The following is a 115,343-nucleotide window of genomic DNA, read 5'->3' as shown; positions in this document are numbered from 1 at the left end:
TTCACGTATGCGACCTCTACGAAACACATTGGCTTCTTCTCATACGTGTATCTTCTATTGGTTTTACGCTTCTGTTAATGCAATCATCGCTTGCATATAGATTTCCAGATTAAGCAGTAAATCTTTTTCATCCATATATTCATCTTGGTTATGCGCAATGCCTTTTTGACCAGGAAATGATGGACCAAAAGCAACGATATTCGGCATAAAGCGAGCATACGTAGCACCGGTAGTTGTAACTGGCGTCCCATCTAAGCCAGTAATTTGTTCATAAACCTTGGTTAGTTTTTGAACATTGCGCTCATCTTTTGGAAACAGCGTACTAGGGAGGCGGCGGATGACGGTCACTTCACTTTCTGGAAATAGTGCCTTCGTTAGCTGCGTGGTTACTTCGTTTTCTGTAATAGAAACAGGATAACGCACGGCCAATGATAACACCAATTGCTGTCCTCGTTTTTCCAACGCATAGGGCGTTAAAATCAATTGCCCGCTATCCTGATCCTTAAAGTCCAGAGCTACTCCTTCGCCATAGTGCTTTTCGTGAAAACTAGCGGTTAACCAGTCGAAATACTGTAATAAATTTCCTTTGACTAACTGTTCCTCGCTAATTTTCTGTGCCAATAAAGTAATCGCGTTCTTGCCTAGTTCTGGCGCATTGGAAGGAGCACGTTTTCCCGTGATTGCCGTTGTTTTTCCCGCAATCACCACACTTAATTGATCAGGCACATGGTCTTTTGCTTGATCACCCATAATCTGACCAATTTGTTCACTTGAATCATCTGGGATGGTCGTTGTGATTTCATAATTAACAATCCCTCGCTCCCCATAAACTACTGGATATTTACAATCTGGAGTAAATCCAAAAACGGGTGCGTTTTCCTTCTCTAAATATAAGGGGATATCTCCACTCCCACTTTCTTCATCCGTGCCAAACATTAAGCGAATGGTTTTCTTTGGTTGGTAACCAAGTTCTTTCAGTAATTTCATTCCATACAGGCAAGCCAAGATAGGACCTTTATTATCTAGAATTCCTCTACCATACAAACGTTGATTTTTTTTCGTTAATTGAAAGGGCGGCACTGACCAACCAGAACCTTCTGGTACTACGTCTAAATGACCAATAATTCCCAGATATTCTTCCGCTGTTCCCCATTGCGCATAGCCAACTGCGTCATTGACAATCCCAGTTTGAAAACCATAACGCTCTGCCAGTTTCAGCGTTTCTTCCAAGGCTCTTTTCGGTCCTTCGCCAAAAGGTGCCTCTTTTTTAGGCGACCCTTTCACACTTCGAATCGCCATAATTTTGTTTAAGTCTTCATAAAATAAATCTTTTTGAGCGGCTATTTCTTCTTTGATCTTCATTCGTTCCAAGAACCTCCTAGCTCCACTTGGTTGTTTTCAGACGGGCTATAGCGGGTCAGTGTGTTTTTAAACGTGTACCGATCTGCTCGATATAAAGAGACATCATATAAAATGGGGGTTGCATCAAGCGCATAGGTGATAGAGTGGACTTGTAAAAGTGGTTGGCCCACAGGAACATTCAATAATTCTGAAATTTCCGCTTCAACTAAGATTGCTTCAATTTCTTGATGCGAATAAGCAATCTCGACGTTCTTCTCGATTAAGCAGAAAAGAGAGCCCTCGAAGTCTTGCTTCGTATGGCCTTGTACGTATGCCTGTGGCAAATAAATTTTTTCAACTGTCATTGGCTCGCCGTCTAACATTCGGCGGCGAATCAGTTCATAAATTGCCTCATTTTTGCCTACTTGGAGCGCCTCCCGAATTTTCTCAGCGGGATGTACTACTTCTTCAAAGGAAATGACTTCTGTCTGGCTTTTTTTCCCGTAAGCTTTGGCTGCCTCAGTAAAACCTTGTAAGCCAGCGCGACCACTTTGAATTTTCGCTTGTGACATCACATAACTACCTTTACCATGTCGTTTTACCAAAATATTTTTGCGAATCAAATCATCAATCGCTTTACGAATGGTCAAGCGACTGCAGTTATATTCTTTAGCTAAATCATATTCTGAAGGTAATTTTTGTGCACTTACATACAGACCGTCTCGAATCTTCTTTTCAATTTCTGCAGAAATTTGCTTAAATTTGGGTGCATTTTCTGTCATTTCATCGCCTATCTTTCTTCAAAAAAATAAATTTCCTAGTATATACCACACTGTCTATACTAAATCAATTTTTAAGAAACCGCAATCATTTGTTGCGTTTCTTAAAAATCAAAAAAGAAAGCGAGCCACAAGTTGGTTGGACTTGTGGCTCGCTTTTTTAGGAAAAAAATATGTTATTTCCCTTTCATCCGTTCTTTGCCTTCTTGACACATATAGAGTAGCGGACAGGCTTCACATTTAGGCGCTCTTGCTAGGCAGTGATAACGCCCAAAGAAAATCATGGTATGGTGCGTTTTCACCCAGAGTTCTTTCGGAACTTTACGCATTAAGGTTTGCTCAACTTCAGTAACATTCGCATTTAGCTTACAAATTCTAAGGCGCTTGGACACTCGTTCCACATGTGTATCTACTGCAAAAGCCGGTTCGCCGAAAGCATCTCCCATTACTACATTGGCTGTTTTTCTCCCCACGCCAGGTAAACTGACCAGTTCATCTCTGGTTTGCGGAACTTCTCCATTGAAACGTTCTAAAAGTTGTTGTGCGCACGCTTTAATATTTTTTGCTTTATTGCGATATAAGCCAATGGTTTTTATTTTAGCAATAATCTCCTCCACCGGCGCAGCTGCTAAAGCTTCTGGTGTTGGAAAAGCTGCGAATAAACCAGGAGTCGCTTTATTTACCGATACATCGGTTGCTTGCGCACTTAAAATCACAGCAATTAATAATTCAAAAGGATTCTTATGTTTTAATTCACATTCTGCATTTGGAAACATCTCATACATAATTTCAATAGCTTCCATTGTTTTCTCTTTTGATAGCATGGCCCACCTCCTTTTTATTCACTGTCTTCTGGATTTAACCAATTGTGTAATGTAACCTTTGGTAACGATTCTTGTGCCTGACCTTGTTGTTCAATCTCATTTTGAATCATAGAATCTTTTCGTTTTTTCTGATCAGCAGCCACTTGTTCTTTGGTGGTAATATTTTTACGCTCCCACGCAAGTAAAATACGATCAATATATTTCAAACTATACGCCTGATTTAAAACGGCTTCTCGCAACGCTAACCGGATTAACTCAGGGGAATAATGGTCCGTGTTCAACCACTGACCAATCATTTCTAATTCAATTGGTGAAAGTGGACGTCCGAATTCTTTTTCAAAGCCTTGGTAAAGCTGTTTAATTTCATCTTCGTGGTTTGCGACAACTTGTTTTTCTTTGCTCGTTTGTAAAAATAATTGAATCTTTTGAAAAACAGGCAGTAAATCATACGTATCCATCATTTGACCTTTTTGGTTTTGTTGTGTTTCAATTCGAATAAAACCGCGAGAAACCAATTGATTTAATAACTTATAAATCGTATCTGGCGTTTTACCCATCGTCTCTGCAATCGCCATTAAGTCTGGAAATAAATCGCCTGCATTTTGCGAACGAAAAAGTTGCAGTAAAAAGAGAAATTCATCATCTTTCAAACCAATTTTTTGGTAATGATCAAATAGTAAGTTTGAGATCGTTGTTTCACCAGCTTCTAAATATTCACGAATTGATAACATTGTTGTTGTCCACTTCCCCTTGCTTGTTTCACTTATTGCACATGATAAACATCAAAATAAATAGCTTTCATATAATCAATTAAATAACTAGGATTCAATTCTTCCCCCGTTGCATCATAAATTAATTGATTTGGTTTACGTGAAGCGCCGTACTGATGAATATGTTGTGTTAACCATTTACGGATATCAGAATAATCCTCCGAAGCTAAAATTTCATCAACAGATAATTCTTGTTTCATTGCGTGAAATAGTTGCGCGGCGTACATATAACCCAAGGCATAAGATGGGAAATAACCAAAGCTACCTCCAGACCAATGAACATCTTGAAGGACACCTTCTAAATCATTTCCAGGTGAGACGCCTAAGTACTCTTGGTATTTTTCGTTCCACACTTTTGGCAAATCAGCGACTTCCAAAGAACCATTAAATAACATTTTTTCAATTTCATAACGAATAATGATATGCAAAGGATAGGTGAGACTATCGGAATCAATCCGAATCAAACTTGCTTTCGTTTCTTTTAAAGAAGCATAAAAATCTTCAAAAGTAATATCATCAAAAGTGCCTTCTGCGCATTCTTGGAAAAACGGGTATTGTTTTTGCCAAAAAGCCCGGTTGCTACCAATGATAATTTCATTAAAGAGCGATTGTGATTCGTGAATCCCCATAGAGGCACCTTCGCTTAGTGGCGTAAAGTCAAATTTAGGATCAAAATTTTGTTCGTACATCCCATGACCCGCTTCATGAATCACACCAAATGTTGCCATTGAGAAATTATTTTCTTCCCAGCGCGTAGTAATCCGCGCATCATTTCGATTTAGAGCTGTCATAAATGGATGAACTGTATCATCTAATCGGCCTTTTGAAAAATCATAGCCTAATTGTTCAACCACACCAATCACAAAACGGCGTTGTTGTTCTTTGGTCATTTTTCTAGATAAAAAGTCAGTTCTAGGCGGCGTACCTTTTTCCGCTAAAACGGTCCGAATTTCTTGAATCCCTTGTTTTACTTGGTCGAATACTTGGTCTAGCTTCTCAACCGTCATCCCCGGTTCAAATTGATTTAATAACACATCGTACGGTGTTTTTTCTTCTTTTTGCCAATAAGGAATGAACTCCTTTTGGAACGCAACGACCTTCGTTAAGGTTTCTTCTAACAAGCCGAAATCTTGTGCAGCGCGTGCTTTTAGCCAATCTGTATGTGCTTGGTTTAATACTTTAACATATTCTTGCATACGTTCAGCTGGAACATTTTTATTCAAAGCATATTCTTCTTTTACTTTTTCAAAAACCAGTTTCCCTAATTCAGATAATTCTTCAGGGCGTGTCTCAAAATAGGCCAATGCTTCTTGAATAACTGGGCCAATACTTCGTTCAAAATATAATCCGGTTAAATACCCTTCTACTTCTCCTCGAAAAGGACTACTTTTTTCTGGCATCCCAGTTGATGAATCCCAGTCTAATAATGTCAAGGCATTTTTTAGTAATTGAATTTCTTTCACTTCTTGTAAAAATACAGCTTCCTTCATTTTTTACACCAGCTTTCTTAGTCTTCCCGTGGTTTTCTTGGTGGACGTGTTCCCCAGTATTGGAATAAATCTGTTCGTAAGGCTCCGTTGTAAAGCTTCCGTTTTTTAGTAGCTTTGGCACCATAATATTCTTCAAAAGCAAGATCACTCGTCAGTATATACTTGCTCCAAGTAGTTAACGGACGGAAAACATGGCCCATTTCTTTATACAAACGGCGAACACTTTCCTCTTCTCCTAAACGCTCACCATAAGGCGGGTTAGCTACCATTACACCATATTCCTTCTCGGTTGTAAAATCTTTTAAGGCCAATTGTTTAAAGGTAATTGAATCACCTAAACCAACTTCCTCAGCATTCGCTCGTGCGACTTCAATCATTCGCCCATCAACATCTGAACCACAGATATCTAATTCAACATCGTAGTCTGCCTTTGCCTCGGCTTCGTTACGTACTTTTTCAAAAATTGCTGGATCAACCCAATCCCATGTTTCACAAGTAAAACTACGATTAAAGCCAGGGGCAATGTTATGGCCAATTAATGCTGCTTCAATACAAATCGTTCCAGAACCACAAACTGGATCATAAAAAGGACGATCTTTGCGCCAATTGGTCAACATCACTAAAGCAGCTGCCATGTTTTCCTTAAGAGGTGCACCCCCCTTTTCAATGCGATAGCCTCGTTTAAATAAACTTGGTCCAGTCGTGTCCAACGTCAACGTCACTTTATCTTTTAGAAGAGCCACTTCTAATTTAAACAAAGCTCCTGTTTCGGTTAAAGGCACCGTCGCTGGACGATGGTAAACTTCTCTTAAACGGTTAACAATGGCTTTTTTGGTGATGGCTTGGCAATCAGGAACACTATACAATTTTGACTTAATTGATTTACCTGCAACTGGAAATTCTGCATCTAAAGGCAAATAATCTTCCCAAGGAAGTGCTTTAACTTTTTCAAATAATTCATCAAAACTATAGGCATTAAATTCGCCAACGACGATTTTAATCCGATCTGCTGTCCGTAGCCATAAATTGGCAGTAGCAATTGTTTCAACAGTGCCTTCAAAGACGGCCCGGCCATTTTCTACTTCACAGGGAATCCCTAAATCACGCAATTCTTTTCCAACTAATGCTTCTAAGCCACTAGCAGCTGTTGCAACAAGTTTGAATGTTTTTTCTTTCGTCATAAAAACTCCTTCTTGACTCTTTTTTATTGTCTGAAGCTAACAGTCCTGCCGACTACTGCTCCGCTTGTTTTTTGTAATTGTCCGCTTTCTCTGAACTAAACGGTCCTGTCCCGGCCTCTTTAGAACAGACAGCTTACTACTTTTATCTCAGTTTCTTTATTTTAACATTTTTTTATTCTTTTCGTAAAAAAAGCCTTCACAACTACGTTGGAAGGTCTTCCTGAATTACTTGTAATTTTCTATAAGCCATGTTCTGTATCACCAATTCTTCAGGAAAAATTGGTGACGGTCATCATCTATCTGCAGAGTAAACTCTGCCTCTTCTACTCGTTCATTTCCTTTAGAAGAGCGCCCCTACCATTGTTTGGGTTGCTCGCTCGAGGGGTTTACCGCGTTCCACCGATGGAGTTTCCCACATCGCTTCGTCACTGTGGCACTTTCAAGGATACTTTGACATAGTCGAAACCTTAGTCATTTTTCCTGCCGTTACTCTAAAAGAGTACCTTAGCTTATGATTTCGCTAAGCACGAACACTACAAGCATCTCAGCTTGTGCGAGCATGGACTTTCCTCAGCTTGCAAAAGCAAACCGCGATCACCCGAAAATTACAAATCTGTTTAGACGAACAGCAAAAATTTACACACTACAACAAGTGTCCGCTATTCTAACAAATGCTTTCTGTTCCTCGTGAAAACTTGACTTAAATTGTCTTGTTAAAATTGACGTGTTTGTGCATTATCAACATCATGATTCGCTGGTTCTGTAGTCATTGACGGTGCAGAAGGCGTTACAGGTGTTGAAGGTGTTTCATCTAACTTTTTACCAAAAACTTCACGCTCTAAGTTTGATAAACGTTTTAAAATATCAAAGTTGGTCACTGCTGCACTTTTTGGTACTTCTTGAGCAACACGAGGCGTTGGTTGGGCTTTTGATAATTGGTCTAATTTTGCCATTAAGCGGCTGTTTTCTTCTTGCAAGCTTAATAATTCTTTATTATAAGCTTCGTAGTCTTTAATGACATTGTCTAAAAATTCGTCTACTTCAATTGGGTCATACCCGTTCATCATTTTCGTTTTAAATTCTTTTTGTAAAATGTCTTTAGGACTATATACTAAATTTGCCATGTTTACACCTCATTTGTTTATTTACGATAGAAAATTTCATAGTTCCACAAATACTATTGTAACGAAAAATAGCTAGAAAATCAAACAGATTCTCTAATCAATCACCGAGTTTTGTAAATCATCCATTGTAATTAAGCGAATATCATAGGGTTCTCGTTCCGAAAAATGTTGTGCGTCCTTTAAAAAATACTCCGTTTTGCCAGGGTACTCTTTGTCATAAATAAGTAAGCTGCCCCCAGAATGTTCCAAAAGAAATTTTGTATGCATTTTTAATTGTGCTGGCGATTGATAGGGCTGGTGACTTACTGAGTTGATATAATCAGCCAAACTTTCCGCTTTCGTTAACAGTTCTCGATTTTGTTCATTCCAATTATTGCCAAAGTCTTTAAATGGATAAAGCAAACCTAGCTGGACTTCTGGATATTCCGTTTTTAATTCCCCAACTACTTCAGCTGTCCATAGTTCAACACCTAAATTGCCAGAAATCAAAATCCATTCTACTCCCGTTTCAATATAACTGGCTAACTCTTTTTTTAAGACATTTTTAATAACTGTGATTTTCGGGTCTTTTCCTTGAAATATCCCCAATTCAAAGCTGCGATAACCGGTGACATAGAGGGTTTTTATCATTTCCATAAGTCATCCCTTTTCTTTCAGGTCTTTTTTTTGGTATAATACAGGCTAGGAGTGTGATAAACGTGACGTTCCATTATCCTAACGGAATACCTTATAATCATCATGAAGCACAATCACCAAAAAAACAAGTAAAAAAGAAACGCCCCGTTGAATTTGGTAATCGCGGGATGGATTTCGAAGAAGCGATCAATCAAAGCAATCAATATTATCTATTGAATAAGCAAGCAGTCGTTCATAAGAAACCCACTCCTGTTCAAATTGTTAAAGTAGATTATCCCAAACGAAGTGCGGCTGTTATTAAGGAGGCCTACTTTAGACAAGCTTCAACGACTGATTATAACGGTGTATATCAAGGCCGTTACATAGATTTTGAAGCGAAAGAAACGAAAAATACCACGTCCTTTCCCTTTAAAAATTTTCATCAACATCAAATTGATCATATGGAACAATGTATAGCACAACAAGGGATTTGTTTTGTGCTATTATGGTTTTCAAGCTTAAAACGCTGCTTCTTTTTTAGTGGTGAAAATCTAATAACGCATTGGAAAAACCAAACAGTTACTGGAAAAAAATCTATGCCGCTTGCACTCATCGAGAAAGAAGGAATTGAATTATCTTTTGGAATCGCACCGCGAATCCCTTATCTCGACGCAGTGGAACAATATATTCAGACACACTAGATTCATAAAGTTTTGAAAGTATAACAAAGGAGTTGCTATTTATGCCAACCGCAAATTCAGGCTCGCGAGCTGCTAGACATGCATCCAACACCTCATCGAAGTCGAGTTACAAGAAAAAGACACAACCGCCGAAAAAGAAAAAACGGCTTGTTTTAAAAATCTTTCTTGGCTTACTTATCGCTGGGATGGTCGCTTTTTTAGCAGGCGTTGGTCTTTTTTGGTTCTATGCACGACAAGCCCCAAAATTAGAAGATGACAAACTGAATGCGACAGTTTCATCGAAGCTTTACGATATTAATAATGAAATTTTTGAGGATTTAGGCGCAGAAAAGCGTGAATTAATTCAACCAAATGATGTGCCTCAATTATTAAAAGATGCCATTGTTTCTGTCGAAGACCGTCGTTTCTATAAACACATTGGTGTGGATCCGATTCGGATTATCGGTTCTGCCCTTTCAAATGTCAAAAATGGTGGATTACAAGGCGGAAGTACCTTAACCCAACAATTAATTAAATTGTCTTACTTCTCTACAAAAGAATCTGACCAAACCTTGAAACGGAAAGCACAAGAAGCATGGATGGCTGTTCGTTTAGAACGTGAAAAATCAAAAGAAGAAATTTTAACTTACTACATTAACAAAGTCTACATGGCGAATGGTTTTTATGGAATGGAAACAGCGGCTGAAAATTATTATGGTAAACATTTATCTGAACTTGATTTACCACAAACGGCCCTACTGGCAGGAATGCCACAAGCGCCAAACTCATACGATCCCTATACAAAACCAGATACTGCTAAAGAACGTCGGGATGTTGTACTTTACACAATGTACGACAATAAAAAAATCTCGAAAGCAGAGTACGAAAAAGCTAAAGCTACCCCAATCGATGAAGGCTTAGTGCCATTAAAAGCCAGTGATGACAATCGAAAAGTCGTAGATAATTATGTCAAAGAAGTAATCAATGAAGTGAAAGCAAAAACTGGTAAAAATGTTTACACAGACGGACTAGATATCTACACAAACTTAGATATGAATGCCCAAAAACAACTTTACGATATTGTCAACAGTGATCAATACGTTGCGTTTCCAGATGATAAAATGCAAGTGGCTTCAACCGTTATTGATGTTGCCTCTGGACAAGTCCGAGCACAAATTGGGGGTCGTCACATTCCTGATGATGTGCAATTAGGAAACAATTTAGCTGTTAACACCCAACGTGATGTTGGTTCAACCGTGAAACCAATCATGGATTATGGTCCCGCAATTGAGAATTTAAATTATTCGACAGGTCGCCTCATGGTGGATAAACCAACGAAATATCCTGGTACCGACATTGATGTCTTCAACTCTGATTTAACATATCAAGGCGTCATTACTATGCGCCGTGCGATTATGGGTTCTCGTAACACCACCGCGGTCCAGACGTTTGATGAAGTTGGTAAAGAAAACATCATGCCTTTCATTAAAGGGCTAGGAATTGACTATAAAAACTTAGAAGCGTCGAATGCCATTTCAAGTAACACAAGCGATGTAGATGGCGATAAATACGGGATTTCCTCATTGAAATTAGCAGCAGCTTATGCGGCTTTCGCCAATAACGGGATTTACAACAAACCGTATTACGTAAACAAAGTCGTTTTCAATGATGGAACTAGCGTTGATTATCAACCTGATGGTAAACGTGCGATGAAAGACTCTACCGCCTATATGATGACGGATATGTTAAAAGATGTTTTAAATGGCGGAACAGGATTTAACGGCGCCATTCCAGGCTTAATCCAAGCGGCCAAAACAGGGACTTCTAACTATACTGATGAAGATTTAGCGCGAATGGGCACAACAGAAAAAGGAATTGCCCCGGATAGTACCTTTGTTGGTTATACAACACACTATGCCGTTTCTGTTTGGACTGGATACAATGATCGAAATACACCAATCTATCAAGAATACTATGGAATTGCCTCGGATGTTTATCGTGAAATAATGAGTTACTTGTCTCAAAATGTTTCAAACGATGACTGGGTGCAGCCAGACAGTGTTGTGCGGGTAGGTAATGAATTATACGTGAAAGATGCCTATGAGGTACCAAATGTACAAGTTTTACCAAGTACTACCTCTTCAGCACCACAGCCAGAATCTAGCAGTACGGTGGAATCCTCTTCCACAAAAGAAGCGGAAAGTTCATCAAGTTCTAGTTCAGAAAGTGCGCCTTCTTCCTCTGAAGCGCCACCATCAACCGAACAACCGGCAAGCTCTTCCTCAGCAGAGCAACCGGCAACATCGGAACAACCACCTGAACCATCAAGTTCTAGTTCACAAGAACCGCCGCAACCACCTGAAAGTAGTTCTAAACCAGATGAAAATAAAGCAGCATAAAAAGTACGGGGCTCATGATGAGCCCCGTACTTTTTTAGATTAAAAATGGACGAAGTGAACTGAATCACTTCGTCCATTTTTACTTATTTACTTTCTTTATTTGCCAAAGCTGCACCAACAAATCCTTTGATTAAGCGTTGTGGGCGATTTGGACGAGAAATTAATTCTGGGTGGAATTGACAAGCCACAAAGAATTGTTTTTCAGGAATTTCAACAATCTCAACTAAACGATTATCTGGTGAAACTCCAGAGAAAACTAAGCCATTTTCTTCAAATAATTGACGATATTTGTTGTTAAATTCATAACGATGACGGTGACGTTCTTGGACAACATCTTCATTTCCGTATGCTGCCGCAGTTTTCGTTCCTTTTTTCAATTTACATGGATATAAACCTAAACGTAGTGTGCCACCTAAATTCTCGATGTTTTCTTGATCTGCCATTAAATCAATAATGTTATTTGTCACGTCAGGATTAGTTTCTGCAGAACCAGCATCTTCTAAGCCCACAACGTTACGACCAAATTCTACACAGGCCATTTGCATACCTAAACAAATACCAAGGAATGGTACGTCATTTTCGCGAGCAAAACGAATCGCTTCAATTTTTCCTTCAATTCCACGATCACCAAAACCACCAGGAACCAAAATACCATCTGCTGAACCAATTCTTTCAGCGACATTTTCAGCAGTTAATTCTTGTGAATCAACCCAATCAATTTCGATATCTGAATCAAAATCAAACCCAGCATGTTTTAATGCTTCTACAACAGAAATATAGGCATCTGGTAATTCAACATATTTACCAACCAGCGCAATTTTTGTTTTCTTTTTCAAGTTAAGAACTTTTTCTTCTAATGCACGCCACTCAGTCATGTCTGCAGCCGGTGCATCCAATTTTAAATGATCACAAACAATTTGATCCATGTTTTGTGCTTGAAGTGCTAATGGAATGGAGTATAACGTTTCAACATCACGAGATTCAATTACCGCTTCCGGATTAACATCACAGAATTGTGCTAATTTGTTTTTAGTGTTTTGAGAAACAGGTAATTCCGTACGGACCACTAAAATATTTGGTTGAATCCCTAAACTTCTTAATTCTTTGACACTATGTTGTGTTGGTTTAGTTTTCATTTCGCCAGCCGCTTTTAAGTAAGGAATCAAGGTTGTATGGATGTACATTACGTTGTCACTACCCATATCAGCTTTCATTTGGCGCAATGCTTCTAGGAAAGGTAATGATTCGATGTCGCCGACAGTACCACCTACTTCTGTGATAATCACATCGGCATCCGTCATTTTCGCTGCACGCATGATTTTTTCTTTGATTTCATTGGTAATGTGTGGAATAACTTGCACTGTTGCACCTAAGTATTCCCCTTTACGTTCTTTACGTAAGACTTCTGAATAAATTTTCCCAGTGGTTACGTTTGAGTATTTATTTAAGTTAATATCAATAAAACGTTCATAGTGACCTAAGTCCAAATCTGTTTCGGCACCATCATCTGTGACAAAAACCTCTCCATGTTGGTAAGGACTCATTGTCCCCGGATCCACATTAATATATGGATCGAATTTTTGAATCGTTACTTTTAATCCACGATTTTTTAATAATCGTCCTAAAGATGCTGCGACAATCCCTTTTCCGATAGAAGAAACCACGCCACCTGTAACAAAGATGTATTTTGTCATAATAGTTAAAAACCCTTTCTTTGATAATATTTTGTAGAGAGAAGTAAAACAACTTTGAGACTCTTACGTTTCTCCAAATAAAAAAGAAACAAAAATAGAAAAGCTCCCTATCCATTACGAATAGGGAGCTTGTAAGTTCGTTCAAACTTCTGACCTTCTTAAAGGTGCCCAAGTAGTATAATACAAGCAAACGGACATCAGGTCAAGTACTTCTATTCAAGAAAATAATTTTTTCTATTTTCTCATTTTTCTTAAGCATTCAACTAAAAAGCTTGACTCCTTCTTAGGAATCAAGCTTTTTGGTTTCTTACTCTTCAGAATATTCGTCATCAAAATCGTCTTCATCTTCAACATCATCGTCATCAATGATTGTTAAATCTTCTTCGATTTGCGGAATGTCTTCTTCATCATCGTCTGAATCTGCACCAATCTCTTGTAAGTCAGAGTTGTATGCTTTGATTTCTTCATCTTCATCTTCTTCATCATCGTACAAGATGTCTTCTTCATCATCATTTGTTAATTCAGCATCTTCTGGATCGTCATCGTTATAGTCAATTACATCTTCATCGTTTGGATTGGTGATGAAGGCATTTACTTTTTTACGTTTTCTACGACGTGGTGCATCTTCTTCGTCTTCTTCCAAGCCATGTGTAACTTCTTCATCGATTGAATCGATTGGATACCATGAACGTAAGCCCCAACGATTGTCTCCCAATGAGATAAAGCTACCGTCGATGTTTAAATCTGTATAAAATTGTGCTAATTGGTCACGAATTTCACTATCAGACTTGCCAAGATAATTTTGGATTTGGTTAACTAAATCAGAAAAATCCATTACATCTGCATGTTGTTCTAAAATAGCGTGTGCTACTTCAATCATGGATAATTCTTTTTTGTTTAACCCTTCAAATACATTAATTTCCAAGAGGTACACGTCCTTTCACAGTCTACTCCTTATCATACAAAAACATTGAAAAAAAATCAATTCTATTCTGCAATATTTATGCAGTAAATTCTAATTCTAAATGATATTCTCCGATTCGCTCTGTTTGAGAGTATAAATCATAATCAACTAAAATCTTACCAGACATTGGTTGATCTTTTAAACTAACACGCAAATTATGTGTAAACGTACTAATCTGTAGCAAGCCATAAGGGGTTCGATAACTTGTATCTAATTTTTCCTGATAGCCAAATCTTAAACGCATCCGTAATTCGCCGGCACGAATCAGCTGAACATGCCCGTCTGGTTCAATTTTAATGGTTACGGGGGTTGGTTCTGTATCCTCTAATAATTCTTCTTTGTAACGAATGTATAATGTATCACCCATTTTTACTAATTGACCTTCTAAGTCAAAGAAAAAATCTTTTTGTTCGTTGCCTTGTTGGACAATCGTTTTTAGTTGAATCGATACAGGAACGCCTGTTGATAAATCCATAATGGTCACTCCTTTTCCAAAATATAACTTTCTTATTGTTGACTTTTTCAATATATTTGTCAACTAAAGTCAATTTTTCCTTGTTTATGTACCTTTTCTTATTGTATAAGCTCTTTTCACGGGTTGCAAGCATTTGTTTCATCTATTTAATAAGAAAACCGTTTACTATTTTAGAGAATTCCTTCAGAATTCGTTTATATAACATGCTTTTTTGCGTTTTTTGTATATAATATAAGAGAGAGTAAGAAAATAAACGTATTAAATGACGTAATTATAAATAGACAGGACGTTTTTTATGAGCACAACTTTTCCCCTTCACACTGAATCATTTATGCTCCTTGATTCAGGTTGTTTAACAAACAGTGACTATTTTTTACCTTTTGCCTTGACCGATGTTTTAACTACTTTTTCAGGAATGCAGCACCAACCAATCATTCATTTCTGGCAATTGGATCAAGCAATGATTCTTGGCATGAAAGATACCCGTGTACCACATCTAAAAGAAGGCATCACTTCTCTGCAAGAAAACGATTATTCTGTAGTCGTTCGCAATGCCGGCGGTTTAGGTGTGATTGCCGATTCGGGTATTTTAAATGTTTCACTTATTTTACCAAATAATTCTGAACACAAATTAAGTATCGATGCGGCTTATGAATTAATGTGGGCTTGGCTCCGTCAGAGTTTTCCAGAGAAAGAGATTGACGCCTTTGAAATTACTACATCCTATTGTCCCGGTACTTATGATTTAAGTATTGGCGGTCAAAAGTTTGCTGGGATTGCCCAACGACGCGTCAAAGACGGTATTGCTGTCATGATTTACATCAGCGTTAACGGCAATCAACTTGCTCGTGGAGAAGTGGTTCGAGACTTTTACCTTGCTGGCTTACAAGAACAATTTGGTGAAAATGGCTATCCACCCGTTGATCCAGCAGTGATGGCAAATTTAGAAACCCTGATTGAGACTCCATTAACAATAGACGCCGTAAAAACCCGTTTAATCGAAGCATTACCTCAACAATTTGAAAAATCTATTGATCCAAACTTAACCGAACCAATTATAACCTCAGAATGGTTCCAAACAAATTTAACTGTCCAGCTGGAAAAAATGGCGCAACGAAACGCCTTAATTAAAGGAGAGATCGTATGACGATTCCGTACAAAGAGCAACGATTACCAATCGAAAAAGTTTTTCGTGATCCCGTCCATAATTATATTCATGTCCAACATCAAGTGATTTTAGACCTTATTAATTCTGCTGAAGTGCAACGATTACGTCGCATTAAGCAACTAGGTACTTCTTCTTTTACGTTTCACGGTGCCGAACATAGTCGTTTTTCCCATTCTTTGGGTGTTTACGAAATTACACGTCGGATTTGTGAGATTTTCCAACGTAACTACTCTGTGGAACGATTAGGTGAAAACGGCTGGAATGACGACGAGCGCCTGATTACACTTTGCGCAGCTTTATTACATGATGTCGGTCATGGTCCTTATTCACATACATTCGAGCATATTTTTGATACAAACCATGAAGCAATCACGGTCCAAATCATCACCTCACCAGAAACGGAAGTCTATCAAATTTTAAATCGTGTTTCGGCAGATTTTCCTGAAAAAGTCGCCAGCGTTATTACTAAACAATACCCAAATCCTCAAGTGGTGCAAATGATTTCTAGTCAAATTGATGCCGATCGCATGGACTATCTGTTACGTGATGCATACTTTACAGGGACGGAATACGGAACTTTCGATTTAACTAGAATTTTACGTGTGATTCGACCATACAAAGGAGGCATTGCCTTTGCTATGAATGGGATGCATGCGGTGGAAGACTATATCGTTAGTCGTTACCAAATGTATGTCCAAGTCTATTTCCACCCTGTTTCTCGTGGGATGGAAGTGATTCTTGATCATTTATTGCATCGGGCGAAAGAATTATTTGAAAACCCTGAATTTGACTATGATTTACAAGCCTCTCTGCTTGTACCATTCTTTAAAGGGGACTTCACCTTACAAGAATATTTAAAATTGGATGATGGCGTCCTCTCTACGTACTTTACACAATGGATGGATGTGCCTGATTCAATTCTAGGTGATTTAGCCAAACGTTTCCTTATGCGTAAGCCTCTGAAGTCAGCCACCTTTACGAACGAAAAAGAGAGCGCAGCAACGATTGCTTATTTAAGGGAATTGATTGAAAAAGTTGGTTTCAACCCTAAATATTATACTGCCATTAATTCAAGCTATGATTTACCTTACGATTTTTATCGTCCAAATAAAGACCGTCATCGTACACAAATTGAATTAATGCAAAAAGATGGCTCATTAGTGGAATTGGCAACGGTCAGTCCCCTAGTTGCAGCACTTGCTGGTCAAAGTCAAGGAGATGAACGTTTCTATTTCCCTAAAGAAATGCTTGACCAAGGAAATAAAAAACATTACGATTTATTTGATGAGACGTATCGTGAGTTTTCAAGTTACATTCATAATGGTGCGTTAGTTTTAAAAAAATAGGTTTTCTAGGAGGATTCTATGTCAATTAAGTTAGTTGCTATTGATATCGACGGAACATTGCTAAATTCACAACACAAGATTACCCCACGGGTCAAAGAAGCGCTCCAAAAAGCAAATGAGCAAGGCGTTCGTATTGTTTTATGTACAGGCCGTCCTTTGCCAGGCGTGAAAGAACAATTGGATGAATTAGCCTTATATGGTGAAAATGATTTCGTGATTACCTACAACGGTTCGCTTGTCCAAGCAACCAAAGATAATACGATTATTTCACGCTATACCTTGAGTTATGAGGATTTTTTAGAAATTGAAATGTATTCTCGTAAAGTCGGCGCTCACTTGCATACAATTGATGATTCCGCTATTTACACTGCCAATCGCAATATTGGTAAATATACGATTCACGAAGCATCTTTAGTGAACATGCCTTTGAAATATCGTACGGTGGATGAAATGACACCAGAGATGAACATTATTAAAATGATGATGATTGATGAGCCGGAAGTTTTAGATCCTGCCATTGCAAAATTACCATTACATTTTACCGAAAAATATACGACTGTTAAAAGTACGCCTTTTTACTATGAAATCATGAATAAAAATGCTAGCAAAGGCAATGCTCTAGCAAAATTGGCAGACCATTTAGGCTTAAATAAAGACGAAGTGATGGCCATTGGTGACAATGAAAATGACTTATCCATGATTGATTACGCTGGGATTGGTGTTGCGATGGGCAATGCGACAGAAAATGTTAAAACAATTGCCGATGTGCATACCACTAGTAATGACGAAGATGGTGTCGCTCAAATTATTGAAAAAATGGTTTTAATTTAAACATTCTTTTCAATAACAATAACCCTCAATCTAATCAACATAGATTGAGGGTTATTCGTTATTTTATGATGCTGCCGCTAGCCATTTTTCAACGGCCCAACGGTGGCTTCCTCTTTTTAATAAACGGACTGCTTCTTCTGGTGCAACCCAGTGTAAAGTATTGGTCCTTTCTAAGGGTTCGCTAAGTTGCCGCCAAGTATTCGCTACATAAAAATAGCCAGGATTATAATAGGCAGTTTGGCGATGGTTCGAATAAAAATATTCATCAGCTTCCCCTAAATAACGGCCAATTTCTACACTAATTCCCAATTCTTCTAGCACTTCTCGATGGATCGCTTCTTCTTTCGTTTCGGTGCCTTCAATTTCGCCTCCTGGTAAAAAATAAGCTCCATTTGGCGCTTGTACCAGAACCATTGCGTTATTTTCTGGCTTTGAAACAATAATGTATGCAGCATATCTTGTTTGATAGGTCAATGTCTCTTCTCTTTTTCCAAACGTTGGCGTTTTCATTGGCGCACCTCTTCTCTTTTCATCTATTTTACCTGAGAAATTCCTTTAGAACAAGTCAGAAACCAAGCGTTTTTCTCTACATTTCACGTTTATCTATGCTACTATTAATGTTGGAAATATAATTAAGTTTGAAAGGGAGTTTTTAACTATGAAAATGGCTCATACATGTGTGCGTGTAAAAGATTTAGAGGCATCATTAGATTTCTATCAAAAAGCCTTCAATTTTGAAGAAAGTCGCCGTCGTGATTTTCCAGAAAATAAATTTACTTTGGTTTATCTAACTTTACCAGGAGACGACTACGAACTAGAACTAACTTATAATTATGATCATGAAGCATACGATTTAGGAAACGGTTATGGTCATATCGCCATCAGTACAGATGATTTAGAAGGATTACACGAAAAACATCAAGCGGCTGGCTTAACTGTTACTGACTTAAAAGGCTTACCTGGAACTGCACCATCTTATTACTTTGTTGTCGACCCAGATGGTTATAAAATCGAAGTCATTCGTGAACGTTAAAAAGTTTCACTTGTTCACTTACTGAGCTTTTTGTGTTTGAGAGCTGTCCGAGACAAAACTTGTCTCGACTTCTTCTCAAACACTTTTTTCAAAAAAAGTGCTACAATAGAACGTATGAATTTATTGAGGATGTGATGTTATTATGACAAAAAAAATTATTGGAATCGCTGGCAATCAACTTTTGCAGGCAGCTGAAGTGTTTCACGGTAACCAAGTGACTTACACCCCACAAGGTTTTGTTAGCGCTGTTCAAGCCGCAGGTGGCGTTCCTCTCGTTTTGCCAATTGGCCCCAAAGAATTAGCCGCTACGTATATACAACAAATTGATAAACTACTTTTAGCAGGCGGTCAAGATGTTGCCCCTGAATTTTACGGACAAGAACCCCATATAAAATTAGAAGAAACGAATCGTGATCGTGACGAGTTTGAGTTAGCCCTAATTGAAGAAGCCTTAAAACAAAACAAACCTATTTTTGCGGTTTGTCGTGGAATGCAATTAGTCAATGTTGCTTTAGGTGGCACATTATATCAAGATTTATCGATGTATCCTCAATGGTCAGTTAAGCACGGACAACAACCCACTCAACCAATCTTTGCGACGCATCGTATTGATGTTGAACCAGACAGTCAATTATCAAACATATATGGTACAACTGGTCAAGTCAACTCGTACCATCACCAAGCACTACATACTTTAGGAAAAGATTTACGCGTTACTGCTTGGTCCTCTGATGGCCTTGCAGAAGCAGTGGAATCAACAAATGAACAGCAGCCTTTATTAGCTGTTCAATGGCATCCTGAACTAATGTACGCACGTGATGCCAAATCCCAAGCACTCTTTAACTACTTTGTTCAAAAATTATAGTAAAAACGGAGGGACGTCTTTCGCCCTCCGTTTTTACTTGCTATCATACTTAAAAATCAAAATTATCTGGATCTGCACCAAAACGATGATCCTTATTTAACTGATTAATTGCGGTTATTTCTTCTGGCGTTAATTCAAAATCAAAGACAGCAAAATTTTCCTGAATTCTTTTTTCGTGAACAGATTTAGGAATCACGATAGTATCATTTTGTAAGTGCCAACGAATAATCACTTGGGCCGCTGATTTACCATATTTTTCACCAATTTTCACTAGTACTGGTTCAGATAATAAATTACCTTGTCCTAGAGGAGACCAAGCCTCCACGGCAATCTTATTTTCGGCTAAATATTTTCGTAGCGGTTCTTGTGTTAACGTAGGATGTAATTCAATTTGATCCACCATTGGCACAACATTTGCTTCTGTTAATAAATCTTCCAAATGATGTTGATGAAAATTGGAAACGCCAATCGCTTTGGCACGACCACTTGCGTAAATTTCTTCTAATGCTTTCCATGATTCTTTATATTTACCAGCAACAGGCCAGTGAATTAAATATAAATCAACATAGTCTAGCCCTAATTTTTCTAAGCTTTTATCAAATGCTTTAATCGCATTTTCATAGCCTTGATCTTCATTCCATAATTTCGTCGTCACGAAAATTTCTTCGCGGGGAATACCCGATTGACGAATACCTTCGCCCACCCCTGCTTCGTTTTTATAAACGGCTGCCGTATCAATCAAGCGATAACCCGCTTCTAAAGCCCATTTTACTGAATTTGTTGCTTCTGAGCCATCTTCTACACGCCAAACACCTAAACCTAGGCGTGGCATTTCATTGCCGTTTGCTAATTTTTTTGTTTTATCCAAAGTCATGTGTTTCTTCAGTCCCTTCATTTTCATTACTTTTAGTATACTACGCATTCTTCTTTCACGAAACAATCACGACTCGTCAGGTCATTTTCTTTATTTTTAATAAATAACGACGCCAATAGGTCAGTACTCCGATTAGTGCCACAACTACAATTGTTCGACCGCTAACGCTTCCAATCCACAGTTTAACTGCAAGTAACCAGATACAAAAGAGATAAACACAGGACCAATTAAAGGAAACTTTCAATGTACATGATTCCGCAATTTCGATTATCTGACTACTAAAAAAACGACTCCCTAATCGTAAAGCGACTGGATTATGGAAGATGAATGTTCGTCGCTTGTCAGCCGTCAAGCGAGTGGCACATCGTTCATCAATAAAAATTGTTACAGGTAATTTAGAAAGTAAATCATTTTTTGCCCATTCAATTGAAACTTTCACGCAGCACTCACAACCTTTAACAAAATTATAAAATATATTATTTATTTACAAAATTATAACATTCCTAAAAAAACATGTTAAGTCTTTAAAAAAACTTTCTATTTTCTTCCCCTTTCGCCGAGAGATTTAGTATACTAAAAGAAGAAATTTTAGAGAAAGTTGGATTTTTATGTTGATACTTGGTTTAGCCAGTACTGAAACAGTCGATTCTTCTGCTCCTGATTTAGCAGAAGCGACCGTAAAAAAAGTGAGCGCGCTACAACGCTTTTGGAACAATATTAATTGGGATGCCATTGTCGCTACCTTAATTGAAAAAAGTTTATCAATTTTATTTTTAATTTTTCTATTTTTTATTATTCAGCGAATCGGGAAATATTTAATTGATCGCACCTATGCAAATTATAGTAAAAAGCAACATTTTAGTGAAAGCCGTTTAAAAACGTTACACACTTTAATCATTAATGCATTTCAATATACGCTGTTCTTTTTCTTCATCTATTCTCTTTTGACCATTGTCGGTGTACCTGTTGGCTCATTATTAGCTGGAGCGGGAATTGCCGGTGTTGCCATTGGTTTAGGGGCTCAAGGATTCATGAATGACTTAATTACCGGATTTTTCATTATTTTAGAACAACAAATGGATGTAGGCGATTATATTCGCTTATTGGCGTTAAATATTGAAGGAACTGTTACTTCTGTCGGATTACGAACCACTCAAATTAAAGCAGTTGATGGAACTGTTCATTTTATTCCAAACCGAAACATCACCACAATCAGTAACCTGTCTCGTGCCAATATGCAAGTGTTAATTGATGTCCGCATCAATCCTGAAGAAGGTTATGAAAAAATTTGTGAAGTGATTACAGAAGTCAATGAAACATTAAAAGAAAAGTATATCGAAAGTATTCAAACTGGGCCAGATATTTTTGGTATGGTCGATTTAGGCAATGGCAACTTTGCGGTGCGAACGACCATGTATGTACTAAACGGCAAACAATTTGCGGTCAAAGAAGAATTTCTAGCCCAATATATCAAAGCATTAACAGAGGCCGGCTTTACGATTCCCAATACGCCCATTATTGCAAAATAAAAAACAGCCACCAGATACTTATTAGTTATCTGGTGGCTGTTTTTCTAATTGTCCAATGATTTTAAAAACCCACTAACTGCCTCCACTCCAAACAATAACGCCTCTTCGTTCGGTTCAAACTTAGCAGAATGAAGGCTATAAGGACTTGCCACGCCTAACCAAAACATCGTGCCTGGGACTTTAGACAATAGATAGCCAAAATCTTCACCTGTCATTGCAACCGGTGCTTGTTGAAATTGAACTGTTGCTTGTTTGCTCATGTATTCAATCAAATTCGTGGTACATGCTGGCTCATTCACTACAGGTAAATACCCTTTTTGATCAAGATGAACAGTTACTTCACATTGAAAAGATTGCGCAATACCTTCACTAATTTCGCGAATTCTTCGCTGCGTTTGTTCATTCGTTTCTGCTGTCAATGTGCGAATTGTACCAGATAAAGTTGCTTCTTCGGCAATCACATTGCAGGCAGTCCCTGCATGAAAAGTTCCAAAGGTAACGACTGCCCCAACCACAGGATCAACATTTCGACTAACGATCGTTTGCGCTTGCTGAATTAAATTGGTGGCCGCCAAGACCATATCATTTGCTTGATGTGGAAAAGCCGCATGTCCACCTTTTCCTTTTAAGGTAATGTTCACTTCACAAGTGGCAGCAAACAATGTCCCTACTCTGGTACTAATAGTTCCGACTGGCAAATCAGGATTAACATGAAGCGCATAAAATTCATCAGGTAACCACTCACCAAACGCGTGGTCTTCATACATCAACATCCCCCCTGCTTCATTTTCTTCAGCAGGTTGAAATAAAAATAAAAAGTTATTGTCTGGTTGCTGTTGACTTAATTCTTTCAAAACACCTAAGCCGATTGTCATGTGAAAATCGTGCCCACAGGCATGCATAAACCCTGGTCGTTTTGATTGAAAAGCAGAAACCACTTCCTCTTGAATAGGTAAACCATCAATATCAGCACGCCAGCCGATGGTTTTCTGAGGATTTTTGCCTTCTATGAAGACTAAAATCCCCGTTTGCCATGTTCGAACTTGCAGATAAGGTTGCTTCATTTTATCAATTTCATTAAGTAAAAAGGCTTGTGTTTCCTTTTCTTCTAGACCGATTTCAGGTATTTGATGTAGTTGCCGTCTAATCGCAATTAATTCTTCTTGCTCCACAAAAGCCACTCCTTCATTTTTGGGGTAATCGAAAGCCGCCATGAAGAAGTTTCTTCATCGCGACTGACTAATTTATTTTTAGAGTTTACGTAATTCTTCTAAAATCTCTGTTTTACTCTTGGTTTTATCATCAATTTGTTTAATTACTTTTGCTGGCACGCCTGCGACAACGGTATGCGCTGGAACGTCTTCCACAACTACTGCCCCAGCAGCCACAACGGCACCTTCACCAACACGAACCCCTTCTAGTACGACCGCATTCGCTCCAATGACAACCTCGTTTTCAATAACCACAGGTGCGGCACTTGGTGGTTCAATGACACCAGCTAAAACCGTTCCTGCGCCAATATGACAATGCTTCCCTACAGTTGCACGACCGCCTAAAACAGCGCCCATATCAATCATAGTCCCTGCACCAACGACGGCGCCAATATTTAGAATAGCCCCCATCATAATCACCGCTTGATCGCCAATTTCAACTTTTTCGCGAATCAAAGCACCTGGTTCAATCCGAGCATTAATGTCTTTCAGATCAAGAAAAGGAATTGCTGAGTTACGTGCATCGTTTTCTACAACATAATCCTCAATTTTTTCTTTGTTTGCTTCTAAAAAAGGTTTTACGTCAGCCCAATCGCCAAACAATGTCCCAGTTTTACAATTATTAAAGACCTTAATTGTTTCCGGAAACGTGACTTCTTTTAATTGCCCTTTCAGTGTTACTTTAACAGGCGTTTGCTTTTCGGCATCGCCAATATACTGAATAATCTCATATGCGTCCAATCACAGCACTCCTTTACTTCGTGTTATCATACAGAATAACGCATTTATGAGAAAAAAGTAAAGAGTTTCTTGCGTTTTATTTAAATTACTTTCATTTCTTCTTCTGATTTAGGCAGAACAAGATGATGTTTTTCTAATTCATGCGCCATATGATTGACCGCTTTTAAAATTTCTTTGCGTGTAATGATGCCCTTAAAGCGTTGATTATCATCAACCACTGGTAAAAAAGAAGCATCTACTAATAAATGTAACACTTCTTCTAAATCCCACGATTCACCAATTACAGGAACATTGACTTCCATTACATCGGCCACAGTAAATTCATTCAATTTTTCAAAATCCACTGAAGTCAAATCAAACATTTTATCTACAACGTCTGTCAAGCCGATTAAGCCAACAAAGCGATCTCCCTTATCTAACACAGGAATCTTGGAATAGCGAACTTGCGATAAGACTAATGCCGCGTGACTTAAAGGGTTTAAACACATTACATTGGCGACATTTTCGGCAGGTACTAAAAACGTTTCTTGTTTTTCTAATAATAATTCTTTTACAGCAGTCCCTATCATGATTGGGTTGCCTCCATTTCTAATTCTTTAACACGTAACTTATTGTACCTAATTCTGCGGAAAAAGTCTTGGAATTCGCAAATTCTTCATAACTTAACAAACGAAAATTAACGTTTTGTTCTATTCTCCCCAAAAAAGAGAACGCTTTCTTAAAAAAATAAAAACTTAGTTGTCCCATAACAGACAACTAAGTTTTTATAAAAAACCAATTAATCAGTCAATTATCCTTCTTTTTCACACGTTTCATCACAGCCATCACTGACCATAATAAGCGGAAATCCCATGTTTTCTAAGATAGTGTTTATCCAATAAAAAATGATCAATTGGTTCAACAGCTGGATTAATTATTTCCGTCAAACGTGCCATTGAACAGATTTCATCTAAAATCAAGCTGTTTTCAACTGCTTTTTCCGGAGTCATTCCCCAAGTAAATGGGCCATGTCCATAAACTAGCACTCCTGGAATTGCTAAAGGATCTAGTTCTTGTTCATGAAATGTTTCAACAATGACTTTGCCAGTCTCTTCTTCATAGTTTTCTTTAATTTCACTTTCAGAGAGCGCTCTTGTGCAAGGTACAGCGCCATAAAAAGCATCCGCATGGGTGGTACCGTAAGGAGGTAAGGCTCGCCCTGCTTGAGCCCACGTAACACTATTCAGGGAGTGCGTGTGCGCAATCGCTCCAATTTCTGGCATTTTTTGATAAAGATAAAGATGCGTGGGTAAATCAGAAGACGGCTTTAATGCATTGGTTTCCAATAGTTGTCCGTTTAAATCAGTCACTACCATCTGTTCCTTGGTCATTTCTTGATACTTGACGCCGCTTGGTTTAATTACGATAATCCCTAATGATCGATTGATTTCACTAACATTGCCCCACGTTAATTTGACTAAGCCCAGTTTTGGCAAAGCCAGATTCGCTTCATAAACACGTTGTTTCATTGCTTGGATGATCGCTTTATTGTTCATAATAACCCACCTCTGCTAATTTGGGATAGAGATACTGCTGCGCGGCTTGAATTTTTTCTTGAAAATTCAAATCCGTTTCATTCCACATTTCAATTAAAAAAGGACCACTATAGTTTAACCGCTTGAGTGTTTTCAATAAGCCTGTAAAATCAACACATCCTTCTCCAAAAGTAACTTCCCGAAACTTGCCTTCAAATGTGTCTGTTACAGCGAAGGTATCTTTTAAGTGAATAGCAGCGATTTCAGCAATTCCCTTTTCAAGCTCAACCGCCGGATTATTTTCCGGCCAAGCAGACAAATTACCTAAATCAGGATAAACATGCAAAAAAGGAGACGGAATTTGTTCCTTAATTTCTAGAAATTTTTGTATGCTATTCATAAAAGGGTCATCCATAATCTCAACAGCCAGAATGACACCGTATTGTGCAGCTTCCTCAACGCCCTTTTTCAGACCTTGAAGAAAAAATTCCCTTGTTTCGGCAGTTTTTTCTTCGTAAAAGACGTCATAGCCAGCTATTTGAATTACCCGTATGTTTAATTGATGAGCCAAACGAATCGCTTGAGATAAAATTTTCCGTCCTTTTTCACGTGTTTCTTTATTTAAAGAGCCTAAAGGGAACCGCCGATGACCACTTAAACACAAAGAATGGATAAAAAAATCTTCTTTCACCATTAATTGAGAAAGTTCTTGTAACTGGCTTGGTGTCCAAGCCAATCGTGCTAAACGTTCATCGGATTCATCAATTGACATTTCTAAAAAATCAAATCCTAACTTTTTGGCCCATGTTAATCGTTCCGCCCAAGTTAAATTTTGTGGGAGTGCTTTTTCATATAGTCCAATTCGTGCCATTTTATCACTTCCAAATCTGATCGATTTTTTTTTGAAAATCTTTGACTGCTTGTTCAGGATTTTTTGATTCAGTAATCCCACGGCCTGCAATAAATGTTGCAACTGCCATTGTTTGAAACAATTCAAGCGTTTCGACAGTTAAACCACCTGTGACGGACACTTCAAAGCCTAAGTCAATTAGTTCTTGAACTTTATTCAAATCTTTCTCTCCCCAGCTGCCGCCAGCTAAAAGAGCATCTCTACTTTGATGATAAATCACCTGATTAATCCCTAATTCTCGCCATTGTCGAGCTTGTTGCATTGTCCAATTTCCATATAGTTCTACTTGTAATTCTCGGACTTCTTTTTGAGCTGCAGCCATCGTTGGTAAGGTGGCGCAACAAATGACCGTCATGAAATCAGCGCCTGCTTGTGCGACATTACGAGCAACTGTACCGCCCGCATCAGCACATTTTGTATCAGCAACAATTGTTTTATTTGGAAACATGCGTCTTAAACAACGAATTGCTTTTTGGCCTTCTTGTAAACACAAAATAGTGCCAACTTCGATAATATCGACAATTTCTCCGACTTTCATACAATCTGCTAAAGCGTCTTCTAAGCTATTATGATCTAAAGCGATTTGTAAGTTTGGTCTTTTCATCTTTCCCATCCTTTTATTCAGATTTTTGATAACGATCTGAAGCCATATATTTTTCTTGAATTTCTTTTGCAGACATTACATTTTTAATGCCAATCACTGTGACTCCGCGTTTTTCTGCTTGCTGAAACATTTGTAAAAAATTGACTGGAGTAAAAACAACGTCGTATTGGCTAGCAGAGCTTTTTCCTTCTGAAATGGCGCAATGATGAATTTTTGTAATCGGTACACCTAGTTCTTTCATTGCTTTTTCAACACTCCGCATCATCATTAGACTCGTGCCAGAACCATTGGCACAGGAAACAAGTATTCTCATTTTAAATTCCTCCTTTAATTCTCTTGAAATTTTTTAGCATATTGTTCATAATCATTGACAATCATAAAGTAACCTTCTGGATTTCTCCGATACTGAAGTTGCGGAATTATTAGTAACCCAACCACCACTACTGCTACGCCAACATAGCCTAGAACTTTCATAATAATTGTAAATAACGGCCAAGCTGTCGCCCAATCGAACATGCCCAAATAACCGCCATATTGAGATAATCCAATCCATGTAGCAAATAAAGCTGAGCCACCTACTTGGATTAAACCTGAAAGGAAGGGGAATAAACAAGCAGCTTTTACTCCGCCACGATTATTTGCATAAACAGCTATGACAGCGTTATCAAAAAACAATGGGATAAAACCCGCAATAACGATTGTCGGAGACTTTAATAGAATCAGTAAGCCAATCATTAAAAACTGGCCTAATGCGCCAAAGAGAAACCCAATTGTTACTGCATTGGGCGAACCAAACCCGAAAGTCGCTGCTACGTCAATCCCAGGAACAGCGCCTGGTAAAATGGTATTTGAAATCCCTTGGAATGACTGCGTCAACTCGTCGACAAAGGTTCTAACGCCTAATTGTAAGATAGCTAAATAGACAGCAAAATTTAATGAAGTGGTCATGATATAAAAGAAGAAACTCTGCCCTTCTTGCATAAATTTAGCTTGAATTAAATAATCTTGTCCCAAAACAAGCAAGATAATGCCAAAGAAAAAGAGCATCAAAATGGACGTAGCAACCATATTTTCATTAAAAATGGATAGAAATCCTGGTAATTCAATATCTTCCAATTTTTTATCGACCTTCTCTGAACGATGTTTCTTTTGATCACGTTTTTTCAACCATTCTGCTAATTTTGCAAAAATAAATATGCCAAACATTTGTTGATGGGCTACCGCAAAACCAGCACCTTCTGTTAATTCCTGCGTAATCCCTACCGTTAAATTTGAAGCAACTGCCCAATAACACCCAAGAATTAAGCCCATAAAAATTAGTACTTCGATTCTACCTAAGTTAGGAAAACAAAAGAGTAAAATCCAGAAAGCGGTAGCTGCTTGTTGAATCTGAACATTCCCTGTTGTAAAAACGGCTCTCAATTTTGTATATTTTTGAAAACGAACCAACAAAATATTCATAATAAATGCGATCAATAACAAAATCATCACATCACCAAAGGTTCGTCCAAAGGTTTTCATCAATCCAGCATCGACTGCATTTTGCCCGAAATATGGATCGGTAACCATTGCCTGTAAATTAAATCGCTCTTTCAAGCCTACTAGAATAGGGCGAAAATTATTAACCAAACCACCAGAACCAACACTCAAAATAAAATAACCAACTGTCGCTTTCAGAAAACCTGCTAAACATTCATAAAAGGGCCTCCGTAACAAGAGATAACCTAATAACACGATGAAACCAATCAAATATGCTGGCTGTGTTAAAACGTTCGTAGCAAAATAAGTCCAACTATTTAACAAGAACTCCCCCATTGATTTTTCCCCCTATAATTGATATTTCTCCATAACTTCTTTAAAATCCATTAGCGTGTTTGTTTCTAACAAGTCAGCAATCACACCATCCGTCATCAATAAATCCATCAATTGCTGAATATTTTCAAGATGTTCGGCGGGATTTTGGGCTGCCAATGTAAAAAATAATGTTGCTGTTTTTGCTTCTTGATCGCCAGTAAAAGTGACAGATTGCTTAAATTTTGTAAAAGAAATAGCCGTTCCAAAAACGCCTGCGCTTTCCTCTGATGAATGTGACATGGCTACTTCAGGAGCAATGATGATATAAGGTCCAAACGTTTCGACACACTGAATAATCTCATCGACATAACTCTGATCGATGATGTGTTTTTGGAGTAAAATCAAACAACTTTCCTGAATCGCCTCTTGCCAACTAACCGGTTCTTTATCAGGGTAATGAATAAGCTCTTGCTCCCAAAAATAAGTTAACATTGTACATCCAGCCTTTCTTACAAGAATGAAGGAAATGGTGTATCATTTTCTTTAACAAAAACATCATCAAAGCCACGATCAAAGTTAAATTCTAAGTTGTCTTTGTCATCTGGATAAACAAATTTGCCACCCACTTGCCAAATATATGGTTTAAATTGATAATGTAAACGATCTTTTTTAAATTTCCAAATTTCCATGATTTCTTTTGGATCCGCCATAAAATTAGACCAAATATCATAATGAACAGGAATGACTACTTTCGCATTTAAAGATTCTGCCATTCTCAACATATCAACAGAAGTTATTTTATCTGTGATACCGCGAGGATTTTCGCCATATGCTCCTAAGCAAACATCAATTGCATATTGATTACCATGTTTCGCAAACAAGTTAGAATAATGAGAGTCTCCGGCGTGATATACCGTACCACCTGAGGTTTCAAATAGATAATTGACAGCTAGTTCATTCATGTCCTGAGGCATTTTACCTTTAAATGTATTTTCAGGATCATCAGAAGTAATTAGCGCGGTTCGATCAAAAGCTTCCAAGGCCACTACATTCACATCATTCACTTTTATTTCTTGACCAGGCTCTATAACCCGTGTTTTTTCTGCCGGAACACCCCAACGCTGCCATGTTTTCACTACTTCTTTTGGACCAATAAATAGAGCCTTAGGACAATTTTGATGAACAGCAGCAGCTGTGTGAATATCCAAATGGTCTGAATGAATATGTGTAACAACTAAAGCATCTACCTCTTTTATTTCAAAAGGATCAATCACAAAAGGTTGTGTTCTTAAATTAGGTTGCATTTTTTGGCAACCACTCATGCGCATCATTTGATGGCCATTTTTCATTAAGCCGTTCCCGTGCGTTTGTTTTCCTGTTCCACACCATAAATCACATAAAATATTCGTGTTCTCATGCGTTTTCAGCCAAATGCCTGTACAACCAAGCCACCAGAGTGCAACCGTTCCTTGAAGCACATTTGTCTGATTAATTTCTTCGTTTAAATAAGTGCCCCATTCTGGAAATGTCGCCTTCAACCAACTTTCTTTTGTAATTTCATGAATCGATTTGCTCATGCTACCACTCCTCTTCTCAAATGATTGTGTTATGCTTTATAAGAAAATCATAGCCGCAAAAAATCACAATGAAAACCCTTTTATATGATTGTTTGCACTTTTAATGATTCTTTTACGTGTTTTGTTTTCCTATGAGTTATACTATTTCATGGGACCGTGTCCAAAAAAATAACTAAAGGAGGTTGTATTACTTGAAAAGTTCATTAGAAACCATTGAAAAAAGGCAACAAAACATTCTCGCGCTGCTGCAAAAAAACAAACAAATGACTACCTATAAATTAGCAGATGCTTTAAATGTTTCCTTAAGCACAATTCGTCGTGATTTAAATGTCTTAGAAACTAAGAATGACATCATTCGAAAATATGGGTATTGTATTTACAACGACCAAAATCAGAAAGACTTTGATCAATCAGGACCGGAGTTATTAAAACAAGCCATTGCTCGTGTTGCTTGTAGCTATCTAAGTGATTATGATACCGTTTTCATTAATTCAAGTTCCACTGCTTTGAATATTCTCCATTATTTAAAGGCCGACCATCTGACCATCGTAACGAATAATTTAAAAATTGCCACCAAGCCTCATGTTTCTCAATACAATTATATTTTGACCGGAGGCGAATTACGTTTTCCCAAAGAAGTTCTGGTAGGAGATATTGCCATTAACACAATCACCGCAACGCATGCCGATGTTTGCGTAATTGGCTGTAGCGGGGTCAGTTTAGAACATGGCGTCACTACAAAAATTTTCAATGAAGCAAAAATTAATGAGCTTATGATAAAACAAACAACAAAAGTAAAAATTCTGGTCGCGGACCATCGAAAAATCGGCTTGACATCTAAATTTAAAATTGCTGATATTACCGCTTTTGATTGTTTGATTACAGACAAACATTGCTCATCAACTTTAATTACAGAACTTCGTAAGACCGGCTTAAAGGTTATCCAAGTCGACTAAAAAAGAGCGTAGGACAAAAATCTCTTTTGGATTTTTGTCCTACGCTCAAAATCTGATAAATAAAAAAATAGCACTTATTTCTTAACATTCACTTACTTCGTAAACGTTGCCTTTAATCGTTCCAACGGTTGATGCTCTTTGTTATAATACTGAACGAGATATTGTTCAGGTGTACTTTCAATTATGGCATATGTTTTCTCTTGAACTGGTCCACGAGGTAAACGAATACTTCCCGGATTAACAAAGAGAATGTTATTGTGTCGCTCTGCACCGAGTACATGAGTGTGACCAAATAAGGCAATTGTCGCTCCTGCTTCTTCCGCCTGTAAAGCAAGTGTCGTGAGCCCCATTCTAACATTGGCCAAATGACCATGTGTCATATAAATAACTTGATCCCCCACTTTTTTAGTCACAGTTTTGGGAAATTCATCATAAAAATCACAATTTCCTTGCACTACAATGAATTTTTGCCAAAGTTCATCTGTCGGTTCTAATTCAGAATCACCACAGTGAAAGAGTGCATCGACTTGTCCTTCATAATGATTCACTAAGTCAACCAAACAGTCGCGATCGCCATGGTTATCGCTTACTACCAAGATTTTCATACGTTTCAACTCCTATTTTTTTAGCCATTCTTCCCATTGTTCTTTTAATTTTGCCACTGCTTGTCCACGATGACTGACTTTATTTTTCTCTTCTCCAGACAATTCAGCTGCCGTCTTACCAAGCTCTGGAACATAGAAAAGTGAATCGTACCCAAAGCCTCCTTCACCACGAGGAATCGTACCGACTTCTCCTGGCCATTCAGCTTCGACCACCAGACTTTCTTTCTTTGGTTCAGCAAAAACCAATGTACAATGGAAACGCGCTTGTCTTTTTTCTTTTGGCACGCCCGTTAACTCATGTAGTAGTTTCGCATTATTTGAAGCATCGTTAGTTGGCTCACCAGCAAAACGAGCAGAATAGATTCCCGGCATTCCCCCTAACGCATCAACAATTAATCCTGAATCATCTGCTAATACTGGTTTCTGTAAAATTTCTGCAATTGTTTCAGCTTTTAGACGAGCATTTTCTTCAAATGTTCGACCAGTTTCTTCTACATCTGGCAAATTCGGATAATCTAATAACGTCTTAACTGTATATCCTTTTTCACCAAAAATTGAACTAAACTCTTTCGCTTTACCAGGATTTCTAGTTGCAATGACAATCACTTTCTCTTCTGAATCTTGCGAAGGGACTTCTTCAGAGGCTAAAGCATAAAGCGCTTCTTTCTGATACGCAATTAATTCCTCGATCCCTGTTTTTCCATAAAAGAGCATGGCATTTAACTCATCTCCTGAGAAGGTAGCTTCTTCACCCGTTCCTTGAATTTCCACAAATTCACCAGACTCGGTCATCACGATGTTCATATCCACTGCAGCATTCGAGTCCTCTGCGTAATCTAAGTCCAGCACACAATAACCATCGGGTAAAATACCCACGCTGACAGCAGCTAAATGCTCTTTAATTGGGTCTTCCGCTAGCGCACCAGTCATCAATAAATGATTAACTGCTAAGCGTAGAGCAACAAAAGCGCCTGTAATACTAGCAGTACGGGTTCCCCCATCTGCTTGAATCACATCACAATCGACAACAATGCTCCGTTCCCCTAACTTTTCTAAGTCAACAACAGCTCGCAATGACCGCCCAATCAAACGTTGAATCTCCATTGTTCGCCCTGTTAATTTTCCTTTCGCACTTTCCCGAATATTTCTTGTGTTCGTCGCGCGAGGGAGCATGCTATATTCAGCTGCTACCCAACCTGTTCCCGCGCCTCGTAAAAATGGGGGAACCTTTTCTTCGACAGTGGCTGAGCAAATTACTTTTGTATCGCCAAACGAAATAACCACCGAACCTTCTGGATGTTTAAAAACATTGGTTTCAATAGTGATCTTTCGCAATTCTTTTGGTGCACGACTATCATGTCTAATCATTTTCGTTTCCTCCTAAGTGAATCTGTTGTGCTTTTAAGTTCTCTATACCAAGCCAACTGCTTGCAATCTCTTCAAACATTTTTGCAGAACCAGTTGTATAAAATTCATGGGGCTGTGTAGGCGCTTCAGGCGTGTGGGCAATGTCAAAATAATCGAGAAGCATGCTGACTTCGCCAACTGTTTCGGCTCCTGAGTCAATTAATGTCACATGACTCCCCATCACATTTTGAATCACCGGACGTAACAACGGGTAATGGGTACAACCTAAAATCAACGTATCAAGTCCTTTTAATTGTAGTGCTTGAAGTGTTTCTGCCACAATTTTTTTTGCTACGGAAGAACGATATTGATTACTTTCAACAATGGGGACAAATTTAGGGCAAGCTAAACTAGTCACCTCAATTGCTGGTGCCTTACTTTTAATGGCGATTTCATAGGAAGCACTTTTGATTGTCCCTAAGGTACCTATGACACCAATTTTGTTATTTTTTGTGACTTTAACGGCTGCTCGTGCGCCAGGTAAAATAACACCGACAACTGGAATTGGCAAGGCAGCTTTAATTTCTTCTAATGCGACAGCCGTCGCGGTATTACATGCGATTACTAGCATTTTTATTCGTTTTTTCAATAAAAAATCGGCCATTTCCCAAGTAAACTGAACGACTTGTTCGGCTGGTCGTGGACCATATGGGCAACGGGCTGTATCTCCTAAATAAATTAATCGTTCATTTGGTAATTGTTTTAGCGCTTCCTTTAAAACAGTTAATCCACCAACGCCAGAATCAATTAATCCAATGGCTTCTTGATTGCTCATTCTCATCCTACCTTTGCCTTTTATTCACTGCCTTTATTTTCTACTTTTTAAGGACTATTGTCAATTTTTCCTGTTTTGCTCTCATTTATTTCTTTTTTTGAAGGAAATCTTTTTCGATTAAAAAACTAGTAATTCATTTTTTTGTATGTTATAATTCCTAACATTGAGAATACAATTAGAAATACATTTGGTTAATTTAATTTAAATAACATGTTTCTCACCGAATCCTCTGTTATCTTTTCTGCCAAATGATTGCAAAGGAGACTGCCTATGATTTCTTTAGAACATGTAAATAAGTATTTTGGGGAGCATCACGTTTTAAAAGATATTACTTTAAATGTAGAACAAGGAGAAAAAATTGTCATTATCGGACCCTCTGGCTCTGGCAAAAGTACATTAATTCGGTGTATGAACCAATTGGAAAAAGTCAATGATGGTTCCGTCGTAATTGATAACATTGACATCACCAAACCGAAAGCACCGATTCAAAAGGTTCGCCAGAAAGTTGCCATGGTCTTTCAAAATTTTAACTTATATGCTCACAAAACGATTATTGATAATTTAACGTTAGCACCGATTAAAGTGATGGGCGTTTCCAAAGACGAAGCGGTTCGTACTGGCATGGAGTATTTAGAACGAGTCGGTTTGGCTGATAAAGCTTCTGCTTATCCTTCGCAGCTTTCTGGCGGGCAGCAACAACGGGTCGCTATTGCTCGTGCCTTAAATATGCATCCTGAGATTATCCTTTTTGATGAACCGACTTCGGCACTTGATCCAGAAATGATTCAAGAAGTTTTAGATGTAATGGTCGATCTTTCCAAACAAAATATTACCATGGTTTGTGTCACACATGAAATGGGCTTTGCTCGTCAAGTGGCTGACCGTGTAATCTTCATGGACCAAGGACAGATTATTGAACAAGGAACACCTGAACATTTCTTTACAAGCACTGAAAACCCTCGTGCAAAAGAATTTCTAAGCAAAATTATTCATAACGGGTAATGAATAAAAAAACAAAAAATTGGAGGAATGAACAATGAAAAAACAAAATAAATGGCTAGCTGGACTCTCCTTACTTGTATTAGCAGGCATCATTGTTGGCTGTGGTAGCGGCAACAATGACTCAACTTCCAAAAGTGCTTCATCAAACAAAACGGTCACAGTAGAACAATTAAAAAAAGCGGGGAAAATTAAAGTAGGTGTCAAAGAAGACATTCCTAATTTTGGCTATATGAATCCTGATACAAACAAAAATGAAGGAATGGAACCAGATATTGCACGCTTGATTGCGAAAGAAATTACTGGCAGCGAAGAGAATGTGGAATTTGTGGGCGTGACAGCGAAAACGCGCGGTCCCCTTTTAGACAATGGTGAACTAGATATGGTAATTGCTACATTTACAATTACTGATGAACGTAAAAAGACTTATAATTTTACAACTCCTTATTATACAGATGAGATTGGTTTCCTTGTGCGCAAAGAGGATAACTTCTCAAGTATGAAAGATTTAGACGGAAAAACAATCGGCGTTGCACAATCTGCTACGACAAAAGAAAACTTAGAGAAAAAAGCGCAAGAGGAAGGAATCAAATTTACTTATCAAGAATTAGGTTCCTATCCAGAATTAAAAACAGCGTTAACTTCTAAACGAATTGATGCATTTTCAGTGGATAAATCAATCCTATCTGGCTATGTGGATGGCAAGACAGAAATTTTAAAAGATGGTTTTTCGCCACAAGAATATGGAATTACCACAAAGAAAGCAAATACTGAATTAAATGATTATCTAAATGGTTTAATTGAAAAATGGGAAAAAGACGGCACACTAGAAAAAATTTATCAAGACTGGGGCTTAAAAAATTAATCATTCCTAAGACTTGAAGAATCAAAAATTTTAGGAGGGATTTTTATGTTTTTGTTAGCCAATATTTCCTGGCTTGAAGAAGGGCCATTTGCCTTATATCGTTGGGAAGCTTTATTTCAAGATTGGCGAATTTTTGGTCAGGCTTTTCTCTATACTATTCTGCTTTCTTTAGGAGCAATCTTAGTCGCCTTTGCTTTAGGCATTTTCTTTGGCAGTTTATCAGCGACCAAAAGTAAACTTTTACACGCAATTAGTCGTGTCTATGTAGAATTTTTTCAAAACACACCTTTGTTGATTCAATTTATCGTAGTCTATTATGGCTTTCCTCTGCTAAGCCCGCTGCTTTCATTTTCTATTACTACGATTGCCATTCTGTGTGTAGGCCTCTATCATGGCGCCTACATTTCTGAAGTGGTTCGCTCAGGAATCGGAGCTGTCCCAAGAGGGCAATTTGAAGCGGCTTACTCCCAAGGATTAACGTATGGTCAAACGATGCGGTATGTGATTTTACCACAAGCATGGCGGATTATGTTACCGCCTTTAACCAATCAAGTAGTGAACCTAATTAAAAATACGTCAACAGTTGCCATTATTTCTGGCGCTGACGTAATGTTTGCTGCCAATAGTTGGTCGTCTGTCAACTTGAACTACATTCCCGCCTTTGCGCTTGCTGGTTTCTTATATTTCATTCTTTGCTTCCCATTAGCGAATTTGGCTAGAAAAATGGAAGAAAAAAATAAGAAAGCATATAGTAGATAGGAGGAAAACAGATGCCTTTTTCAGAAGAAATGTGTCAATTACTGACAGCAAATAATTTTCAATTTCTATTTAACGGCTTAAAATTGACGCTCTATATTTCCTTCGTCTCAATTATTTTGAGTACGATTTTTGGCACCATTCTAGCCGTTTTGCGAAATCAAACCAATGGACCACTGAAGTTACTTGCCAGTATTTATGTAGAAGTAGTGCGTAATATTCCAAACTTATTGTGGATTTATGTTATTTTTTTAATTTTCAAAATCAAATCCACACCTGCTGGAATTGTGAGTTTTACTGTGTTTACCACCGCTGCTTTAGCGGAAATTATTCGTGGTGGTTTAAATGGTGTTGATAAAGGGCAAATTGAAGCGGCACGTTCTCAAGGGTTTTCAAATTGGCAAATTCTTTATCATATTGTTTTGCCTCAAGCCATTCGCAATGTTTTACCAGCGATCGTTTCTCAGTTTGTTACTGTCATCAAGGATACAAGTTTCTTGTATTCCGTCATTGCTTTACAAGAACTCTTTGGCAAATCTTATATCTTAATGGGGCGCTATGCACAAACAGGACAAGTATTCACTATTTACGGAATCGTCGCCCTAATTTATTTCATTATTAACTTTAGTATCTCACAATTTTCACGTTGGCTTTCACGAAATTGGGCGAAAAGTTATTAATGTAGTTAAAAACAGGAGGCTGAGACAAAAGTGTTTAGCTCCAAGAAATAAGAAGGAATTTCCGAAAATTGTTCTTTAATTTTTGGAGAATTTCGGCTTATTTCCGAAGGAGCTGCTTTTGTTCAGCTGATTATCTTAAGATTTAGAAAGTGGGGCATAAGTCATTTCGACTTATGCCCCACTTTCCTGTTTTTATTTTATCTTACTTCTACTTGATGTTTTTCAATTAGCGCTTTTTCAACTTTTTCCATTGAACGGTTAATTTCTTCATCCACTAATGTCGCTTCTGCATTAACGAAAGTTAAACTATACGCCATTGATTTTTTGCCAGCGCCTAGTTTTTCACCTTGATATACATCAAATAAATGAATCTCTTTCAAATATTTACCTGCGTTATCTGAAATAGTTTTAACTAGTTCTTGATTGGTAACTGTTTCATCGACTAATAAAGCAATATCTCGAGAAACTGCTGGGAATTTAGACACTGCTTCATAAGTAACCCCGCCTGCTTCTGTAGCTACTAATTGTTGCAAGTTTAATTCAGCAACATATGTTTCAGGAATATCGTACGATTTTGCTGTCGTTGGGTGAACTTGTCCGACAAAACCAACCACTTCATCTTCTAAATAAATCCATGCTGTCCGGCCTGGATGCATTTCTGGAATCGCCGTTGTCGCTTGATAACTGATTTTTTCTGTTAATCCTAAAACAGCTACAATACTTTCCACTAAGCCTTTTACTGTATAAAAATCAACGGCTGTTGCTTTTGTTTGCCAATCTTTAACCATTGTATTACCAGTTAAAGCAAGTGCTAAGTGATTTTCTTCTGTAGGTAAATTTTTTGTTGGATCTTCTGTTTGGTAGAAAACGCGTCCTACTTCGTAGAAGGCGATATTATTATTTTTACGTGCCACATTGTATGCGACATCATCTAATAAACCAGAAATTAAGTTCATACGTAACACAGAACGCTCTTCACTCATTGGCCATTGCAAACGTGTTGTTTGACTTTCTTTCATCATAAATTGACGGGATTTTTCTTCTGTTGTCAACGCATAGCTGATGGCTTCACTCGTACCATGACCTTCCAGTAAGCTCTTTAATTGGCGCGTAACATGTTGTGCTTTGGTTAGGCTTCCAGCAACTGTTTCTCCACTTGGCAATGTTGAAGGTAAATGATCATATCCATAAATGCGCGCCACTTCTTCAATAATATCTGCTTCAATCGCAATATCCCAACGTCTTGGTGGAATCGTAATTTCATATGCGCCTTGATTTACTTCATAAGCAAAACCGAGTGCTTCAAAAATTTCATTCACCGTTGCTTCATCTAATGCAGTGCCTAAATATTGGTTGATTCGTTCTAAAGTCACAGCTACCTGCGCTTCTTTAACGGCCACTTCAGAACCAACTGCAGTGCCTGAGACCACTGTTCCGTTGGCTAACTCTGCAATCATCGCGGCTGCCACATCACAAGCTAGCCCAACTGTCGCTTGGTTGATGCCTTTTTCAAATCTACTTGAAGATTCACTCCGTAAATTGAATTGTTTAGACGTTTTGCGAATAGACAATGGATTGAACAATGCCGCTTCTAAAGCCACAGTTGTTGTTTCTTGACTGATTTCAGAATTAGCCCCACCCATTACACCGGCTAAGCCGACAGGCGTTTTTCCATTCGTAATGACGATATTTTCTTCTGTTAATTGACGTGTTTCACCATCTAATGTAATTAGTTCTTCTGCTGCTGTTGCTCGACGAACCAAGATTTCTTTACTATCTAATTTTTGGTAATCAAATGCATGCAATGGTTGACCAAATAATAATAAAATATAATTTGTCACGTCCACCACATTGTTAATCGGACGGATTCCTTCATTCATCAATCGGTTTTGCAACCACTGAGGACTTTCTGCAATCGTCACATCTTTAATGACACGAATTTGATACGCTGGCGCATCTTGTGAATCTTCAACAGTCACTGTTACGTAATTTCCCACGTTATCTGAAGCATCTTCTTTGAGTTCGGGATCATTAAACTGAGGCGTTTGACGATAAATTGCGCCAACTTCATAGGCTACCCCTCTCATACTTAGTGCATCTGCACGGTTTGGTGTAATTGATAATTCAATAATCGCATCATCCATGTCTAAATAAGGGAAAACAGGTGTCCCATTCACTGCTTCTTGAGGTAAATAATAAATCCCTTCAGCATAGGCTTTTGGTACGACATTGTCTGAATATCCTAGCTCTTCTAACGAACAAATCATTCCGTTAGAGACTTCGCCACGCATTTTACCTTTTTTAATTTTTTGATTTCCTGCAATTCTTGAACCAGGTAATGCTACGATGACTTTAATTCCTGCTTTTACATTTGGTGCTCCACAAACAATTTGTGACAATTCTTCTTCACCGATGTCTACTTGGCAAATTGATAAGTGGTCAGAGTTTGGGTGAGGAACACATTCTTTTACTTCACCGACAACAATTTTCTTTAATCCTTCTTCAGGTACAGCAACGCCCTCAACTTCGATACCTGTCACAGACATTTTGTCCGCTAATTCTTGCGGAGTAACGTTTGAAAGATTAACATATTCATTTAACCATTTATAAGAAACTAACATTTTTCAACTACTCCTTTACCTTGAATTGATTTAAGAAACGTAAATCATTTTGATAAAAATTACGGATATCATTTACACCATAACGTAACATAGCAACGCGATCTGGTCCTAAGCCAAAGGCAAAGCCTGAGTACTCTGTTGGATCAATCCCTGACATTTGTAACACATCTGGATGAACCATCCCCGCACCTAAAATTTCAATCCAACCTGTATGTTTGCAGACGTTACAACCTGCGCCGCCACATTTAAAACAGCTAACATCTACTTCGACTGAAGGTTCTGTAAAAGGGAAATAGCTAGGACGTAAACGAATTTTACGATCTTCACCAAACATTTTTTTCATCATGACTTCTAACGTCCCTTTTAAATCACCCATTGTGACATTTTTATCGACAACAAGGCCTTCAATCTGATGGAATTGGTGACTATGTGTCGCATCATCTGTATCACGACGGAATACTTTCCCAGGAGAAATCATTCGTAATGCACCTTTTGAAAAATCGTGTTTTTCCATTGTTCGAGCTTGAACTGGTGAAGTATGCGTACGAATTAACATCTCATCTGAAATATAAAACGTATCTTGCATGTCGCGTGCCGGATGATCTTTTGGTAGATTCATGCGTTCGAAATTATAATGATCGGATTCTACTTCGTATCCTTCCACTACTTGATAACCCATGCCTAAGAAAATATCTTCAATCTCTTCCATAACTTGTGTCAAAATATGACGTGTGCCTTGAGGCATTTGTTTCCCAGGTAAAGTTACATCTAAACTTTCTTCTTTTAGTGCCGCATTTAACGCTTCGTTTTCTAAAACAACTTTGCGCGCATCAATTGCTTCTGTTAATAAATCACGAATTTCATTTGCAAAGCCCCCCACCACTGGTCGTTCTTCTGGTGAAAGGTTTTTCATGCCTCTTAATACTTCGGTGATTGGCCCTTTTTTTCCTAATGTTTCTACGCGAATTTGGTTTAATTCTTTTAAAGTAGCAACTTGTGCGATTTCTTTGAGCGTATTGTCTCTAAGAGCTTCTAATTGCGCTTGTAATGTCATTATGCGTTCCCCTCTATCTTTTATTTAAACTAAAAAAAACGATAACCCATTCCTTTCAAAGGAACGAGCTATCGTGTTACCATCCTAATTCATAACAAATTGTTGTCATGCACTCATTTCATTTAACGGCAATTACCGGTTTGCTTTCTTCTTGAAAACAAACAAACTCAGGAAGTGAATTTCGCTTGGTGACTGTGTAAATCAGCTTCCAGTCTCTGGCTGACTCTCCCTAAAACACGTCAATTCAAACTACTTGTTTCCATCACTGTTTTTTTAGTTATTTAATTACGTTTAGTTTACAAGAAGTTTTGCTTGCGGTCAACTGCATTCTTCGTCTTTTACCCATTTTTCTGCCCAATGTTGAATTTGTTCCATTGCTAATTGCAAGTCTTCGCCTTTTTCGGTCAGGAAATATTCTAAGCGATTTCCTTCACCGCAACGAACAGCTTTGGTGATAATTCCTTCAGCTTCTAGTTCCTTCAATCGCTCTACTAAGACACGATCACTTAACATTGGAATTTTTTCTTTTAATTCGCCAAAACGTTGAGGACCTCGTTCTAATAAAACAGCAATAATTAAACCATTCCATTTTTTACCAAGTATTGAAAATGATTTTTCAAATTTGGGACAAAGTACAAACGATTCTGTTTTTACTTTTTCCATCTTCCTCACCTCTTCAATGAGTATAGCACATTCCTTACAAAATGTAAGTGTTTCTGCTTCTAATTTTTTCTACTTTATAAAATCTACAACATTTCCTGTCTGCATGTCAATAATTACTCCTCCATTTAATAAAATTAAATAGACGTGCGACACCTCTTTATGCGTTGCCTCTTGTAGCGCTCTACGATAAAGATTCATCTGTCCGCGATACCGTTCGACAATTTCAGAAATCGCTTGGGGAGAGGTGCCTTTTACATGATCGGTTTTATAGTCATACAAAATGCATTGATTGTCTAATTCGATATAGCCATCAATAATCCCATGAATTAATAAATCATCTTGTGTCGTTTCTGGATAATTTTGAATAAGCTCTTCTGCTTCAATCAGCATAGAAAAAGGTTGTTCCCTTCTAACGGTTTGATGGTGTTGAATCAATTGTTTTCCTAAGGCGGTGTCAAAGAAGGCCACGATTTGTTCCAGATTCATTTTTTCAGCAATTGCTGGTAAAATCAATTTATTTTCCACTAAGCGTTCTTGAACAGCTCGCACTTCCTCGTAAGAAGGTTGCTTACTTAAATCAATTAGTTGTAATAAATAATGGGTTGCTGTCCCAATTTCAGCTGCTGAGGGCGCTTGAACCGTATCTAAAAATTTAGGCTTACTTAAATCTCCTTCAATCATTCGATTGACAATCAACGGTTGCGCTTGAATAGTATTGTCTTCCCGAACCTCAATTTTACCAATTTCTTTGTTATCGGGGTCATCAAATACTCGCTTGATTTCAGAAACAGACTGATAACTGGTGGTCCGAGTAGCCACTTCAAACGGATAATTGAAACTTAACCGTGCAAGACCACGATTGATTTTGTCAGCAGATAATTGCGCTTTTTCGGCTAAATCCTCTGCTTGTCTTTCTGGCAATTGTAATTGCTGAATGGCTGCTCGTAGTTGTTCTTCGTTGAACCACTGAATATGAAAGTTAGCTGGGTGCTTTTTGACTTGCGGAACGTTACTTACTACTACTTCTTGCTGATATTCATCGGCTTTTTGATGACGTACCAATGTCATCCCTACCCAATTCATTAAACTACTTTTACTTTGCAAGCGATTTTCAGCTGGTAGCACCAGTGTTTCTACATCGCCAACTTTCAGCCACTCTTTCCACATTGCCGCTTGGTCTTTATAGGAGCCTACCAGAAAAAGTTTCTGTTCTGCACGTGTCAACGCCACATATAACTTCCGCATTTCTTCGGATAGTAATTTTCTCAATCGTACTTGTTTAATCGCCAAAAATGGTAAAGTATCGTACATAACTCGTTCTTCAGGTTGTAAATAACGAATGCCTACCCCTAAATTTTCTTCAAAGATATAGCCTTCATTCAAATCACTGACATTAAATTCTTTGGTCATATCTAAAACGAATACCACCGGAAATTCTAACCCTTTACTAGCGTGAATCGTCATGACGCGTACGGCATTCTCTTCACTTAAAACGACTGGTTCTGCTAAATCTTTGTCTTTTTCTTGCATTTTTTCGATGAAGCGAACAAATTGAAATAATCCGCGGAAGGTTGTTTTTTCATACGCCGCGGCCCGATCGACCAACGCATATAAATTGGCTTGGCGTTGTTTGCCAACAGGCAACCCGCCAACATAATCAAGATAGGCCGTTTCCCGATAAATCGTCCACAGCAAGGTGCTAATCTGATTGCGTCGAGCCTGTTCCCGCCATTTTTCTAATGATTCAGCAAAACGTATAGTTTTTTCCTGAACAACTGCTTCCTCCATGGTTGGTTCCATCTTTTGATTAAACGTTAAAAATGCTTCGTAGTAACTGGTTTCCTTATTAGCCAAACGAATAAGCACTAATTCGTTTTCTTTTAATCCAACAATTGGTGAACGTAACACAGCTGCCAAAGGAATGTCTTGATAGGGATTATCAATCAATTGAAGCAAGGCAATCATTGTACGAATTTCCGTTGCTTGGAAATAATTTTGAGCATCATTGACTTGAACTGGAATTTCTAATGATTTAAAAACATCTAAAATAGTTAAATTATTTTTCTTCGTAGGCGTTAATAAGACAATATCTTGATAAGTAATCGGTCGATCCGTTTTCAGCTTTTTATCATAAATCAAGAAATTTTGGTCAATTAATTCACGAATTTTCAAAGCAGTAACGTAAAGTTCCCCTTCTGTCTTATCTTCAATCAACAACTCAGGGGATTGTAATTCTGGAAATTCAACTGATTCTGTTGCTTTTTTTTCATAAATTAGCAATTCAGTTGAATAATCAGCCGCCTCCGAAAATTGATCAAAGCCATGAACCAAAGCGGCTGACTCATCGTAAGCAATTTGGCCCACTCGCTCATCCATTAATTGACTAAATACTAAATTCGTAAAGTCTAAAACGTCTTTGCGGGAACGAAAATTTTCAGCTAGAATAATTCGTTTGCCCTCTTTGCCTTGCCCATACTGATTGTATTTTTCAATAAACAACGTAGGATCTGCCAAGCGGAAAGAATAAATAGACTGTTTCACATCCCCTACCATAAAAAGGTTTCCTTCTGCGCTAAGCGGGCGGCGCAACCAATACAAAATAGATTCTTGTAATTGATTGATATCTTGGTATTCATCGACTAACACTTCATCAAATTTTTCGCGATAGTAAAGAGAGGCTTCTGATGCTTGCCAGCCATCTGCCTGATTTTTCGCTAAAATAGCTAACGTATAATGTTCTAAATCGTTAAAATCCACTAAATTTTTAAGCCGTTTTTCTGCGCCATAGGCCTCCATAAATTGTTTCCCCACGTGAGCCATTTCTTGAACAATGGGCGTGGCCTCTTTCAAGACTTGTTTCATGGCATCTGGAGAAAGTGTAAACAGTTGCTTTTTCAAATCATTTAACGCTTTTTTATTTTGTTCTCGTAACTGTTTGGCTTGTTCCGCGGTTGGTTTCAACTCTTCGGCACGAACCGTTGGGTAGCGGTCAAAGCTTAACAATTCAGTCAAATTATAGGCGCTTTCTAAATCATTTCTCTCTAAAAATTGTAAAAATTGTTTTGTTTGTTCCTTTTCATTTTGAGCTAAATACCAAATCTTTTGAAGTTTCTCTTCGCCCTCTGTTAAGGTCACCATTTCTTCGTAACGCTGAAGAGTTCGTTGTAACGTCTCAACGGCTAGCGGTTTTAAATACGTCTGAAATAACGTTGATTCGCCTAGCTGATCCCCTACTTCGTAGGCTTGTGTTAAGCCATTAATCCACGCCTCTGGATCAGGATTGGCTTTGGCAAATTCATAAAAAGAAAAAATTAAGTTAGTGAGTCCGTCATCACTACGGTCATTGGAAAAATTCGCTGTTAATTGGTAAAATTCTTCTTGATTTTCCGCATAAAATTGTTCACGTAATGCATCCCAAACATCTTCTTTTAATAACAATGTTTCTGTTTCATCTGTTAACATCCGAAAAACTGGATCTATGTCAATTAAATAATAAAAACGACGAATAACAGTTAAACAAAAGGCATGTAACGTGCTGATATTGGCTGTTGGCAAAAGAGCAATTTGACGAGAAAAATGCCGTCTTCTTTCTGGATCTTGTTCTTCATTCATTGCCTTTTGTAAAGCCACTTGGATACGTTCTTTCATCTCACGGGCGGCGGCTTCAGTGTACGTCACAATCAAGAGACGATCGATATCGACGCCGCTTTTGACTTTTTCAATGACACGGCGGACTAAAACGGTGGTTTTTCCTGAGCCAGCCGAAGCAGAAACTAAGATATTTTCATCGCCATCAAACACCGCTTGCCATTGACTGTCGGTGAATTGCTCATTGGCTGGACGTAGTGGAATTGTTTTACTCATCTTCGGTTGCTCCTTCCTCATCTTTGTTTAACAAGCGCGCCATAATTTCCTCTTTGGATAAATTCTCAATACGATGATAATTATTTTCTTTTAACATCACATCAAAATCACAGACACTTCGAAACGGACAATAGCGACAAGCAATCCGTTCCTTGCCTTGATAAGCGGGATTAAGTTGAACTTCGCCGCCAATAATTTGATTCCCCGCTTCAATAAATTTATTTCGGTTATGGGAAAGCAACGCGCCTAATTCTGGTTCTGTCACAAATTTATCTTCTTGGCGACGACCAGGTTTAATTTGTTCTTTGGCGGATTCTTCAATCGGAAACAGCAACGAACTTTGTTTAGCTTGCAGACTCGTATCTAAATGATCCAATAAATCTGGGTCTTTCATCAAAAGACCATCAAACTGATATTTTTTAAGCATTTGTTGTTCAATGTCGTCTTTGCCTTCATAAGATAACGTAGGATTGTGTACATGCAGATAAAGTGAGCCAGCAGGTTTAGCTTCTTGACCAACTAATTGCACAGCATCCATTAAAGCCACATCCAAGTACGTCAGCATTTGCATGGCTAAGCCGTAATACGCTTCTGTCATATTAAATTTACGGTGACTCGATTTATAATCAATCACACCTAAATAGGTTGATTCGGGTGTAACCAATTGATCAATCCGGTCGATTTTTCCCCGAACATGAATCTTCCCTTGATTTTTTAATGGTAATTCCAAACCAGAAATTCCTTTTTTAGCGGCAATTTGGCCAAATAACACTTCTGTTTGAACAGTCGTCATGCCACTTCGTTGGCTTTGGCGTTTCAGCGCCCAACTGACTTTTTTAATTGTTTGACTTAATTGATAGCGAATATAGTTCATGCGACTAGAGGTCGTTAATACAGAAAAACGCGCATCCCCTAAAATACTATTTAGTACTTCCTCCGCCAATAAATTGACTTCCTGATCGGTTAATTCAGATAAGTTCCGTTGATTCATAATCAATAATTTAAAGAACTGATCCAATGCTTCATGGAAAAATTCCCCTGTAGCTGCTGGTGAAAGCCCAAAGACATCTCTTTCTTTCAAACGTAAGCCATAGCGAGAAAAGTATTGATATTGACACCGATAAAAACTCTCCATCCGAGAAACAGATGTATAAATATCTTTACCATATAAAGGTTCTGCTAAGACCTCATCAATCTTTTCAGGAATATTTTGATGCGTTAAACTTTCGAAAACTTGCTTGGCTAGCGGCGCAATTGATTGGTTCATTAGCGCTTTTTCCATATTTAACCAGAAAGGCAACAATCCTTCTTGTGTTTCTTTCCGTTGTCTTTTCAAACGCGTTAATTCACCGATTAACGTCCGATACGTACTAATATGGGCTAAACTGGTCGTTTCATCATCGAAAATGGTTGTTTCATTTTTTTCAAAAACGGGCAAGTTTAAATCTTTTTGGATATTTTTAAAATAAGGAGACGGTTTGACTTCTTGAGCGGTATCTTTAACACTTGGATAGGTTAAATATAACCGTTCTCGCGCAGAAGAAAAGACGAGATACGCAACATAAGGTTCTTGCGCAATTTTGCGTCCGGTTGTCCCACGTAAATATTGGTTTTCCGTTAAAGTATCATTGATTGTCTGCCGTTCTTCATCAGACAATAGTGTTTTATTTTCAATCTTTTGTGGAAAAATTTCTTCCGTCATCCCAATAGCAAAAGTAACCTTGGCAGCGCCAGGTCGAGTTAAATCCATTGCGCGAACTTGTACTTGGTCAATCGCTGTCGGCACTTTACTATAGTGCAAACCTTCCAAGCCACTAACAAATATTTCTTGAAACGTTGTAAAATCAAACGAACTTTCTCCGTAAACAGTGACGTATTCATCTAGTAACGACATCAATGCATCCCAAGTCTGTTCATGGTTACGAGCTGTTTCTAGTTGACCGGCTTCGATAGCTTGTAAGCGCCACATTTTTAATTGTGTTGCCACACCACTTTGCAGTAAAAAGTGATAGAAGACGGTCGCTGCTTCCAAACCAGTTTTGGCACTTATCATTGCTTGAAAGTAACTAGGTAGCAGCCGTTGAAGCGATTGACGAATCGCATTTGACTCTTCTTCCATCGTAGCGACATCTTCTTGCTCTTCCGCTTCAAAATCATACCGAATAAATTCCCAATCTTTTTCTTGCGACCAATAATAACCTTCATAGCCGTATGCCAGGACCACATTTTCGGTAATATCAACTTTTCTGCGCCAAGCGTTCCGTTGGTTTAACCAATCAGTCAAGCTTTCTTCAGAAGTAGCGAGTTGATTCATTGGCATAAATAATTCCGTTCTCAAAAACCGGAGCACATCACGATAACGATAATTGTACGAATGAATAGCAAATAAAGATTCAATCCATTCGACTAAAGGATGCCGATCCATAGCCATATCTCGGTCGACATAAACAGGAATCTCGTGTTCCGCAAAAATCGGTTCTAATAAATTTTCATAACAATCTAAATCACGAGTCAACACCTGAATTTCTTTGTACCGATACCCTTCTTCCACCACTAAACGGCGAATTTCGGTTGCAACATGTGTTAATTCTTCTTTAACGTTTTCAGCACGCCACAGAAATAAGCCATCGCCCCTCCAGTCAGTTGTGCTTAATGGAGGCAGGTGTTCTTGCGATTGAATCCAATAATCATTTAATCCTTGCAAGTCTGGATTTGTAATTAATACCTCTTTCTTTTCCACATAATCTGAAAGAATCGGAATTTGCTTCTGTCTTGCTAGTTGATAAAGCTGATGATAGGTTTGTCCCGCTTCATAAAATAACGACCGCGGATCAGGTAAGTCATGCGGATATTGTTTGTCCAATACGAGGGCTACTTTCACAGAACCTGCTTGCGCCATTAGCACTTCAATCAACTTTAATTCTCTGGCAGTAAACTGCTGATAGCCTGAAATAACGAATTGAACATTCGACAAATCAACCGTTTGTAAATACTCGCTTAAATGTTGAATAATCTCCGCTGATTCATAGCCATACTGACTCATTTGTAATTGGAATCGCGTAAAAATTAACGTTAAATCTTGAAACTTAAGTTGTAAATCTTGTCCTTTAGGGTTCTCCGTTTGTTTTTCTAAGAATGGATAAAGCTCCGCAATCTCAATATTGCCTTCGCGCATTTCTTGATAAAGCTGAAATAGTTGCTGAATAAAGCCGGGCTTGTTAATTTCACCTCTAAAAATTTGTAACTCTTCTTCTGCTTCTACTAAAATTTTGCGGAAAATCATCGCAGCGCCTGCATCAGATAAAACATCTGCCGAGTAAAAAGGTGTATGTTGTAAATAGTACCAAGCCAAACGATAAAAACTAAAAACCTGCAGACGGGTACTGGTTATTGAATCAGACGTAGTTGTCTGTAATTGACGTAACTTTTGCAAGACTTGAATTTCTTGCTCAAACTTAATATGGTTCGGGACTAAATAGAATACTTCATGCTGTGCGTCTTCCTCTAGCCATTGTTTTGTCGCCTGTATAAGTGGCGCTTCTAAATCTGCCACAGCGGTTCCTCTAATAAACTGCACACTCATGGTTTCACATCCTTTTCCTTTGCACTGCCTTTATTTTACCACAAAAGAAGGACGGAAACATGTGTTTGTTTTTACACATTTCCGTCCTTCTCTTTTACTCATTGTCTCTTTTATTGTTTTGACACTTCTGGTATCGGACCAAACCGTGAGAATGGCCACATCACAAATTTCACTTCACCCAAAATATCTTTTTTATGAATAAAACCAATGACACGACCGTCTTTTGAATTCCGTCGATTATCACCTAAAACAAAGTAGCTATCTGCTGGTACTTTTTCTTTTAGTGAAAAATCGCCTGTCAAAGGTTGACCATCTGTTAAGGCTTTTTTAAATTCATCTAAATAGGGTTCGTCAACTTCTTTTCCATTGATGTACAACGTATCATCCTTGTACGCAATTGTATCTCCAGGTAAACCAATCACACGTTTAATATAATTTTTATCTGGTTCATCTGGCGCTGGGAAAGTAATAATATCGAAACGATTAATTTCTGTGTTTTTTAACGTAATTACCCGTTCACCATCTGCTAACGTTGGATCCATTGAATGACCTCTCACTACGACAGGCGTAAATACAAATTGTCTCAGTAAAAACAGACCCAAAGCTAAACAGGCAAAAAAGACGACTGTTTTAATTAATTCTTTTGATTTCAAACTCATTCCTCCAAAAACCTTATTATCTTATGTCTCATATTCTACCACAAAGTAAATCAATCCTATAGTGCTTAACACCCAATTAATTTTTATGTACGCTTTTTTTACAAAATGGTCAGAAAAAAAACGTATTTCTTTCAAATTTGATTCTTACTTTTTTGATCCTGCTCATAAAAAAACATAATCAATTCTAAAAAGGGCTGAATTGATTATGCTTCTAGCGTTTTAGCGATCCATCACAACCACGTAACAAACTTCTAAAGGACCATGCAACCCGACAACCAGTTGCATTTCAATATCTCCTGAATTAGAAGGCCCTGAAATAAAGTGAATCGCTGAGCCGATTTTTTCGCCTTTTTCTATTTTTTCTGTATAAAAAGCTGCTGGCTGAGTCGAACGTGGAACGAGTTTGCTAAACGGTATAATTGAAATGTAATGCTTCGGTAAAAAATGTAAGGCTCTGCCTTGTCCCGCATTGGACTCCACCACAATCGTTCCTGATTCAGCTAGTAAAAACTCAGCAAAGGCAATCGCAATATTTGCCTGAGCAGCTGTTTGAATATTCGCTTCTCGTTGCTCACTTCCAGGTTGCCATTGCTTAACAGAAACAGCCTCTAATGACTTAGCTAAATCAGCTAATCCATAGGCTTCAAAACGTGCATCTGTTGGCAATAAAAGATTGCCCCCACCAAACTCAGCAACAATTTGCTGAATCGTCGTCAGTAAATTTTCTTGTGTGGTTTCCACTAAGTTCGTGTGAATCGTTTCCACACGTTCTTTCACAATCGTTAATAGCTCTGCTGGTGTTTTATCTGCCAACTGTTCTTCTGGTAAATGATTAACTGGCTCAAATGGATGGGCCGAAACAGGCTGTTTTTCTACGCCTAATTTTTCTCGTAGATTTTGTAAAAAAGGTTCTCGATTTTGAATCGCTTCGTTAGTCATTTTTTTCACCTTCTTGATGTTTTTTGAACCAACTTCTGAAGTTTTCTGAAGATTTTGGTGGTCTTGGCAAATCACGAACATCGGTCCAACCTTTTACTAACCCTGGTCCTTTATCAAGGTAGCCCCCATGATTGTACATGTTTTCAACAGTAATGTCTTTTTGTTTACTTAAAATGCCCGCTGCAGCATGATCGACTTTCATGGCTGCTTTAAACATTGCTGGTGAACCAGTGGCTTTACCTACCATACGCATTTGGAAATCTTCAAATCCATGTTTCATTTTCAGATCATCGGTCATCACTTTACGATGTTCAATTAATAATTCGTGCAATGGAATTTTCACAGGACACGTTTCCGTACATGCCCCACAAAGACTAGACGCATAAGGCAATTCCCCAAACTGTTTATATCCACCCAAAATTGGAGAAAGCACAGCACCAATTGGGCCTGGATAAATAGAGCCATAACCGTGCCCACCAATATGGCGATAGACCGGACAAACGTTCAGACAAGACCCACAACGAATACACTGTAAGACCGGCTGAAAGGCTGTTCCTAACGCTTTTGAACGCCCATTATCCAAAATGACCACGTGAAATTCTTCTGGACCATCGGATTCATCCGCATTTTTTTGCCCAGCAAACGTCACATACGTTGTTAAATTTTGACCAACGGCACTTCTGGCTAAAAGGTTATCTAAAACCTCTGCTTCACGCATTGTTGGTACGATTCTTTCCATCCCCATTAACACGATTTGTGTCTTAGGAATACTGATGGTCAAATCAGCATTTCCTTCATTTGTATTTAAGTTAATTAAGCCGCTATCCGCAATAGCGAAATTACAACCTGTAATGCCAATCTCCGCTTCCAAAAAGAATTTGCGCATCACTTCTCGTGCACAGCGTGCCAAATTTACCGGGTCATTATCCCCTTGATACCCTAATTTTTTCGCAAAAACCTGACGAATCTGTTCGCGATTTTTATGAATACTTGGGAAAACAATATGTGACGGTTCATCCCAGTCATCCATTTGTAAAATGAATTCCGCCAAGTCTGTTTCCATCACACTGACATCGTCTAATCCCAATAACATTGGATCAATATCGACTTCGGTCGTCACCATTGATTTAGATTTCACAATTTTTTTCGCCTTTTTTTCTAGAACCACTTGTTTCACATATTCATTGGCCTCTTCGGCGGTTTGAGCAAAAAAGACTTTGCCACCTCGTTTGGCGACGTTATCACTGAACTCTTCTAAATAGTCAGGCAGATACTGAATTGTATGTTGGCGAATTTGTTCTCCCAGTTCACGCCATTGTGGCCAATTGCCTAAAACTTCCCGCGCACCTTCTCGCTTCTCCCATTGGGCATCTTGTGCTTTGGCGACAGCCTTTTGCATAAACACATCTTTTTTACTTTCTTCAATTCGTTCACTTAACGGCTTATTACTCGTTGATAATCCCACAGTTCTTCCCCCTTACCCTACCGATATGATTTGTGGTTGGTCCATGCGTGCTTCATCCACTTCGTGATTAAGGACTTCTGCAATATGCATAATCTTAATCTTTTTCCCATCACGATTGAATTTACCCCCGATATTCATCAGGCAACCCATATCCGCACTAATTAAAATTTCTGCGCCTGTATCAATCACATCGTTCATTTTTTCCGTCACCATTTGTTCAGAAATAGCTGGCATTTTCACTGAAAACGTTCCGCCAAATCCGCAACAATTTTCAAGATGTCCTAAAGGAATCATTTCTAATCCTTTCACATGATCCAACAAAACAAAGGGTGATTCTCGTTCATTTAAAATTCGCGTCATATGACAAGAACGATGATAAGTGGCTTTCCCATGTAACGTTGCGCCAACATCTTTGACCCCTAAGACACGATAAAGAAACTGACTAAACTCATAAGTTCGCTCAGCTAAACGTTGTGCTTTTGGCCCATAAATAGGATCATCTGCTAAAAATTTGTGGTATTCTTTCATCATGCCGACACAAGACCCCGCAGGTCCCACCACATAATCGGCACCGTCAAAACTATCAATTTGATTCTTAAGCGTTGTCGTGCTCTCTGTCACATAGCCACTATTGTACGTTGGCTGACCACAACACGTTTGGCTTGTTGGTAAAACCGTTTCACAGCCATACCGTTCCAAAACCTCTACCATTGCTTGCCCTACATTTGGAAAAAGTAAATCCACCACGCATGTCGAAAATATACTCACTTTCACGCAAAATAACCTCCTCGTTTTCTACGAAAAGGCTCCATGAAATTAATTGGGCGGCTGTCATTAAAAGTCACTTGGCTGTCGTCTCTAACTACTTCACAGTGCCTTTTCAACAAATACGTTATTTGTAACAAAAATCGTTTTTTAAAATGATTCTTATACAATAATTATTTTACCAGTATCTGGTTTTAACAGCAAACGATTCCAGAAATTTTGTGCATTTTCACACAAAAAAGGAGGCTTTTTTATAAAAGTTTCTTTTAACCCCTTTGAAATTCGTTTTTTCTGAAGAAAAGAGTGACGAAATTTTGAAATTTTGGTAAACTAAGAAAAAACGAGAAACGAGGGCCATGCATGTTCATTTCATTTAACATGTTTATTCTATTAATTGTTGCAACGATCCTAATGATTTTTCTGATTATCTATTTGACAGTCACTGGAAATGATAAAAATAATAAAAAGAAACAAAAGAAAGAAACAAAAAGAACTACGCCAACTTTAAACAAAAAAACAACTGTTCCCCCTTCCCAGAAGCCAAATGTTGTGACTGATGTTGCAAAAAAGAGCGAGCCGGAAAAGCAAACCGTACAACGAACACAGCAACCAACCACTAGAGAGGACGAGACTTCTCAATTTACACGAAGCCAACGTCATAAATGAAAATGGGACATAAGTCGAGATGACTTATGTCCCATTTTCTAATTCTTAAGATAATTAGCTGAACAAAAAATCCGCTAGTTGTTTCACTTTTTCTTTTAATTAATGATAGTTTATTCTTCTTTTCAGGTGTATACTAAATGATTGAAAAGAGACTTTTACTAATTAGGAAGAGGTGATTTTTTGTCTGCAAAGCGGTTTATTCAATTATTCATTTGTTATGCTATTTCAATGATTGTCGCAATACTTTTAACGGACTTATTTAATTTCTCGAGTCCTATAGCTTATTTAGTAGTGGCTAGTATCATCGGCTATGTAGTCATTACTGTTCCATTAACAATTATGACTCTATTAAAAAATAAAAATTAATAAAAAAATTGAGCGATTTTAATCACTTAAATTGCTCAATTTTTTTATTTTCATAATATTTTTCACTTATTTTTTCATTTTCATTGACAGAATAGTTGTAATTGTCAGAAAATTGTATATAATAAAGAAAGTTATTTTCATATTATTTTTTTCAATTAAAGGAGAATCCTATGAGTGAAACACAACAAACAACCTTAAAAAAACAATTAAGCTCGCGCCACATTACGATGTTAGCCTTAGGGGGAGCGATTGGCGCAGGTCTTTTTAAAGGAAGTGGCGAAGCAATTGGTATTGCTGGTCCTTCTGTTTTAATCGCCTTTCTAATTGGCGGTGCTGTTCTCTTCATCGTCATGAGTGGTTTAGGAAAACTCGTTTTAGATGGCGGAGACACACATCATGGTTTGTCTGGCTTAGTTCGACCATTTTTAGGTGCACATTCTGCTGATTTTATTGATTGGGTTTATTATTCCATGTGGACAATTAATATTATCGCAGAAGCGGTTGCCGCAGCTTCCTTTTTACAACTTTGGTTTCCTAATATTCCTGCTTGGTTTTTTGTTTTCATTTTAGCTATTTTAACGACGCTCATCAATCTTTACTCGGTTCGTTTATTTGCAGAAACAGAATATTGGTTGGCGTTTGCTAAAATTAGTGTCATCATTTTGTTAATTATTTTTGGTGTTTATCTGGTGGGACAACAAATGCTAGGCAGTGGTGTCTTCCCTACTTTACAAAGTATCACCGATCATGGTGGCTTCGCCCCACATGGCATGAAAGGTATTGTTAATTCTTTATTAGTAGTTATTTATTCTTATGGCGGTTCAGAATTAATCGCGATTACTGTCAGTGAAGCAGATGATCCTAAAAAAGCCATTCCTAAGGCGATTCGTGGTGTGATGGGACGGATTATTTCCTTCTATATCATTCCATTATTCTTACTTTTGATTATTTTCCCTTGGAATACATTAGCAGGCACAACGGTGAGTCCATTTGTTATGGTTTTTGAAAAAATGAATATTCCTTTTGCTGCTGACATCGTAAATTTTGTGATTATTTTAGCCTTGTTTTCTTCTATTAATTCTGGGGTATACGCCTCTTCTCGCCTTTTATATTTTCGCTTAAAAGATAAAAAAGGACCCATGAGTAAACTTGCGGTTTTAAACAAGCACCAAGTACCTCAACGTTCAGTTTTCTTCTGCGCCAGTGTTTTATATCTGGGCGTTATTCTTTCTTATTTTGTTGGCGATGAATTATTTGGTTACTTAGCCGGTTCTCTCTCTTACACTGTCTTGTTAATTTGGATTTTAATTAGCGCTGCGGCGTTTGTTCTGTCTTTAAAACGAGGGTCTCTCTTTGAAAAAAGTATTAATCTTCTTGCTTTAATCATTTTAGGCCTCATCTTTATTGGCATCTTATTTACAAATTCGTTAGGCGTTACTCTTTTAACAGGCCTATTGTACTTTGTTATTTTCTTTAGTTATCGTAAGAAAAATGATTCCTTTCTACTCTCTGATGAAAGCTAAATAGACCGAAAAAACGAACAGTTTTGTAAGATAACTGTTCGTTTTTTCGATGTTCAAAAGCCGTCTTCTTTTGCTATACTATTTTTGTAAATTGTTAGGAGGAGAAAAAATGAAAAAAATTGGCGCTATTTTATTGATTGGCGTATTGATTGTTGGTGGTTATATAAGCTATCGTTTTTATGCAGATACATATAAGGGTGAAAAAGCCTATGCACAAGTTCCTCTAGAAATTCCTGAAAGAAAACAAGCATTAAACAATCAAAAACAACCAGTCTCTGGTCTATATTCATTAAAATACGCATTAACTTTTGTTAAAAGTAATGGAAAAACGCAAGTCATGGATTACGAACGGACAGACAAAAATCCTCAACCTTTGGAACCGAATGCTTACATAGAAGCAACCATTAGTAAAAAAAGAATCATCCAATCTCCTGTCAAAATTGATAAAAAAGAGATTCCAGAAAAAGCTTTCGCACAATTAAATAACCGAAAAACAACCAGCGATAATTAGTCATCGCTGGTTGTTTTTTTACATGAAATAACAATTAATTCATAAATAACGGTATGCTGATTTTGCTTAATTTCATGAGAACCAAAAATTTCTTGTACGCGTTGTTCTAAAATTGGAACTGACCATTGTTCTTCAAAATAGCTGCGGAAAAAGTCTTTTGAAATAGTTTCTGATGCTTCAAAGAAAAATTTTTTTGTGAAAAAGGGTCGCTGTTCTTTTTTTAGAAATGCTTTGTATTTTGCCATCCAATTTAACTGCGGGTTGCTCTCTTGCTCAAAAGGAGAAAATAACGAATCTTGCTCTTCCACTAGCCGAAATATAAGACACCATTTCTCACTTAATTGGCACAATGCATTAACTTTTTCCGGCGTATCCAAAGCAGGATTCATGGCTGAAAAAACAACTTGAAATTTTTTCCCAGTCTCAATCAGTCTTTCTTGGCTTTGGTGAAGAAAAACAACGTTGCTTTGTGCTTTTGCTTCCGCAATCTCCAACATTCTCTGAGAAATATCGGCTAGCGTATACTCCGTGACTTGCTCTTGAAAAAAAGGTAAGTATCGTCCCGTCCCACCTGCGATATCCAGAAATGTCTGACACGGAAAAATGCCTTCTTGGACCAAGAAATCACGTAATTCTCGAGCAATTGGAAATGGCGATTCTTGTTGAATTTCTTCATATTCTTCTGCAAATTCATCCCAAAATTCCGCTAATTCTTGCTCATTATTATTCATCAACAATTGCCCCTTTCTCTCAATTCTTATAAAAAGTGTAGCAAAAGAAGCGCCAAAGAGCTAACAAGTTCACTCATTTAAATCAATAATTTCATCTACAAATCGCAGGGTTTTAGGTCGATGAGTAACCAAAATAGTCAACTTATTGAGGGTAAATTTTTGTACTTCTTGTAACACTTTTTCTTCGGTCTTTTCGTCCAATGCAGAAGTCGCCTCATCTAAAATAAGGATCTCTGCTTGTGTAAATGCTAAGCGTGTAAAAGCAATCCGTTGTTTCTCGCCACCAGAAAAATTCATTCCTTTTTCACTCACAATAGTGTTTAAACCTTCCGGCAACCGTTCATAAAGTTCCCCCAACTGAAAACGATACATAGCTTCAATTACTTGTTCATCAGAAATTTCTTGATTCAATACAATATTTTCTTTCAACGTTCCTTGAAATATTGGCACATCTTGAGATAAATAAAAAACTTTTTCATAATAATCTTCCAAATTAAATTGTGTTAGAGGAAATTGATTCACATAAACTGTCCCCTCTGTCGGCTTCAATAATCCTAAAATCAATTTAATCAGGGTAGATTTACCTGTCCCACTTTTTCCAATCAAGCCATAGGTTTTGTTCATTGAAAATTGTCGATTTTGTTGGGACATAATCGTTTGACTATCTACGCTAAAACACACATCTTTTAATGAAATTGTTTGAATTTCAGGTAACGCTTTGCCTGAAACCGCTAAGTCAGGATCATCTTCTTTTTTATAAAAATCTTCCAAGCGCTGATAGGCTACTTTATCCAAATTATATTGAACAAATAAAACATTAAATATGGCTATCGGCGTATAAATTCGATCGATATACATCACTATCGCTACAAGTCCACCTAAACTTAATGTCACGACGTTAGTAAAACTAAGTACGACAATACTTACTTTGATTAGTGCTACTAACAAGGCAAAAAAGCCAAAGAAAAATTCATGGATCATAGTCATTTTTGTTATATTTTGACTATTTTCCTCTGCCATTAACGCGTAATTTTCAATCTCTTTTTTATATTTTCGATTAATTCTAAAAGTTACTAGTTCTGTCATCCCTCGTATCAAAGTAGCATTCATTGCTTCTTCAGAAATAAGTGTTTTTTCTTTCATTTTTTGTAGCGTTTTCAAAAGTATTTTGGTTAAAATAAATACAATCACATAACCAATTAGAATTGCTGGTAATAATTTTTTATCAATCAATGCTATGAAAAATAAATTAAATAACGTCTCTGGAATTAACTCTCGAAATAAGCGCCCATAAAAATTCAAGTGGATATTTCTCCCAGCTGCTGCACCAACTTCTACTTTTTGTAGTAAAGCTCCCGCTCCCAGTTTTAGATATTCTTCATAGGAAATCTTGCTCATTTTTATTAAACTTAATTTCTTCAAATAGAAATAGATGCCATTAGTTAAGTAAGCTTTCGGTTTCTGTTCACAGTAAGACAATAGCGGAATTAAAATAATTGTTGTTCCATACGCTACTAACAACCCTAGTTGGAAACTTTTTTGATAATGATCTAACAACTGTTGAAAAAAATAAATTGCTAAAGCACTACATAATGAAACAATCACACCAATCAAAATGTACCAAGTGAAGCTTTTCTGAAAGTACGACCATATTTTTTTAGTCATTTACTCCCTCCTTTTCGAGCATTATATACCTTACTGTAGCATAGTTTTTGATTGGCGCCTATCAACAATTTATCTCCAGATAATAGAAAAGTCCCCCCAGCGAAAGCTGGATGGCTTTTCTATTGTTAATTCTTTCTGATTTGTAGATAACTTACACCTAAAACGGCAAATGTACTTGCCAGTATTCCTGCTATTAACATAAACGGTGTTTTTGTTGTGCCTGTTTTGGGAAGTTCTCGTTGCCCGTTTGCTTCATTTAATTTTTGAATTGGTTCACTAAGCAGTTGGGGAACCAATTGTGGGCTTCCTTCATTTTTCAATGTATTTAATGGAGCGTTTAGTATTTGTGGTTGATTTTTTGATGTAACATTTTTATTTGTCTCCACAGTTGTTTCTGTGGATGGCTGTTTTTTCTCAGTTGTAGTAATTTCTTTTGTTGGCGAGACATGAACTTCTGGTTGGCTGCTTTCTGCCGTTTCCGTTGTGCCATTCTCTTCAGTTGTCACACTTGGTTTTTCAGGTATGATTGGCTCAATCGTGCCTAGTGTTTCACTTTCATCTAGATTTTCTTCTGTTGGTGAGACATGAACTTCTGGTTGGCTGCTTTCTGCGGTTTCTGTTGTGCCGTTCTCTTCAGTTGTTACGCTTGGTTTTTCAGGTATGATTGGTGCAATTGTACCTAGTGTTTCACTTTCATCTGGATTTTCTTCTTCTGTTGGCGACACATGGACTTCTGGTTGACTGCTTTCTGCGGTTTCTGTTGTGCCATTCTCTTCAGTTGTTACGCTTGGTTTTTCAGGTATGATTGGTGCAATTGTACCTAACGTTTCACTTTCATCTGGATTTTCTTCTTCCGTTGGTGAGACATGAACTTCTGGTTGGCTGCTTTCTTCAGTCTCTGTTGTGCCATTCTCTTCAGTTGTCACACTCGGTTTTTCAGGTATGATTGGTGGAATTGTACCTAACGTTTCACTTTCATCTGGATTTTCTTCTTCTGTTGGTGAGACATGAACTTCTGGTTGGCTGCTTTCTGTGGTTTCTGTTGCGCCATTCTCTTCAGTTGTTTCTGTTGCCTGTTCCGAAGTAGGTATCTTTGGTTCCCATTCTTCTATTGTCTCTAAAGGAATGTCTAGACTTTCTTCTGTTGGCATTTCCACATTTTGATTGCCGCTTGCCTCACCGTCTACAAAAACATTTTTAACCTGTGATGTATTTTTTTCATTCGTTGCTTCTTGATTGTTTAGTCGATAATTGATGTCATAACTATTTTCAAATGTCGCTTGATGTTGCCCCGCTTCCGTGATTGTCGAAGTGTAACGGACGATAAAGGAAGTAAAGCGTGCTTTATCTCGATAAAAACGTAAATTAAAGTCATTATCCGTCACGAAGTCAATTTTGCCATAACCTTGTTGCTCAAACTCGGCAAGTGAAATATATTTAGTTTCTTTGTCATTCACAATATCAAATGTAAAACTCTCTTTATTTAATTGTTGACCACTTCCTTGTCGATCCGCAATTGAAATATCTTCTGTGACATCGGATTTATTGAGGTTCACATTTAAAAACCAACGTACTTGATTTGACTCTCCAGCCAAATCGCCTACTTTATAAAAAAACGGATAGTCTCGCTCAATTTGGCCATTCTCTGTGCTAGTCATTCCTTCAATTGTCAAACGTTGAGTCGCCGTTGCAGTTCCGAAATCCGTTTCTATCACGTTCGGTTGCGAACTATTGGTGATAAGCGTTTTAATCCCGAAAGAAAAATGCCCGTTCACATTATGTAAAGATTCAACTTTTTCGTTAAATATTGCTACAACATGATCTTTATAGATGAAGACTTCCCCTAAACCATTTAAATTGATTTTTCGTGGTGAACCATCGTTCTCGGTCATTCCAACTAGTGCGTCTGGTAAAGTTAAAGTAATTGTATCTCCGGGTTTTATTTTCTGATTTTCTTTGTCACTAAAAGATACTTTAATGGAGGTCATCTCCCCTTGATATAAAGTAGTGTGATCTAATTCTACTTTGTCAACGATTGGACTTTTACTCAATTCGGCGCCTAACGAAATTGGACCTATCAATAACGCCCCCGCAATTGGTAGAATCATTACCAACAGTAACACTAAAAATTTTACACTTTTTGTCATAAAAAATTATTCACCCTTCTTTTCTCTTATTTTTTCCACTTAGTGGTCTTTTTCAGAAGTTGACAATAGCAAAAAGATATGTCTCGTACAATATTAATGCTCATTTAAGTAGCCTTTTTTTTAAATTTCTAATTCACTTCCTAAGGAAAACGTTTTATTATGGTAGTTACATTAGATAACATTTGTTACAAAATATCTAGTGCTTCCAATATTGAGTTGTATAAATAACATATTTCGGATCAATAATGAATAAAAATACTTAATTCATCCACATTTTGTTTCCAAGGACATTTATTCTTGTTATAATAAAATTTATAAGATAAGGAGGAAAAGAATGAAAAATTCATATTTTGATGGTGGTTTAGCAACGTATATCGGGACTTCAATTTTAGCAACCTTGATTACTGTCTTTACATTAGGTATTTGCGCACCTTGGGGAATTTGTATGATGTACAACTGGAAAATCAAGCATACCGTTATTGATGGTAAACGTCTTTATTTTGACGGTACAGCTATGCAATTATTCGGACATTGGATTAAATGGCTTTTATTAACTATAATTACTTTAGGCATTTATGGTTTTTGGTTGAATATCCGTTTGCAACAATGGATTACAAAACATACCCACACACTTTCATAAAAAGGAGGAAGGATGAACTGAGTTGCGGTCCATCCTTCCTCTTTTTATGAATATCTGACAGAGTGTTATCCTACTCTTTGAAAAAACAAGGAATTTATGCTATACTTTGATAAGTATCAAGGGATACTTATGTTATTTCGGGGGCGTTACGGATTCGACAGGCATAGTTGAGCTTGAATTGCGTTTCGTAGGTTACGGCTACGTTAAAACGTTACAGTTAAATATAACTGCTAAAAACGAAAACAATTCTTTCGCTTTAGCTGCCTAAAAACCAGCTAGCGAAGATCCTCCCGGCATCGCCCATGTGCTCGGGTCAGGGTCCTAATCGAAGTGGGATACGCTAAATTTTTCCGTCTGTAAAATTTAGAAGAGCTTACCAGACTAGCAATACAGAATGCCTGTCACTCGGCACGCTGTAAAGCGAACCTTTAAATGAGTGTCTATGAACGTAGAGATTTAAGTGGCAATATGTTTGGACGCGGGTTCGACTCCCGCCGTCTCCATTTTTAGAAAAGTAGAGAAAAACAAAAAAGAGCTAAAACCTTATAAAATAAAGGTTTTAGCTCTTTTTTTCTATAAGCAAGAGAAGGCTCGTTACCTCCTCTTACACTTCCTATCACATTATCTTTCTAAAACCACTTCATTTTCTTTTTCTATTGTTGATTTTGGGTATTGCATAGAACATGGCTAAAAATATTATTGTTATCAAAAGAGTTTTTAAGATTTCAATTTTTCCTGAATCTATCCAAGTATACACAAAAGCGATGATAAAAGTAATTACTATTTCCGTAACATGATCTTTTAAATTCATTAGCTTAGCCCACATTGAACTGCCCATAAAGCTAGTTGTCCAGCTACAATAATAGCATTCGTCTTTAAACCATTGGCTTTAGCGAAGCGTAATACAGTCACTGCTAATTCTTTCCAGGCTTTCTTTTGTGCAGCTTTTACAATTGCACTGATACTAATCATTGCAAAAAACTCATCTTTGATTTTGTTAGCAACGCAACTTCCTAATGCATTCCAATTAAAACGTGCTTGAACTACTGTTGAAGCATCAGAAATATTTACATTTAACTCTTTCTCAACTGAAGAAATCTCTTGCTGAGCAAAATTATTTTTGACATAGTTTTTAAAGTTATCTTCCGTCACTCCATTCGCATACATTTCTTCCAGTCCTTTTGCTACAGCCTCAACTTCTGAATCCTCTAGCTGGTCAGATGCATAAACACTTGTTCCAGCGCTGATAAAAATACCTAATGTCATTAGTAATGCCATCGCCAAACAAAAAAATTTAGCCTTTTTTGTCACCTGTAATTCCATACATAAACCCCTACTATCTTTTTCCTTGTTATAATCATAACAAGGAAAAAGATAGTTTATCATCAAAATCCCTATTTGATGCTTATATTTTCCTATATATCCTAGAGCTGATTTTTCTCACTAGTGATCACATCAATTTGAACTAATGATTCAAAAAAAGACACAGGTTATTTGAGGTACGTTCGAAGTAATGCTAGGTTCTATTTTGAAAACAACGCTGCTCTCTTGAAATATTTTTTGAGCTTGTCTAAACCTTCTGAAACGAATATAGAAAATAAAAAAAGAGTCCCCTTTCTCAAGGAAACTCTCAATTGCTAAGTCAAAATAACTTCACGTTATCTAAATCTTTTAAATCAATCCTATGGTTCGCGGAACAAAGGAACTAAAAACTTAATAGAATAAATCGCACAAATTCCGACAATAATATAGATAATTTTTGCTAATGGTGTGGTTGCACCACCACTAATTGTTGCAACTAAATCAAAATTAAATGCACCAACTAATAACCAGTTTAAACCTCCGACAATCAATAAAATTAAAGCAATAATATCCAGATATTTCATTTTTAACACTCCTTCCAAATTTGATAAGCCAAGAGTAACACGTTTATTCTTTATTTACGAAAATAATGATTCAGGAAAAAAACTTTTTTCAATTATTTTATCGAATCATTTTTTCATTATTAATAATTTTATGATATAACTAAAGAGTAGACAAAAACAGAGTCATTATCTCTGATAAGAAATGATGGTTTATTATGCGTGCTAAGTTATTTTTAATTTTGCGGAATCGAGTGTTATCCCGTGTTGTCTTTGTCATTCTATTTTTACATGTGTTTTTTACCACAAATGATTTCACGGTGTTGCTGCTCCTCTTACTATTGAATTATTTACTCACGCTTGAAGATAGCGCGAAAAAAAACAGAAAAATCCAAACTTGGCAGGAATTTAAACAGTCGATTGATTGGCCCTTTGTCGCTTTTTATTCAGGGCTTGCTCTTTTAGTTATTTCGTTAATACTTCTGTTTCTCTGGTTCAATTATGCACGATAAGGAGGATTAAAAATTGAAAAGCTATTTTTTTACTCTTTTTTTTTAGTATGTTTAGCCTTTTCGTCATACTACTTTGGTTTTCTGGATATGATAGTAAGGGATTTCTATTGGCCCTTACAGATTTTCTAGGTTTTTCTATTATTCACCAAACGCCTGTGCTGGATACTTATTATTCCCAGCAGCCTTTAACAACCAGAATATTGATTTCTTCTGGGCTTCATTTTTGTACTTATTTTTGCTTAGGTTTGGTCATTGATTTACTACGTAAAGGGTTTAAAAAAATAAAAACATAGTCACTTTTATTATACGAATCGTTAATTTCCATGCTTTCTGGTCGTCTTTTTCCGTCGCTTGTACCAGATAATGAAGCCGCTAATAATTAACGCACAGGCAATTAAAAGTAATGTCCATAATAGTAAATTTTGTTGTTGTGCCACTTTTTTCATCCCCGCTGCTGCTTTTTCTGGTTGATATGGGATACGATGTCCTCGAACTAATAACCGATGACTGTTTATCATATACGGTGTGCAAGTTAATAAAGTGACGAGATCTTGGCCAGACTCAATGTGTAAATCTTTTGTATCAGTTGGTTCAACGGTTTTTATTTGATCTACTTGATAAGCAAGCGTCTTCCCATTAACTTCGATATAAAATTCATCGCCTTTTTTTAATTCTGGCAAATCTGTAAATAATTTGGCTTGAGGGAGACCACGATGGCCTGAAATGACCGCATGTGTATTCGCACCACCTGTAGGATAGGAGGTTCCTTCTAACAAGGAGCTTCCTTTTTCCAATAGCAATGCATTCGTTTTATCAAAAATTGGTAAACGGACATTTATTTTTGGAATGGTTAAAACACCAATCGTATGACTTTCAAAATAGGATTTGTCTGGTTTTTTCGTTGTTTTTTGCGTTTCAGAAAAAGGATCTAATCCAGGATTGCTGCCTTTTTTCGCTAATTCTTGGTTTTTCTTTTCCATTTTTTTTTGAAGTTCAGCCATTTCTTTGGTGTTTTCTTGGCTTGCTTTTGCTTGATAATGAGCGATAATTTGTTGATCCAGATAGTTATTTAATGCATCGCTAACAAAAGGATACGCAAATGCACCTATTCCAATAATCAGTAAAAGAATCATAAAACCATCAATGATACGACGTTTCTTTTTTGACTTCATTGCTTCCTCCTTAAAAATAAAGCATGAGAGCCTGGGACAGTGATTGGCCCAGGCTCTTTGTTTTTCTAAAAATTTCTTCGGTGATGCTAGAAATTAAGCATTTTCTTTTCTACGTCTAGCAAAGTAGACTCCTGCAATAAGTAACAAGACTGCGCCACTTCCTAAGTAAACATAGATTCCTTTGCCACCTGTTGAAGGTAAGGTACCTTTGTGTTTGTTTGGTACTTTTTCTGGTGAAACTAGGTTTTCTGTTGTGCCATATGATTGTTCATTGACCACAAATTCAATCCGATTTGTTAACAAGACATAATCATCAGGAGCTACAGTTTCTTCTAAATAATAGGTACCGTATTTAAGCCCTGTGATATCCACTAATCCATCAGCCGTTGTTGTAAAAGTAGTTGCTTCAGCTTTTGTTTTCACCCAAGTTGCTGCTTTCGTTGTTTCATCGATTTTCAAATAATTTGCTGTGTCACTGTTTTGATCACGAACAACAAAGGAAGCTCCCGCCAAGGCTTGTGTCGCTGTCACATCGCCATCGACTTTAATGAAACGTTTCCCACCTGTCACAACTTCAACAGTTGGTGGTGTTTGGTCGTCGGTATGACCGTTATCAACATTCGCCTCATTTTTAAAGCCTTTCGTAGGATCTGCTTTTTCATTTAAATGCATAAAGTAAACGAATTTTAGTGTGCCGCCTGGCGTTAACGTAGGAATATATGCTGGATTAACGGCGACAGTGAAGCCATTTGCTTGTTCAGTCACTTGATAATTTTCAGGAGCAATCACTGTATCCCCATCATATAACGCATAGGCATACTCTCCAGAAGTCACGTTATCAAAAGTTAAGGCTGCATCATGTTTATCAACTAAATTGAATTTGACGTATTTATTAGCGTCACCTTCTTTGTCTGCAATCCCCAATGGAATATTTACAGAAATTTGATATTTAATTTTTTCGCCAATTGCCACATCTTTACCATCTAAGTTTGGTGTTGTTTTATCAACTTTAGAGGTATCATTTTTGACTGTTTTTTCAACAGGTGTTTGATTGTTTGCTTCAATTGTAAATGGTGTTTTTGTTTGATTTTCAATTAATTCTGCATTATTTGGAGCTTTTACTTCTTCTAAAATATACGAACCAACCTCAAGATTTTTAACTGTTAATTCTCCCGTTCCATTCTCTGCTTCTGTGAAATCATTTTCGCCAATTTCATAACTTTTCCCAGTAATAAAGCGTTTTGCTTGTTCTTTATCCGTTGTCCATGTATATAATCCATCTTTGACTCCTTGGATATATTTTACTGTGCCTGGTGAGCCTTCGCTTTTGGAAATAACAAATTCTGCGCCATTTAATCCTTCATTTTCAGCAGTTCCTACTTTTTTCACATGTAAACTACCATCATTGGCTACCACATTTTTAGGATAAATATGAACAACCGCTAATTCTTCTGTTCCATATTTATAGGAACCATCTGCTTGCTTGATCATTTCGTAAACTGGGAACGCCACCACCATATTCGTAGCAGCAACTACACCCTCTTTTGGTTCTTCTTTAATGGTATACACTGCATCTTTACCATTTTGTTTTTTAGGTAACTGAACAGTGACATTCCCATTTGCATCGGTGGTTCCTTGAGCAACAGGTTTCCCAGGAGTTAAACTTTGGACAGCTTGTTTAGCTGCATCGACGCTTGCGCCTGCTGCTCGTTGCTCGTAAAATTCGCTCGTCACGTTATAAATACTAAACGTCACATCTGCCAGTCCTTGATATTTATCAAACTCGCTCATTTCTTTCCCGCTATTTTGAATAAGCGGATCTGGTAAATCCGTCATTTTCTTTTTGTGAATCACGAGCTGTGCGCTCTCCCCATTTTCTTCTGCAAATGCAGTTGTTGCCCCTAATACACTCGTGAAAAGTGGCAAAATTAGTAACAAGGTACTAACGGTGTACCAAACTTTTTTTAATTGCTTCATTTTCTCTCTCCTCTTTTTTGTTTTTGATAAAATAGCCAAATGGCTACCAGCCCAATGATTAGCAGGCCTGCAATCGTCAACCAAATAGAACGTTCTTCATTTGTTTTTGGTAAGAAGCCTGACTCTTTTACTTTTTTATTGATTACATGTAACGGTGCTGTTCGTTGTCCGTTCGTTGCATAAGAATTTTTTTCCACCGTAAAAGGAATTTCTGTTTGATTCAGAAGATAACCTTTTGGTGCAGAGATTTCTTCCAAGAAGTACTGGCCATCTTTTAAGCCTTTAACTGAAAATTCACCGGCTTGATTAGACGTGAATTTTTTAGCTAATGCTTTTTCTTTTTGCCAACGATACCCGTTTGCTATTTCATTAAGGTATTCCCCCGCTTGATTTTTGACGATAAAAGCAGCCTCTGGCAAGGTGATTTTCGCATTGTCACTATCAACTTTGACAAAAGACTTGCCGCCTGTACGAACTGCGGCTCTTTTAGTCAAGGTATGCTTGTCCGTGACTAATTGTCCTTCGTTGTTAATCGCAGTGTCAGGTTCAGCGGTCTTTTCTAAACGCATTTGATACGACACAGTCATTGTTTGATTTGCAAATTTTTGTAAGTCTTTAATTGAAAAATCAAGCGTAAATCCATGCTTTTGCGTCGTCAGTGTGTAACCTGTAGTAGCTGTTTTTCCAGCCACTTTTACCTCAATTGATTCTGGTAAAAGTGTCAACGTTGTATCCGCCTTATCTGACAAACGGAATTCCTGATATCCTAAAATATTCGCTGGAATCTGAGTCGTTAACTGATAGTTAATGTGCTCTCCTTGATTAAAGCCTTGTTGCTTATCGAGTACCGTTTTTTCAAGTGGTGGTAAGTCATAGGCATTTTCTTCATTTTTTGGATATAAATGAATATGCGTTAACGATTGCCCTTGTGGATCTTGAACAGGCAAAATTACTACTAGGTTGCTAGCTTTTTCCTTTACCACTTCCGGTGCTTCCGCTTCAACAAATAAATAGGCCTTATCTCGTTGCTGCGAATCTTTGCTAGCTAATGAAAAAGAAACCACTCCATCTTCTCCATTTATTGTCTGTGTTTTATCTTCTGCGATCGTTTTTCTATTTGTTGCACCGGTTTCTGCTAATTGACGCTGTGCCTCTTGGGCCGTTTTTCCTTCAGAACGAAGCTGATAAAACGGATCCGTCACATCATAGACTTGATAAGTGACGTCATTTAAGCCCCGGTAATTTTGAAGCAGCGTTCCCTCTTCCCCTGTGTTTTGCTGCTGTTCTGGTAATTGACCATCAGGGAACAATAATTTGTGCAACGTAACTTGAACGCTTGCTTGCGATGCTTCTGCTAATGCTTGCTGTGAAAACCCGAAAAGAGCGAGTAGCATGACGCAAATACTTAACCAACGTGCGTTTTTCATCGATTACACACTCCCTTCTGGTCGTCTAATAAAGAGATAAACACCCGCTATCACGAATGTACTAATCGCTATCAAGTAAAACCACAAGCGTCCTATGCCGCCAGTTTCAGGTAAAGGAACCTTTGCTTGGTTCGTAACATCTAAAGTAATTTGATTATTCTTCTCTCCAGAAATTAAAACATCCGCTACTTTTTCCCCATCTATCGTGACTGAACCATCTTCGCGAATTATTAATTCGATTGGTTCTTTTAACCCCTGATATCCTTCTGGCGTAAAGGTTTCTGTTAGGACATATTTCCCTGGTTTTAAGTTTTCAAAAACAAAAGTATCCGTTTCTTTGCCATCTTTTGGTAATTCAATATCCGTATCTGGTCCTGTTAAACGGAATTTCGCTCCTTTAAGTGGCGTCTGATTATCGGCTTTTTTATGAACCGTTAAGTCAAAAGGTTTCAAATGATTTTGATGTGTCAGTGTCCATTCTGGCGCATTTTCTTCAATATTTTTGCCTGCATAGTGAATTTTCCCATATTTATTAACAGTAAATTCATAATTTCCAGCAAGAGTGTCGTAGCCTAATGGTCCTGATTGTTCCACCATTCGATACTCACCAGGTTCACTAATTTTAAAATAGCTCAATCCTGCAGTATCTGTTTTTTGAGTTGCCACAGTTTGGTAACTTCCTTGAGCATTTTTTCTTTGCAACGCAAAAGTCGCCTCTGCTAAGTTCACTTGTTTGCCATTTTGCATGGTGTATTTTCTAATTCTGATTGGCAAAGAAGAAAATTTATTTTCAATTTCCAATGGAATAACTTGATTTGTGGTGGTCACTTCTTGTCCATCGATGCTTACTTTGCCTTGCTCATTCACCTCAATTTGCCAAGTCGTTTTCTTGCCTAACTCATGTCCTACAGGTGCTTTTACTTCAGTTAATGTATAGCGTTCCCCTTTTTGTAGGCGCACATCTTTTGGCAAGGAATAGCTACCATCTTTATTGTCCACTAATGTTGTTTGAACATTTTTACCACTCAATTCAAAGACGGCTCCCACTAAGTTTTTCTCACCTGAGGAAGAATTTTTGATTACTTTTAAATCTAATGGCTTGAACTGCTTCGTGTTTTTCCAAGTAGTATCGTCGATTTTTTCTTGACTGTAACCAGGAACTGCTAATTCACGGGTTGTTTGGTAATTGAAAGCTTGTCCTTGATTGTTGTATTGGGGAAGCCCAAGAACTTCTTGATAGCTTTCATCCGCGGTTTTGGAAAGTTGGGTTACATTTTTGCGCTCCCAACTATTGCTGGTATCATTTTCTGGTTTTGATAATTTAATATACCCAGTTTGCCAGTTGGCTGTGTCAGTTACTTGCTTTCTACTAATTTCATAAATCACGTTATCTGGCCGACTTGTTGGGTCTTGATCATACTCTTCCCAGATTTTTTTCACGTTTAACTTCACGCCAGGTGCTTTTCCAGAAGGAACCCCAAAATCAACTTTTTCAGGGGCCGTGGCTAATGGCTGAAACGTTGTCCGACCATTCATTTGATACCAAAAATCAGGTTTGAAGTTTTCTGACTCTGTTTGAATACGTACTTGATAATGAATTTGAATTTCTTGCCCTTTACCCAAATAAATCTCATTACTATTAATTGTAGCGCCTGTTAGCGACACTTCTGGTAATGTTTGAACCTGAACAGGACCCACACTTTTCATTGATAATGTATTTGGCTCGTATTTAAAAGGTTCAGCAATTGGATCAGCTACTTTTCCGTTTACAACCGTTCCTGAAATCTGAACGGCTTTTTTCGCTAAATAATCAGAAATGTCTGGTGCATAATCCGCGGATTCATAATAAAGGTCTCCATTTTCATCGGCTGACACCATCTCGCGCATTTTATCTTCAACTTGTTGTTTAGATAAATTAGCTCGTGGATCGCTTTGCAATTGAATGCCCAATCCATGTATTTCAATCCCACGTTCTTTTAAGGCCATTGCCTCACCTATCGTGGCGATAAACGTACTGTTAATTCGTTTACTGATATTGTTTTGATCTGGCGCATTATAGCTACCAGAGATATAAGAAGTGCTACCTGGTTGATCTTGTCGATTCGTAAATTGTGTCCCGTAAAAGCGACCATCCGCCTCTGTTTGAACTCGACTCACTTTATAAGAGAAGGTTGGGACGCCATCCGTTAAAAGTACAATGACTTTCTTATGTCCATTTGGCGTTGCTAACATATCACCAGCATCTCTTAATGCTTTTTGAGTGAAAGTTCCTCCTCTAGTGCTACTTGGCGTAATATTTTTAATTGGATTTTTGACTGTATCAAACGGCCCCATTTGAATGGCGTTGTTATTATAACCGTCACTTGAGTAGCCAACATAGCCCATGTTGATGTTATTGGTAATACCGCTATCTGCCAATGTATCAACAAAACGGTTCACTCCTTTTTGTACTTCACCAATCCGATTGTTTTCATTCATACTACCGGACCAGTCAACGACTAAGACCAAATCCAATGGCGTGATTTCTTTCTGAACATTCCCACGCACATTAAGATATACATCAAAAAGCCCTGGTATTGTTGTTTCTCTAGCATATTTTCGGATGGCATAATCGGCTTGGTCTCCTGTACCGCCATACTCAATATAAGAATTTGTGCGATTAGTAGGGTCCCCATTCCAACTCGTTTGGCCGTCCCATTGGGCACCACCGTCTTTATTCCCTTGATGGTTTAGCACATTTTGATTGCCTGTGGGCTGCCACTTAGCTGTCGGATAAGTACCAGAATTATCCGTCGTGTATTGTGGTGCAATTAAAGGCAGTGCCAGATTCGCTCTCAAAGTGGCTGGCGCCATTCTTGCTTCTGCAAATGGATTTGTTACCTCTTCTGTTGCGGTCGGCTGTTCTGTTTTTTCTGGAGCCGAATCATTTTTGTTAGTTTCTTTCGTATTTTCTGGTACAGTTTTTTTTTCTGGTTCAGTTGATTCTTTAGCAGAATCCTCTACTGTTATTTTTTCAGAAGTAACTGAAACATCATATTCGTTGTTTTCATACAATAACTTAGGTGGCTGAGCTGTTTGAAGCGAACTTTGCTCAACAGCTAACGAAAGCTGTACCGGCTTTTTTACTTGTGCGTCCAAAGTCAGATAAAGCGTACCATTAGTCACTTGGTAAGAATATCCGTCTTTTTCAATTACAGCAGTATCCATGAACTGTGCATTTTTCAATTGAATTTCTCGTTGTAATGGCTGCTCTGTTTGGTTGAGAAGATTTAACTCGATATTAATATTCGTTTTATCATTCTCATCTGTTATCATTTGAGCGGATGTAATTTCAACTTCTTTGGCTGTTTCTGCATAGCCAATGAGCGGTATGAAATAGGATGAAACAAGTAAAAAGACTACGCCGAAAACCCCAAATTTCTTTAGTAATTTAATGTCTGTTCTCTCCTTTCTTTTATGAATTAACAGTTAAATTAGAATTGCCTAGCACGTAAAATTTCATTATTCTAATCTGATAATTATTATACAGAGAAGGAGCTCATTAAATCACACCAGCTTTCATACCAAGCGGTTTCATTTCTGAAATTGCGTTATTGTTTCGATGATTGTTTCATTAAAGTAAAGGACTTGGGAGGAAACAATATGATTAGGTTTTTAGAAAAAAATTATCGGAAAATGGAAGAAATCATTCGTGTCTTATCCATTTCTGATAAATGGATGACTAAAAAAGAACTTGCAAAATATATTGGTAGTTCTGAGTCTACTTTTATTCGTTATATTGAGGAGATTAAACAGCGTTGGGGCGAAAGTTTAACCATTAAAACATCGCATAAATTAGGCTATCGTTTAGAAAACTTTAATGTGTCCTTATATTTAAACATGCTGACGGATATGGCAAAAACGTCAACGACCACCCAATTGCTCCATGAATTTATCCAAAATCCTGGCAAAACCATCGAATATTATTGCGATACCATCAATATTAGTCGCTCTTCTTTTGCTCGAAAATTGAAGCAGTGTAATCAGGTCTTGGAAACTTACTCTCTTCGCGTTATCGTTGATCAAGGCTATCAATTAACTAGCCAAACAGAAGAATTGCCTTTACGTATTTTTACAACCTTTTTCTTTTTAATGTATTATGGTCATTATGAATTGCCTTATCAATTAGATAAGCAGGAAATCAAACAATTAATGCGCCGTAATCAATGCCAATTAAATATTATTAGTATGGATAACAGTTATGAACACGATTTCTTTATTATGTATTTTATTGTTGATTTATTAAGAGAGCATCAAGGATTTCAACAACGTTTCCAGAAAAAAACAGATAAAAAGAGTCCAATCAAAATGGAAGATTATCTTTTACTCAGTCGTCATTTTACTGGACTCAGCCGTGAGACCTATCGGGAAGTTCTCCGGTATTTTCAAAGAGGCGCTTTTCAGCAATACTACTCCGAAGACCAAGAAGTCATCAGTCAAAGAATACGTGAAAATTTAAAATTTAATGCTTTTTCACAGATTGAACAATTAACAGAAGAAGTCGTCGACTTCGCTGTTCACTTGTTAACCTGTCTTTATTTGTTTTCTCAATTAGTGCCTTTTGACACCTCCGAATTGACACAAAGGGCCACCTTTTTCACTCGACAAATTCATTTTACTCAGCTTCACTTATATGCACGATTAAAAGCAGAATTGCATTTCTTTTCCGCTCTTTTAGAAACAAATCTATTAAACTATTCATCTTCTTATATTTTTTGGTTGCTTAATACTTTTCCAGAAATTAACCAGAGTTTCGACTCAAAAAAGATTTTGATTATTAGCGACATGGGCCTGAATCATAGTCAATATATTGGAAACTATGTCCACGATATTTTAGCTTTGCATCGGATTCGTTCAAATACGTTAGCAATTACGGAAGAACAATTAGGTGACCATCAACTTGAAGAATTTGATTTGATTATTACCAATCAACCAATACTTGAAACCAGTGTTCCAAGTATTTTAATTAATGATGCTATCTTATTTTCTAACAAAAGAGAATTGCTCGATTTATTAAACTTTTAACGTCTTAATGGTTTTCCCTATCTACCAAAAAGATAGCCCTTTTATCAAGAACCGCGTAATGTGAGGTGCCATCATACAGAAGATATTTTTATTTTTCTGAAATCAAAAAGAAAATAGGACATAAGTCATTTCGACTTATGTCCTATTTTCACTCTTAAGATAATCAGCTAAACGAAACCAGCAAATTAAATTTCTGATTGATTTACTGGCCATCTTGTGTGACTTTTACTTGGCAAAATTAATGTAATGAAGATCACTAAAGTACCGATAAAAGGAAGTAAATAGAATAAAATCCACCAGTTACTGTGGTCGCGATCATGCAATCTTCTTGCTCGAACAGTAAAGTTTGCCAACCAAATTAAAGCAGTCAGCAAGAAAAAGATAATGGTCACAGTATTCCATTCTTTAATGATTGTTCCATCATTGGGTGTTACTTCAATATATCTGTAAACGCCCGTAATTGCTGAATAAATCCCTAACACCAAATAATTAATTAATTGTGGCCACCAATATTGTGCTCGTGTTGCTGACGCATTCATTGTTGTAATATTATTCCAGTATTCTCTATACGCGTTAAACATATTATCACCCCCGCATTAACTATTACAGAAGTCTTTCGTTTTGTCAAAGAATAACGTTATTTTATGCTGCTTAATGACACGTCCATGTGCCTTCCTTAAACTCACACGAAGCTGACTCTTCAGAAGAAGGAGTTAATGAAACTAACGGTTGCTGTTGTTTTTCTTCTGCGAGAATTTTTTGAATAGTTTGGCTGATTTGCTGTTTCGGTACTGCACCATTAATTAAATATTTTTGATTAATGATTAGTGCGGGAACTCCTTGTAAACCATAAGCAGAAGCTAGCGCGAAATCTTCTTGAACCGCCGTCCAAACAGCCTCGGAAGCAACAGCTTCTTTCCATAAAGCAAAATCAATCGTTGTCTCTTTTACTAGCTCCTCAATTACTTCTGGCTCTTCAATATTTAAACTTCTCATAAATAAACCTTCTTGTAACTTATCAAACAGTAACCAATAAGTGTCTTGGTTGCCAATGTATCCAGCTGCTTTTGCTGCTAATAATGCATTCTTTGATGTTGGAAAATCAAATCGTTGCTTCCTCATCCCTTCAATATTAAAACGATGCTTTGAATCGTTTTGATTGGCATGCACCCAATGCGTCAAAACTTCTTCTTTTACTGCTGCTCGTGAGCCAAACATTGTTTCAAAATCGTTTGCTGACCATCCCAACGCAAACGACCGATGAATCAATTCAATTTCAGGAAATTCTTGTTGAATCTCATGCATGCGGTCAGACATTGGAAAACAAAAACTACAAATAACATCATGGAAAAATTCTATTTTCATCCTTACCCTCCAGTAACTCTTTTTTCAAAACAGATTGAACTAAATTTACCATTTTACTTACTAAAAGTAAACAAACGAAGCCAATTAAAAGAAAAAGATGAAACAAAATGCGCTATGGCTTTTGTCTCACCTGTTCTATCTACTTATTCTGATGTGTCCATTCCATTACCCGCTCACCATTCGTATCTAATTCACCATTAAATACAAAACCGAGTTGTTGATACAACCGAATTGCTGAGCTGTTCGTATCATAAACACTCAAGTATAGCTTGTTTGTTTGGTATTTTTCTATTAGCATTAACATTAAAAGTCGACAGGCTGCTTTCCCATAACCTTGTCCTTGGAACCGGTGATCAATTAAAAAGCGGTCTAGCCAAACGCGCCCATCTTGCCAACGTCCATACATGGCATAGCCGATTAATTGATTGCCGTCATAAATACCTGCCGATTCCCATTCTGGAAATTGGTCAGATTCTTTTAGATTTTCTGCCATTGATTCAATGAAGGTTTGTTGTTCAGCGAAAACTTGTAGGTTTTCCACTGCTTTACGATTATCGCTTGTTACTTTTTCAAAATGTATTTCCATTGTTTTCACCTAATTAGTTGTTATTTTCTGCATACTTGTATTCTTTCTTGCTTCTTATTTTAACATACTTATTTCCCTTTGCTTTCTCTAACTCTCTGTGATTATACGTTTCTCTTTTTTATGGGAAATCTTCCCTATAAATGGAGACTCTTTTCAAGAGATTTCTTTTTACACTACCCGTTTCAAATGATATAAATGATATATAGAGTGTTTTAACTATGTGCAACATGATTAAAAGTTAACTGTTGGGGAGCAGTTAACTTTTTCTTTTTAACCACAAAAGAGAGGATCCGCTGTGAGAAATAACTGCAGTGGATGCTCCCTTTTGTATATTATTTATTTACTAGCCGATAGTTGAAAGCTTTCCCGTTACTCAGTAGTATCGATTTTGTCTTCTTGACTATCTAAAGAACGGTCAACTTTTTCGTCGTAACTTTCCATGGAATTTTCATTTTTATGTTTCTGCTTATCGACCGTTTTATCGACTTTTTCTTTCTTTCGATCAATTGTTTTTTCCATCTCTTCGCCAGCCGAGGTACAACCACTCAGTAAAAGGAAACTTGTGAATAAAAACGCTGACAAGATAACTGTTTTTCCGATTTTTGTTTTCATAAACTCACCTCTCGTTTAATTTAAAAAAACGTCCCGATAAAACATTGTTCCCTTGATTATTTACTCACAATTAGCGAACGACTAAGACATTGCACAAAGCATGGTTAACCACATAATCTGTAGTAGAACCAATCAAGGTTCGTTGAATAGCACCTCTTCCCGTGGCACCTAGCACAATTAAATCTATGGCATAATTTTCAGAAATCGTGTTGGCAAGATAACGTTTTGGGCTCCCAAGCTCAACAATTTTTTTGACTGTTTTTACACCAATTTCACTCGCTTGTTTTGCCTTTTCAGTGAGCATCTCTTCTGACTTGTGTTTTTCTAAATCATACAATTCTTCAAAAGAAAATGGACTCGTCGTAAATTCAGCATCATTAATAATTGTAGCTAAATAAAGAGTGGCTTGTTCCTCTTTGGCAATCCTGACAGCTTCATGAAAAGCTTTTTCAGATTGATCTGAGCCATCAAGAGCAACCAAAATATGTTGATATACTGACATTTTATCCGCCTCCTTAACCAAATTAAGAATCAAAACTAACACAACAGCTGTGTTACATTTTAGTGGCTATTTGTTGTAATTTTTCCACGGTTAATGCTTGATAATTTGTTTCTTCAAGTAGTCCCGTTTGAATTTCAACAGAAACATCTTCCGTACATGTTTCTAAAAACCTTGTGGCATAATCAAACTGTTGCTCTAAGAATGTTTCATACTCCCGTCGACAACGTAAAAATTCTTTCGCGGTATCTGAAACATGTAAACACATGCGGCGCTTATTCGCTTTCTTGGTTATTACAAAATAGGTTCCTTCTAAAATCGTGGTAATCTCTTCAATAATATACGCTGCATCTTTTACCATTCCGTCAATCCAGTCCTTTATTTGTTTTCAGTATCGTTGCTTTTTTCTTTGTCGTCACTTAACAGCTCTTTAATTTTTTCACGATTGTCGTATAACTTTTTTCCTACGCCCACTAAGGCGCCGCCTGCCAATAACTTTGTTAAAAAGCCGCCATTTGCGTTTGTTTTTTTGCCATGGTGTCCTTTTAAATGATGTCCCATCCTAGCCACCTCCATAATTTTTATTTCTATTACCTATGAACATTATCTCATATGTTTTCGCAAAACGCACGTATAACAATAGTTTTTTAATCAAGGCTCGACCACTTTGTAAACTCATGACTTTTAATATGACGAATATCTTCAAATAAAATATGTGTATGTCCAACTTTTGCATACTCCATTGAACTCATCCCTTCAAAAACACCAACAATTGGCGGTTGAACACGGCCAAAATCATCCAATGTATTCAATTGGATTTCTAAAACCTGGTTATTTTTTAAAGACTGCTCTAAGTATTTTTCAATTTCTTTTGTTGTCTGTTGCGGTAAGCGTTCAAACGCTCTCTTAGAATATTCGTCAGAAGCTTCGATTCCTTCTTGTAACTCCCCCAATGCAAAAGCGGTCGCCCATTTCAGTTCAAAGGGACGATCATGGTACTCATTATAAGGTGTAAATTCTTTTTTTGTTCGTTTCATGATGTTATCCTCCTAAACCGACATTTCCTCCAGCATGTCCACCGACTAATCCTGAACGATGAATTGCCGTCGCGCCTTCCAACAAAGAAGAGGCGTGGATTAAAGCTTGAAAGCCAAATTTTTGTCGGATTTTATCAATCAGATAGTTTAACTCCATTTCACTAATTTGCTCTTCTGGTTCCGAAAATAAATCTAATTGTAAAGATTCATTCCAAACTAATTTTCCATATGAAAGCCCTAATTGCCGGACATCGGTTCCCGCTAGATAATGTTCTCTAAAAAGGGCTAATACATAGGTAATCAAAACTTTTGTATTGTTTGTTGCAGGAATCGTTTGTTGTTTTCGCCAACCAGTTCGTCCTTCACGGTCAATTTGTCCTTTGGAATAACCAACGTAGACTGTGATACATTCCGTTTGACAATGCGCTTTCCTTAAACGAGCAGCCACTTGTTCTGTCAGTTCCTTTAAGACTAGTTCAATCTGATCTCTTCGCGCATAATCTCTCGGCAAAATCTGACTATTTCCAAATGATTTTTCAGCTTTATGTTGCGCTTTTTTCCCTAAAAAGGTACGATCAATCCCCCATGAATGAGCATACAATTGAAGCCCCATCACGCCAAATGTTTCTTGTAAAAGATGCGGATTCGCTTGCGCTAACTCATATACAGAATCAATTCCTAAGCGATTCAGTCGTTTAGCCATTCTGCGACCAATCCCACAAAAATCTGTCAAAGAAGGCAACTGCCAGACAGTATCTGGTACACGATCATACCGCCATTCTGCAATAAAATCTGGCGAATGTTTGGCGCCATTGTCCAACGCCAATTTAGCCAGTAACGGATTGTCCCCTATCCCAACGGTCACATAAATACCCACATGATTATAAACGACTCTTTGGATAATCCGAGCCATCTTATAGGCGGTTTCACAATGAAAATAACTTAAAGAAGCCGTTACATCAAGAAATGATTCATCTACACTAAACACAGAGTGATCTTCATCTGCGACAAACTTTTTATATAAATTATTGATTTCTTGATTTTTTTTCATGTACAAATTCATTCGTGGCGGAACCACATATAAATCAGGATGAGCGGGCACTTGATTTTTACGCGTAACATTTGAAACACCTAAAACTTTTTTTGCCATTGGCGATGCTGATAAAACTAATCCCCCCGCATTTTCGGCATTACTCATCACTACCAACATCGTTTTCAACGGATCTAACCCACGTTCTGCGCATTCTACACTAGCGTAAAAACTTTTGCAATCAATACAAAGAATATCGCGACTAGGTTCTTTTTCATAATCAAATTTCATAAACATCACCTCACTTGCAAAATCATTATACGAACAAACGTTCGATTAATCAAGCGAACACTGTTTATTTTTTTGTTTTTTTTCAAGAACAGTCGGTGATCAAAAAAAATAAGTATTCAGAATTTTTATATTCCAAATACTTATTTTTTCTTTTACATCTTATTTCGATTTAAAAATAACGATAAAAAGCCCGTTCCTAACAGAATTGCTGCTGAAACATAATAAGGGAAAAAGTGATTGATATCAAATAAAGCTCCTGCTGCCATTGGTCCTAAAATATTACCAAAACTTGTAAATGTCGAATTTAGTCCGTTGATGGTTCCTTGTTGATCTCCAGCATGTTTGGATAAATAAGTAGTTACTGCTGGTCTAAACAAGTCAAACGCTAAAAAGACAATAAACGTTGAAAATACAACAACTAAATTATTTTTTGTAAAGGCAATCACGGCAATAAAAATGGCACTTGCAAAAAAGGTTAATTGGATTAAACCCATTTCACCTATTTTTTGGACGATTGCATCAAAGAAAAACAACTGACAAATCAACGCTAAAATACCACTAACCGTAATCACGATTGCTATTTCACTTGTGGTAAAGCCAAAATTAATAGTCGCCATAATACTATAAATAGATTCGAACGCTTGCAGGCCAAAAGAGGAAATTAAGATAATCACAAATAATGAGGTAAACATTGGATTTCTTAAAATATCCATAAATGAACCTTTTTTCGCTTCAACAGCGGCTAAAATTCGTTTCTCCGGCTCCTTCAAAACAGTTAATGTCAAAATAAAACCAATAAACGCTAAAAATGCAGCCGCAAAAAATGGAGCGCGAATGCCTAAATAAGCAATAAAACCACCAACTCCTGGTCCGATAATAAAACCACCACTAATTGCAGCTGACACAAGCCCCATCGCTTTCGGACGTTCAGAAATCGTGGTCATATCTGCCACAAAAGCTGTCACTGACGGCATTAATAAAGCGGCGGCAATCCCACCTAAACCACGAGAAATATAAAAACCGCTTTTCGCTTGAGCTAAACCAAATAATAACTCAGAAATTGAAAAAACCAACATGCCCGTCGCAATCATTTTTTTCCGACCAATTTTATCCGAAAGGACACCTGCGATTGGCGACGTGATTAATTGGGCAATCGCAAAAATAGAAATCATCATTCCCATTGTAGTACCAGAAAAATGCATTTCTTCTTTTAATTGGGGAATTACGGGAATGACTAGGCCTACGCCTAGAAAAACAAGAAACAAGTTAGAAATTGCTAAGTACATCATACTATTTTTTTTCGTCATAATTTACCTCCTCCATAAAAAAACAGCCATCAAAAATGGCTATTTCTGTTTCTTTGTATGTACTTTCTTTGACGGTGTTTCGGCTGAAACACTCGTTGAGTCATTGAGATACATTTTACACTAATTCGCTGAAAATTTCACTAGTTTTTACTTATTTTTTTAAAGGAAATTGTTATTTTTTAAAGACATAACTTAAGTATCCAAGTATTTAATGAATCGCTTTTGTTTTTTATCAGAAATATAGCCAATGTGTTCATAAAATTGATGTGCTGCTGTACGCTGTTCCCCCGAATTTAAGCGAATCGCAGACAAGTTACACTTTTTAGCTTCCGTTTCTAGTTTCGTCATTAATTGTTTGCCAATTCCACGGCCTTCTGCTTCTTTTGCCACTGCTAATCCCAGAACGTTCAATAACGTTTGGGAATAAATTGTTTCATACAGTTGCGCATGCACATAGCCTAAAATCTTGCCTGTCTTCGTTTCTTCATAAACATATAAAAACTCTCTGTCACTGGCTAGTAGTAATTTCTCAATCTGTTTACAGGTCACGTCAACGGGAACTTCATAGCCCAATTGTTCTTTATTAATGATAGTTAGCGCCGCTGCATCTGTTGGCTTCATTTTTCTAATCAAGGGTAACACCCTCCTTTACATTTTTACTTAAATAATAACGAAAGCGTAATATCCGCAAAATCATTTAATTCTGAATCATTATATTGCTCTAACAAAACTGTTTCGCCTCGATACTCTTTTAAAGCTAGTTGTATCAGCGAATGATAATTAGTAGGAAAATGTATTAGGCCCCATTCCCCGCCAGCCCTTTTTGATAAAATTTTATTCTCTTGCTTAAACGCCATTACTCTACACATATTTAAAATAACGTACATAGGTTGTTGAACAATTTCTTTTTTTGCCTCTTTCACATCAGCTACAATACTTTCAAAATATTTCTTTTGATCTATCCAGCCAAAAACGGAATCAATCGGTTTTCCTACGAGTACTTTTCCATATAATTTTGTAATCATAAGATGTGCCACTAGATCCTCATCGTATCCCATCATATCTTCAATATATTTATTTTTATTAGTCAGATATCTGGAACGATGTATCGGAGAAAAATGTAAATCGAAGGGAATCGGATAATTCAAATTTATTGTATCTTTCAATTGTAGCACATGGAATTCTATCCCTTTTTTTGGTGCCCACTTATCTAAAATATTAATTGTATAATCTAATAATTGTTTCTTCTCATCAATAGTAAGCTTTTCATAAACCACAATCAGTACATCCAAATCACTTACTGAATGACAATAGGTTCCAAAAGCATAAGAACCATGAAGATATATTCCAACTAAATTTTCTTTTATTATTTTCATATATCCATTTTCCATTTGAGCTAATAATTGATGAACCACGATTATTCCTCCATTATTGATTGACAATTGCTATAGTTTTTTCGATAAATAAAGAACTAACTCATCATCATTAACACACCGTTCGTTTGGTTTCAGCTGCTTATTTTGAAACCAAACTCCTGAACCATCTGGCACATATCCTTGTTTGATATATAATCTTTGCGCTGCACCATAACCAGGATGCAGGCCTACTCCCAAGGAAACAGTATCTGCATAACTTTTGGCAACATTTTCTGCACGATTTAATAATAACCGCCCCACTCCTTGTTTTTGAAATGGCAAGAATACATTGAAATCAGCTATTTCAGGATATAAATTTTTAAAAGGTCCTTCCTTAGCTAATGGCAGTAACGTCACATAACCTAACAGCGTTGCCTTTTTCTCCGCTACAAAAACCGTTCGTTGCTTGACTAATTGTTCTTCTAAATAGTTCATTAAAATCTCTTGGCGACTTGGCCAACCTTGTTGGACAAATTGAGTATCCAGCGCTAAGATATCTTTCTCTTGCATTTCTCTAATAACCACTAGCTCAGACATTAGCATTTCCTCCCGAAAAGCGTTTTCATTTTATAAAACGAAGCGAATAATTCTTCGCTCCCTTATTCATTTTCAAAACCATCGAGTTGATGATATTTGGGCAAAACAGCAACACATGTTTCTTCTGAATTAACAGCAATAACGAACCCTTGCCATAAGGACCACGTCACCGCTTCACCTAATTTCTCTTTCACTCGTTGAATCATTTCAGCTTGCGTTAAGTCTCGAGCAGGGAAATGTTGAACTTTATCGTTACTGATTAAAAAAATAAATGATTCTGAAAAAGCTGTCATGACTTCAGGTGGTAAATTTTTTAATCGTTCTTGGTAATCCATTGAAACCACTCCTTCTTTTTTATCATACCACAACATCCATTTCTCTAAAAAGCGCAGCACTTACTACTGAATATCTGCTAAAATTTGCCTGATAATCTGCTTTTCAGACAGTTGTTCAGATAACCGCTGTTCTCCCGCAAGCTCTAAATAATCTTCTGGTAGCCACCAACGTTTCATTTCCACGACACCAAATTCTTGATTCTTGTTTCTCTGGCTATGTCTTTTCAACGTTTCTTCAAAAGAAATATCAAAATAATAAACCTGAACGTTTCCTTCAAAGAGATGGATTATTTCCTGAAAAAAGGAATGATAAATGGCTTTTTGAAAAATCCCTTCAACAATCACATACTGGCATTCTTGATACCCAAAAGCTACCAACTGTTTTAACAAAGCAATACTTAGATTACCTGTTTCATCTTTAACACGAAGCATTTCTCTGCGCACCACATCTTGAGAAATCAATAACGATTGTTCTTTAAGACACTGATGAAGCGCTTTAGCTATCGTTGTTTTACCACTACCAGAATTACCACGTAAAATAATTAATTTCGGTTGCATCTGTTTCCCTCCATTTTCTTGATTGTTGAAAACAAGCAGAAAAGAGCAAAAAACTTGGAAAAAACTCTCCAAGTTTTGCTGTTATTTTGATGAATGTTTCGTTGAATCTCGCTGAATGAATTCCGTTCCGACAATAATTTTTCTAGGAACTGGTGGGGTATTCAAGCATAACTCTTTCATTGTCTCAACTGCTAGCTCACCCATCCATTCAGTATGAACTTTAACTGTTGTTAATGTTGGTGAAACATATTTTGCGACACTAATATCATTAAAACCAATGATAGAAATATCTTCTGGCACACGAATGGCTGCTTCTTGTAACGCCCGCATCGCGCCAATTGCCAACGTATCACTTGCAGCGAAAAAAGCGGTTGGACGAGTGTCCGCTTTTTCAATAAAGTCTTTCATCGCTTGATAGCCTTCTTCAACAGAAAAAGCTGCTTCGACAACCCATTCTTGATGATAAAGGTCCAGATCTTTTAAGGTTTCTTTAAAAGCGACAAAACGTGGATCAACCAATGCCACGTGGGACTCTTTCGTATATTCTTGCCCAGAAAGCATACCAATTTTCTGATGCCCTTGCGCCAAAAATTCTTGCACAATTGTTTTAACACTTCCAGTAAAATCAACAACAATGGAGTTTTGGCCAAAAGCCATTGCATCAAAGTCTACAAATAGAAGAGGTGCGCCTAAGGCGGCTAAGGCCGCCACTTGCTTTTCATCAAATTTTCCTAGGGCAATTGTCCCATCAAATCTTTTTTGAGAAAGGTTTGTCAGAGATTCTTTGACTAAAAGAAAACCCAATTCCTCTGCCCGCTTTTCAACACCTAAACGAATCGATAAATAGTAAATATCATCCAGTTCTTCTGGATCGCTGAACCATTGGACAAACCGAATTTTCTTTTTGCCTGCTTGTTTTTTTCTGGCTCGCTTTTTATAATTTAACGTTTCTGCTGTTTCAAATATTTTCTTCTTCGTTTCATCACTAACTGATAATGTTTCATCATAGTTCAAAACTCTCGAAACTGTCGCTGAAGAAACACCGACTTGCTCTGCTATATCTTTAATGGTTACGATGTTCCTCACCTCAAACTAATCATTTTCTATACATTGAATAAATCGTTCAAAAGCACGACGGCCTTCTTCATCACGTTTAAAGACGCCGGCATCTGTTAAAATTTGAACAAAAATCGTCCCAATTCCTTGTTGGATCACTTCTTTGACATTGGCTTCAGTGATGGTTTGCTGACTGAGTTCATCCGCCCAAGCTCGATGGCTTTCAGCAATTTGATTGGGTTGCTTTAATAAATACTTTTCGACTTCTCTTAATTCTTGTGCCAGCCTTGGTGGCAAAATAGCTAGTCCCATTACTTCAATTAAGCCAATATTTTCTTTCTTAATATGTTGTACTTCTGGATGTGGATGAAAAATGCCATCTGGAAATTCCTCCGAAACATTATTATCTCGTAAAACTAAATCCAATTCAAATAATGACCCTTTGCGTCGGGCAATTGGCGTAATCGTATGATGCGGTGTACCATCTTCTGAATAGGCCCGAACTGAGACACGTTCATCAGAATAATTGCGCCATTTGGTCAAAATTAATTCGGCTGCTTCAACTAGTTCCTCTTGACGATCACTTTGAAGACGAATCACAGACATCGGCCATTTTAAAATACCAGCAGTTATCCCAGGATATTTTTTCAAAGAAAATCTTTTTTCCATTGGTGCTAAATCCATTGGAAATGTATGACGTCCTGCTTGGTAATGATCATGAGATAAAATAGAACCACCAACAATTGGCAAATCTGCATTAGAGCCCACAAAATATTCAGGGAATAACTCCGTAATTTTAAGGAGCCGTTGGAACGTTTTTTTCTCGATTTTCATTTCTCGATGTTGTTGGTCCAAGAAAATCGCATGCTCATTATAGTAAGCATATGGCGAATATTGAAAGCCCCAAGCTTCGTCCTCTAAATTTAGTCGGATAATCCGATGGTTTGTCCGTGCTGGATAATTCACACGGCCATAATAGCCTTCATTCTCCATACATAACATACACGCTGGATATTTTTTTTGACTCATTTTCTTTTCAGCCAAAATTTTTCGAGCATCCTTTTCTGGCTTCGATAAGTTAATGGTAATTTCTAGTTTACCATAGGGTGAGTCCATTGGGAAAATAATATTTTTGGCGATTGCTTTCGTTTTAATGTAGTTATTCGTTTTACATAACTGATAAAAATAATCCGTTGCTTTTCGTGGAGACTCTTGATAATAGTCCATAAACTTCTGATTAATAGTGGTTGGGGTCGGCGTAATAAAATCCATTAACTCCGCTTCTAGTTGTTCTGCTTCCGTAATTGAGTCATCGATTTGGTGATTGGCTTTTGCAATATTTAAAAGATGTTCCACCACACGCAACGGTTCTTGCTCACAAGCAACCGCTTCTGGTTGTTCAAAAAAATCACAGCCAACTAGTTTAGCAATCCGATTCGTCAAATAATAACGGTCTGTTTCCGTCCAATCGCCATTTTCTATGATTATCTCTACAAATGCAGCAATCCATTTACTACTTTCTTTCATCATCTGATGTTCTCCTATTCATTATAGCCTTGAGGATGTTTCACGTGCCATTGCCAAGCGGTGGCGATAATGTCCTTGACCTCAGTTACTTCTGGTTGCCAGCCTAAAACTCGTTTGGCTTTTTCACTAGAAGCAATTAACGTACTAGGATCCCCTGCTCGGCGTGGCGCGATTGTCGCAGGAATTTCTTGGCCTGTCACTTCGCGAGCAGCATCTAACATTTCTTTAACAGAATAACCGTTGTTGCTACCAAGGTTAAAGACGTCACTTTCGCCGCCATTTTTCAAGTATTCTAAAGCCAAAATATGTGCTGCAATCAAGTCTTCAATATAAACATAATCTCGAATGCACGTGCCATCTGGTGTATCATAATCATCCCCAAAAATACTTAGCTCTGCTCGTTGGCCTAATGCCACTTGTAAAATAATTGGCACAATATGCGTTTCTGGCGTGTGATCCTCACCAATTGAGGCATCTTTTTTTGCTCCTGCAACATTAAAATAACGCAAAGCAACATATTTCATTCCATAAGCGTTGTCGCACCATTTCATGATTTTTTCCATCATTAATTTACTTTCCCCATACGGATTTTTAGGATTCGTTGGGGTTTCTTCTGTAATAGGCATTGCTTTTGGTTCGCCATAAGTGGCCGCTGTGGAAGAAAAAACAATATGTTTCACTCCAAATTCTTGCATGACTTCCAAGGCAATTTGAGTGCCGTGAACATTGTTATTGAAATACATTAACGGTTTCTCCACGGATTCTCCTACTAAAGAATTGGCCGCAAAGTGCAACACACCTTCAATTGACTCCTTTTCAAAGACACTACGTAAAAAAGCTTTATCACGAATATCGCCTTCATAGAAAGTCGCTTGTTCATGAACGGCTGAACGATGTCCTGTTAATAAATTATCAACAACCACAACGGCATATCCTTTTGAAATTAATTGATCGACGGCATGTGAGCCGATGTAGCCTGCGCCACCTAATACTAAAATAGACATTTAAAGCCTTCCTTTCTAAAATAACTTTCTGGCACCGTCATCAATTGATGCAGGATAAAAATCAGCAGCATAGCCAATTTTATCTTGATAACTCTGGCCAACAGCTTCAATAAATGCATCTATATTTTGCTTTGGTACCAAAGCAATACTACAACCGCCAAACCCTGCACCAGTCATCCGTGCGCCCAAAACGCCTGGTTGTTCTTGCGCACAAGCCACTAAGGTATCTAACTCAACGCCAGTTACTTCGTAATCTTCTTTTAGCGAACGATGTGAGGCATTTAATAATAAGCCAAATTCTTCCAAATCCCCTTCAGTTAGCGCTTGTTTTGCCAATAAAGTTCGTTCATTTTCTGTGACGGCATGACGCGCTCGTTTAATCAACGTTGGATCTCCAATCAATGCTTGATATTGTTCAAATGTCTCGCTGTCTAATTCACCTAAAAATTCAATAGATAACTCTTTTTGAAGCAAACGAACGGCTTCTTCGCATTCTGCACGGCGTTCATTATATTTTGAATCTGCTAATTCACGACGTTTGTTAGTATTCATAATGACAATCGTATACTCACCTAATTTGGCGGGAACCATTTCATAGTGCATATTATTGGTATCTAGTAGAATAGCTTGATCTTTTTCTCCCATCCCCACGGCAAATTGGTCCATAATTCCTGAATTAACGCCAATAAATTCATTCTCCACTTTTTTACCGATTTGCACCAATTCAAGCATTGGACAGTGTAAAGCATATAAATCATTACAGATCGTTCCCATTAAAAGTTCAATAGAAGCAGAAGAAGACAAGCCAGCACCATTAGGAATCGTACCGTAGAAGAGCACATCTAAGCCAGAATCAATATTGTGTCCGCTTTCAATCAAGTAATTTAAAACGCCTTTAGGATAATTTGCCCAATCATCTGAATCTGAATAGGTTAAATCTTCTAATGAAAATTCGATGAGACCAACCTCTTTAAAATTATCAGAAAACATTCGAATTTTTTGGTCGTCTCTTTTTCTTGCCACACCAAATGTCCCTAAAGTAATAGCCGCTGGGAAAACATGACCGCCATTGTAATCTGTATGTTCACCAATCAAATTAATTCTTCCAGGGGCAAAATAACAGGCTGTCCCTTTCTCACCAAATATTTCTACAAATCGATTCATTAACAGTTCTTCCATCACTAATCGCTCCTTTCACTAGTAAACAAATTGTATAATATTTACTAAATTTTTGCAAATATTTACTTAATATTTTCTTAATTGTCATTTCAGTTGAAAACGTGTACAATACAATTAAATAAAGATTTATTTTCTTAGTGTTTCTTTTCGACTATTTAAATAATCTAAACAACAAAGTTAAATTTACTAAATATTTACTTGAAGGAAGGATTGATTATTTTGACTATTTCAACTGAATCATTTGGACAAGGAATGCTTCTTTATACACTGACGAATAAAAATGGTGTGGCTTTAAAAGTAACAGATTTTGGTGCGCGAATTGTTGCGCTCGACGTTCCTCTTACAAAAAATGAATCCCGATCACTCGTACTAGGCTTTCCCTCAGCAGATGAATATTTGTCTAAAGACTTATATTTTGGTGCAACAATTGGTCGAACAGCTGGTCGAATTGCCAATGGCTCCTTTGAACTAGCGGGTAAAACGTATCAAACGATGATTAATACTCCTACTCAAACAACACTTCACGGTGGCACACCTGGGTTTGAAAGTAAAAAATGGCACAGCGAAATCCAAGAGGCACAAGTGAATCCTTCTGTGAAATTTTGGCTAGAGAGTCCTGCTGGTGAAAATGGTTTTCCTGGAAATCTCACTGTTTCAGTCACGTATACATTGACTGAAGAAAATGAATGGCAAATTGAGTATCAGGCAACTACAGATGAACAAACACTTTTTAATCCAACCAATCATGTCTACTTTAATTTAACTGGAAATCCTACAATCCCCATTGATGCGCATGAGTTACAAATAAATGCCCAAAAGTATGTCCCGCTTGATGAAAGAGTTTTACCGCTTGGAGAATTAGCTTCCGTCGACCAGACAGCTTTTGATTTACAAAAACCTAAAAAATTAGCTGAGGTTTTTTCAAGTAGCGATGAACAAATCCAAAAGATGAACGGCTTCGATCACCCTTTCATCTTAACCAATCATGATTTAATTAACCCAGATGTTATCTTAAAAAGTCCTACTAAAGATATCACCTTAGAAATGTTCACTGATCAACCTTCAGTTGTTATTTTTTCAGCAAATTTTGCTGATGACGGTCCCGATATTCAAGGGCAAAAATTAGTCAATCACGGAGCGCTCACATTTGAAACCCAAGTCTGTCCTGGTGCTGAAAGATTTCCGTTGTTCGGTTCTATAACCCTCTCACCTGAACAGGAATTTCACTCAACGACCCGTTTCAAACTAATTTATTAAGTGAAATGATGCTCTTAACCAAGCTTATCTTCGAACTAAAAAAGATAAGAATGGTTAAGAGCACTTCTATTATTTGACATTTTTAATCGCTCCATTTACACTATTTTCAATTAGAAAGGTGGTGATGTCTATGTATGCAATCAAATTTTTTCATGGCTATTTAACTGCAGATGGTAAACGTACGCGAGATAAATCAGGTTGTTTAGTTTACCACTCTGAAAAAGAAGCACAAAAATTAGCAGATAAAATTGGCGGGAGAGTTAAAAAAATTGGATAACCTTAGATAAAGGATAGATAAGCAAGGCTATTTTGCTATCTGTCCTTTTTTATTTTACATATTCCTCGACTTATTGTATTGATTTGATACAATAGAGAAAAAGCCTAAAGGAGCGCTTACATGAAACAAAATGACTTTGATTATATGCAAATGTTAAAAGGTGAATTATATTACGCCCCCACCATTTTACCCGAAAACAAATCAACAAAAGGCAAGGTGTTAGCTCAAAAAATCAATCAACTTCCTATCGATAATGTGAAAGAAATTGTGGCCCTAGAAAAAGAATTATTAGGAAAAACTGGCAATGAGTTATATATCACCCCACCCCTCCATGTAGATTACGGTCGCCATATTGAGGTAGGAGAAAATTTTTATGCAAATATGGATTGCATTTTTTTAGATGTAAACAAAATCATCTTCGGTGATAATGTCATGGTTGGCCCTCGTGCTAGTTTTTATACTGCCGGCCATCCAATTGATCCAACGATTCGAACTGCAGAATTAGAATTCGGTACGCCAATTATTGTTGAAGATAACGTGTGGATTGGCGGAAGTGCCACCATTTTACCTGGCGTTACAATTGGAAAAAATGCTATTGTTGCTGCTGGTGCTGTGGTTACAAAAGACGTTTCTGCCAACACGATTGTTGGGGGCAATCCAGCAAAAGTCATTCGCAAAATTGATGAAAACGATCAGCAATTTTGGACAGAAAAGCAACGGCAGTATCAAATCGCTAAGAAGCAATTCTTTCATGAATAAAAAATCCCCAATCCAATGAAAATAACGGATTGGGGATTTTTTATTTTAATTTTCTTCATAATAATTAAACATCCAATGGATGCCAAACTGATCTTTTAGGGAACCATACTTTTTGGACCAAAAAGTTTCAGATAATGGCATTGTAACAGTGCCACCTTCAGATAATCGCTTAAATAAGCGATCAATTTTTTCATCATCATCTGTGCTAACCACGAGCGAAAGGTTATTTCCTTCCGTAACTTCAAAACCAAACATATCAGGAACATCTGAAATCATTACATAGGTTCCTTCAATAATGATACTTGCGTTCATCACTAAATCCTTTATCTCGTCGTTTATAGGATGCTCAGGATCTTCAGGTGCTTCGCCAAAAGTCATTAAATTTTGACATTTTGTATCAAAAACATCTTCATAGAACGCAATTGCTTCTTTTGCTTCACCTTTAAAATTTATATACAGCTCTAACAAATGACTCACCTTCTTTCATGATCAAATTTTATACTTTATTTTCTCATGATTTGTCAGAAAGCAAAAATAGTCTGCTTAAAAATCTGATTTTTCTAGTAACAAGGTAACAAATTTTTCCAAATACAGTTGGTCAATCGCATCATAGCTATTTGTTACACCACTATCAATATCTAAAACACCGACCAATTGATGATTTTTTACCATCGGTACAACGATTTCAGACATCGCAGCTGAGTCGCAAGAAATATAATTGGCGTGTGTCTTCACGTTATCAACAATCAATGTAGCTTGTTTTTCCGCGGACTCACCACAGACACCTTTGCCCATTTTAATTCTGGTACAAGAGACTTTCCCTTGAAAAGGCCCCAAAACTAATTCTTCATCTTTATATAAATAATACCCAGCAAAAACGGTATCTGGTAATGTTTGTGCAAGTAACGCAGACGAGTTTGCTAAATTTGCAATAGCATCCGTTTCTATTTCTAACAAACCGCTCAATTGTTGTAAGCACAATTCGTAGGCTGCTTTTTTGTTTTCTCTCGTTTGTTCAGTCATGCTTGGTTCATCTCCTTCATTTTGTCTTATTATAAAGGAAGATACGCAAAAGTGCTATGTTAAAGTGAGTCAAACAAACTTGAAAAGCTGATCCACGTTGTGAGCAGAAGCACTTTATACGCATTAAACTGTGACGAGTAACCGCAGGACTAACACTGTGCGTTGCTCAGATCTGAACCCTGTTTCCTCTGTTTGGCTTTTTAGCATTCTATTTCTACCTAATTTTAAAGCAAGTTAAACCCATTGTCCTTTCAACATAATCTGGCGTTTCTGTGGTTTTCTAGCAATCACTTCTGCTGTAGAAGCTGCTTCTGTAAAAATAAAGTTTGCTTCGTCGCCTTCTGTAAACCAAAGGCGTTCTTCTTCAAATGAAAAAGGTGCTTCTTTGCCACAGCCATGGACGTAAGCTTGAGTAAGTTGCTCTTCTGTAATCTTTCCTGTCATTTCACAAAAATTACGTAATTTTTCAAATAAATCACCTGAAACATTAGAACTCCAAGAGTCAAAAAAGCCATCACTACCTAAATGAACCGATACACCAGCTTGGCGTAACACATCAATTGGTGGCAATAAATAACGAGGATCATAGGGAATTGTAGACATAATCGCCGTTTGATGCGTTGCCAAGCGTTGGTATAGTTTTTCTTTTTCTGCTGGTCGTACATCTAGCAGCGCAAAGGCGTGACTGATAGCGGTTCGCTGAGTAAATTTTCGTTCTTCCAAAATGTCTAAAAATTTATCAATTGTATAAACACCCACTTCCCCCGTATCATGCAAGTGAATATCGATTCCTACTTGAAATTCTTCTGCCAGATCGAAAATAGTTTCTAAAGATTCTTCAATTGCATAATCAATGCCTGCAGGATCTAAACCACCAACCATTGTTCCACCATTTTTTAGGGCTTCTCTCATGAGTAAAACCGTGTGGGGATTTTTTAATAATCCATGCTGTGGAAAGACAACAATATCATAATCAATCACATGCGCATATTTTTCTAAGGCTCTTTTGACGCCCCAGAAGTTTTCTAGTTCTACATAAGGATCAATGTTGACATGTGTCCGAATATAAGAGGCTCCATAACCAATCAATTTTTCAATCATGGCCGTTGCTCGTTGTTCTGTTGACGGCGCTAACAATTTAAGTTCACTGGCTTCGTCTGCTAAACGCTCTTTTAAATTCTTAACAGGTTGGCTAGCACGCCAGCCTAATGAAAGGTAGGTTTTATCTAAGTGATTATGGCTCTCTTGAAAAGCGGGAATAGCCAGTTGTCCTTTTAAATCAGTGCCTTGTTGCTTTTCAGTGACTTGATTTTGCGGAATAATCGCTTGGATTTTGCCTTCTTGAATCGCTAAAGTATAGCGTGCGGTTTTAGTATACGTTAATTCGTGGTGGTCTTTAGCAAAACCAGTTTCTAAACGAACATTATTCAAATAAACAATGGATGCTGTCATTCTCTTTCCCCCTTTTGAACGGCTTCAACCAGTTGTCCTTTTAGTATCAGTTGTTGGATTGGCTGTTGGCGTGCAATCACGTGAGCAGTGCTCTCAGCATTAAATAGTAGGAAATCTGCAGAATCGCCGACGTTAGGCCAAACTCGCTGCCCGTTAGGATCAAGAGGCGTTACAAAATTACTCGCTAAGCCCCATAAACGATTCAAGCGATACTCATCGCTAATTTTAAATCTTTGAGCGGCTGTATTTAATTTTTCTATTGTATTGCCACTGCCAAAAGGCGACCAATGATCCGTCAAACTGTCATGAGCCACGGAGATCTTAACACCTTGTTCAACCAAGGTTGGAATCGGCATGGTGGGCATTCCAATCGGTACAGTGGAAGTCAAATCAATACCTGTTTCGATGAATTTTTGCGCAATGTCTCTAATTGCTGCTTCTTCTAAGCCCCCTAAGGCTAAAGCATGACTTAAAGTGACTTCGCCAAACATTTTTGCTTGTTCTGTATAATCAACAAATTTATTAAATTCATAAAGTCCCAAAGTATCACGGGCGTGTAAATGAACATCAATTTTTTTATTAAATGTGGTAGCTAATTCAAATATTTTTGCGATTGAATGATCCACATGACGATCCACAAGGGCTGGATCAACGCCACCGACATGAGTTGCCCCCATGCGTAAGGCTTCGCGCATCAAAGGTTCGACTTGTGAGCGGAGTAATCCGTGTTGAGGAAAAGCCACAATTTCATGAGTAACGTATTGTTCATATCGACTAAATGCTTCTTTAGTAATTTCAATATGTTTCGTTCCAATAGATGGATCTACATTACAATGACTGCGAATATGATAATGGCCTTGTTGAATATACTGCTCAATAACTTGGCAAGCACGTTCTAAACTAGTTGGTAATTGTTCAGGTAACAGCCAAGTTTCTTCTTCAATACGTGTTAAAATTCCTTTCGTTAGTGGACGACAGGCCTTCCAAGGTCCCCCAAAATACGTTTTATCAATATGAATATGCATTTCTCTTAGAGCAGGTAAAACGAGTTGCTGATTCACATCGATAACTGTTTCGCTCTCTAAAGGCCTTAACTGCGGTGCGACCGCAGTACAGACCTCGTTTTCAATTCGAATATCATAGCTAGCTGTTTCTGTCGCAACAATTCGCTGATTCACAGTAGAGAATCCTGTTTCTAATTTACAGTTTTTTAAAAGCATGACAAACCCCTTCCTACCTTCATTCAATTAGTTAACATAGGCCCATTTTAAACTGTACGTAGGTCCAAATGAATGCCAATACAGATCCTTGATTTTTTGATTAGCTAATACAGAAATGCTTCGATTGTAGATTGGTGCTAAAACCGTTTCCTGATTCACCAAAATATCTTGTGCTTGAGCAAAGTCATTTAAACGAGCCTCTTGATCAGCCGCATGTGTTGTTCTAGTCTCTTGGATTAATTGATCATACGTATCACTCTTGAACGTTACGCCGCCCAAGGTACTATCCGAAGTAAAAATGCGCATAACTGTTAATGGATCACGATAATCGGTTCCCCAACCAGATAATTCTAAATCATAGTCTCTCGTTTGATCACGATCAACACGAATAGTAAAAGGAACTTGAGTAACATTCACTTCTAATCCGTCTAGATTTTCTTCCAATTGAAATTGGAAAAACTCAGCAGCTTTTTTTGCGCTGTCTGTATCATCTGTTAAAAATTCTAATTTGATTTTATCCAGCCCAATTTCTTTTTTCCCTTTTTCCCAGAATTCTTTTGCTTTCGCTGTATCGTAGGTTAAGTAGTTATTTTTCTTAGCAGCTAGTTTTGTGAAATCTGTTCCATCTGGCGCAATCGTTTGTCCCGGCGAAATTACTTGATCTGTGGCCGTTGATTGATCTTGCAAGACTTCTTTTACAAAACTTTCTTTATCAAAAGCTTGTGCCAACGCTTTACGAATATTGTTGTTCGCTAAAGCCGGATTTTCTTTTCCATCACGAACACTGTTCATTTTTAAAAAGTATGTGACGAATTGAGGAATTGAAAGAAAGGCTGGATTATCAACATAACCAGGAATAAATTCACCACTTAGCTTATTCACTACATCCAATTCATTCGAGTCAAACAAATTCACCGCTGTCGTTGGGCTCTTAATTACTGAAACTTTTGCTTCTGTTAATTTAACTTTTTCAGCATCCCAATACGTATCATTTTTTTCGTAGGTCCAGTCATCGGAAGAGGCATTATCCCATTCTTTCAATTTAAAAGGACCATTATAAATCAAATGTTCTGCATCAGTGGCATATTTATCCCCTTGTTCTTTGATATATTTTTCATTTTGTGGAAACAAAACAGGAAACGAAAGCAAAGATTTCAAATAAGGGGTGGGCCGCTCTAAAGTTATTTCTAACGTTTTATCATCTAGCGCCTTAACCCCAAGAGTATTCACATCTGCGCCTTCTAAAGCAATTTCCTTAGCATTTTTAATGACATCAAAAAATAACGCTTGATGAATCGACCCTGATTTAGGGGAAGCAACTTGTTGCCATGCATAAACAAAGTCGTTTGCTGTTACTGGATCATCATTCGACCATTTGGCATCTTCTCTAATCTTAAATGTATAAACGGTTTCATCTTCAGAAATCGCTGGTTCTTCGGCAGCGACCCCCAACTCTAATTCATCTTCTTTACCTAAAACATAGAGTCCCTCATAAACTTGATTCATGACTAAAGTCGAGGTCGTATCCCCCGCTGTGTGTGGTTCCATTGTCGAAATAGCCGCTTCAGAACTAATTGCAATTTTTTGTTCCGCTGCTTTATTACTATCAGCCGAGTTTCCCGTTCCCGCCTGACAAGCCGTTAAAGCTAAAAGCAAACCGACGCATCCTAACATTTTTAATTTCTTCATACCGATCCCTCCATTTTACAAACTATAACCTTCAAAGTTACCAGAATTTTCTGATAAAATATAGAAAAAGAAGCATATCTGATAAGAGTCTCAAAAAACTTACAGATTATAGAAATACTTGAGACATTTAAAGTAGCTGAAACAATAGTAAAAGCATTAAAAATTAAGTATACTATTGCTATATCTTTAAACGATGCGTTTCTATAGGTTGTAAGCGCTAATTGTTCTTATTTGGTCACTTGTGACTACCAATCACGTGATGACTTGGAACTTTTTTCTATTAGTATAAGGATACCTTATTTTCCCTAAAATAGTTTTGTAACATCTTACAATAAATACACTTAATTTTTAGATAATTCATACAAAAGGAGGCCTTGCTAATGATGACGGTCAATGATCTACTCCATGCAGAAGAACTACCTGGTTTAACCTTATTGACACACGAGACCAATTTAGATGCGCCAATTCTACAAGCAAATATTTTAGAAAATCCTGATGCTTTTGACTGGTTAACGCCAGGAGAAATTTTATTAACTACCGGATATATTTTCAAAGATCAGCCTTGCTTGCAAAAACGTCTTATTCAAGAACTAGCAAATATGAACTGCGCTGCCCTAGGCTTTAAAGTCCAACGCTATTTCAATGAAGTTCCACAAGAGATGATCCAATTAGCGAATGACGTCGGATTACCAATTCTCTCAATCCCTTATAATTACAACTTTTCTCAAATTATTTCATTGGTCAATCGCCGAGTCAATCAACCTGACGAAACGATTAGCCAACATTCTGTTCATATGCATAATAAATTTTATACAATTATCAAAGCTGGCGGAAAAAGTACCCAATTACTGGAAGTATTAAGTGCCGCGATTCAAGCGCCTGTAATGCTTTTAGACGAGCGTTTTCAGATTATGAATCATTTTGATTTACCTGATGCGCCAACAAGAATCACCAGTATTTTAAACAACGCGACTCTCAAAAAACAGTTTGAGACAGCTTTAAAAGCCCAGAACAATGAGCTCCTATTATTTTATAAAGAACCATTGACTGTTGAATTTTCCTTAGCGAACCATAAGTTATCTTTGCGAATTTTACCCATCAAAAAGAAAAATCTCAGCTTATCTTACTTAGTGATTTGGCAAACTACCAAAAAATTACAGACGATTGATTTATTATCTGTGGAGGTCTGTGCTCACTACCTTTTACCACAACTTCAATTAGAATCTTCGGAAAATTTAACAACGAGGCAAAAGATCGGGGCGCTGTTTCAAGACCTTATCCAAGAAAAAAATACCAATCCTCAAGCTTGGCAAGAATTTAGTAATTATCTGCAATTAAATGAAAAAGATACATTTAGTCTCTTGCTTGTAGCCATTGAACAATTGGAACAACTGTTTAATCCGACTATTCAAATGAATAGCATTGGCCATCAATTGAATCATATTTTAGAAGGATATCGACAAAAAATTACTGCCTTTCCTACACAAACTGGCTTTATTTTATTACTAGAAAATCCAGCACAAGAGGAAGCCACCTATCTTGCACAAACCACTCATCTTGCCAAGAATTTACTAGAGCAACTAATGAAACTGAATCCAAAATTATCATTTAAATTAGCGATTGGTCCAACTGTCAAAAAAATCACCAATCTGTGTGATTCTTATAAATTAGCACAAGAAACATTCCACTTAGCACAAGCAAGTCAAGAATTACAACAACGAACTATTTTGAATTATGACAACCTCTTTTTTTATCGTTTAATGATCGAAACCCTGACCAAACAAGCCAAACAAAAAATATATCAACGATTGATTGAACCATTAGAAAAAGAAGATCAAAAACATGAAAGTTCCCTACTAGAAACCATCAACACCTACTTTCAATCGAATAAAAATATTTCGTTGACTGCCACAAATATGTATGTACATCGTAATACAATTATTTACCGCTTAAAAAAAATAGAAGAGATTCTTCACTTAACTTTAGAATTTCCTGATAGTTCGCTACAACTAAGTTTGGCTGTTTATTTATACAAACAAAAATTACTATAAAAAAGCCACCACGAATAGTAAATCGTGGCGGCTTTTTTAACTGTTTCAATTTTGTTAGCGAATAATCATTACAGAAATTGGTGCATATCGAGCCATATAAGCTGCTTGGCTACCAAAAAAGCTTTTTAATTTGCTAGTTGATTTGGAGCCAATAATTAACAAATCTGGTTTATTCAAAGGAATAAGCTTATTAATAATTAATTCCCCTGGGTTTCCTTCATTGACAATTACACTTACTTTATCGATGCCATTCGCTGACGCTTCTTGTTGATATTTTTCCGTTTGTTTCTCTAATTTCGCCAACTGTTCTTGCCAATAATTTTTATCTAACGATTGGTAAACATTAATCTCTTTCTCTTCTAAAATCGAAACAATGACCAATTCAGCTTGTTCTTCTTTTGCTTTTTGGATAGCATAATGAAATGCTTTTAACGCATCTGGCGACTCTTCAACACCAACCATAATTTTTGAAAATTTCATTATTTAACCTCCTCTACTTGTTGCTCCATAGCTGCAAGCTGCTGTGCATATCGTTTATCGCCTTTATATAATTCCACAACCGTCCAAACTAACAAGAGGATGACGAGTGCTATGATGACATAAGCAATATTATCGGCTAACGTAATTTGACTCGCTGTCGGATTATCACCGAAAAATCCTTCAATTTGATCAGGTAAGCCTTTCATATTGAGGTAAATTAAGCCAATGACAGAAACCCAGCCTAACAATTTAATTAACCACGAGTTTTTAAAATGTTTACCCATTTCAATACGGCTATCTGTAAACATCAGTAAAGGCAACATCGAAAATGGCAAAGCAAATGCTAGAAAAACTTGTGAATTGTTCATTAAATTATTAATCGCGATATGCTCTTCCACTGTACTTTTCCCGCTGGTCATTAAAACACAGATTAAGACAGGAATAACAGATAACAAACGTGTGACCATCCGACGTAACCAAATTGGCACGCGCATATGAATAAAGCCTTCCATAATGATTTGACCAGTTAACGTTCCTGTAATTGTTGAATTTTGTCCTGATGCCAATAAGGCTACCGCAAATAAAATTGATAAAATTCCAGAACCTGCAATATGCGCTAAAATAGAATTACTCATAACCGCTGGATTTGATAAAGCATCAAACAAACCAAAGAATGAAGGATCTTTGACACTGCCGGATTTAAAAACGGCCACACCCATAATCAATAACAAAGAGTTAACAAAAAATGCCATCGTTAATTGAATATTAGAATCCCAAGTTGAAAAGCGTAAAGCGCGTTGAATATCGGTTTTATCTTTACGATCAATTTTACGACTTTGTACAACAGAAGAATGCAAATACAAATTATGAGGCATCACTGTTGCACCAATAATCCCCAATGCACCTGTCAGTGGTGTTTGCCCATTCACCGCATGTGATGTAGAAAAAGCTTCTGCGCTAGGAACCAGCCCTTTAATTACATCTCCCCATACTGGATTTGACAATGCCACTTGATAAGCAAAAATCACAAAAATAACAACAATTAAAGCAACAACGATAGCTTCAATTTTTCTAAAACCAATTTTTGTCAATAACAACAAAAGTAAAACATCAAATACCGTAATGAAGACAGCCAGACCTAAAGGAATATGAAATAATAAATATAAGGCAATTGCGCCCCCGATAACTTCAGCGATATCTGTAGCCATAATTGCTAACTCTGTTAAAATCCATAATACAATACCTAACGTCTTACTAGTTCTAGCACGAATCGCTTGTGCTAAATCCATCTGTGAAACAATGCCTAATTTAGCCGCCATATATTGGAGCAACATTGCAATCAAACTGGAAATTAAAATAATCGACATCAATAAATATTGAAAATTTTGTCCCCCAGTAATTGAAGTAGACCAGTTTCCTGGATCCATATACCCCACTGCTACCAATGCTCCTGGACCTGAGTAAGCAAATAACGTTTTCCAAAAACTCATATTTTTAGGCACGTCAATGGTGCCATTAATTTCTTCAAGCGAAGGACCATTTGCATATTCAATCAAATGATGTCTTTGCTTTGGTTCATGTTCTTCTGAATTTTTCAATTCAATTCCTTCTTTCGTTTTGCAATAATTTTAAAAGGCCCTTCCCGTCAGAAGGTTAACCTCTAATATATTTTAGGTACACCTAAAATATACTGCTAAAAATAACAAAATGCAAGACTTGAAAGAAAATTTTGACAGTGTAAAAATAGATTGTCGTAAATGTGCGGTCTTAAAGTTTGAAGAAATTAGGGTAGCTGGTAGTTGATTATCTTAAGAAGTAGAAAATAAGGGACCTAAGTCATTTCGGCTTAGGTCCCTTATTTTATTTTTATTCGGTTATTCTATTAAGAATGGATGCTACAATTTCTGTCGTGTCAGCTGAATGATTTCTAAAAATCTCGGTAAACTGAATCTGACGAAAACCTTCAAGTACTTCGGGCAACTTATTTTTCCCCCATTCAAAAGTTCCATCATTTCTTTTCAATAATCTTTGTAAAATTTCTTCTTTCTCGACCGCTAACAAAAAATGATAAACGTCAATGCCTGCTCGTCTCAAATATCCAATCAGCTCTTCTTCATATTCTTTTTTATAAAGGGTCATTGGAACAATAATCGGCCGTCCAGACTCTTTGGACATTCGTTTTAATAAATGAGCATTCCAGCAACGCCATTCCTGATACTCTTGAAAATCATTTTCTTTCATTTCTTCGGGAACTAGCTCCATCAATGCACTACCAATAATTTCTGGATCATAAATGATTGCATTGGGAAGTTTTTGTTGTAACTCATGTGCAATGGTCGTTTTTCCGGCTCCAAACGCACCGTTTAACCAAATAATCATCATAATTTCCTTTCTTCTGAACAAATTTCTTTGTTGTTTAATTTAGGTGCTAGATTACTTTTAATTTTTTTAGCTTTTGTATTTGTTCATCTACGCTATGTGTGCCATCTAAAAGATAGTCTGAACTTACTGATACATTTTTTTCATGTTCTATAAATAGCGGTCTAACATTATTTAAATAGTTATGGGCCCACTTAATAATACTTTCTCCTTGAGAATAAGAATAATCTCTAATCACTTGGCGAGCAAAACAAACATCTAATGGCGTTTTCAGGTAGATCACAATATCAATAAAAGGCTTCAAATCATCGTGTAAATAGCCAAATGGAAAGTCTATAAAAATATAATTAAATTTGCCTTGAGCATTCACAGAAAAAAAGTCTTTCATTAACTGGGTAATATCGAATAAATTGACTGCAAAGTTGAAATTTTTTAATAAAAAAGCATGGGATGGTGCCGATGGCAAAGCATCAATACTATAATCATCGAATGAAAGTACATAAGCATTTTCAACAGTATCAGATAAAGCATTAATGAGTGTCGTTTTTCCACTTGCTGTCACACCGCTAATTACTATCACTTTTGTTTTCAATACACTACCTCCCAAAATTTTATCCATTCACTTATAGTTACTACTTACATCTTTAACAGTAAACGAAACAAGCTAAAAATACAACATCCTATACTATTCACCTTGCGTTACATAACATACTCATCTGATAATTTCCCCCTAAAAAAACAGAATGTGAGCAATCTTTTTAAGAATCATTGAATAGAATAACAACAAACAGTCATTCAGGTATAACCAGCTAGAAATTGTTTTATTTTTAGTCACGAGTATGATAAGCATGTAAATCAAATAGAATCATATTAGGTGAGGTTACTCTGAAGAACACAGGTTATCGCTCGGAAATGTCGAGAGACAGTAACGAGTAAAGCAGGGATTGTCGAATTAAGGCTTTCCTAAGATAACTAGAATTTTTTTCTTACGTCTCAGAAAGCCAAAGCTCAATTATTGTGATTACCCTATAATCTTCTTCTTTTATTCGGCGACCTCTTTAATATGATTAATTGGAGGTTTTTAAATTGAAAGCTGTCACTGCATCATCTAAGAAAAATACCCTACTTGCTAAAAGTATCGGGAATCTTACCTTGCTCATCATTTTAGGCATTTTCATTTTTATCATCGTCTTCTCTTGGCTAAAAATGAATCGCCCTCTTCACACCCTTCCCTCAGAAGAATTCCTCGCAACACCAAGTAAAACAGATGATTTCTTATCTCCATCAAATCTTTTTTACTTTTCAATTCGAACCATGTTTCGAATGATTGTGGGGATGGCTTGGTCCTTCCTGTTTTCCTTTGTTTTTGGTATTTTAGCCGTAAAATATAAAACGGCACGAAGAGTCATTTTACCATTAGTTAATTTCCTTGAATCTGTTCCATTGCTAGGTTTTTTGACCTTTACAACTGCTTGGTTACTTGGTTTATTTCCAGGAAATGTGATGGGCGCAGAAGCGGTTGCTATTTTTGCCATCTTCACAGGTCAAGCTTGGAACATCATGTTGACTCTTTATCAAATAATGGAAGTTATTCCTTCAGATCTAGTCAATGTGACCGATCAGTTCAAGTACAATGCTTGGGAAAAATTTTGGCGTCTTGAATTTGTTTACTCAATTCCTGGCTTACTTTGGAACGTTATTATTTCTCAAACTGCGGCTTGGTTTGCCTTGGTGGCCAGCGAGCAAGCTTCTGTTGCCTTTCCTAAAGAAACCAACCTTTATTTACCAGGAATTGGTTCTTATATCCAAGTAGCATTAAATCGAGCCGACTTTAAATCCTGTTTATGGGCTGTTTTTGCCTTATTAATCAATGTGGTGATTTTAAACTTTTTAGTTTTTCAACCTTTAGTTCGAGCCACTTATTATTTTAAATATGAAACAGATGTCGAAAGTACGACGCCACCTAAATCCATCATTTATCATTTATTAAAAAAAGCAACTTTAACGAAATACTTTTCAAAAGCTTTTGTGAAATTCAGTCATTTTTGGATTTACGATTTACCAAAAGTTTGGTACTTTTTCAAGCTAGACTATCTCTATCGATTACTAGCAAAATTACGCCATTTCTTCAAAACATTATGGTATGTCAGCTTAACCATTATCGGGGTTTATTGTTCTATTAAGCTCTATCATTTCTTGCCTCATCAAGATTTCAGCATGATTCCTAGATTAACACTTTATACTACGCTACGGGTTACCTTGGCTATGGTCGTTGCTGGCATTATCTTTACTCCCTTAGCAATCTGGGTTGCGAATGATAATCGGCGCTTAAGTATCGTTCAACCGATTGGACAAATTTTAGGCTCCATTCCGTCAAATGTTTATACTCCATTCATTGTGTTGATTATTAGTATGGGCTTCAACAAATTAGAATGGTGGATTTTACCACTCATCATGGTTGGTTGCCAATGGTATTTTTTCTTTAATGTAATTGCTGGCTACTTAGCCATCCCTGATGATATTCGTGACGTGACCAAACTTTTTAAATTATCTAAATGGCAATGGTGGACAAAATTTTTGATCCCTTCTATTTTACCTTACCTCATTACAGCAATTATTAACGCTGCTGGTGCTGCTTGGAACGCTGATATCGCAGCAGAAAGCATTCAATGGGGCAAAAAATCAATAGATGTTACTGGCCTAGGACAATATATTGCGGCAAACGATGGTGTAAAAGATAAATCTGCCTTAGGAACCTTAGCGATGTGTTTCGTTGTTGGTTTATGTATCGCCTTTGTTTGGCAACCTTTATATCGAGCAGCAAAACAAAAATTTCACTATTAATAGCTGGACGACTCAACTCGACTAAATTTTTAAGATAAACTAGAGAGGAGAACGATAGGTTATTTCCCTTGACCTATCTAATAAGACGATGGAAAATAAAGAATTATTAAGCATAAAATCAGTATATAAAGAATTTGAAATTGAAGGACATTCAGAACATTTAAAAGTCCTTGAAAATATTGATTTAACAGTTAAAACGAATGAATTTTTAAGTATTATCGGACAATCAGGAACAGGAAAATCAACGTTGCTCAGAAGTATTGCTGGACTTCTTCGTACAACTAGAGGTGAAATTACTTTTGAAGATAAAATCATTAATGAGCCTGATGCCAATATCGGCATGGTTTTTCAACATTTTGCCCTTTTTCCTTGGTTGACAGTTGAAAAAAATATCAGCTTTGGCTTAGAAAACCGTAAAGAAATTTCTCGCGAACAAATAAATAAAAGAGTCAGTAATCTCATTGAAATGATTGGTTTAACTGGTTTTGAAAAAGCTTATCCCAGAGAGTTATCTGGTGGAATGAAACAGCGTGTAGGCTTTGCTCGTGCTTTAGCCATCGAACCTAGTTTATTGCTCTTAGACGAACCATTTTCAGCTTTAGATATCATTACAGCCAGCCAATTATCCAACGATTTATTAGAAATTTGGCTAAACAATCAAATTGCGACTAAATCAATTGTAATGATCACGCATGACGTTCAACAAGCAGTCCAACTTTCTGATCGGGTTGTATTAATGGATGCAAATCCTGGTCGTATTGCCAAAATTTACTCAATCGATATCCCCAGAAATCAACGTTCGCCAAAAACAACCATTGATATTGTAGAACAAATAACAGAAGAAATGGTTCGTCGCATTCATTTGTAAATAGAACTATTTTGACTTCTGCTTATGTCTTGACAAAGAGTTACTTAAAAGACTATTATTCCTTTGTAATAAGTTAGGTGAGGCTCCTATACAAACATAGGCTATTGCTCAGAAATGTCGAGAGACACCAATGAGTAGAACAAGACTGGTCGAGGAGAAGGCTTTTCTCAAAATAGCTAAGAGTGATCTTTACGTTGTATAGTGCTAAAGCTCAACGTTCATGTTGATGTATACTTTTAGTCTCTAGTCAATCAGTTAAGTACTTTTATTTAAAATTAAGAGAGGAGTGAAAGTATGACTACTATGTTAGCAATCATTGGAACTGTTGTAATCATCACAGTTCAAGTTATTGAATATAATATGACAGAAATTCATATTCCTACTGCAGGAACATTTAATGACGATGATGCAGAACCCCCACATTCTTCTGTAACCCTTGTATTTATTCGCACTATACTTATCACTCTCTCACTTAACTTTCCATCTCATTTTTTTGAGATGGTTTTTTTATGTATTCGAGAAAATAATAAACAAAAAAGACTGTTAAATCAATGATTTAACAGTCTTTAGTATACCGGCGGCCGGAGCTTGTTTACTAAAAATACCGTTAAATACCTTATAAAGACTGTCAATTAAGTAATTTACTTTAAATACTTTTAACTGTTTTTCTTTTTCTCGCACCATCTTTGCACCAGCTATTTTAGTATTAAATAACAAACTAAAAGAGCGAATTCATCAATCCGCGCATTTTAGATCGTGTTCTTACTTCATATTCCTGAAAGACATGATAGTATGTTTTTCTTATTTCTTCTGGTTTATCTCCAACAATTAAAGCAACTTCTTCTACTGAATAGCCTTGATAGATTAGAAAAGAAACAAAGGTATGTCTGCAACAATGCATAGAAAATTTTGGTTTATCAGTTATGCCACACGTCACAAGAATTTTTTTAATCTCAATATTGGCCTTTCGGTTGTCACAGACACCTTCTTGCCAATCAAAGAAAATTTGTTTACGTGGATTTTTAATTTGATGAAACTGGCATTTTTCCTGTTGATATTGCCAAAACTCTTTCAATAGTTCTGCCAAGTTCTGTGGCATTTCTACCTTACGATAGCTATTTTTATTTTTACAGGGAAGCCAATCGCTTGAATTAGACGGAGGATTCATATAATCGTACGTTTTGTTTATATCTACAAACCCTTGTTCAAAATTTATATCATCAATTGTAATCCCAACTATTTCAGAAAAACGGCACCCTGTAAGTAGAGAAAAGATAATTACATAATAAATAGAAGATTCTTTATCTCTATTTTGAACAACATACTGTAAAACTTTTTTATACTGAGTATCATCAATATACTTTTGATAAATTGGTTTCTCTTTAGACTTATCTCCAAGCCCCCTCAAAGAACTACCAGAAGTAAATTCAACAGGAATATGCCCCAGAGCAAAAGCCTGTTTGACACAAGCACGCATATGGGTATGAAAATTTTCTAAAGTAGCTGGCGAATAGTCTTTAGAAAACTGATTTAACAATTCTACGTACTTATCATTGGTTAAGTCAGATAATGGAGTATCACCTAAATACTTTTTAATATATCTTTTAGTGTGCTGATAGTGTCCTTGCGTTTTTTTGGAACAGGCCTCTTTTTTATATTTTTGAAAAAACCATTCAAAATACTCATAAAAAGGGACCGAATAGGCCCTTCTTTGACCTCTTGAAACAATAGACTGCGCATATTCTACAGCCTTAATCGCTTCAAATTTAGTATTAAAACTGCTTAAACTTTTATTTTTATATCCCCCTTCTTCTGTTTTTATATTTATAAAAGCACGCCATTTCGTGCCGCGTTTACTAATCCCCATTCAAGCATCGTCTCTTTCTTCATGAATGAATGATCAATAATAAGTATGGTCACATACATTATATCTTATTTTGTCCATCATTTGAAAAAATTTCTGAAAATTTTTCTTCAATAAACATCATCAATTTACTTTCTAATATATAATATTTCCCAGAATTTCTCCCTTTAGGATAAGCAATACACCCCTCTGGATTTGTTTTAATATCTAATATTTTTTTAAATTTTGGATTTAACAGCAATACTTCATTGAACATTGGTCTACTGAGACATGTATGCTTCTTTCTAAACTCTTCTACAGAAATACAATTTCCTTTAAAACTTGCTTTTTTTAAATTTTCATATTCATCTCTTTGAATTAAAATAAAGTTATCTGGCAATACTATTTGTGCTTTATACTCAATGATCTGTTCCAAACTTTACACCTCATCTCAATTAACAATTCTTTGCCAGTATATTAATACCGAAAATTATGACTAAGTATTTTGAATACAATTTTGTTTATTTTCTTGTTAGGCTACTCTTTTGCATTGAGTACATAGGAATTTCACCTCTTCGCAATTTACGCCGAGCTTTACAGAAGTATCATTATCTTTCTAAAGGTCATGGCTACTATATACGCACATATAGCTTATTGCATTTATTTGACCGCAAAAGCGATAAACCAACAATGGCTCATTTTAGAAATAAACGTACCTAACAAATCTATTTAGTTTTCAAGGAACAAATTTGAATCTTCACTGTATAAATAACCAATTAATTTCAAAAATGAAACTTTAAAAGCAAAATTTTTATCAAATTTTGAATAAAATTAGACCTACTAAGAGTTTCCCTCAAAGCAGGTCTAATTTTATTTTTAAGTTTGCTACACTGAATACAAAATAAACTGACTCATTTCGATTTTTCAACAAATTTCAATTTACTATTTGTAGAAATTAATCATCTAATTGTTTTAAACTAGATTCTCTAATATTATAACTAGCGTCTCTTGAAAAAAGAGTCAAAATTTCCTGTCTATCCTTTTCACAAAGGAAGTTATCTTTTAATAAATTCAAATAATAAGCTTTTACATTTGGTGAACTATCAAGAGTCATTCGAATCAACTCACCTTTGAGTAGTTCAGATGGTTGTATTTTATATAGATGCAGAACACAATTCAGTGCATCTTTTCTTACCTCAAAATATTCATCTCTTAACATATCCAATACAACAAGATTAATAAACGCCGGGATTTCATTTGCAGAAACAAGGTTATACTCTATATATTTTTGTATAGAATAACTTAAAGCTTTTCTTTCTATACCTCGTTTTTCTTTATATCCAATGCAAGTATCAAAAATATTATTTTCTATATCAGAACCCAATATTGAGTTTATTGTATTTATATAATATCTTGAGGAAATAACACTTGCACCTGTTATACTAAATTCATTTTCTAAAGCAATCTCATCTGTAATAAAGAATTCTTTTAGTTGCCGGGGGATTTCTTTATCAACTCTCTTATACTCAACTAACAACTCAATCAAGAATTCTAGATAAGACTCTTTAATATCTAAAGAAGCAGCACTAGATAAAACATTGATTACAAGAGGAATACATTTTTCATCTACAATTTCACTGAACTTTCGTTTTTTAAATTTTTGAATTATTGAAATAATAACTGCTAAAGGATTTTTAGAATAGTAAAATTGAACTCCATTTTTATTTAGATTTGAAAACTGTTTCTCTAGTATATCAATATTATCAATTAAAGTCTTTTCAGCTTTTTTAGTATTTCCTAATTCAATATCAATATAATCAAGATCCTCTTCTAAACCAAGATTGCTCATCATATCATATAAATCTATAAAAGACTCTTCGCATTGATTTAGTAAATTGATTATAAAATATGGCTGCCCGTTCTTACCTAGAATAGTATCAATTTTGTTTTTCAACTCATTGGACAATTCTTCTATTTCAACCCTGTCATATCGCGCTAAGTCAAGATTAGAAAGTATGTTAGTGAATTCCCCATATAAATTTATTTTATTTGATTTCAAAACATTCAATAATATATCTAGTGAAAAACCATCCTTTAATCTTGTTAAATTATTATTCATCGCATTCAAGATATATTTTGACTCTTGAGGACTACTAATATTCTCTGAAAAATCAAGCAAAAATGTCATTGCCTTCCTAAATAAAGAATTCTCCATATATTGCCCCAGAGATTTTATTATTAAACATTTCATAATCTTGTTGTTAATAGAATAACATCTATTAGTTAGTTCCCATAGTTCATCAACCTTAACAGCTAAAGTAGCATTAATTTCCTCCCAATACTTTTGTAACACTCTAGAAAACATTTTAGATTCCCCTGCTAATACCATTAGTCTTAGTGACTGATAAATAAGGTTTTCGTCGCCATAAAGATCACCGTACTCTAATAAAATTTCAATGAACTTTTTTCTAGCTAATAATAAATGGGTAGATGAGCCAATCAACAAACTAATATACAGATAATTCTCTAAGTCTTGTAAAGAACTAGTTAGAGTATTCCCAAGTCGTGTATCTGATGCTGAAAGAGTACGAATCTCTAAACGTTCTCTTTCAAGTGTTTCAAAAGCATTTTTTAAGTATCTATCTCCTACTGGAAAATGTATGAATTTTTTCATTTCATTTATTTGCTCTTGATATTTTAAATTATCCGTTTTCATTCTACTGCTGATATTTCGAGCATCAATTAACATATCTCCTAACAGCCAATCAGGAGCATTTTTTTCTTTAGCTAATTTTAATGCACCATCCAAATCTTCTAAAGCACTCGTATAGTTTTTATCAAAATACTTTTGAATTGATTGATGCCTTAATTTTAATATATTGATTATAGATTCAGCTAACGAACCTTTTTCCCATATAGGTATAAGATCTTCCCAATTTACCCATGCTTCTCCCCCATATAACCATTCAAGTAAATCTTTACCCAATTTAGAATTGTTAGACTCTTCTATCGTTCCATAAGAAGATAGCGAAAAAAGTTCAAATAAAATATTTTGATTACTACCAAAATAAGATAATAAACTTTTGTCTAAAATATTATCTTCAAAAACCAACTCATTTGGATAGTAGTTAGATTCTCCATTTTGTACAGCGACGTCATGTGTATATTTATAATAACTTATCAGATTATTAACAATATCATTAAATACAATTTTATCTATATCGATAAAACTATCCAAGAGTTTAAATGTAGTTTTATCTTTTGAAATCATATAGTTTTTAAACTCTTTAGCAGATTGAGCTATTTCCTCAGTATTACAAAAATAAACTAATATAGGTATACCTTTCTCTATAGCTATATCAATTTCTTGCTGAGTCCCTGGCCGTATTTCATTCTTAACCAAAATTACAACTACATCTGCTCTTTTAATCCACCATGTGAAAAATTGTGTTGAAGGTATTTCATTAGCGTGGTCTTCAATCGTAAATGGACTTAAAAATTCACACTTGCATAAAGTATTTTTTATTGATTTTCTAATTTCTAACCACTTTGTTCCACTCTCTTCTCCCATTGCTGAACTAATAAATACCTCTAGTTTAAATTTAGAATTGTTCAACAAATTATCCCCTTTCATTAATTGCTATTCCTATTATATCATTAAAAAAAAAGAAGGTCTTCCTTTTAAAGACGCCTAAATTTAATAGATACCAGACTTTGACTCTTTTAAAGCTTTTTATTATTATACAGTTATTTATCTTAGCTTCTGATAACTATCCATAAATGCTAAATTATGATTCTGGGACATAAGTCCTAAATTGAGTTCATTTTGAAAAAAATAAAAATACCGTCAAATCAAGGTTTTTACTTTATTAAATTGACGGTATTTTCGTTTTTAATTAGTTTTTTCCCAGACTATTTTCTTTAAATTCTCCCAGTATCAATCGCCGAACAGCTTTAATAAATCGTTCAGATAAAATTTGATAGCAATCTTCATCAAAAGAACCTTTAGTATCTTTTGATAGCTTAACTAACAAATATTCAAAACGTTGAAATAACTGTGTCATTGCTTGATTATCGCCTTTTTGTGCTTTAATAATAAGTTTCGTTAACTCTGCATATTCATCCATCGTTCTCTCCCTTTATTAGTTTATTAAAAATTAGATAAGGAGGTGGACGTATACGCTTTATATCTATTTGATATAAAAAGACTTTCTTAATTTTTTTATTATAGTTTTTCGCTTTTTTGAAATGGCTTGATTAGTTATGTTCAGCGCTTTAGCAATCGAAGGATCTTTTTTACCTGCAATATATCTCTCAAATAAAATAAATTTTTCATCATAAGAAAGATTTTCTATCGCATTAATTAATTCCACATTATCAAATAGTACAACAAACGCTTCTATTTCGAATTCAGTAAATTCTTCAAAAAATTTAAAAGATTTATCTTCAATACGCTCAAGAAAATTTTCATCATGGATTAAATCAATACGGTTTCTAGATATATTACGCATATAATTTTTCTTCTCATTAGTTAATACTTTTTGAATGTAACATATGAATAAATAACTTATCTCTCTTTCTTTAGTCATATCAGTTACTTCCTTTTTGATTTGTACTGCCAATAACCTCTGCCAACTTTTTCAACTGAAAAATTATTCGAATCCATTATTCTAGGTAAAATATTGTTAGAAAAATTGTTGTATAAAATATGCACATCATACTCGTTTATCAATTGATCAAATAATTCTTTGCTCCTAATTGGATATTCGGAGCTTTTTAAAATTTCAACAACATACCCAGCAATTCGTTCAAAGGGATAATATTTTCTTTTCTTCGAACAGCTCATTTTGTTCTCAAATTTGTTTTTTTGTTTTTCAAAAAATCCATTTTTTGTATCTTCATTTTCTTTAAATTGGTTATATTGAGGTACACTTTTTGAAGGCATAGACAATGTATCTAGTTTAACTTTTAGATCATAATACTGCTTACTCAATTCCCTACGTTCTTCAACAATCTCCCTCATTAATGTATAAATTACTTTCTTTTCCTCATCCATCTTCACTCCTCCTATATTTTTATTTTCTTCATAGATAAATAACCTCAAAAAAATAAAAATGAAACCTTTGAGACAAAGAAAATAATCATCCTCTTAAAACTATCTTTAAAACACTATGTTTATTTTTCTATGAGAAGAACTACTCTAATTGAATATTGTCTATGTACGAATATTGAATTCAAAATAATTGTCACATTAAGAAAAATATTCTACATTCAAATTTGAAACTTATATTATATAATATTTCAGATAATAGAATGTTTTCTTACTATATAAAAAGGGCGTACTATAAATACGCCCTCATAGTAATTCATGAGTAATAAAAAACAAAAGTTGTCAATATCACTATTCATTTGGCAGAACAAGTAATGTTCTGGTACCCATTGCTTTTCTTAAAGTTATAGGATCAATCACTTGATAACGAATAGCATCAGGATACACACCAGGTTTTATATTTTCTATGTCAATTAGTACCTCCAATTGAATTAAATTAGAAATATTTTTACCATCTTCCCCTATTGAATATATGCCTAATGTCTCAGTTGTTATAGGCTCTCCTACCTGAATCATAAGTATTGGAGCTGTCACAAAAGTTGGTCCATTAATCATATATACTGTTTCTAAAGCATCTTCACGATTATTTACATACATATAAATATATCCTGCTCCTCCTTGATAGCGATAACTATCTTCATCAAAGTTATGTGACCTATGACTATCGTACATTTTTACATCTCTTGTAATGTCATTTCCATCTTTATCTGTTGCCTTTACTTGAAAATAGTTTAATCGTAACTCTGGACTCCATGGTGTAAATGTGTCAAATTCCATATAGGATATGGCTGATATTGTATTACCTTCACTATCTGTGTGAGATATTTCATTCCGACACACAGGGGGAAAGTACTGACGCATTTACTTCCTCGGCTGAGGCGGGATGAACTAAAAATTACACTAAATATAATTGTTTGTAGTACCATTAGAGCACTTAACAATACTAAGCTTCTATCGAAATTTTTTCTTATGTTCAATTTCTATTATCCCTTCTTTCAATGCCTTATTAAATTTTTTTCATTTTGAATAATGTAATAACCTTTTTATTTCTTTTTGTATATGTCACTTCAACCTTGTTATTATTTCTCAGTAAGCTTAGAATGATTAGTTTGTTCTTGTTTTCTTCAACCAATCCAAGTTCTTTCATTAACTCCTCAAAAGTTAACTGGCTCTGCTTATCCATTAATACCTTTTCGATTTCTTCTTGATGTACACACATCTACAAATACTCCTTTTTATAAGATGCACTACTCGTCTTTGTTACGTCTTTTAACTCTGTTCATTAGAATGATCCCAATTAAACATATAAAAACAACTCCCATAATTGTATAGATATAATTTTCAGAAGTTCCTGTATTTGGAAGAAATTTTTTTAATCCATTAGATGATTCACCAGTTCCCCACGTGTAGTATCTTTTATTATATCTTCACTACTACTTGAGTTTTTACTCTCATCAAAACTGCTCTCTGTTGAACTATTCGTACTACTATCTTCACTTGTACTACTTGTTTGAATCTCATAAAATCCTACATTACCTTCAGATTTTGAATCATTTCCTGTTTGAGCTGCTACTGACTGTACAGTAACGCCTAGACTAAATAATACAAGCACTACTACCATTAAAATATTCTTTTTTTCAATGTTCTCTCTTCTTATTACCTTTATAATATTTTTTCTGAAATACTCACGTAGTATCTAGCCTATTAATTTACTACAGAATCAGACACTGTCCATTCCAAAATCGCTTGGTACGTATCATCTAAAGCTTCTCCAGTAAAAACTTTCAAATTCAATCCAGACGAATCTTTCCATCCTTGAGAGATATCTTTAACATCATGTGTTGTACTCGTCCCGCTACATACTATTCTAGATTCTGTTTCACTAATAACTTGTTTATTGCCATCTTCTAATATATAACTTAATTCTCCATCTAACTTATGATTGCTACTTTTCCCAGTAAATGGTGAAGTAAGTTGAGCAGATATACTCCAAGAGGCTCCTAATGTTCTTAAATCTTGAATTTTTAAAGCTCCTAAAAATGAAGCAAATTCATAAGTTTCATTTGTATTTGATAATTGGTGGATACCAAAATCTACTTCAGATGGCGCTTCAACAAATGGTTTTGTTCGGCTCAATTTTAACAGTTTTAATTTCTCCTTTATTTACATAGCCATTCGGAGCCGTAACTTCGGTAATTTTTACTGTTGTTCCTGCTTTTATCTCTTTCACTTCTGCAACACCCTTACTATCCGTTAAAAATTCCTTAGATAGACCATTGTATTCAAACTTTAATTTTGTATTCGGTAGAGGTTTTCCTGTTTCTTCATCAATCTTTTTAACTTTCACACTCCCGTTTAAATTCACTATTATATTTAACTCAAAAGCTCCACCATCAGCTAATTTAAAGACAGCAATTTTTTGTTCTTCACCTTTGGTATAAACAAAACTCTGACCAATATCTTTATTTGAAGCAATCGAATATTTCACTTTTCCTTGCTCGTTAGAATTTGCCGTAGCTGTTAGTTTTAACTGGTTCCCATTTTTATTGATTTGAAGGTTCGCAGAGTTTTCAATCAAATTTTTATAATTAGTTAAAACACCTGCTTGATATGTTAATGTAATTGAATCCCCTACATTCAATTCAACTGTTTGATTATTAAAACTAGGTTTAGCTGTATGTTTCGCAACTTGTGCTAGTATTTCTGCTTTTCTTCCTCCATAATTCGGAACATTAGAAGTTAATAGCTGATCACCTAATTCTTCCCAAATCATATGTTGGGTTATTACATAATTATCATTCGTTGGATTCACTTGATATCCATAATAAGAAATTAGTGATAGACGATCTTTCTCCGAACCTGTTAACTCAGAAGGTTCAACCCCTGAACCAGGAGATAACGTAACCCCATGTTCTATACAAAAAGCTGGCACTCCATCTACTTTCTTCATCTAAACAGAATTATCTGTCCAATGAAGTCCGTTAAAACGATTTAAATACCAAGTTGTTGTATAATTTGCGATTGGCTGATCTGTAACGGTAGCTGCAATTGCAACAGCTGAGGTAATAAAAAAGCAACTACGATAGTCATAAGACTATAAAGCGTAGCTGCTTTGAGTGTTATTTTATTCATATTTTTTCCATTCATAAAATTTATTTGCAAAAAAAGGTGCTAAACTATTCAGCACCTAACCATACTTAATCTACTCATTTCATTCATAATAATAATTAAATAACAATAAACTAAACAGTGAACAAACATCAGATTTAAAAATCGCACCATTTTCGCACCACTATAACGAAAAAAGACTGTTAAATCAATGATTTAACAGTCTTTAGTATACCGGCGGCCGGGGTCGAACCGGCACGATCGTGAGATCACTGGATTTTGAGTCCAGCGCGTCTGCCAATTCCGCCACGCCGGCAAGATGTTTTGGAAGGCGGTAACCGGATTTGAACCGGTGATGAAGGTTTTGCAGACCTCTGCCTTACCACTTGGCTATACCGCCATATTCCATTTTTGTTACAAAAAAACTGGGGTAGCTGGATTCGAACCAACGCATGACGGAGTCAAAGTCCGTTGCCTTACCGCTTGGCTATACCCCAATAAAATTACAAAGGGCGACCGATGGGAATCGAACCCACGAATGCCAGAGCCACAATCTGGTGTGTTAACCACTTCACCACGATCGCCGTAATCTTAAAAAGTGTATCTATTAAATAATTAAATGGCAGGGGCAGCAGGAATTGAACCCACACCAACGGTTTTGGAGACCGTTGTTCTACCTTTAAACTATGCCCCTAAAATGGAGGAAAGTGGATTCGAACCACTGAACCCTAAGGAACGGATTTACAGTCCGTCGCGTTTAGCCACTTCGCTATTCCTCCATAAATGGCGTGAGACAGAGTCGAACTGCCGACACACGGAGCTTCAATCCGTTGCTCTACCAACTGAGCTACCACGCCTAAAACAAAAGCTTGTTCAAATAATTTTCAAGTAACAACATTAAATGGCGGTTCCGACGGGATTTGAACCCGCGATCTCCTGCGTGACAGGCAGGCATGTTAACCCCTACACCACGGAACCAACCGAGTAATGGAGGTTAACGGGATCGAACCGCTGACCCCCTGCTTGTAAGGCAGGTGCTCTCCCAGCTGAGCTAAACCTCCAAAAAGGAATGTTACTATTAAAATAAATGACCCGTACGGGACTCGAACCCGTGTTACCGCCGTGAAAGGGCGGTGTCTTAACCGCTTGACCAACGGGCCAGTTTGTAAATATGAAACGGAGAGTAAGGGATTCGAACCCTTGAGACAGTGTTTACCGCCTACATGATTTCCAATCATGCTCCTTCGGCCTCTCGGACAACTCTCCATAGCTGAAAGAAGCACATACTCGTGATATTTCATATGTTAAACTCCGGCAGTAGGACTCGAACCTACGACATCATGATTAACAGTCATGCGCTACTACCAACTGAGCTATGCCGGAATAATCGCGT

General features: G+C 36.7%; 112 protein-coding genes, 12 tRNA genes, 1 rRNA gene, 2 other RNA genes, 1 pseudogene, 2 riboswitches and 1 other annotated feature (1 of these 131 running past the window's edge). Of the genes and pseudogenes, 28 read left to right on the top strand and 100 right to left on the bottom strand.

Features of this window, described 5'->3' with window-relative positions; all coding sequences use genetic code 11:
• Positions 1-63: 63 nt before the first annotated feature.
• From IGJ90_RS05010 to IGJ90_RS04970, 9 genes are all read right to left on the bottom strand, one after another.
• On the bottom strand, positions 64-1,362 hold the full coding sequence (locus tag IGJ90_RS05010) for a Sapep family Mn(2+)-dependent dipeptidase (protein ID WP_002396912.1): 1,299 nt from the start codon (positions 1,360-1,362) through the stop codon (positions 64-66).
• Positions 1,359-2,123 carry a GntR family transcriptional regulator, LSA1692 subfamily gene (locus IGJ90_RS05005; RefSeq protein ID WP_002357984.1) on the bottom strand — a complete coding sequence of 255 codons (765 nt, stop codon included), beginning with the start codon at positions 2,121-2,123 and terminating at the stop codon, positions 1,359-1,361. The genes IGJ90_RS05010 and IGJ90_RS05005 overlap by 4 nt, the downstream gene beginning before the upstream one ends.
• 173 nt (positions 2,124-2,296) lie before the next feature.
• Positions 2,297-2,944 carry an endonuclease III gene (gene nth, locus IGJ90_RS05000; protein ID WP_002357985.1) on the bottom strand — a complete coding sequence of 216 codons (648 nt, stop codon included), beginning with the start codon at positions 2,942-2,944 and terminating at the stop codon, positions 2,297-2,299.
• A 14-nt stretch (positions 2,945-2,958) separates the two neighbouring features.
• Positions 2,959-3,675, bottom strand: a complete 717-nt coding sequence (locus IGJ90_RS04995; protein ID WP_002382137.1) for a DnaD domain protein — start codon at positions 3,673-3,675, stop codon at positions 2,959-2,961.
• 32 nt (positions 3,676-3,707) lie between these two features.
• The gene (locus IGJ90_RS04990) at positions 3,708-5,204 is read right to left on the bottom strand and encodes a carboxypeptidase M32 (protein ID WP_002419861.1); all 1,497 of its coding nucleotides are present in this window, start codon (positions 5,202-5,204) and stop codon (positions 3,708-3,710) included.
• 17 nt (positions 5,205-5,221) lie between these two features.
• On the bottom strand, positions 5,222-6,385 hold the full coding sequence (locus tag IGJ90_RS04985; RefSeq protein ID WP_002357989.1) for a THUMP domain-containing class I SAM-dependent RNA methyltransferase: 1,164 nt from the start codon (positions 6,383-6,385) through the stop codon (positions 5,222-5,224).
• 237 nt (positions 6,386-6,622) lie between these two features.
• An RNA gene (gene rnpB, locus IGJ90_RS04980) (RNase P RNA component class B) lies at positions 6,623-6,991 on the bottom strand.
• Positions 6,992-7,098: 107 nt separating this feature from the next.
• On the bottom strand, positions 7,099-7,509 hold the full coding sequence (gpsB, locus tag IGJ90_RS04975) for a cell division regulator GpsB (protein ID WP_002382134.1): 411 nt from the start codon (positions 7,507-7,509) through the stop codon (positions 7,099-7,101).
• 93 nt (positions 7,510-7,602) lie between these two features.
• Positions 7,603-8,145, bottom strand: coding sequence for a DUF1273 domain-containing protein (locus tag IGJ90_RS04970; protein ID WP_002369608.1), 543 nt, complete (start codon positions 8,143-8,145; stop codon positions 7,603-7,605).
• Between the two features lie 62 nt (positions 8,146-8,207).
• On the opposite strand from IGJ90_RS04970, the gene recU reads away from it, so the two are divergent.
• Together recU and IGJ90_RS04960 are read left to right on the top strand one after the other, a co-directional pair.
• On the top strand, positions 8,208-8,825 hold the full coding sequence (gene recU / locus IGJ90_RS04965) for a Holliday junction resolvase RecU (protein ID WP_010816424.1): 618 nt from the start codon (positions 8,208-8,210) through the stop codon (positions 8,823-8,825).
• Between the two features lie 41 nt (positions 8,826-8,866).
• Positions 8,867-11,203, top strand: a complete 2,337-nt coding sequence (locus IGJ90_RS04960) for a PBP1A family penicillin-binding protein (protein ID WP_002360569.1) — start codon at positions 8,867-8,869, stop codon at positions 11,201-11,203.
• Between the two features lie 83 nt (positions 11,204-11,286).
• Here IGJ90_RS04960 and IGJ90_RS04955 read toward each other — a convergent pair whose 3' ends face one another.
• From IGJ90_RS04955 to IGJ90_RS04945, 3 genes are all read right to left on the bottom strand, one after another.
• Complete coding sequence (locus IGJ90_RS04955; protein ID WP_002357995.1) at positions 11,287-12,897, bottom strand: CTP synthase; 1,611 nt, start codon at positions 12,895-12,897, stop codon at positions 11,287-11,289.
• 307 nt (positions 12,898-13,204) lie between these two features.
• A complete protein-coding gene (rpoE, locus tag IGJ90_RS04950; RefSeq protein ID WP_002357996.1) occupies positions 13,205-13,822 on the bottom strand; it encodes a DNA-directed RNA polymerase subunit delta in 618 nt (205 codons plus the stop codon).
• 76 nt (positions 13,823-13,898) lie between these two features.
• The gene (locus IGJ90_RS04945; RefSeq protein WP_002382132.1) at positions 13,899-14,336 is read right to left on the bottom strand and encodes a DUF1934 domain-containing protein; all 438 of its coding nucleotides are present in this window, start codon (positions 14,334-14,336) and stop codon (positions 13,899-13,901) included.
• A gap of 331 nt (positions 14,337-14,667) precedes the next feature.
• Here IGJ90_RS04945 and IGJ90_RS04940 point away from each other — a divergent pair, with 331 nt between their 5' ends.
• Genes IGJ90_RS04940 through yidA form a run of 3 tightly spaced genes read left to right on the top strand, consistent with a single transcriptional unit; the run spans position 14,668 to position 17,681 of the window.
• On the top strand, positions 14,668-15,483 hold the full coding sequence (locus tag IGJ90_RS04940) for a lipoate--protein ligase family protein (protein ID WP_002385999.1): 816 nt from the start codon (positions 14,668-14,670) through the stop codon (positions 15,481-15,483).
• Positions 15,480-16,850 carry a dNTPase gene (locus tag IGJ90_RS04935; protein WP_002357999.1) on the top strand — a complete coding sequence of 457 codons (1,371 nt, stop codon included), beginning with the start codon at positions 15,480-15,482 and terminating at the stop codon, positions 16,848-16,850. The genes IGJ90_RS04940 and IGJ90_RS04935 overlap by 4 nt, the downstream gene beginning before the upstream one ends.
• A gap of 18 nt (positions 16,851-16,868) precedes the next feature.
• Positions 16,869-17,681: a sugar-phosphatase gene (yidA, locus tag IGJ90_RS04930; protein ID WP_002377829.1), complete on the top strand. Its 813-nt coding sequence runs from the start codon at positions 16,869-16,871 to the stop codon at positions 17,679-17,681.
• A 63-nt stretch (positions 17,682-17,744) separates the two neighbouring features.
• Here yidA and IGJ90_RS04925 read toward each other — a convergent pair whose 3' ends face one another.
• Complete coding sequence (locus tag IGJ90_RS04925) at positions 17,745-18,191, bottom strand: NUDIX hydrolase (protein ID WP_438767685.1); 447 nt, start codon at positions 18,189-18,191, stop codon at positions 17,745-17,747.
• Positions 18,192-18,339: 148 nt separating this feature from the next.
• On the opposite strand from IGJ90_RS04925, the gene gloA reads away from it, so the two are divergent.
• Together gloA and IGJ90_RS04915 are read left to right on the top strand one after the other, a co-directional pair.
• Positions 18,340-18,714, top strand: coding sequence for a lactoylglutathione lyase (gloA, locus tag IGJ90_RS04920; RefSeq protein WP_002358003.1), 375 nt, complete (start codon positions 18,340-18,342; stop codon positions 18,712-18,714).
• Between the two features lie 142 nt (positions 18,715-18,856).
• Positions 18,857-19,579, top strand: a complete 723-nt coding sequence (locus IGJ90_RS04915; protein ID WP_002358005.1) for a gamma-glutamyl-gamma-aminobutyrate hydrolase family protein — start codon at positions 18,857-18,859, stop codon at positions 19,577-19,579.
• Positions 19,580-19,628: 49 nt separating this feature from the next.
• Here the strand turns inward: IGJ90_RS04915 and IGJ90_RS04910 are convergent, their stop codons facing one another.
• Positions 19,629-20,501 (bottom strand): aldo/keto reductase, encoded by an 873-nt coding sequence (locus IGJ90_RS04910; RefSeq protein WP_416347044.1) that lies wholly within the window; start codon positions 20,499-20,501, stop codon positions 19,629-19,631.
• A gap of 28 nt (positions 20,502-20,529) precedes the next feature.
• Complete coding sequence (locus IGJ90_RS04905) at positions 20,530-20,892, bottom strand: hypothetical protein (RefSeq protein WP_002358008.1); 363 nt, start codon at positions 20,890-20,892, stop codon at positions 20,530-20,532.
• Positions 20,893-21,061: 169 nt separating this feature from the next.
• On the opposite strand from IGJ90_RS04905, the gene IGJ90_RS04900 reads away from it, so the two are divergent.
• Positions 21,062-21,982 carry a mechanosensitive ion channel family protein gene (locus tag IGJ90_RS04900; RefSeq protein ID WP_002382128.1) on the top strand — a complete coding sequence of 307 codons (921 nt, stop codon included), beginning with the start codon at positions 21,062-21,064 and terminating at the stop codon, positions 21,980-21,982.
• Positions 21,983-22,026: 44 nt separating this feature from the next.
• Here IGJ90_RS04900 and IGJ90_RS04895 read toward each other — a convergent pair whose 3' ends face one another.
• From IGJ90_RS04895 to ulaG, 10 genes are all read right to left on the bottom strand, one after another.
• Positions 22,027-23,196 carry an N-acetyldiaminopimelate deacetylase gene (locus tag IGJ90_RS04895; protein WP_002388919.1) on the bottom strand — a complete coding sequence of 390 codons (1,170 nt, stop codon included), beginning with the start codon at positions 23,194-23,196 and terminating at the stop codon, positions 22,027-22,029.
• A gap of 36 nt (positions 23,197-23,232) precedes the next feature.
• Entirely contained in the window at positions 23,233-23,934 is a 702-nt protein-coding gene (gene dapD / locus IGJ90_RS04890; RefSeq protein ID WP_010819324.1) for a 2,3,4,5-tetrahydropyridine-2,6-dicarboxylate N-acetyltransferase, read from the bottom strand.
• Between the two features lie 80 nt (positions 23,935-24,014).
• A complete protein-coding gene (gene cbpB, locus IGJ90_RS04885) occupies positions 24,015-24,503 on the bottom strand; it encodes a cyclic-di-AMP-binding protein CbpB (RefSeq protein WP_002358013.1) in 489 nt (162 codons plus the stop codon).
• 255 nt (positions 24,504-24,758) lie between these two features.
• Positions 24,759-25,469, bottom strand: coding sequence for an L-ribulose-5-phosphate 4-epimerase (locus IGJ90_RS04880; protein ID WP_002375178.1), 711 nt, complete (start codon positions 25,467-25,469; stop codon positions 24,759-24,761).
• Complete coding sequence (locus IGJ90_RS04875) at positions 25,459-26,319, bottom strand: L-ribulose-5-phosphate 3-epimerase (protein WP_002358016.1); 861 nt, start codon at positions 26,317-26,319, stop codon at positions 25,459-25,461. The genes IGJ90_RS04880 and IGJ90_RS04875 overlap by 11 nt, the downstream gene beginning before the upstream one ends.
• Positions 26,320-26,323: 4 nt before the next feature.
• Positions 26,324-26,962, bottom strand: a complete 639-nt coding sequence (locus tag IGJ90_RS04870; RefSeq protein ID WP_438767682.1) for a 3-keto-L-gulonate-6-phosphate decarboxylase UlaD — start codon at positions 26,960-26,962, stop codon at positions 26,324-26,326.
• Positions 26,963-26,975: 13 nt separating this feature from the next.
• Positions 26,976-27,275 (bottom strand): PTS sugar transporter subunit IIB, encoded by a 300-nt coding sequence (locus IGJ90_RS04865; RefSeq protein ID WP_002358018.1) that lies wholly within the window; start codon positions 27,273-27,275, stop codon positions 26,976-26,978.
• Between the two features lie 14 nt (positions 27,276-27,289).
• Positions 27,290-28,777, bottom strand: coding sequence for a PTS ascorbate transporter subunit IIC (locus tag IGJ90_RS04860; RefSeq protein ID WP_002375180.1), 1,488 nt, complete (start codon positions 28,775-28,777; stop codon positions 27,290-27,292).
• Between the two features lie 12 nt (positions 28,778-28,789).
• Positions 28,790-29,248 (bottom strand): PTS sugar transporter subunit IIA, encoded by a 459-nt coding sequence (locus IGJ90_RS04855; RefSeq protein ID WP_438767680.1) that lies wholly within the window; start codon positions 29,246-29,248, stop codon positions 28,790-28,792.
• A gap of 17 nt (positions 29,249-29,265) precedes the next feature.
• Positions 29,266-30,333 carry an L-ascorbate 6-phosphate lactonase gene (gene ulaG, locus IGJ90_RS04850; RefSeq protein ID WP_002360582.1) on the bottom strand — a complete coding sequence of 356 codons (1,068 nt, stop codon included), beginning with the start codon at positions 30,331-30,333 and terminating at the stop codon, positions 29,266-29,268.
• Between the two features lie 191 nt (positions 30,334-30,524).
• Here ulaG and IGJ90_RS04845 point away from each other — a divergent pair, with 191 nt between their 5' ends.
• Complete coding sequence (locus IGJ90_RS04845) at positions 30,525-31,289, top strand: DeoR/GlpR family DNA-binding transcription regulator (RefSeq protein ID WP_002382117.1); 765 nt, start codon at positions 30,525-30,527, stop codon at positions 31,287-31,289.
• A gap of 92 nt (positions 31,290-31,381) precedes the next feature.
• On the opposite strand, the gene IGJ90_RS04840 is transcribed toward IGJ90_RS04845, so the two are convergent.
• The 3 genes from IGJ90_RS04840 to racE are packed head-to-tail and all read right to left on the bottom strand — an operon-like array spanning position 31,382 to position 34,082.
• Positions 31,382-31,894, bottom strand: coding sequence for a metallophosphoesterase (locus IGJ90_RS04840; protein ID WP_002386618.1), 513 nt, complete (start codon positions 31,892-31,894; stop codon positions 31,382-31,384).
• A gap of 12 nt (positions 31,895-31,906) precedes the next feature.
• A complete protein-coding gene (rph, locus tag IGJ90_RS04835; protein WP_002358026.1) occupies positions 31,907-33,262 on the bottom strand; it encodes a ribonuclease PH in 1,356 nt (451 codons plus the stop codon).
• On the bottom strand, positions 33,255-34,082 hold the full coding sequence (racE, locus tag IGJ90_RS04830; protein ID WP_002358027.1) for a glutamate racemase: 828 nt from the start codon (positions 34,080-34,082) through the stop codon (positions 33,255-33,257). Before racE ends, rph begins: the two co-directional genes overlap by 8 nt.
• A 264-nt stretch (positions 34,083-34,346) precedes the next feature.
• On the opposite strand from racE, the gene IGJ90_RS04825 reads away from it, so the two are divergent.
• Genes IGJ90_RS04825 through IGJ90_RS04810 form a run of 4 tightly spaced genes read left to right on the top strand, consistent with a single transcriptional unit; the run spans position 34,347 to position 37,376 of the window.
• On the top strand, positions 34,347-35,078 hold the full coding sequence (locus tag IGJ90_RS04825; RefSeq protein ID WP_002360585.1) for an amino acid ABC transporter ATP-binding protein: 732 nt from the start codon (positions 34,347-34,349) through the stop codon (positions 35,076-35,078).
• Positions 35,079-35,112: 34 nt separating this feature from the next.
• Positions 35,113-35,940: a transporter substrate-binding domain-containing protein gene (locus tag IGJ90_RS04820; RefSeq protein ID WP_002360586.1), complete on the top strand. Its 828-nt coding sequence runs from the start codon at positions 35,113-35,115 to the stop codon at positions 35,938-35,940.
• Between the two features lie 45 nt (positions 35,941-35,985).
• Positions 35,986-36,699, top strand: a complete 714-nt coding sequence (locus IGJ90_RS04815; protein ID WP_002363695.1) for an amino acid ABC transporter permease — start codon at positions 35,986-35,988, stop codon at positions 36,697-36,699.
• An 11-nt stretch (positions 36,700-36,710) separates the two neighbouring features.
• Complete coding sequence (locus IGJ90_RS04810; RefSeq protein WP_025187100.1) at positions 36,711-37,376, top strand: amino acid ABC transporter permease; 666 nt, start codon at positions 36,711-36,713, stop codon at positions 37,374-37,376.
• 197 nt (positions 37,377-37,573) lie between these two features.
• On the opposite strand, the gene pheT is transcribed toward IGJ90_RS04810, so the two are convergent.
• The 9 genes from pheT to IGJ90_RS04765 all read right to left on the bottom strand — a co-directional run bounded on the left by pheT (position 37,574) and on the right by IGJ90_RS04765 (position 52,998).
• Positions 37,574-39,997, bottom strand: coding sequence for a phenylalanine--tRNA ligase subunit beta (gene pheT, locus IGJ90_RS04805; RefSeq protein ID WP_002375186.1), 2,424 nt, complete (start codon positions 39,995-39,997; stop codon positions 37,574-37,576).
• A 7-nt stretch (positions 39,998-40,004) separates the two neighbouring features.
• Positions 40,005-41,051: a phenylalanine--tRNA ligase subunit alpha gene (pheS, locus tag IGJ90_RS04800; RefSeq protein ID WP_438767677.1), complete on the bottom strand. Its 1,047-nt coding sequence runs from the start codon at positions 41,049-41,051 to the stop codon at positions 40,005-40,007.
• A gap of 56 nt (positions 41,052-41,107) precedes the next feature.
• Positions 41,108-41,326, bottom strand: a binding site (T-box leader).
• A gap of 43 nt (positions 41,327-41,369) precedes the next feature.
• Complete coding sequence (locus IGJ90_RS04795) at positions 41,370-41,714, bottom strand: winged helix-turn-helix transcriptional regulator (protein WP_438767674.1); 345 nt, start codon at positions 41,712-41,714, stop codon at positions 41,370-41,372.
• Positions 41,715-41,783: 69 nt separating this feature from the next.
• Positions 41,784-45,578 (bottom strand): helicase-exonuclease AddAB subunit AddA, encoded by a 3,795-nt coding sequence (addA, locus tag IGJ90_RS04790; RefSeq protein WP_438767672.1) that lies wholly within the window; start codon positions 45,576-45,578, stop codon positions 41,784-41,786.
• Complete coding sequence (locus tag IGJ90_RS04785; protein WP_002366452.1) at positions 45,571-49,161, bottom strand: PD-(D/E)XK nuclease family protein; 3,591 nt, start codon at positions 49,159-49,161, stop codon at positions 45,571-45,573. Before IGJ90_RS04785 ends, addA begins: the two co-directional genes overlap by 8 nt.
• Positions 49,162-49,271: 110 nt before the next feature.
• A complete protein-coding gene (gene lepB / locus IGJ90_RS04780) occupies positions 49,272-49,820 on the bottom strand; it encodes a signal peptidase I (protein ID WP_002358039.1) in 549 nt (182 codons plus the stop codon).
• A gap of 219 nt (positions 49,821-50,039) precedes the next feature.
• Positions 50,040-50,759 (bottom strand): LutC/YkgG family protein, encoded by a 720-nt coding sequence (locus IGJ90_RS04775; protein ID WP_002361597.1) that lies wholly within the window; start codon positions 50,757-50,759, stop codon positions 50,040-50,042.
• Positions 50,752-52,224 carry a LutB/LldF family L-lactate oxidation iron-sulfur protein gene (locus IGJ90_RS04770; RefSeq protein WP_002366451.1) on the bottom strand — a complete coding sequence of 491 codons (1,473 nt, stop codon included), beginning with the start codon at positions 52,222-52,224 and terminating at the stop codon, positions 50,752-50,754. The genes IGJ90_RS04775 and IGJ90_RS04770 overlap by 8 nt, the downstream gene beginning before the upstream one ends.
• A gap of 12 nt (positions 52,225-52,236) precedes the next feature.
• Positions 52,237-52,998 carry a (Fe-S)-binding protein gene (locus tag IGJ90_RS04765; RefSeq protein ID WP_002365495.1) on the bottom strand — a complete coding sequence of 254 codons (762 nt, stop codon included), beginning with the start codon at positions 52,996-52,998 and terminating at the stop codon, positions 52,237-52,239.
• A gap of 369 nt (positions 52,999-53,367) precedes the next feature.
• Here IGJ90_RS04765 and IGJ90_RS04760 point away from each other — a divergent pair, with 369 nt between their 5' ends.
• The 4 genes from IGJ90_RS04760 to IGJ90_RS04745 all read left to right on the top strand — a co-directional run bounded on the left by IGJ90_RS04760 (position 53,368) and on the right by IGJ90_RS04745 (position 56,055).
• The gene (locus IGJ90_RS04760) at positions 53,368-53,655 is read left to right on the top strand and encodes a hypothetical protein (RefSeq protein WP_016614957.1); all 288 of its coding nucleotides are present in this window, start codon (positions 53,368-53,370) and stop codon (positions 53,653-53,655) included.
• A 180-nt stretch (positions 53,656-53,835) separates the two neighbouring features.
• Positions 53,836-54,021: a hypothetical protein gene (locus IGJ90_RS04755; RefSeq protein WP_002358046.1), complete on the top strand. Its 186-nt coding sequence runs from the start codon at positions 53,836-53,838 to the stop codon at positions 54,019-54,021.
• A gap of 170 nt (positions 54,022-54,191) precedes the next feature.
• Positions 54,192-55,544, top strand: a complete 1,353-nt coding sequence (locus IGJ90_RS04750; protein WP_002382100.1) for an amino acid permease — start codon at positions 54,192-54,194, stop codon at positions 55,542-55,544.
• 109 nt (positions 55,545-55,653) lie between these two features.
• Positions 55,654-56,055 (top strand): YxeA family protein, encoded by a 402-nt coding sequence (locus IGJ90_RS04745; protein ID WP_002388016.1) that lies wholly within the window; start codon positions 55,654-55,656, stop codon positions 56,053-56,055.
• Here IGJ90_RS04745 and IGJ90_RS04740 read toward each other — a convergent pair.
• From IGJ90_RS04740 to ace, 3 genes are all read right to left on the bottom strand, one after another.
• Positions 56,052-56,786 carry a class I SAM-dependent methyltransferase gene (locus IGJ90_RS04740; protein ID WP_025186583.1) on the bottom strand — a complete coding sequence of 245 codons (735 nt, stop codon included), beginning with the start codon at positions 56,784-56,786 and terminating at the stop codon, positions 56,052-56,054. The two genes, IGJ90_RS04745 and IGJ90_RS04740, sit on opposite strands and share 4 nt — an antisense overlap.
• A 69-nt stretch (positions 56,787-56,855) precedes the next feature.
• A complete protein-coding gene (locus IGJ90_RS04735) occupies positions 56,856-58,451 on the bottom strand; it encodes an ATP-binding cassette domain-containing protein (protein WP_002366444.1) in 1,596 nt (531 codons plus the stop codon).
• Positions 58,452-58,576: 125 nt separating this feature from the next.
• A complete protein-coding gene (gene ace / locus IGJ90_RS04730) occupies positions 58,577-60,598 on the bottom strand; it encodes a collagen-binding MSCRAMM adhesin Ace (protein WP_438767668.1) in 2,022 nt (673 codons plus the stop codon).
• Positions 60,599-60,932: 334 nt separating this feature from the next.
• Between ace and IGJ90_RS04725 the strand changes: the two genes are divergently transcribed.
• Both IGJ90_RS04725 and ssrA read left to right on the top strand, forming a co-directional pair.
• Positions 60,933-61,238 carry a DUF898 family protein gene (locus IGJ90_RS04725; protein WP_002360604.1) on the top strand — a complete coding sequence of 102 codons (306 nt, stop codon included), beginning with the start codon at positions 60,933-60,935 and terminating at the stop codon, positions 61,236-61,238.
• Positions 61,239-61,377: 139 nt separating this feature from the next.
• Positions 61,378-61,744, top strand: a transfer-messenger RNA (tmRNA) gene (gene ssrA, locus IGJ90_RS04720).
• A 134-nt stretch (positions 61,745-61,878) separates the two neighbouring features.
• Here the strand turns inward: ssrA and IGJ90_RS04715 are convergent.
• The 3 genes from IGJ90_RS04715 to IGJ90_RS04705 form a co-directional block, all read right to left on the bottom strand.
• The gene (locus tag IGJ90_RS04715) at positions 61,879-62,064 is read right to left on the bottom strand and encodes a hypothetical protein (protein ID WP_086280893.1); all 186 of its coding nucleotides are present in this window, start codon (positions 62,062-62,064) and stop codon (positions 61,879-61,881) included.
• Positions 62,049-62,561 carry an enterococcin EntV gene (gene entV, locus IGJ90_RS04710; protein ID WP_002408606.1) on the bottom strand — a complete coding sequence of 171 codons (513 nt, stop codon included), beginning with the start codon at positions 62,559-62,561 and terminating at the stop codon, positions 62,049-62,051. Before entV ends, IGJ90_RS04715 begins: the two co-directional genes overlap by 16 nt.
• Before the next feature lie 359 nt (positions 62,562-62,920).
• Positions 62,921-63,124 carry a DUF378 domain-containing protein gene (locus tag IGJ90_RS04705; RefSeq protein ID WP_438767666.1) on the bottom strand — a complete coding sequence of 68 codons (204 nt, stop codon included), beginning with the start codon at positions 63,122-63,124 and terminating at the stop codon, positions 62,921-62,923.
• A 194-nt stretch (positions 63,125-63,318) separates the two neighbouring features.
• Between IGJ90_RS04705 and IGJ90_RS04700 the strand changes: the two genes are divergently transcribed.
• A complete protein-coding gene (locus IGJ90_RS04700) occupies positions 63,319-63,612 on the top strand; it encodes a hypothetical protein (protein ID WP_010817161.1) in 294 nt (97 codons plus the stop codon).
• A 314-nt stretch (positions 63,613-63,926) separates the two neighbouring features.
• Here the strand turns inward: IGJ90_RS04700 and srtC are convergent, their stop codons facing one another.
• The 4 genes from srtC to ebpA form a co-directional block, all read right to left on the bottom strand.
• Positions 63,927-64,784: an Ebp pilus assembly class C sortase gene (gene srtC / locus IGJ90_RS04695; protein WP_438767664.1), complete on the bottom strand. Its 858-nt coding sequence runs from the start codon at positions 64,782-64,784 to the stop codon at positions 63,927-63,929.
• A 93-nt stretch (positions 64,785-64,877) separates the two neighbouring features.
• The gene (gene ebpC / locus IGJ90_RS04690) at positions 64,878-66,761 is read right to left on the bottom strand and encodes an endocarditis and biofilm-associated pilus major subunit EbpC (protein WP_438767662.1); all 1,884 of its coding nucleotides are present in this window, start codon (positions 66,759-66,761) and stop codon (positions 64,878-64,880) included.
• On the bottom strand, positions 66,758-68,188 hold the full coding sequence (gene ebpB / locus IGJ90_RS04685) for an endocarditis and biofilm-associated pilus minor subunit EbpB (protein WP_438767660.1): 1,431 nt from the start codon (positions 68,186-68,188) through the stop codon (positions 66,758-66,760). Before ebpB ends, ebpC begins: the two co-directional genes overlap by 4 nt.
• A gap of 3 nt (positions 68,189-68,191) precedes the next feature.
• Positions 68,192-71,656, bottom strand: a complete 3,465-nt coding sequence (gene ebpA / locus IGJ90_RS04680; protein ID WP_438768313.1) for an endocarditis and biofilm-associated pilus tip protein EbpA — start codon at positions 71,654-71,656, stop codon at positions 68,192-68,194.
• A gap of 174 nt (positions 71,657-71,830) precedes the next feature.
• Here ebpA and IGJ90_RS04675 point away from each other — a divergent pair, with 174 nt between their 5' ends.
• Complete coding sequence (locus IGJ90_RS04675) at positions 71,831-73,252, top strand: helix-turn-helix domain-containing protein (protein WP_438767658.1); 1,422 nt, start codon at positions 71,831-71,833, stop codon at positions 73,250-73,252.
• 185 nt (positions 73,253-73,437) lie between these two features.
• Here the strand turns inward: IGJ90_RS04675 and IGJ90_RS04670 are convergent, their stop codons facing one another.
• The 19 genes from IGJ90_RS04670 to IGJ90_RS04580 all read right to left on the bottom strand — a co-directional run bounded on the left by IGJ90_RS04670 (position 73,438) and on the right by IGJ90_RS04580 (position 87,590).
• The gene (locus IGJ90_RS04670) at positions 73,438-73,833 is read right to left on the bottom strand and encodes a DUF805 domain-containing protein (RefSeq protein ID WP_002358131.1); all 396 of its coding nucleotides are present in this window, start codon (positions 73,831-73,833) and stop codon (positions 73,438-73,440) included.
• A 70-nt stretch (positions 73,834-73,903) separates the two neighbouring features.
• Positions 73,904-74,617 carry a DsbA family oxidoreductase gene (locus IGJ90_RS04665; protein ID WP_002369662.1) on the bottom strand — a complete coding sequence of 238 codons (714 nt, stop codon included), beginning with the start codon at positions 74,615-74,617 and terminating at the stop codon, positions 73,904-73,906.
• 139 nt (positions 74,618-74,756) lie between these two features.
• Positions 74,757-75,203: a GNAT family N-acetyltransferase gene (locus tag IGJ90_RS04660; RefSeq protein WP_438768311.1), complete on the bottom strand. Its 447-nt coding sequence runs from the start codon at positions 75,201-75,203 to the stop codon at positions 74,757-74,759.
• Positions 75,204-75,572: 369 nt separating this feature from the next.
• Positions 75,573-75,815 carry a hypothetical protein gene (locus IGJ90_RS04655; RefSeq protein ID WP_002407079.1) on the bottom strand — a complete coding sequence of 81 codons (243 nt, stop codon included), beginning with the start codon at positions 75,813-75,815 and terminating at the stop codon, positions 75,573-75,575.
• Positions 75,816-75,885: 70 nt separating this feature from the next.
• A complete protein-coding gene (locus IGJ90_RS04650) occupies positions 75,886-76,317 on the bottom strand; it encodes a universal stress protein (protein ID WP_002391595.1) in 432 nt (143 codons plus the stop codon).
• Positions 76,318-76,369: 52 nt separating this feature from the next.
• Positions 76,370-76,675, bottom strand: coding sequence for a hypothetical protein (locus IGJ90_RS04645; protein ID WP_002366431.1), 306 nt, complete (start codon positions 76,673-76,675; stop codon positions 76,370-76,372).
• A gap of 17 nt (positions 76,676-76,692) precedes the next feature.
• Complete coding sequence (locus tag IGJ90_RS04640) at positions 76,693-76,890, bottom strand: hypothetical protein (RefSeq protein ID WP_002360617.1); 198 nt, start codon at positions 76,888-76,890, stop codon at positions 76,693-76,695.
• Positions 76,891-76,961: 71 nt separating this feature from the next.
• Entirely contained in the window at positions 76,962-77,351 is a 390-nt protein-coding gene (locus IGJ90_RS04635) for a hypothetical protein (protein ID WP_438767656.1), read from the bottom strand.
• Positions 77,352-77,355: 4 nt separating this feature from the next.
• Positions 77,356-78,672 carry a Y-family DNA polymerase gene (locus IGJ90_RS04630; RefSeq protein ID WP_002361586.1) on the bottom strand — a complete coding sequence of 439 codons (1,317 nt, stop codon included), beginning with the start codon at positions 78,670-78,672 and terminating at the stop codon, positions 77,356-77,358.
• A gap of 152 nt (positions 78,673-78,824) precedes the next feature.
• The gene (gene emeA / locus IGJ90_RS04625; RefSeq protein ID WP_010709290.1) at positions 78,825-79,979 is read right to left on the bottom strand and encodes a multidrug efflux MFS transporter EmeA; all 1,155 of its coding nucleotides are present in this window, start codon (positions 79,977-79,979) and stop codon (positions 78,825-78,827) included.
• A 192-nt stretch (positions 79,980-80,171) separates the two neighbouring features.
• Positions 80,172-80,612: a GNAT family N-acetyltransferase gene (locus IGJ90_RS04620; RefSeq protein WP_010824522.1), complete on the bottom strand. Its 441-nt coding sequence runs from the start codon at positions 80,610-80,612 to the stop codon at positions 80,172-80,174.
• A gap of 23 nt (positions 80,613-80,635) precedes the next feature.
• Positions 80,636-81,394 (bottom strand): aminoglycoside adenylyltransferase domain-containing protein, encoded by a 759-nt coding sequence (locus IGJ90_RS04615; protein WP_438767653.1) that lies wholly within the window; start codon positions 81,392-81,394, stop codon positions 80,636-80,638.
• Between the two features lie 30 nt (positions 81,395-81,424).
• Complete coding sequence (locus IGJ90_RS04610; protein WP_002384748.1) at positions 81,425-81,937, bottom strand: GNAT family N-acetyltransferase; 513 nt, start codon at positions 81,935-81,937, stop codon at positions 81,425-81,427.
• Between the two features lie 56 nt (positions 81,938-81,993).
• A complete protein-coding gene (locus IGJ90_RS04605) occupies positions 81,994-82,302 on the bottom strand; it encodes a hypothetical protein (protein ID WP_161798482.1) in 309 nt (102 codons plus the stop codon).
• 27 nt (positions 82,303-82,329) lie between these two features.
• Positions 82,330-82,896 carry a kinase gene (locus tag IGJ90_RS04600; protein WP_016614413.1) on the bottom strand — a complete coding sequence of 189 codons (567 nt, stop codon included), beginning with the start codon at positions 82,894-82,896 and terminating at the stop codon, positions 82,330-82,332.
• A gap of 9 nt (positions 82,897-82,905) precedes the next feature.
• Complete coding sequence (locus IGJ90_RS04595) at positions 82,906-83,910, bottom strand: LacI family DNA-binding transcriptional regulator (RefSeq protein WP_002419835.1); 1,005 nt, start codon at positions 83,908-83,910, stop codon at positions 82,906-82,908.
• 6 nt (positions 83,911-83,916) lie between these two features.
• Positions 83,917-85,407, bottom strand: a complete 1,491-nt coding sequence (gene galT / locus IGJ90_RS04590; protein WP_438768309.1) for a UDP-glucose--hexose-1-phosphate uridylyltransferase — start codon at positions 85,405-85,407, stop codon at positions 83,917-83,919.
• Positions 85,408-85,421: 14 nt separating this feature from the next.
• Positions 85,422-86,411 (bottom strand): UDP-glucose 4-epimerase GalE, encoded by a 990-nt coding sequence (gene galE, locus IGJ90_RS04585; protein ID WP_002361578.1) that lies wholly within the window; start codon positions 86,409-86,411, stop codon positions 85,422-85,424.
• A 15-nt stretch (positions 86,412-86,426) separates the two neighbouring features.
• Complete coding sequence (locus IGJ90_RS04580; RefSeq protein ID WP_438767650.1) at positions 86,427-87,590, bottom strand: galactokinase; 1,164 nt, start codon at positions 87,588-87,590, stop codon at positions 86,427-86,429.
• 198 nt (positions 87,591-87,788) lie between these two features.
• On the opposite strand from IGJ90_RS04580, the gene galM reads away from it, so the two are divergent.
• The 3 genes from galM (at position 87,789) to IGJ90_RS04565 (ending at position 89,883) form a co-directional block, all read left to right on the top strand.
• Positions 87,789-88,847 carry a galactose-1-epimerase gene (gene galM / locus IGJ90_RS04575; protein WP_438767648.1) on the top strand — a complete coding sequence of 353 codons (1,059 nt, stop codon included), beginning with the start codon at positions 87,789-87,791 and terminating at the stop codon, positions 88,845-88,847.
• 130 nt (positions 88,848-88,977) lie between these two features.
• Complete coding sequence (locus tag IGJ90_RS04570) at positions 88,978-89,124, top strand: hypothetical protein (protein WP_002384758.1); 147 nt, start codon at positions 88,978-88,980, stop codon at positions 89,122-89,124.
• A 120-nt stretch (positions 89,125-89,244) separates the two neighbouring features.
• Positions 89,245-89,883 (top strand): sugar O-acetyltransferase, encoded by a 639-nt coding sequence (locus tag IGJ90_RS04565; RefSeq protein ID WP_438767646.1) that lies wholly within the window; start codon positions 89,245-89,247, stop codon positions 89,881-89,883.
• A gap of 45 nt (positions 89,884-89,928) precedes the next feature.
• On the opposite strand, the gene IGJ90_RS04560 is transcribed toward IGJ90_RS04565, so the two are convergent.
• The 5 genes from IGJ90_RS04560 to IGJ90_RS04540 all read right to left on the bottom strand — a co-directional run bounded on the left by IGJ90_RS04560 (position 89,929) and on the right by IGJ90_RS04540 (position 95,267).
• Positions 89,929-90,360 (bottom strand): VOC family protein, encoded by a 432-nt coding sequence (locus IGJ90_RS04560; protein WP_002399473.1) that lies wholly within the window; start codon positions 90,358-90,360, stop codon positions 89,929-89,931.
• A gap of 66 nt (positions 90,361-90,426) precedes the next feature.
• A complete protein-coding gene (locus IGJ90_RS04555; protein ID WP_438767644.1) occupies positions 90,427-90,906 on the bottom strand; it encodes a GAF domain-containing protein in 480 nt (159 codons plus the stop codon).
• A gap of 234 nt (positions 90,907-91,140) precedes the next feature.
• Positions 91,141-92,358, bottom strand: coding sequence for an amidohydrolase (locus IGJ90_RS04550; RefSeq protein ID WP_010816399.1), 1,218 nt, complete (start codon positions 92,356-92,358; stop codon positions 91,141-91,143).
• Positions 92,355-93,605: an amidohydrolase family protein gene (locus IGJ90_RS04545; protein ID WP_002382064.1), complete on the bottom strand. Its 1,251-nt coding sequence runs from the start codon at positions 93,603-93,605 to the stop codon at positions 92,355-92,357. The genes IGJ90_RS04550 and IGJ90_RS04545 overlap by 4 nt, the downstream gene beginning before the upstream one ends.
• Positions 93,606-95,267, bottom strand: coding sequence for a peptide ABC transporter substrate-binding protein (locus tag IGJ90_RS04540; RefSeq protein ID WP_438767642.1), 1,662 nt, complete (start codon positions 95,265-95,267; stop codon positions 93,606-93,608). It lies immediately after the preceding gene.
• Positions 95,268-95,647: 380 nt separating this feature from the next.
• Between IGJ90_RS04540 and IGJ90_RS04535 the strand changes: the two genes are divergently transcribed.
• On the top strand, positions 95,648-97,318 hold the full coding sequence (locus IGJ90_RS04535; protein WP_438767640.1) for a PucR family transcriptional regulator: 1,671 nt from the start codon (positions 95,648-95,650) through the stop codon (positions 97,316-97,318).
• A gap of 54 nt (positions 97,319-97,372) precedes the next feature.
• Here the strand turns inward: IGJ90_RS04535 and IGJ90_RS04530 are convergent, their stop codons facing one another.
• The 4 genes from IGJ90_RS04530 to IGJ90_RS04515 all read right to left on the bottom strand — a co-directional run bounded on the left by IGJ90_RS04530 (position 97,373) and on the right by IGJ90_RS04515 (position 100,796).
• Positions 97,373-97,798, bottom strand: a complete 426-nt coding sequence (locus tag IGJ90_RS04530) for a universal stress protein (RefSeq protein ID WP_010822665.1) — start codon at positions 97,796-97,798, stop codon at positions 97,373-97,375.
• On the bottom strand, positions 97,798-99,396 hold the full coding sequence (locus IGJ90_RS04525; protein ID WP_438767637.1) for an Nramp family divalent metal transporter: 1,599 nt from the start codon (positions 99,394-99,396) through the stop codon (positions 97,798-97,800). Before IGJ90_RS04525 ends, IGJ90_RS04530 begins: the two co-directional genes overlap by 1 nt.
• A gap of 268 nt (positions 99,397-99,664) precedes the next feature.
• On the bottom strand, positions 99,665-100,180 hold the full coding sequence (locus IGJ90_RS04520) for an AAA family ATPase (protein WP_002382060.1): 516 nt from the start codon (positions 100,178-100,180) through the stop codon (positions 99,665-99,667).
• Positions 100,181-100,226: 46 nt separating this feature from the next.
• Positions 100,227-100,796 carry an adenylyl-sulfate kinase gene (locus tag IGJ90_RS04515; protein ID WP_438767635.1) on the bottom strand — a complete coding sequence of 190 codons (570 nt, stop codon included), beginning with the start codon at positions 100,794-100,796 and terminating at the stop codon, positions 100,227-100,229.
• Between the two features lie 240 nt (positions 100,797-101,036).
• Positions 101,037-101,204: riboswitch (M-box (ykoK) riboswitch) on the top strand.
• A gap of 44 nt (positions 101,205-101,248) precedes the next feature.
• Here IGJ90_RS04515 and IGJ90_RS04510 point away from each other — a divergent pair.
• The 3 genes from IGJ90_RS04510 to IGJ90_RS04500 all read left to right on the top strand — a co-directional run bounded on the left by IGJ90_RS04510 (position 101,249) and on the right by IGJ90_RS04500 (position 104,444).
• On the top strand, positions 101,249-103,021 hold the full coding sequence (locus IGJ90_RS04510) for an ABC transporter permease subunit (RefSeq protein WP_002384764.1): 1,773 nt from the start codon (positions 101,249-101,251) through the stop codon (positions 103,019-103,021).
• Between the two features lie 88 nt (positions 103,022-103,109).
• On the top strand, positions 103,110-103,889 hold the full coding sequence (locus tag IGJ90_RS04505; protein WP_002360638.1) for an ABC transporter ATP-binding protein: 780 nt from the start codon (positions 103,110-103,112) through the stop codon (positions 103,887-103,889).
• Between the two features lie 62 nt (positions 103,890-103,951).
• A riboswitch (M-box (ykoK) riboswitch) is annotated at positions 103,952-104,119 on the top strand.
• A 64-nt stretch (positions 104,120-104,183) separates the two neighbouring features.
• On the top strand, positions 104,184-104,444 hold the full coding sequence (locus IGJ90_RS04500) for a hypothetical protein (protein ID WP_010713556.1): 261 nt from the start codon (positions 104,184-104,186) through the stop codon (positions 104,442-104,444).
• A gap of 163 nt (positions 104,445-104,607) precedes the next feature.
• On the opposite strand, the gene IGJ90_RS04495 is transcribed toward IGJ90_RS04500, so the two are convergent.
• The 25 genes and pseudogenes from IGJ90_RS04495 to rrf form a co-directional block, all read right to left on the bottom strand.
• Positions 104,608-105,756: a tyrosine-type recombinase/integrase gene (locus IGJ90_RS04495; protein ID WP_438767633.1), complete on the bottom strand. Its 1,149-nt coding sequence runs from the start codon at positions 105,754-105,756 to the stop codon at positions 104,608-104,610.
• A gap of 58 nt (positions 105,757-105,814) precedes the next feature.
• Entirely contained in the window at positions 105,815-106,168 is a 354-nt protein-coding gene (locus IGJ90_RS04490) for a DUF771 domain-containing protein (protein ID WP_142428575.1), read from the bottom strand.
• 519 nt (positions 106,169-106,687) lie between these two features.
• Complete coding sequence (locus IGJ90_RS04485) at positions 106,688-109,366, bottom strand: hypothetical protein (protein WP_438767631.1); 2,679 nt, start codon at positions 109,364-109,366, stop codon at positions 106,688-106,690.
• Positions 109,367-109,628: 262 nt separating this feature from the next.
• On the bottom strand, positions 109,629-109,859 hold the full coding sequence (locus IGJ90_RS04480) for a helix-turn-helix domain-containing protein (RefSeq protein ID WP_438767629.1): 231 nt from the start codon (positions 109,857-109,859) through the stop codon (positions 109,629-109,631).
• A 63-nt stretch (positions 109,860-109,922) separates the two neighbouring features.
• Positions 109,923-110,321: a sigma-70 family RNA polymerase sigma factor gene (locus tag IGJ90_RS04475; protein WP_438767627.1), complete on the bottom strand. Its 399-nt coding sequence runs from the start codon at positions 110,319-110,321 to the stop codon at positions 109,923-109,925.
• A 5-nt stretch (positions 110,322-110,326) separates the two neighbouring features.
• Positions 110,327-110,788, bottom strand: a complete 462-nt coding sequence (locus IGJ90_RS04470) for a hypothetical protein (protein ID WP_438767625.1) — start codon at positions 110,786-110,788, stop codon at positions 110,327-110,329.
• 345 nt (positions 110,789-111,133) lie between these two features.
• Positions 111,134-111,619: a hypothetical protein gene (locus IGJ90_RS04465; protein ID WP_438767623.1), complete on the bottom strand. Its 486-nt coding sequence runs from the start codon at positions 111,617-111,619 to the stop codon at positions 111,134-111,136.
• Positions 111,620-111,848: 229 nt separating this feature from the next.
• Positions 111,849-112,061, bottom strand: a complete 213-nt coding sequence (locus IGJ90_RS04460) for a hypothetical protein (RefSeq protein ID WP_438767621.1) — start codon at positions 112,059-112,061, stop codon at positions 111,849-111,851.
• A 28-nt stretch (positions 112,062-112,089) separates the two neighbouring features.
• Positions 112,090-112,194: pseudogene (locus IGJ90_RS04455) on the bottom strand (LPXTG cell wall anchor domain-containing protein); the annotation flags it as partial.
• 20 nt (positions 112,195-112,214) lie between these two features.
• The gene (locus IGJ90_RS04450; protein WP_438767620.1) at positions 112,215-112,463 is read right to left on the bottom strand and encodes a hypothetical protein; all 249 of its coding nucleotides are present in this window, start codon (positions 112,461-112,463) and stop codon (positions 112,215-112,217) included.
• A gap of 83 nt (positions 112,464-112,546) precedes the next feature.
• A complete protein-coding gene (locus IGJ90_RS04445; RefSeq protein WP_438767618.1) occupies positions 112,547-112,978 on the bottom strand; it encodes a hypothetical protein in 432 nt (143 codons plus the stop codon).
• On the bottom strand, positions 112,953-113,792 hold the full coding sequence (locus tag IGJ90_RS04440; protein ID WP_438767616.1) for a SpaA isopeptide-forming pilin-related protein: 840 nt from the start codon (positions 113,790-113,792) through the stop codon (positions 112,953-112,955). The genes IGJ90_RS04445 and IGJ90_RS04440 overlap by 26 nt, the downstream gene beginning before the upstream one ends.
• Positions 113,793-114,182: 390 nt before the next feature.
• Positions 114,183-114,266, bottom strand: a tRNA-Leu gene (locus IGJ90_RS04435).
• A gap of 13 nt (positions 114,267-114,279) precedes the next feature.
• Positions 114,280-114,350: transfer RNA gene (locus IGJ90_RS04430), tRNA-Cys, on the bottom strand.
• Positions 114,351-114,375: 25 nt separating this feature from the next.
• Positions 114,376-114,447 (bottom strand) — tRNA-Gln (locus tag IGJ90_RS04425).
• A gap of 14 nt (positions 114,448-114,461) precedes the next feature.
• A tRNA-His gene (locus IGJ90_RS04420) sits at positions 114,462-114,534 on the bottom strand.
• A gap of 36 nt (positions 114,535-114,570) precedes the next feature.
• Positions 114,571-114,644, bottom strand: a tRNA-Trp gene (locus IGJ90_RS04415).
• Between the two features lie 4 nt (positions 114,645-114,648).
• Positions 114,649-114,729 (bottom strand) — tRNA-Tyr (locus tag IGJ90_RS04410).
• A gap of 5 nt (positions 114,730-114,734) precedes the next feature.
• A tRNA-Phe gene (locus IGJ90_RS04405) sits at positions 114,735-114,807 on the bottom strand.
• A gap of 45 nt (positions 114,808-114,852) precedes the next feature.
• Positions 114,853-114,928 (bottom strand) — tRNA-Asp (locus tag IGJ90_RS04400).
• Between the two features lie 10 nt (positions 114,929-114,938).
• A tRNA-Val gene (locus IGJ90_RS04395) sits at positions 114,939-115,011 on the bottom strand.
• A gap of 27 nt (positions 115,012-115,038) precedes the next feature.
• A tRNA-Glu gene (locus IGJ90_RS04390) sits at positions 115,039-115,110 on the bottom strand.
• Positions 115,111-115,127: 17 nt separating this feature from the next.
• Positions 115,128-115,216 (bottom strand) — tRNA-Ser (locus IGJ90_RS04385).
• Between the two features lie 43 nt (positions 115,217-115,259).
• Positions 115,260-115,333: transfer RNA gene (locus IGJ90_RS04380), tRNA-Asn, on the bottom strand.
• A gap of 6 nt (positions 115,334-115,339) precedes the next feature.
• A 5S ribosomal RNA gene (gene rrf / locus IGJ90_RS04375) occupies positions 115,340-115,343 on the bottom strand (it continues 112 nt past the right edge of the window).

The sequence above is a fragment of the Enterococcus sp. AZ129 genome (assembly GCF_051714505.1).
GTDB classification, from domain to species: Bacteria; Bacillota; Bacilli; order Lactobacillales; family Enterococcaceae; genus Enterococcus; species Enterococcus faecalis.
The sequence above is the reverse complement of the archived record's forward strand: the minus strand, read 5'-3'. Positions and strand labels throughout refer to the sequence as shown.

Excerpts from the sequence above, each read along its gene's own strand:
- galT (WP_438768309.1), bottom strand. The coding sequence starts at position 85,407 with ATGAAAGAAAGTAGTAAATGGATTGCTGCATTTGTAGAGATAATCATA.
- srtC (WP_438767664.1), bottom strand. The coding sequence starts at position 64,784 with ATGAAGTCAAAAAAGAAACGTCGTATCATTGATGGTTTTATGATTCTT.
- IGJ90_RS04880 (WP_002375178.1), bottom strand. The coding sequence starts at position 25,469 with ATGAACAATAAAGCGATCATCCAAGCAATGAAACAACGTGTTTATGAA.
- entV (WP_002408606.1), bottom strand. The coding sequence starts at position 62,561 with ATGGAATTACAGGTGACAAAAAAGGCTAAATTTTTTTGTTTGGCGATG.
- IGJ90_RS04700 (WP_010817161.1), top strand. The coding sequence starts at position 63,319 with ATGCGTGCTAAGTTATTTTTAATTTTGCGGAATCGAGTGTTATCCCGT.
- IGJ90_RS04660 (WP_438768311.1), bottom strand. The coding sequence starts at position 75,203 with ATGGAAATACATTTTGAAAAAGTAACAAGCGATAATCGTAAAGCAGTG.
- IGJ90_RS04865 (WP_002358018.1), bottom strand. The coding sequence starts at position 27,275 with ATGAGAATACTTGTTTCCTGTGCCAATGGTTCTGGCACGAGTCTAATG.
- IGJ90_RS04675 (WP_438767658.1), top strand. The coding sequence starts at position 71,831 with ATGATTAGGTTTTTAGAAAAAAATTATCGGAAAATGGAAGAAATCATT.
- IGJ90_RS04810 (WP_025187100.1), top strand. The coding sequence starts at position 36,711 with ATGCCTTTTTCAGAAGAAATGTGTCAATTACTGACAGCAAATAATTTT.
- IGJ90_RS04535 (WP_438767640.1), top strand. The coding sequence starts at position 95,648 with ATGATGACGGTCAATGATCTACTCCATGCAGAAGAACTACCTGGTTTA.
- yidA (WP_002377829.1), top strand. The coding sequence starts at position 16,869 with ATGTCAATTAAGTTAGTTGCTATTGATATCGACGGAACATTGCTAAAT.
- IGJ90_RS04900 (WP_002382128.1), top strand. The coding sequence starts at position 21,062 with ATGTTGATACTTGGTTTAGCCAGTACTGAAACAGTCGATTCTTCTGCT.
- IGJ90_RS04480 (WP_438767629.1), bottom strand. The coding sequence starts at position 109,859 with ATGGATGAATATGCAGAGTTAACGAAACTTATTATTAAAGCACAAAAA.
- IGJ90_RS04570 (WP_002384758.1), top strand. The coding sequence starts at position 88,978 with ATGTATGCAATCAAATTTTTTCATGGCTATTTAACTGCAGATGGTAAA.
- IGJ90_RS04935 (WP_002357999.1), top strand. The coding sequence starts at position 15,480 with ATGACGATTCCGTACAAAGAGCAACGATTACCAATCGAAAAAGTTTTT.
- ulaG (WP_002360582.1), bottom strand. The coding sequence starts at position 30,333 with ATGAGCAAATCGATTCATGAAATTACAAAAGAAAGTTGGTTGAAGGCG.
- IGJ90_RS04875 (WP_002358016.1), bottom strand. The coding sequence starts at position 26,319 with ATGGCACGAATTGGACTATATGAAAAAGCACTCCCACAAAATTTAACT.
- IGJ90_RS04750 (WP_002382100.1), top strand. The coding sequence starts at position 54,192 with ATGAGTGAAACACAACAAACAACCTTAAAAAAACAATTAAGCTCGCGC.
- IGJ90_RS04555 (WP_438767644.1), bottom strand. The coding sequence starts at position 90,906 with ATGACTGAACAAACGAGAGAAAACAAAAAAGCAGCCTACGAATTGTGC.
- IGJ90_RS04735 (WP_002366444.1), bottom strand. The coding sequence starts at position 58,451 with ATGACTAAAAAAATATGGTCGTACTTTCAGAAAAGCTTCACTTGGTAC.
- IGJ90_RS04540 (WP_438767642.1), bottom strand. The coding sequence starts at position 95,267 with ATGAAGAAATTAAAAATGTTAGGATGCGTCGGTTTGCTTTTAGCTTTA.
- ebpB (WP_438767660.1), bottom strand. The coding sequence starts at position 68,188 with ATGAAAAACGCACGTTGGTTAAGTATTTGCGTCATGCTACTCGCTCTT.
- IGJ90_RS04460 (WP_438767621.1), bottom strand. The coding sequence starts at position 112,061 with ATGTGTGTACATCAAGAAGAAATCGAAAAGGTATTAATGGATAAGCAG.
- IGJ90_RS05010 (WP_002396912.1), bottom strand. The coding sequence starts at position 1,362 with ATGAAGATCAAAGAAGAAATAGCCGCTCAAAAAGATTTATTTTATGAA.
- IGJ90_RS04635 (WP_438767656.1), bottom strand. The coding sequence starts at position 77,351 with ATGAAACGAACAAAAAAAGAATTTACACCTTATAATGAGTACCATGAT.
- IGJ90_RS04915 (WP_002358005.1), top strand. The coding sequence starts at position 18,857 with ATGACAAAAAAAATTATTGGAATCGCTGGCAATCAACTTTTGCAGGCA.
- IGJ90_RS04500 (WP_010713556.1), top strand. The coding sequence starts at position 104,184 with ATGACTACTATGTTAGCAATCATTGGAACTGTTGTAATCATCACAGTT.
- gloA (WP_002358003.1), top strand. The coding sequence starts at position 18,340 with ATGAAAATGGCTCATACATGTGTGCGTGTAAAAGATTTAGAGGCATCA.
- IGJ90_RS04960 (WP_002360569.1), top strand. The coding sequence starts at position 8,867 with ATGCCAACCGCAAATTCAGGCTCGCGAGCTGCTAGACATGCATCCAAC.
- addA (WP_438767672.1), bottom strand. The coding sequence starts at position 45,578 with ATGAGTAAAACAATTCCACTACGTCCAGCCAATGAGCAATTCACCGAC.
- ebpC (WP_438767662.1), bottom strand. The coding sequence starts at position 66,761 with ATGAAGCAATTAAAAAAAGTTTGGTACACCGTTAGTACCTTGTTACTA.
- IGJ90_RS04650 (WP_002391595.1), bottom strand. The coding sequence starts at position 76,317 with ATGTCAGTATATCAACATATTTTGGTTGCTCTTGATGGCTCAGATCAA.
- galE (WP_002361578.1), bottom strand. The coding sequence starts at position 86,411 with ATGTCTATTTTAGTATTAGGTGGCGCAGGCTACATCGGCTCACATGCC.
- IGJ90_RS04565 (WP_438767646.1), top strand. The coding sequence starts at position 89,245 with ATGAAACAAAATGACTTTGATTATATGCAAATGTTAAAAGGTGAATTA.
- emeA (WP_010709290.1), bottom strand. The coding sequence starts at position 79,979 with ATGACGAAAAAAAATAGTATGATGTACTTAGCAATTTCTAACTTGTTT.
- IGJ90_RS05005 (WP_002357984.1), bottom strand. The coding sequence starts at position 2,123 with ATGACAGAAAATGCACCCAAATTTAAGCAAATTTCTGCAGAAATTGAA.
- IGJ90_RS04665 (WP_002369662.1), bottom strand. The coding sequence starts at position 74,617 with ATGAAAATAGAATTTTTCCATGATGTTATTTGTAGTTTTTGTTTTCCA.
- IGJ90_RS04580 (WP_438767650.1), bottom strand. The coding sequence starts at position 87,590 with ATGGAAGAACTGTTAATGAATCGATTTGTAGAAATATTTGGTGAGAAA.
- IGJ90_RS04670 (WP_002358131.1), bottom strand. The coding sequence starts at position 73,833 with ATGTTTAACGCGTATAGAGAATACTGGAATAATATTACAACAATGAAT.
- pheT (WP_002375186.1), bottom strand. The coding sequence starts at position 39,997 with ATGTTAGTTTCTTATAAATGGTTAAATGAATATGTTAATCTTTCAAAC.
- IGJ90_RS04655 (WP_002407079.1), bottom strand. The coding sequence starts at position 75,815 with ATGAAAACAAAAATCGGAAAAACAGTTATCTTGTCAGCGTTTTTATTC.
- pheS (WP_438767677.1), bottom strand. The coding sequence starts at position 41,051 with ATGACATTACAAGCGCAATTAGAAGCTCTTAGAGACAATACGCTCAAA.
- nth (WP_002357985.1), bottom strand. The coding sequence starts at position 2,944 with ATGCTATCAAAAGAGAAAACAATGGAAGCTATTGAAATTATGTATGAG.
- IGJ90_RS04645 (WP_002366431.1), bottom strand. The coding sequence starts at position 76,675 with ATGGTAAAAGATGCAGCGTATATTATTGAAGAGATTACCACGATTTTA.
- IGJ90_RS04705 (WP_438767666.1), bottom strand. The coding sequence starts at position 63,124 with ATGAAATATCTGGATATTATTGCTTTAATTTTATTGATTGTCGGAGGT.
- IGJ90_RS04995 (WP_002382137.1), bottom strand. The coding sequence starts at position 3,675 with ATGTTATCAATTCGTGAATATTTAGAAGCTGGTGAAACAACGATCTCA.
- IGJ90_RS04715 (WP_086280893.1), bottom strand. The coding sequence starts at position 62,064 with ATGTGGGCTAAGCTAATGAATTTAAAAGATCATGTTACGGAAATAGTA.
- rph (WP_002358026.1), bottom strand. The coding sequence starts at position 33,262 with ATGATTAGACATGATAGTCGTGCACCAAAAGAATTGCGAAAGATCACT.
- IGJ90_RS04465 (WP_438767623.1), bottom strand. The coding sequence starts at position 111,619 with ATGGAATTTGACACATTTACACCATGGAGTCCAGAGTTACGATTAAAC.
- IGJ90_RS04505 (WP_002360638.1), top strand. The coding sequence starts at position 103,110 with ATGGAAAATAAAGAATTATTAAGCATAAAATCAGTATATAAAGAATTT.
- IGJ90_RS04745 (WP_002388016.1), top strand. The coding sequence starts at position 55,654 with ATGAAAAAAATTGGCGCTATTTTATTGATTGGCGTATTGATTGTTGGT.
- IGJ90_RS04475 (WP_438767627.1), bottom strand. The coding sequence starts at position 110,321 with ATGACTAAAGAAAGAGAGATAAGTTATTTATTCATATGTTACATTCAA.
- IGJ90_RS04970 (WP_002369608.1), bottom strand. The coding sequence starts at position 8,145 with ATGGAAATGATAAAAACCCTCTATGTCACCGGTTATCGCAGCTTTGAA.
- IGJ90_RS04860 (WP_002375180.1), bottom strand. The coding sequence starts at position 28,777 with ATGGGGGAGTTCTTGTTAAATAGTTGGACTTATTTTGCTACGAACGTT.
- gpsB (WP_002382134.1), bottom strand. The coding sequence starts at position 7,509 with ATGGCAAATTTAGTATATAGTCCTAAAGACATTTTACAAAAAGAATTT.
- IGJ90_RS04725 (WP_002360604.1), top strand. The coding sequence starts at position 60,933 with ATGAAAAATTCATATTTTGATGGTGGTTTAGCAACGTATATCGGGACT.
- racE (WP_002358027.1), bottom strand. The coding sequence starts at position 34,082 with ATGAGAATGAGCAATCAAGAAGCCATTGGATTAATTGATTCTGGCGTT.
- IGJ90_RS04825 (WP_002360585.1), top strand. The coding sequence starts at position 34,347 with ATGATTTCTTTAGAACATGTAAATAAGTATTTTGGGGAGCATCACGTT.
- IGJ90_RS04895 (WP_002388919.1), bottom strand. The coding sequence starts at position 23,196 with ATGGCGGCTTTCGATTACCCCAAAAATGAAGGAGTGGCTTTTGTGGAG.
- IGJ90_RS04760 (WP_016614957.1), top strand. The coding sequence starts at position 53,368 with ATGTTTATTCTATTAATTGTTGCAACGATCCTAATGATTTTTCTGATT.
- IGJ90_RS04550 (WP_010816399.1), bottom strand. The coding sequence starts at position 92,358 with ATGACAGCATCCATTGTTTATTTGAATAATGTTCGTTTAGAAACTGGT.
- IGJ90_RS04495 (WP_438767633.1), bottom strand. The coding sequence starts at position 105,756 with ATGGGGATTAGTAAACGCGGCACGAAATGGCGTGCTTTTATAAATATA.
- IGJ90_RS04820 (WP_002360586.1), top strand. The coding sequence starts at position 35,113 with ATGAAAAAACAAAATAAATGGCTAGCTGGACTCTCCTTACTTGTATTA.
- IGJ90_RS04740 (WP_025186583.1), bottom strand. The coding sequence starts at position 56,786 with ATGAATAATAATGAGCAAGAATTAGCGGAATTTTGGGATGAATTTGCA.
- IGJ90_RS04450 (WP_438767620.1), bottom strand. The coding sequence starts at position 112,463 with ATGGTAGTAGTGCTTGTATTATTTAGTCTAGGCGTTACTGTACAGTCA.
- IGJ90_RS04470 (WP_438767625.1), bottom strand. The coding sequence starts at position 110,788 with ATGGATGAGGAAAAGAAAGTAATTTATACATTAATGAGGGAGATTGTT.
- IGJ90_RS04985 (WP_002357989.1), bottom strand. The coding sequence starts at position 6,385 with ATGACGAAAGAAAAAACATTCAAACTTGTTGCAACAGCTGCTAGTGGC.
- IGJ90_RS04515 (WP_438767635.1), bottom strand. The coding sequence starts at position 100,796 with ATGGATAAAATTTTGGGAGGTAGTGTATTGAAAACAAAAGTGATAGTA.
- IGJ90_RS04940 (WP_002385999.1), top strand. The coding sequence starts at position 14,668 with ATGCTCCTTGATTCAGGTTGTTTAACAAACAGTGACTATTTTTTACCT.
- IGJ90_RS04440 (WP_438767616.1), bottom strand. The coding sequence starts at position 113,792 with ATGAAGAAAGTAGATGGAGTGCCAGCTTTTTGTATAGAACATGGGGTT.
- IGJ90_RS04530 (WP_010822665.1), bottom strand. The coding sequence starts at position 97,798 with ATGAAATTTTCAAAAATTATGGTTGGTGTTGAAGAGTCGCCAGATGCG.
- IGJ90_RS04795 (WP_438767674.1), bottom strand. The coding sequence starts at position 41,714 with ATGGAAAAAGTAAAAACAGAATCGTTTGTACTTTGTCCCAAATTTGAA.
- IGJ90_RS04910 (WP_416347044.1), bottom strand. The coding sequence starts at position 20,501 with ATGCGTAGTATACTAAAAGTAATGAAAATGAAGGGACTGAAGAAACAC.
- IGJ90_RS04925 (WP_438767685.1), bottom strand. The coding sequence starts at position 18,191 with ATGAAAACGCCAACGTTTGGAAAAAGAGAAGAGACATTGACCTATCAA.
- ace (WP_438767668.1), bottom strand. The coding sequence starts at position 60,598 with ATGACAAAAAGTGTAAAATTTTTAGTGTTACTGTTGGTAATGATTCTA.
- IGJ90_RS04840 (WP_002386618.1), bottom strand. The coding sequence starts at position 31,894 with ATGAAAATCTTGGTAGTAAGCGATAACCATGGCGATCGCGACTGTTTG.
- IGJ90_RS04610 (WP_002384748.1), bottom strand. The coding sequence starts at position 81,937 with ATGCTAATGTCTGAGCTAGTGGTTATTAGAGAAATGCAAGAGAAAGAT.
- IGJ90_RS04955 (WP_002357995.1), bottom strand. The coding sequence starts at position 12,897 with ATGACAAAATACATCTTTGTTACAGGTGGCGTGGTTTCTTCTATCGGA.
- IGJ90_RS04945 (WP_002382132.1), bottom strand. The coding sequence starts at position 14,336 with ATGGATTTATCAACAGGCGTTCCTGTATCGATTCAACTAAAAACGATT.
- IGJ90_RS04605 (WP_161798482.1), bottom strand. The coding sequence starts at position 82,302 with ATGTTGTGGTATGATAAAAAAGAAGGAGTGGTTTCAATGGATTACCAA.
- IGJ90_RS04485 (WP_438767631.1), bottom strand. The coding sequence starts at position 109,366 with ATGAAAGGGGATAATTTGTTGAACAATTCTAAATTTAAACTAGAGGTA.
- IGJ90_RS04785 (WP_002366452.1), bottom strand. The coding sequence starts at position 49,161 with ATGAGTGTGCAGTTTATTAGAGGAACCGCTGTGGCAGATTTAGAAGCG.
- IGJ90_RS04815 (WP_002363695.1), top strand. The coding sequence starts at position 35,986 with ATGTTTTTGTTAGCCAATATTTCCTGGCTTGAAGAAGGGCCATTTGCC.
- IGJ90_RS04630 (WP_002361586.1), bottom strand. The coding sequence starts at position 78,672 with ATGAAATTTGATTATGAAAAAGAACCTAGTCGCGATATTCTTTGTATT.
- IGJ90_RS04640 (WP_002360617.1), bottom strand. The coding sequence starts at position 76,890 with ATGGAGGTGGCTAGGATGGGACATCATTTAAAAGGACACCATGGCAAA.
- cbpB (WP_002358013.1), bottom strand. The coding sequence starts at position 24,503 with ATGATAGGGACTGCTGTAAAAGAATTATTATTAGAAAAACAAGAAACG.
- IGJ90_RS04855 (WP_438767680.1), bottom strand. The coding sequence starts at position 29,248 with ATGTTAACTTATTTTTGGGAGCAAGAGCTTATTCATTACCCTGATAAA.
- lepB (WP_002358039.1), bottom strand. The coding sequence starts at position 49,820 with ATGAGTTTGAAATCAAAAGAATTAATTAAAACAGTCGTCTTTTTTGCC.
- IGJ90_RS04775 (WP_002361597.1), bottom strand. The coding sequence starts at position 50,759 with ATGACTAACGAAGCGATTCAAAATCGAGAACCTTTTTTACAAAATCTA.
- IGJ90_RS04870 (WP_438767682.1), bottom strand. The coding sequence starts at position 26,962 with ATGAAAAGACCAAACTTACAAATCGCTTTAGATCATAATAGCTTAGAA.
- IGJ90_RS04520 (WP_002382060.1), bottom strand. The coding sequence starts at position 100,180 with ATGATGATTATTTGGTTAAACGGTGCGTTTGGAGCCGGAAAAACGACC.
- IGJ90_RS04990 (WP_002419861.1), bottom strand. The coding sequence starts at position 5,204 with ATGAAGGAAGCTGTATTTTTACAAGAAGTGAAAGAAATTCAATTACTA.